This window comes from Halodurantibacterium flavum (genome assembly GCF_042681825.1).
GTDB lineage: Bacteria > Pseudomonadota > Alphaproteobacteria > Rhodobacterales > Rhodobacteraceae > Halodurantibacterium > Halodurantibacterium flavum.
The window spans coordinates 218,584-331,723 of sequence record NZ_JBHUGH010000005.1 but is presented as its reverse complement, the minus strand read 5'-3'; the positions used below and the strand labels follow the sequence as shown (position 1 = coordinate 331,723).

Genomic DNA, 113,140 nt, shown 5'->3' with positions numbered 1-113,140 from the left:
GTCACGATGTCGCCGGCTTCGGCGGCGTCGATGGGCTGCTGGCTGAGCCCGCGAAAAGCGAGGATCTTGGTCACGCGGAACTGCTCGATCCGCTCGCCGTCACGCGACAGCGCCTTGAGCGTTTCGCCGACCTTGAGCGTGCCGCTCTCGACACGGCCGGTCAGGATGCGACCGATGAACGGGTCGGCGGAAAGCGTCGTGGCCAGCATCCGGAAGGGCTCGGACCGGTGCGCGATCTGCTTCGGTTCCGGAACATGGCGCAGCACCAGATCGTATAGCGCCGAGAGATCCTTGCGCGGGCCGTCCAGTTCCTCATCCGCCCAGCCGGACCGGCCCGAGGCGTAAAGCACCGGAAAATCAAGCTGTTCGTCCGTCGCACCAAGGTTCGCGAAAAGGTCAAAGACCTCGTCCAGCGCGCGGTCGGGTTCGGCATCGGGCTTGTCGACCTTGTTCAGCACCACGATCGGGCGCAGCCCCAGCGCGAGCGCCTTGGAGGTCACGAATTTCGTCTGCGGCATCGGGCCTTCGGCAGCGTCGACCAGCAGCACCACGCCATCGACCATGCTCAGGATGCGTTCGACCTCGCCGCCGAAATCCGCGTGGCCGGGTGTATCGACGATATTGATCCGCTTGCCGCCCCATTCGAGCGAAGTGCATTTCGCAAGGATCGTGATGCCGCGCTCGCGTTCGATATCGTTCGAGTCCATCGCCCGCTCGGCCACGGCCTGGTTGTCGCGAAACGCGCCGGATTGTTTCAGAAGCTCGTCCACCAGCGTCGTCTTGCCGTGGTCAACGTGCGCGATGATCGCGATGTTGCGAAGGTCCATGGTCGTCTGCCCTTGAATGCTGCGCCGCCGCAATAGCCGGGAAAGCCCGGTTTGACCAGAGCCAAGCGCCCTCAGGTCGCGATATAACGGTCGCGCCGGTGGTTGACCGCGATCACGAGGTTGAGGATCGCCGCCCCCAGGAGCGACCAGCCCACCGCCACCGGGTCCAGAACAAAGAGCGCCGCACCAAAGACGAAGACGTCAAAGATCAGCTGCGACCAGCCCGCGCGAAAGCCGGTCTTGTCCTGCAGATAAAGCGCGACGATCCCCACGCCCCCCAAGCTCGCCCCATGACGAAAAAGCGCGAGCAACCCCGCCCCCGTCACAAGACCAAAGAGCACCGCCGCTGCCGCCGGATGCAGCCGGTCGAACCCGACATACTGCGGCAGCACCGCGCTGAGCGCCGAGAGCCCCGCGACGGCCGCGAAGGTGCGCAGCGTGAACCGCATCCCCATCCGGCGCAGCGCCAGCGCGTAAAAGGGCAGGTTGATCGCGAAGAACACCCAGCCGAACGAAAGGCCCGTGGCATAGGCGATCAGCACCGCGAGCCCCGCGGTCTGCCCGGTCACGAACCCAGCCGATGTCAGGATCACCAGCCCGAAGGCGCACATGGCCACGCCGAAAAGGATGCCCTGGGCATCGTCCAGAACGGTATGGCGGGCAGGGGGAGCCGGTGACTGCGTCTGTGTCTGGGGTTCGGTCATGGGCGACAGATGCCGCAGCCGCCCGGTTGCGTCCAGCGAAATTTATGTAAGGGAAAGGGCCGGCAGCGCCGGCCCCACCAATCCCGATTGAAAAAGGGCCGGCGCTGCCGGCCCCCTGTGGTCTGTGCCTGTTTCTCAGCCCTTCAGGGCCTTGTTCAGGTATTCGTCCACCTTTTCCAGATAGCCCATGGTGGTGAGCCATTTCTGGTCCGGCCCGACCAGAAGCGCGAGGTCCTTGGTCATGAAGCCGTCCTCCACCGTCTGCACGGTCACACGCTCCAGCGTCTCGGCGAAGTTCAGGAGCGCCGGGTTGTTGTCGAGCTTGGCGCGGTGCTTCAGGCCACCGGTCCAGGCGTAGATCGACGCGATGGAGTTGGTCGAGGTTTCCTTGCCCTGCTGATGCTGGCGGTAGTGGCGGGTGACGGTGCCATGCGCCGCCTCGGCCTCGACCGTCTTGCCATCGGGCGTCATCAGGACCGAGGTCATCAGGCCGAGCGAGCCGAAGCCCTGCGCCACAGTGTCGGACTGCACGTCGCCGTCGTAGTTCTTGCAGGCCCAGACATAGCCGCCCGACCACTTCATCGCGGCCGCCACCATGTCGTCGATCAGGCGGTGCTCATAGGTGATGCCGGCGGCCTTGAACTTCTCTTCGAACTCTTCCTCATAGACCTTCTGGAACAGGTCCTTGAAGCGGCCGTCATAGGCCTTGAGGATGGTGTTCTTGGTCGAGAGATAGACCGGCCAGCCAAGGCTGAGGCCATAGTTCATCGAGGCACGCGCGAAGTCGATGATCGAGTCGTCGAGGTTGTACATCGCCATGGTCACGCCGGCGCCGGGGGCCTGGAAGACCTCGCGCTCGATCGTCTCGCCATCCTCGCCGACGAACTTGATCGTCAGCTTGCCCTTGCCCGGAAAGCGGAAATCGGTTGCGCGATACTGGTCGCCAAAGGCGTGACGGCCGACGACGATCGGCTTGGTCCAGCCGGGAACGAGACGCGGCACGTTCTTGCAGATGATCGGCTGGCGGAAGATCACGCCGCCAAGGATGTTGCGGATCGTCCCGTTGGGCGAACGCCACATCTGCTTGAGCCCGAATTCCTCGACCCGCGCTTCATCGGGGGTGATGGTCGCGCATTTCACGCCGACGCCGTATTGCTTGATGGCATTGGCGGCGTCGATGGTGATCTGGTCGTCGGTGCGGTCGCGTTCCTCGATGCCAAGATCATAGTATTTCAGGTCGACGTCGAGATAGGGCAGGATCAGCTTTTGCTTGATGAAGTCCCAGATGATCCGGGTCATTTCATCGCCGTCAAGCTCGACGACGGGGTTTTCCACCTTGATCTTGGTCATGTGCCTCTCCGTTTGGGGGTGACTCGGGGCTTTCCTAGCGGAATTCCGGCTTTGGGGGAAGGCGTGTATGCCGTTGTATACGAAAAGCTCAGCCGATGCTGCGCCCGATCAGCCCCAGCCAGTTGTCCCAAGCGATGCGGCGGATCAGCGGTTCATCGAAACCCGCCTTGCGCATCGCCTCGAACAGCACGGGAAGCCCCGCCGCCGAGCCGATATCCTGCGGAACCTCTGCCCCGTCGAAATCCGAGCCGAGCGCCACGCCATCCTCGCCCAGCCGATCGACCAGATGGGCCAGGTGGCGCACCATGATGTCGAGCCCGGTCGCGGCATCCTTGCGCCCGTCCTCGCGCAGGAAGCTGACGGCGAAGTTGAGGCCCACGACCCCGCCGCTGTCGCGGATCGCGTCGAGTTGCCGGTCGGTCAGGTTGCGGGTCGTGGGGCAGATCGCATGGACGTTGCTGTGGGTCGCGACCAGCGGGCGCTGGCTGATCCGCGCAACATCCCAGAACCCCGCCTCGTTCAGGTGGCTCAGATCGATCAGAATGCCCAGCCGGTCACATTCCCGCACCAGCCGCTTGCCTGCGTCGGTCAGGCCGGGGCCGGTATCGGGGCTGTGGCCGAAGCGGAAGGGCACGCCATGACCAAAGATCGTGTCGCGCGACCAGACCGGACCCAGCGACCGCAGCCCCGCCGCGTGAAAGAGGTGGAGTTCATCGAGCCCCTCGCCGATGGCCTCGCATCCTTCCAGATGCATGATCGCGGCGATGGCGCCCGCGTTGCGCGCCGTCTCGATCTCGGCTGCCGTCAGGCAGATGCGGATCGCGTCGGGTCGGGCGCGGGCCATGCGGGTCAGGATGCCCATCATCTGGGTGGCGATGCGGCAGGCCCGGTCATGTGCCAGGGGCGGAATGACGGGGACATCCGCTCCCTGCGGGTCGGGCATCGTCTCGGGGTTCGGGACCCAAGTCGCAAAGAACCCGCCGGCGAGCCCGCCCTGCCGGGCGCGGGGCAGGTCGATATGCCCCTCGCGCCCGTTGAAAAAGGCGGTGCCGTCATGGTCGCCACTCCGCCACAGGTGCAGCAGCAGGTCGTTATGGCCATCAAAGACAGGCAGGGGGGTCATCGCGCGATCCTCGGGTCAGGGTCAGGAAAGAGGGGGAGGCAGGAAAAAGGGGCCCCGAAGGGCCCCCGTCGCTCAGATGTCGAACCGGACGCCCTGCGCCAGGGGCAGTTGCGCGGAATAGTTCACCGTGTTCGTCTGCCGGCGCATATAGCCCTTCCACGCGTCCGAGCCGCTCTCGCGCCCGCCCCCGGTTTCCTTCTCGCCGCCAAAGGCCCCGCCGATCTCGGCGCCCGAGGGGCCGATATTGACGTTCGCGATCCCGCAATCGGAGCCGACCGCCGACAGAAAGGTCTCGGCCTCGCGCAGGTTCAGGGTAAAGATGCACGAAGACAGGCCCTGCGGCACGTCGTTCTGCATCGCGATGGCCTCGGTCAGGTCCTCATAGCCCATGACGTAAAGGATGGGGGCAAAGGTCTCCTCGCGCACCGTGTCGGTCTGGCCCGGCATCTCGACGATGGCGGGGGTGACATAGGCGCCGCCCGTGACACCCGGCGCGGTCTCGCCGCCATGGACGGTGCCGCCTTCGGCGCGCGCGCGGTCCAGCATCGCCTGCATCCGGTCGCGCGCGGGCCCGTCAACCAGCGGCCCGATCAGCGTGCCGGGCTGGCGGGGGTCGCCGATGGGCAGGCTGCCATAGGCCTTGACCAGCCGGGCCACCAGATCCTTCCGGATGCTTTCATGCACGATCAGCCGCCGCAGCGAGGTGCAGCGCTGCCCGCAGGTGCCCACCGCCGAAAAGACGATGGCGCGCACCGCCATGTCGAGATCGGCCGAGGGCGCGACGATCATCGCGTTATTGCCGCCCAGTTCGAGGATCGAGCGGCCGAAGCGCTCCGCAACCTTCGGTCCGACGATGCGCCCCATCCGGGTCGAGCCGGTGGCCGAGATGATCGGCACGTCGCGCGACGTCACCAGCGCCTCGCCCAGTGCCGGGCCGCCGATGATCACCTGAACCAGCCCCTTCGGCGCGTCGCCGAACCGGTCCAGCGCGCGCTGCATGATCTTCATCGTGGCAAGCGCGGTCAGGGGCGTCTTTTCCGACGGTTTCCAGATCACCGGATTGCCGCAGACCAGTGCCAGCGCCGCGTTCCAGGACCAGACCGCGACCGGGAAGTTGAAGGCCGAGATCACGCCGCAGGGCCCCATCGGGTGCCAGGTCTCCATCATCCGGTGGCCGGGACGCTCGGAGGCGATGGTCAGCCCGTAAAGCTGCCGCGAAAGGCCCACGGCAAAATCGCAGATGTCGATCATCTCCTGCACCTCGCCCAGCCCTTCCGAGGTGATCTTGCCCGCCTCAAGGGTCACGAGCGCGCCGAGCGCGTCCTTGGCGGCGCGCAGTTCCTCACCGAGCAGGCGCACGAGCTCTCCGCGGCGGGGCGCCGGAACCTCGCGCCACTGGCGAAAGGCCGCCTGCGCATCGGCGATGATGCCCGCCATGTCGCCCGGAGCGGTTTCCGCCAGCCGCGCGACCTCGGCACCGTCGATGGGTGAGGTGACGACAAGCGACCCGCCGGTCAGTTCGGCCTCGGCAAAGCCGCAGGCGGCAAGCGTTTCCTGATGGGACATCCACGTATCTCCTGTCGGTGTTCTATCGTTGCCAAAGGTTTCGCGCGCCCCGCGGCAAGAGTCCAGCACCCCGCTGGGGCTGCGCGATGCAGAAGCTGCTGTCAAACGGCGGAGAATGTCCCTAATTATGCGTCAGTTCATGCAGGATATGCATATGCCCGTCACACCCCGCCGTTTCCTGCCCTCGATCAGCCTGTTGCAGGCCTTCGAGGCCGTTTGCCGCACCGGTTCGACCGCGGCTGCCGCGCGCGAACTGGCGCTGTCGCAGGGCACCGTCAGCCGGCTGGTCCAGAACCTCGAAGGGCAACTGGGCGCGCAGCTTTTCCGGCGCGAAAGGCGGCGCCTGATCCCGACCGAGGCGGCGCAGGTCTATGCGCGCGACGTGCGCAAGGCGCTGGACCTGATCGCGCGGTCGTCGCTGGGGGTGCGGTCCAATCCGGGGGGTGGGGTGCTGTCGCTGGCGATCCTGCCGACCTTCGGGACGCGCTGGCTTGCGCCGCGTCTGCCGGATTTCCTGTCGGCCCATCCGGGGATAACGATCAACCTTGCAACCCGGCTGCGCCCGTTCGATTTCGCGCGCGAGGGGTTCGATGCCGCGATCCATTTCGGCGCTGCCGACTGGCCGGGCGCCGCCATGACGCGGCTCTTTGATGAGCGGCTGATCGCCACCTGTTCGCCGGATTTCCTGCGCCGCAACCCCGTCACCAGCCCCGCCGATCTGGTGCGGCTGCCGCTTTTGCAGCTTGAAACCCGGCCCGATGCCTGGGCGCAGTGGCTGCGCCAGCACGGGGTAGAGGGCGCGGCCCCGGGGCGCGGAATGATGTTCGACCAGTTCGCCACGATGACACAGGCCGCGATTGCCGGGGCGGGGTTGGCGCTGTTGCCGGAATTCCTCGCGGTCGGCGAGATCGGGGAAGGGCGGCTGGTGCGGGCCTGCGGCGGTGCGGCAACGGGGGTGGGCAGCTACTGGCTCGTCTGGCCCGAGGCGGCCGAGGGGAACCCGCCCCTCCGGCCCTTCCGCGACTGGCTGGTGGGCGTCACCGCGCCGCTGCGCGCGGACTGATCGCCGACCGGCGCGATGAAAAAGGCCCGCCGGGGGGCGGGCCTTTGGTCAGCGGGTGCCTTCGGTCAGGCGCCGCTTCACATAGCTGGTGACGCTGCCGATCATCGTGTCCATATGCGGGTCCTGAAAGAAGTGATCCGCGCCCTCGATCTGTTCATGGGTGATCGTGATACCCTTTTGTTCATGCAGCTTGCTGACCAGATTGATCGTGTCGCGCGGCGGGGCGACGCGGTCGGCGGTGCCGTTGATCACAAGCCCCGAAGAGGGGCAGGGGGCAAGGAAGCTGAAGTCATACATGTTCGCGGGCGGCGAGACCGAGACGAAGCCCGTGATCTCTGGCCGGCGCATCAGAAGCTGCATGCCGATCCAGGCGCCAAAGCTGAACCCCGCCACCCAGCAATGCTTGGCGTTCTGGTTCATCGACTGCAGGTAATCGAGCGCCGAGGCGGCATCCGACAATTCGCCGATGCCCTGATCGTATTCGCCCTGGCTGCGCCCCACACCCCGGAAGTTGAACCGCAGGACGGTGAACCCCATGTTGTAGAAGGCATAATGCAGGTTGTAGACGACCTTGTTGTTCATCGTTCCGCCATATTGCGGATGCGGATGCAGGACGATGGCTATCGGGGCGTCACGATCTTTCTGGGGGTGGTAGCGGCCTTCCAGGCGCCCTTCCGGGCCAGGAAAAATCACCTCGGGCATCTTGCCGTCTTTCCTTTCTGCGCCGGGCGTCTGGCGGCCCGGGCCGACCGACCGGGGCCGCCAAAATCCTTGACCTGTGCCGCCGGGCAATCTAGAACAATTCTAAAAAGCCGGACGGGCCGGCCTGACCGGGAAGGACTTAAGCAGCCTGACCCGCAAGGTCAATTGATTTGGTGAGGAGGCCTTATGAAACTGTCGACGAAGGGCCGTTATGCAATGGTCGCGCTCGCGGATCTGGCGAGCGCCAAGGATGAGATCCTGTCGCTTGCCGAAATCTCGCGCCGGCAGGACATCTCTTTGCCCTATCTGGAACAGCTTTTCGTCAAGCTGCGGCGCGCGGGGCTGGTGGAATCGGTGCGGGGACCCGGCGGCGGCTATCGGCTGGCGCGGTCCCCCGACGCGATCCGCGTGAGCGAGATCATGGAGGCCGTGGATGAAACCGTCAGCGCCATGCATACGGGCGCGGGCGCGTCCGGCGGGCTGTCGGGGACGCGCGCCCAGTCGATGACGAATCGCCTGTGGGAAAGCCTCTCGGCCCATGTCTATGTGTTCCTCCACCAGACGCGCCTGTCGGATGTGGTGAAGAACGGGCTGACCCCGTGCCCGGCGGTGCCGAACCTCTTTCAGGTGGTGGATGAGGGATGAGGCCGCGCGCCTATCTTGACTGGAACGCGACGGCGCCGCTTCTGCCCGAGGCGCGGGCGGCGATGATCGCTGCGATGGACGCGGTCGGAAACCCGTCCTCGGTTCATGCCGAGGGGCGGGCGGCCAAGGCCATCGTCGAACGCGCGCGGGCGCAGGTCGCGGCGGCCCTGGGTGCGGACGGCGCGGATATCGTCTTTACCTCCGGCGCGACCGAGGCCGCGGCGTTGGCACTTGCCGGACGGGGCTTTTCGGGCGCGGCGATCGAACATGACGCCGTTGCGGCCTGGATCGACCCGACCCTTGCCACCAGTCGCAGCGGTCGGGTGACGGTGGATGACTCGGCGGCGGCGACGCTTCAGCTTGCGAATTCCGAAACGGGGGTCGTGCAGGACCTGCCCGCGGGGCTTGCCGTGTCGGACCTGACCCAGGCCTTCGGCAAGATCCCCTTTGCCTTCAACTGGCTGGGCTGTGACATGGGCCTTGTGTCCGCGCACAAGCTGGGCGGGCCCAAGGGGATCGGCGCGCTGGTGCTGCGGCGCGGCCTGGACATCGCGGCGCAACTGCGGGGCGGCGGGCAGGAAATGGGCCGCCGCGCCGGAACGGAAAACATCATCGGTATCGCGGGTTTCGGCGCCGCGGCCGAGGCGGCATCCCGCCGTCTGGCCAATGGCGAATGGGATCGGGTTGACGAACTTAGAAATATTCTAGAAAGGGCTCTGGAAGCCGGGGCGACGGGAACTATTTTTGTAGGGAATGACACGCGGCGCCTGCCCAACACATCCTGCATCGTGACGCCCGGCTGGAAGGGCGAAACCCAGGTGATGCAGATGGATCTGGCAGGGTTTGCCATTTCTGCGGGCTCGGCCTGTTCCAGCGGCAAGGTCCGCGCAAGCCGGGTGTTGCAGGCCATGGGGTTCGATGAGGGCGCGGCGGCTTCGGCCATCCGCGTCTCGCTCGGGCCCGGGGTCACGGAAGACGAGGTGTTGCGCTTTGCTGAGGCGTGGCTGGCCCAGTACCGGAAATTCCGGTCGCGGGCCGCATAGGAAGACGCGCGGTGGGGACCGCGCTTAACGGATGGGAACGGATATGGCAGCTTTGGATGCGGAAATCCGCGAGGGCGTGGACCGGGAAACGGTCGAGGCCGTTCAGGCGATGGCCGGCAAATACAAGCACGGCTGGGAAACCGAGATCGAGATGGAGTTCGCGCCCAAGGGCCTGAACGAGGATATCGTCCGGCTCATCTCGCAGAAGAACGACGAACCGGAATGGATGCTGGAATGGCGGCTGGCCGCCTATCGCCGCTGGGTGCAGATGGAAGAGCCGCGGTGGGCGATGCTTAACTATCCCGAGATCGACTATCAGGAACAGTATTACTACGCCAAGCCGAAGAGCATGGCCCAGAAGCCCAAGTCGCTGGACGAGGTCGACCCGAAACTGCTGGCGACCTATGAAAAGCTGGGCATCCCGCTGAAGGAACAGATGATCCTTGCAGGCGTGGAAGGCGCGGAAAACGCTCCCGCCGAAGGCCGCAAGGTCGCGGTGGACGCGGTGTTCGACTCTGTCTCGCTGGGCACGACCTTCAAGGACGAGCTGGCCAAGGCCGGCGTGATCTTCTGCTCGATCTCGGAAGCGATCCGCGAACATCCCGAGCTGGTGAAAAAGTATCTCGGCTCGGTCGTGCCGCAGTCCGACAACTTTTTCGCGACGCTGAACTCGGCGGTCTTTTCGGACGGCTCGTTCGTCTATGTCCCCGAGGGTACACGCTGCCCGATGGAGCTTTCGACCTATTTCCGGATCAACGCGGAAAACACCGGTCAGTTCGAGCGCACGCTGATCGTCGCCGACAAGGGCGCCTATGTCAGCTACCTCGAGGGCTGCACGGCACCCCAGCGCGATACGAACCAGCTTCATGCGGCGGTGGTCGAAATCGTGGTGCTGGACGACGCCGAGGTGAAATATTCCACCGTGCAGAACTGGTATCCCGGCGATGAAGAGGGCAAGGGCGGCATCTACAACTTCGTCACCAAGCGCGCCGATTGTCGCGGCGACCGCTCCAAGGTGATGTGGACGCAGGTGGAAACCGGCAGCGCGATCACCTGGAAATACCCGTCCTGCATCCTGCGCGGCGATGACAGCCAGGGCGAGTTCTATTCCATCGCCATCGCCAACAACATGCAGCAGGCCGATACCGGCACCAAGATGATCCACCTGGGCAAGAACACCCGCAGCCGGATCGTGTCCAAGGGGATCAGTGCTGGCCGCGCGCAGAACACCTATCGCGGGCAGGTGTCGATGCACCCGCGCGCCAAGAACAGCCGCAACTATACCCAATGCGACAGCCTGCTGATCGGCGATCAGTGCGGGGCGCATACCGTTCCCTATATCGAGGTGCGCAACAATTCGAGCCGGGTCGAGCATGAGGCGACCACCTCCAAGGTGGATGACGATCAGCTGTTCTACTGTCGCTCGCGCGGGATGGATGAGGAAGAGGCCGTCGCGCTGGTCGTGAACGGGTTCTGCAAGGAAGTGCTTCAGGCGCTGCCGATGGAATTTGCCATGGAGGCGCAAAGCCTCGTTGCGATCAGCCTTGAAGGCTCGGTCGGCTGACGGATACGCGGAGATTAAAGAATGTTGGAAATCAATAACCTGCACGTGAAACTTGAGGAAGAGGACAAGCAGATCCTCAAGGGCGTCGATCTGACGGTCGAGGCTGGCAAGGTCCACGCGATCATGGGCCCGAACGGGTCCGGGAAATCGACGCTGTCCTATGTCCTGTCGGGTCGCGACGGCTATGAGGTCACCGAAGGCTCGGCCACGCTGGACGGCGAGGAACTGCTGGAGATGGAGCCGGAAGAGCGTGCGGCGGCCGGTCTTTTCCTCGCGTTCCAGTATCCGGTGGAAATTCCCGGCGTCGGTAACATGACCTTCCTGCGCACCGCGGTGAACGCGCAGCGCAAGGCGCGGGGCGAGGCCGAGATGAGCGCGGCAGAGTTCCTCAAGGTCGTGCGCGAAAAGGCGAAGGCGCTGAAGATCGACGCCGACATGCTGAAGCGTCCCGTGAATACCGGCTTTTCGGGCGGCGAGAAAAAGCGCAACGAGATCCTGCAGATGGCGATGCTCGAACCCAAGATGTGCATCCTCGACGAGACGGATTCCGGCCTCGACGTGGACGCGATGAAGCTGGTGTCCGATGGCGTGAACGCGCTGCGCGACGCGGGTCGGGCGTTTCTGGTCATCACCCATTACCAGCGGCTGCTGGACCATATCACGCCCGATGTCGTGCATATCATGGCCGATGGCCGTATCGTGAAGACCGGCGGCCCCGAGCTTGCGCTGGAGGTGGAGCGTAACGGCTATGCCGATCTCCTGTCGGAGGCAGTCTGATGGCGCAGGCGCAGGCGAAAGAGGATGTGCTGGGCGCGCGGATCGCGCCCCTCGCGCTGCCTGACGGGCTGCGGGCCCCGCGCGAAACGGCGCTGGCCTGGCTTGGTGAAATCGGGCTGCCGGGGCGGCGTGACGAATACTGGCGCTACACCGACCCCGCGCGGCTGAACGCGGTTCAACCGGCGGCCAGCATCATGGAACCGGAGGAGCAGCTTTTCGACGGGCTGGACCGGGTGAAGCTCGTCTTCGTGGACGGTGTGTTCGACGCTGCCGCCTCGGATGATCCGGCGCTTGCAGGGGTCGAGATTTCGCGCCTTGCGGAACCGGCCGACATCCACTGGGCGGCCGAGTTCTACGGCACGCTCGAGGCACTGGGTCAGGCGCCCGTGCGCCGGCCCTTCGGGGCGCTGAACACGGCCTTTGCGACGGATGGCGTGCTGATCCGCGTCACGGGCGCTGCCGCAAAGCCGGTCGCGCTGATTTATCGACGTTCGTCAGAGGCTTCGGACGTGATCCTGCATCACTGTGTGAAGGTCGAGGCGGGCGCCGCGCTGACACTGCTGGAATCCGGGGTGGCGGGCGCGCGCTACAACACCGCGCTTGAGGTCGATGTGGCGGATGGCGGCGCCTTTAACCACATCCGCATCCAGGGGCGCGAGGACAGCCGCATCGCGAACACCCATGTCTTTGCCCGCGTCGGCGCGGAAAGCGCGTTCAAGTCCTTCACCCTGACGGCGAACGGCGTCATGACCCGCAACGAGGCGGTGATCGAACTGGCCGGTGAGGGCGGGATCGCCCATATCGCAGGCGCGGCGGTGGGCAACGCGACCTTCCACCATGACGACACGGTCTTCATCACCCATGGCGCCCCCGGCTGCGAAAGCCGGCAGGTGTTCAAGAAGGTGCTGCGCAACGGCGCGGTCGGCGTCTTTCAGGGCAAGATCCTGGTGCGTCAGGTCGCGCAAAAGACCGACGGCTATCAGATCAGCCAGTCGCTCCTGCTGGACGAAGACAGCCAGTTCCTCGCCAAGCCCGAGCTTGAGATCTATGCCGATGACGTGAAATGCAGCCACGGCTCCACCTCGGGCGCGATCGACGAAGAGGGGCTGTTCTACCTCCGCTCGCGCGGGTTGCCGGAATCGGAGGCCCGGGTGCTTCTCGTGCTCGCCTTCCTGGCCGAGGCCCTGCAGGAGATCGAGGACGAGGGCATCGCCGAGATGGTGCGTGCCCGGCTCGAGGACTGGTTGCTCGAACGGAAGGGCTGAGGTGTCGCTGACCGCCGAGATCCTGCGCAGCTATCGCAGCCCCCGACTCGTGCTGCGCAACCAGCTCGTCACCGGCGCGAATGAGGCGCGGGCGCTCGCCTTCCTCATGATCGCCTGCGGGCTCTTCTTCGTGGCGCAATGGCCACCGCTGGCGCGGGCGGCGCATCTCGATCCCGGGGTGCCGCTCGATGCGCGGCTGGGGGGCGCGCTGATGGCGATGCTGTTCATCCTGCCGCTGGTCGCCTATGCGGTCGCCGGGATTGCCCATCTGGTCGCGCGTGTGGCCGGGGGGCGGGGCAGCTTTTTCACGGCGCGGCTGGCGCTCTTCTGGTCGATGCTCGCGATCAGCCCGTTGATGCTGCTGCAGGGCCTTCTGGCGGGGTTCGTCGGCGGGCCGGTCGCCATGATGTCGGGACTTCTGGTTCTGCTGGCCTTTCTCGTGATATGGGCCGCCACGATGGCCGAGGCAGAGTCGCAGGGAGACTGAGATGGAACTGAGCCTTTCCGGGGTGATCGGTCTTTTGCGCGCGACGCTGGCCGATCCGCAGACGACCGCGCGGCAACTGATCGCGATGCCACTGCCGATGGCCGCGCGCTGGCAGGCACTGATCCTCGTCGTGGTGCTGAGTGTTCTGCTCCTGCAACTCGCGCTCTTCATCGCGGGCGGTGTCGCGGCGGCGGGAGAGGGGATGGTCCAGTCCGCGCTGCTGCAGGGCGGTGTTCTGGTGGTCACGGTCTTTGCGATCCACCGGATCGGGCGCGCCTTTGGCGGCACGGGCGACCTGGGCGGCGCGCTGATCCTGATGGCTTGGCTGCAATTCGTGACGCTCTGCTTTCAGGCGGTGCAGATCGTGACGCTTCTTCTGGTGCCGCCCATGGCCTCGATCGTCGCGATCGTCAGCGTGGCGGTCTTTCTGTGGCTTCTCGTGACCTTCGTTCAGGTGCTGCACGGGTTCCGGTCGCGGCTGATGGTGATGTTCGGCCTTGTCGGCAGCTTTTTCGCGCTGGCCTTCGCCCTTTCCTTCATTCTGGTGCTGCTGGGCATCCCCATCCCGGGTGGTTTCGATGACCTATGACATAGAGAAGATCCGCCGCGACTTTCCGATCCTTTCGCGGCAGGTGAACGGGCGTCCGCTCGTCTATCTCGACAACGGCGCCTCGGCGCAGAAGCCGCAGGCGGTGATCGACGCCATGACCCGCGGCTATGCCGATGAATACGCCAATGTCCATCGCGGCCTCCACTATCTTTCGAACCTCTCGACCGAACGGTATGAGGCCGTGCGCCCCAGGCTGCAGCGGTTCCTGAACGCCGCCCATGAGGATGAGATCATCTTCAACACCGGCACGACCATGGGGATCAACATGGTCTCTTACGCCTGGGCAGCGCCGCGTCTGGAACCGGGCGACGAAATCGTCCTGACGGTGATGGAGCATCACGCGAACATCGTCCCCTGGCATTTTCTGCGCGAACGTCAGGGTGTCGTGCTGAAATGGGTCGAGATCGGCGCCGATGGCAGCCTCGATCCGCAGGCGGTGCTGGACGCCATCGGTCCGCGCACGCGGCTGGTCGCGGTCACGCATATGTCGAATGTGCTGGGTACGCTGGTCGATGTGGCGGCGATCTGCGCGGGCGCCCGGGCGCGGGGCGTACCGGTTCTGGTGGACGGCTCGCAGGCCGCCGTGCATATGCCGGTCGATGTGCAGGCGATCGGCTGCGATTTCTACGCGATCACCGGGCACAAGCTCTATGGGCCCTCGGGCTCGGGCGCGATCTATGTCCGGCGCGACCGTCTGGCGGAAATGCGCCCCTTCCTTGGCGGCGGCGACATGATCCGCGAGGTGCATCGCGACCGCGTCATCTATAACGAGGCGCCCCACAAGTTCGAGGCCGGAACCCCCGGCATCGTCGCCCAGATCGGCCTTGGTGCCGCCATCGACTACATGATGGATCTGGGGATGGAGAACATCGCCGCGCATGAGGCCGGACTGCGCGACTATGCGATGGAGCGGTTCGCGGGGCTGAACTGGCTGAACCTTCAGGGCACGGCACCGGGCAAGGGGGCGATCTTTTCCTTCACCCTGCAGGGCGCGGCCCATGCCCATGACATCTCGACCGTGCTCGACAAGAAGGGCGTGGCGGTGCGGGCGGGCCATCACTGCGCCGGCCCGCTGATGGAGCATCTCGGCCTCAGCGCGACCTGCCGCGCCTCCTTCGGGCTCTACAACACCCGGGCCGAGGTCGACGCGCTGGTCGAGGCGCTCGAATTCTGCCACGAGCTTTTCGCCTGACCGACGGGCAGAGGGGGGACGTGAATTGCCGGTTGCAGCCCCCCGCGCCCCCCGCTATAGAAAGCGCATCCGCACCCGTAGCTCAGCTGGATAGAGTGCTGCCCTCCGAAGGCAGAGGTCACAGGTTCGAATCCTGTCGGGTGCGCCATTTCCTGTCAAAGATCAATCGGCCTTCAGGTTTGACAGAACCATTCCACCGGCGATCAGGATGATGGCAAAGCCGGCGATACTCCCTACGTAGCTGCCCGTCGCATCATGTGCATAGCCCGCCAGAATGGGGGCGAGCATCGAGCCGGGCACCTGGATCATCATCAGCTTGCCCTGCACGGCCCCAAAACCGGACTGGCCGAAAAGTTCGGCGCAAAGCACCAGAACCAGCACGATCGGCGCCCCTGCGGCTATGCCCAACGCCGCGGTGACAACCAGCATCGTGGCAAAGCCGGGCGCCACGGCAAAGCTTCCTATGGCCAGACCTTCCAGCACGAGCAGGACCGACAGGACAAGCGGAAGCCTGGCAGCCGGAATGCGGTCTGCCAAAAAGCCTGCCAGCAGGCGCACAGGCACGGTGAGCAGAACCATTCCGCCAAAGATGCCGGCCGCCATTCCGGGGCCAAGCCCATGGTCGGTCATCAGCGCCACAAGATGCACCGACAATCCCGACGTCACGGATGCCTGCGCCGAAAGCGCCGCGGCAATCAGCCAGAAGGCCGGCCGCCGCAGCACGGAACGCGCGTCGGGTTCGTCTTGCGCGGGTTGCACCGGCCCGGGTAAGGCGCGGTCCCGCTGAGGGGACGGAAAGAAGATGAGCGGGACCGGGATCAGCAAAAACATCAGTCCGCCCCAGATCGCGCAGGTCTGACGCCAGCCGAACTGCTCGATCATCGCCGCAACGACCGGAACGATCAGCGTGGCCAGGATTGCCGAAATCGAAAAGCGCACGGCAAGGCCCATGCCGCGTTTTTCCGGCATGCTTGCCACCACAAGCTTGTCCAGCGCGACGGTGAAACCTGCTGCAACCCCAAGCGAGAAAATCAGGGACCAGGCGATATAGAGTTCAAGTTCGTTCCGGACAAACGCCAGACCAATGAGCCCGACAGCCGCCGTTCCCATGCCCGCGACCACGATGCCGCGCGGTCCCTTCCGGTCCGTGATCTGCCCGACCAGCGGCGATACGAGCCCCGAGACGAGGCGCCCCAGTCCGATTGCGACAGATATCGCGCCCCGTCCCGTATCGAGATCGGCGGAGATGGGTTTGAGCAGGGCTGACACCGCAAAGGCGGCAAAGCCATGCCCAAATCCTGTCAGGACGCCAGTCGTGGTTACCAGTCCCCAGCGTGCCCGTCGGGTGCCGCTCACAGGTTCGGCAGCCAGAGAACCAGAACGGGAAAGCTGATCAGCAAGGCGACATGAATCAGATCCGCACTGACAAAGGGCAGGGTGCCCTTGAACATCTTGGTCAGGGGCACGTCCTTGGCCACCCCGGACAAGATGAAGACATTCATCCCGACCGGCGGCGTGATCAGCGCGATCTCGGTCATGCGCACCACCAGGACGCCAAAGAGGATGGCGTCGAACCCGAGCGACGTGATCAGCGGGAAGAACAGCGGCACCGTCAGGGTCATCATCGCAGAGGCGTCAAGCACCATGCCGAGGATGAAATAGACCGCGAGAACCATCAGCAGGACCGCGAGGGGCGGAAACTGCCCTTCGGTGACGAAGCCCACGATATGATGGGGGATCGTGCTGGCGGTGATGAAGCTGTTGAAGACCATGGCCCCGAAAAGGATGCCAAAGATCATGCCCGTGGTCTTGAGCGTGGCATAGATCGCCTGCCGGGCGCTTGCGAGCGTCAACCGGCGGCGCGCGACCGAAATGACGATGGCACCCAGCGCGCCTATGGCTCCGGCCTCCGTCGGTGTGAACCAGCCCAGCACGATGCCGCCCATCACGAGCGTGAAGAGCGCGATGACCTCGCCGGTCTTGGAAAAGCTGCGCATCTTGTCGCGGAACGTATATCTGGGACCGCGCGGGCCGGCATCGGGGTCGATGCGGCACCAGATCGCGATGGCCGCCACATACATGATGGCAAGCGTGATGCCCGGGATGATCCCGGCGGCGAACATCTTGCCGATCGAGGTCTCGGTAAGGATGCCGTAGATGATAAACATGCCGCTGGGCGGAATAAGCGCACCGAACCCGCCGCCGGCGACGATGCTTCCCGAGGCGAGGGACAGGTTGTAATTGTGCTTGCGCATCTCCGGCAGCGCAACGAGGCCCATCGTGGCCGTGGTGGCAAGGCTCGACGCATTGACGGATGCAAATCCGGCCGAGGCCCCGACCGTCGCCATGGCAAGGCCGCCGCGGCGGCGCCCCATCCACTTGGCAAAGAAATCGTACATGTCCTTGCCGATGCCCGCGGCGAAAAGCAGATGCGCCATGAACAGGAAAAGCGGGATCGTACCGATTGCGTGGTTGGTGGCCAGGTTGAAGGTGGTCACCCCGATGCGCACGATCGCCGCGTCAAAGCTGACCAGCATCGTGAAGCCCGCGAACCCGATCAGGCCCATCGCGAACCCGAGCGGCATTCCCATGCCGATGAGCGTGAATACGACAGCAAGACCGGCAAAGCCGATGGCGACGGAACTCATGGTTTCGGATCCTGAAAATGTGCGGCCTCGCCGATCTCCTTGCCCCGCAAGAGCTTGAAGCCCTGCCAGAGCAGGACGACGACAAGCAGCACGATCGCAGCCGCCATCGACCAGCGGAACGGCGCCACCGGCACGTTGATGATCGGCGACAGCTCGTTCTGGGCGCCCCGGCGGATCGCCTCGCGGATGGTGGCCCAGGCCACGGCGACCCAGAACAGGGAGCCGAGGATCAGCATGACGCCGTGAATGGCATTCCGCAGCCGGTCATTACGGATCAGGTCGACGAACAACGTCGCCCTTGTATGTTCGTTCTGCATGGCAGCATAGGCGAGCGACAGGCTGACGGCCGGGATCAGGATCAGCTCCGACAGGGAATAGGTGCCGGGGAACGCGATATGAAGCGCGCGAAACACGACGGTCACAACCGTGAGCGCCATCAGCGCCAGAATTGCCCCGACACCTACAATCCCCACCAATGTCGTTACACGTCGCAAAATCGTGTCGATGGTTTCCATGGCTCTTCCTCGGGCGGATCGACCGCCGGTCCGTCACCGGTGCGGGCGGACGGCCGGACCGCCACCCGTCACGTCGACAAGGGGTATCAGTTGGCGTGTTCCGCCCGGACTTTCTCAAGGATCTCGGTCCCCGGCAGGCCCGCGGCATCGAGCCGCTCGGCGGTCTGGCGCGCCGCGGGTTCGAATGCGCTCGAATATTCGGCGATCACGTCCTCGTCCACGGTGTTGAACTGGACACCCTGCGCCTCGCCATAGGCGCGGCCGGCTTCCTCGGACTCCTGGGACAGCAGGTAGGTCGTCTCGGTCAGCCACTGGACGTTGTCCAGAAACACCTGCTGGATATCCTCCGGCAGACGCGCCCAGGCTTGCGCGTTCATCGCCCGCGAAGGATAGGCCCCGCGGCTGTGAGGCAATTCGGAGTAATAGTTGATCACTTCGGCAAAGCTCAGGGATCGCAGCGCCTCGTAAGGCGCGATCACCCCATCGAGCACACCGCGCTGCAGCGACGGATAGGTGTCGGTCATCGGCATGGTGACGCCTTCCGCGCCCGCGGCGGTCAGGGCGCCGATAAAGTCCACGGCCGACCGGATGCGCAGGCCCTGCAGGTCCGAGATCTGGTTGAACGGCCTGTTGCGCAGCATGAGGTGCATCGGCGTGCCGACATTATACCCGAGCACCTGTGCCCCTTCGAGCTCTTCGGCGAACTGGGGATATTCGTCCCATAGCTGCATGTAGACCTGCAGCACCTCCAGCGCATCTTCGTAGCCATAGAAGAACTGTGGCGTAAGCCGGTTCAGGTCGTAGCCCGAGCTGGCATAGATCGGCGCGATATAGGCGATATCTGCAACCCCGGCATTGAGCTCGTCGATCCCCTCGCGGCTGTTGATGAGCGCACCACCCCAGAAGGGCGTGATGTTCACGCGGCCATCGGTCTGTTCGTGGATGCGCGCGATCCATTGTTCATCTGCCTGACCATAGGGATGGGTGGGCGAATAGGTCGTGGAATAGGTCAGGTTGAATTCGGCGGCCTGTGCTGCAGCGGTTGCAAGGCTCAGGCCGCCTGCCGCCAGAAGCGACAGTGCCAGCGTCTTGATGGTCATTCGTCTTCCTCCCTTTTTTAATTGCCGGATACCGGCTGGATGCGGCGCCCCTTCATTTCGCGCACTCGTTCCCGTGAAAAACCCAGGTCCGCCAATACCTCCGCCAATACCTCCTCCGTATCGGCGCCGGGCAAACGCCCCAGATTGCGGATCTCGGTCGCCCCGGACAGGCGCACCGGCGCTCCCAGATGCCGGACCGTGTCTTCCCCGGTCCCAAGATCCATCACCATCCCCCGGGCCGTGTTATGCGGATCTTCCAGCGCCTCGGCGACGTCGAGCACGGGCGCGAACTGGGTGCCTGCCGCACCGAGCAGGTCAAGCCACTCGGCCTGCGTGCGGCTCGCGAAAATCCTGTCGAGGGTCGCACGGATATCCGCGTGATGCGCCGTGGCGTGCTGCAGGGGGATGAAATCCGGCCGGCCCACCGCTTCGCAGAACGCGCGCCAATAGCGGGGCTCCATATCGGTCGTGCAGACGAACTTGCCGTCCCGCGTTCGCCACAGGCCGATATCGGCCCGTCTGGTGCCGCGCGGGGGTATCCGCGAAACATCCGGATAACGCGACAGGACGTTGACCAGCAGGCTCATGGCGCAATCGCTCATCGCGACATCTATGTGCTGGCCCTTTCCGGTCCGGCTCCGGTCCATCAGCGCGGCCAGCGTGGCAAAGGCCGCATGTGTTCCGGTGATGACATCCGCCGCCGGGACGCCGGCAAAGCCTGGCGCGTCGGGATTCTCGCCGATGCGCGACAGGACCCCGGCGATGGCAAGGGCGATGGGGTCGTGACCCGGTTTGTCCCGATAGGGCCCCGTCTGGCCGCAGAGCGTGAGACTGGTATAGATCAGATCCGGCTTGACCGCTGCCAGCGCCTCATATCCCAGCCCCATCTTGTCCATCACGCCGGGCCGATAATCCTCCACCACCACATCGGCGGTGGCCACAAGCGCCTTGATCGCCTCGATTGCATCGGCATCGCCCAGATCGAGCATGACCGAACGTTTGTTCCGGGCGAGGATGTCATTTTCGCGCAAGCGCCTCCGGTCGTCCTCGGTCAGCTTGTCCCAGCCGAAGACCTGCGCTTGTTTTCTGACTTCCCGCGGGTTTTCGATCCGGATGACATCGGCCCCCATATCGGCCAACAGCCAGGTGCAATAGGGGCCGGGCAGGAACTTGGCAAAGTCGAGCACCCGGATATCGGACAAGGCGCTCATTTCGTCACCGGGCGCACTGCCCGCGAGGCAGGCACGGGCCGCGAGAGCGTGCGCCGCGGCGCGCCGGGCGAAGCGGCCCGGAAGAGCGGCCCGGGCAGGCGCGCAACCCCGCCGGTGATTTCGTCGCGGATATCGACAAAGAGACCGCGCGCCGCCAGATGGCGGCTGTTGCGGACATCCTCCGGCGACATGATGACCGACAGGCCCCAGCCGTGATCCAGCGACCATTGCCCCAGCTGTTCACGGGGATGATCGGCAAAGAACCGGGCGAAAACCGATTGCCACCGGTCGATCGTTTCCTGCGGGGTGTCGGCGACAAGGATATTGTCCCAGTCGATATCGGCAAGCTCACCTGCCGCGCCTTGCCTTGCCATGACGTCAACCACGGCGCGCATCATGGACGGGTTGTCGATCATCGACCAGGTCACATAGCCGTCCTTGCACGGCCAGATCTGCCGGACGCCGGATTTGCCGCGCACCAGCATGTTCCCCTGACGGCGCCCCACGCGGCCGCTCCATTGATACATGACCGCCTCGCGATAATTGGCGAGCGTCACGCTCTGGAAGGCCGAGAGATCGGCGGTCTGGCCCTTGCCGGTCCGCCGCCGTGCATAAAGCGCCATCAGCGCGACGGTCGCGGCCTGAATTCCCGTAAGGGCATAGGCCTGCTGTCCGGGGAACTTGAGCGGCGGACCGTCCGGTTCCCCCGTGACATGCATCAGGCCCGACATCGCAAAAAGGGTAAGATCGGTCGCAGGAAGTCCCGCATAGGGGCCATCAGGGCTGAACGATGCCACTTTGACGTGGATGCAGGTCTCCGGCAGGTCCGCGCCAAGCTGAAAACGGTCCCCGTGGCGCTGCCCGTCAAGGATGATATCGGCCCCGGCGGCAAGGCGGCGCACTGCCTCCGGGTCATCGCCCTCAAGTCGGGTCTTGCCATGGTGCCGGGCGATGTCCCGTGCCGGGGCGGGGGCGGTCTCTGGCCCGACGACGGTGACGTCAGCCCCGAGCTCGCTCAGAATCCGCCCGCCGAAATCGGTGAGGCCGTCGGCGATCTCCAATACCCTGATGCCATCGAGGAAGCTCATGCGAGGCTCCCTTGCTCGATCAGCGCGTCTATTTCCGCGGGTTCCAGCCCCAGCAGATCGACAAAGACCTCCCTGTTATGCTGGCCAAGCAGCGGGGCCGGCGTGATGACACCGGGTGTTCCGTGCAGCCGGTAAGGCGGGGCGGGCATGTCGGAACGCCCCAGAACGGGGTGGTCGAGTTCCACGAAATGCCCGGCCTTCCGAAGCTCGGGGTTTTCGCTGATATCCCGCCCGTCCAGAACCGGACCCGCCGGCACCCCCGCGCGGCCAAGCAGGTCGAAAAGCGCGAATTTGTCGTGGCCTGACGTGGCCGCCGCAATCGTGTCCGTGTCGAGGGAAGGGATGTTCAGCGTGGACATCAGGGCCTCGGCCTGCGCCCCGGTTTCCACCACGATCGCGATCCAGCCATCGTCCTCGCGCGTCGGAAACACGCCGTGAAGCAGGCATGACGCATCCTCGTTCCCGGTCTTCGCCGCCGCGTCGCCGGCATATAGATCGGCGATGACGTGCACCATCGGCTCTATCTGCGAAACGTCGACATGCTGGCCCTCGCCGGTGCGGGCGCGGTGTTCCAGCGCCGCCAGAATGGCCACGGTCAGGAACATCGGCGCGACCACATCCCCATAGGCGAGGGGTGGCATATGCGGCGGGGCATCACTCGTGCCGGTCAGCCAGGCGTGGCCGGAATGTGCGGCAGCCGAATTGCCGTATCCGCGAAAACCGGCCATGGGCCCCGTCTTGCCGGCGACCGAGACGCTGGCCAGGATTATGTCAGGCTTGATCTCCCTGAGCATGTCAAAGCCGAGCCCGATGCGTTCCATGAAGCCCGGACCGAAATTCTCGACCACCACGTCGGCCCAGGCGACAAGCGATCTGGCCACCTCGATCCCGCGCGGGTCGGACAGATTGATGCTGACGCTTTTCTTCGAGGTGTTGGTCTGGGCAAAGAAGGCCGAGCCATCCACGTCGGCGGGATCGCCCGCGAAGGGCGGGGACCTGCGACCGAGATCAAGCCGCCGGCGCGATTCTATCTTGATGACGGTCGCCCCGTTATCGGCGAGATCCTTGGTCGCGCGCGGACCCGCCCCGACCCAGGAAAAATCGGCAACCTTCAAACCGCTCAACGCACTCACGGCTTTCCTCCTCCAGCCCATCGCCGATCTTTTTGTCGACAATATTGGTTCACATGTTGAACTAAGTCAAATCCTTTCGAGCAGGATTTCGTCAAGGACAGGGGTGATCGACCGTATCATGGCGGCGCGGTCCCACTGGCGCGGATCGACCATGTCCGACCAGATCTCGATGACCCTGACGCCGGCCTCTTCCAAGGCCTTCTTGGCGAACAGCGAGCCGTGTCCGGAGAAACGATCATGTTCCGGGATCAGCATGAGTGCCACATCGATGCGGTTCCGCCGCGCCTGTTCCACCATCCAGCTGTTGATCCAGGGTGGCTGGTGCAACTGCTCGTTCATGGCCGAAACCCGGGCCGCCAGGGCGCGAAGGGGATCGCCATGGCTTTGCCTGATATAGCCGTCGGCGGCAAAGGGCAGATACATGGACCATGCAAAGACCGCGCCGTGGCTTTCCTCGAACGCGGAATAGAAACTGGTATCGAACCACAAACCGGCGCCTATCCACATCATCCGGATGCGTTCGTCCCTGATGACACTGCTGCCCGACCGGACCCGGTCTGCGACCTCGTCGCGAAACCGCCGGGCATGTTCCATGGCCCAGTCCGATCCGCGATGCCATTGCGGGATCATGACGTTCGGGATCTGCTCGGAAATGCGGATCGGACATTGCGGCGCGGTGGCGATCAGGGCCGCCACCTCTTCAAAGATGCGCTCCTGCTCGTTGATCCGGTCCATGTAATCCGCAAAATCCTCCGGATCGAAGGATCGCCCGGTCAGCGCTTCAAGCTCCTTTATCAGGCCTTTGAACTCCTCGACCATCAGGTCCAGCCGGTCCGAATGATAGAGCGTTTCCCAGTCAGCCCGCGCCAGACGCCACCAGTCCGGTTGGGCGTCCGGCACGCCGGGCGACGACAGGAGCGTCAGGGGCGCCCCGGTTTTTTCCGACCAGAGCGCGAAAATCTTCTGATGGTCGTCGGCGCTTTGGCGCGCGCACAGGATCGACGGCGCCGGCAGACCGCCCCAGGGCTGGCGTTCGGTATTTCCCTCCAGTTCCGCGATGAGGGGCAGGCTCGAATATCGCGCCAGACGCTCATGGAAACCGGCCTGTTCCATGTGGTCGAAATAGAATTCGGACAGTTGCTTGGCCGCGATGATGGCGGACCACCACTGGTTGGTGACGATGGGCAGGCCCATGTGGTGGAACAACTCATGCGGCGTGTCGGCGTTGACAAAGGCATATCGCGCGCCCGAGGTGATCTCGGCACGCAGCGCCTTGGCCCATTCGCGTTGATAATCCGCCGCAATGCGGGTCGACTGCAGCGGTATGTAGTCTTCGCTCATGGTCTGGCCTCCAGAGCCTGCGCAAGGCGCGCCTGCGCTTCCGCAAGCCAGGCCTCGCCCGGGCGCATGTCGCGGAAGCCGAGATTGACGAAGGTGATGCCCCGCGCCGCAAGGGTTGCCGACAAGGCCGGGATCTCCCATCCGAACGTGTCGTCGGTTTGCGCCAACTGGCAGACAACCAGATCGCAGTCCGCGTCGAGTAGCGCGCGGACGATGTTGTCGCGATAGGCCCGAGCGGGCGTGACCCTCGGACAGGACGGATCGGCGGCAAAGGCGCGCAACATGTCATCCAGCCGGGCATGGGCGTTGCCGGTGCAGGGCCAGACCGCCCCAAATCCTTGCTGGTCGCAGACCACGCTACCGTGCCGCTCCAGCATCGCCAGAACATCGGGGCAGGCGAGGGGCGAGCCGACGAGCCCGATGCGACGCCCCATCTTGCGCGGGGCCCGTTCGCCGCCCAGCGCCTGCCCGAGCAACCGCGCATGCACGGCGGCCGGCATGAAGCGCCCCGCGTTTCGCCAGATCCATGCCTCGGTGCCCGAGATGGTGGAAGGGACTTCGCCCTGCATCTCCCGGAGCATCCCGATGCGTTGAATTTCGTCGCTGGCCGCCGCGGCAATGTCCTCGGGCAAAGGGTGACGCAACCCCTGTCCTGCAAGAAAGGCAAAGAGTTTCCCCGCCTGAATGTCGTTGAAACGCCGCACCGCCGCACTGTCGCTATGGACCAGATTCCACAGGAAAAGCGGCGGCGTAACGCCCTTTGCGGGATGCTGGCGGACCCATTCGCTGGCATATTGATAGGCAATCAGCGCCGGCGCATCGTCACGGGCAAATACGATGCCGCGATAGTCCGCAAAAGCTCCGCTGGCGAGCCTGACAAGAAAGTGGCGCACCTCTTCATCGACGAAAGGTTCGATGACGGAAGATATATCATGCGCCCCGGTCGTCATGCCGAAGGACAGATGAACGGGCAGGGCCCCCGCAGCGGCGATCAGGGTTTCGGGCACGCCATTGCCAAAGATGCCGACACGCGGCAGGTCGGAACCGTCGGACCATGTGTCATGCCGGGCCAAGGCTTGTTCAAGCGTCGCCGCGGCGGTGATTGCGGCATCCTGGCTCGACATGTTCCCGGCCTCCCTCTAATATAGTTCACATTATGAACCATATCTTCGGCGGTCAAGGGCGTTGTTTGACAGATTTTCGGGCAGGGGCTACTGACCCCCAACCAGGTTGGAGGAGCGACAATGGAAGGCGCAGATCATGACTTGGAGCATCAAAGGGTCGTCCTTGGTCCGCTGAGGGAAAACCTGCCGTTCCTCACGCGGGCACTGCGCGCCTATATCCGGGCCGAAAACGCGGATTTCTATCAGGCGCTTGATGCGGAACAGGGCGAAATCGTGGTCCTGAGCGTCATCAAGCTCAATCCGGGCATGTCGCAGAACGAACTTGCGGATGCGCTGGTGTTCAAGAAATCCGCCGTCACGAAACTGGTCAAGGATCTGGAGGCGCGGGGCCTGGTGGAGCGCACCAAATCCGCCACCGACAAGCGCTTCAACGCCCTGCAACTGACCGATCCGGGCGAGCAGCGTTACCAGCGCATCAGCACGCTGATCGCCGCGCAGAATGCCGCACTTCTGGAGCCGTTTTCCGAAACGGAGCGGGAGGCGCTGTTTACCTATCTCAACCGGCTTTATGTCCATCTGGGGCAGCGGCACATGCTCCGGACCGGCAAGTCCCCGGCCATCGCGGAAAGCGGGGACGATTAAGCGGCGCTTGACACATCCCTTCCATATAGTTCTCTTAGTGAACTATATGGAAGGAGTTTCAGCGTGGCAAAACCTCTTGCCGGCGTCCGTGTCGCCGATTTCAGTCATGTCATAGCCGGCCCCCTGGCGACGCATTTCCTCTGCCTGTTGGGCGCCGAGGTCATCAAGATCGAGCCGCCCGAAGGGGACGTTCTGCGCAATTACACGCAGCGCAAGGAACTGCGTGGCATGGCCGAGGCGTTCATCGGGGTCAACGCGGGCAAGAAATCGATCGTGCTCGATCTCAAGACCGATGAAGGGCGCGAGGCGGCGCGGCGCCTGGTCGCCACCTCCGACCTTCTGGTAGAGAATTTCCGCCCCGGCGTGATCGACCGGCTGGGCCTTGGCTACGAGACGCTGCGCCGGGACAATCCGGGCCTGATCTTCTGCTCGATTTCCGGCTACGGCCAGTTCGGACCGATGCGCGACTATCCGGCCATCGACCAGATCATCCAGAGCGTCTCGGGCCTCATGGGCCTGTCCGGAGAAGCGGATAGCGGGCCGATGCGCGTAGGGTTTCCCATCGTCGACACCTACAGCGCCCTGCTGGCGGCATTCGCGATGCAGTCCGCCCTGCTTCAGAAACTGCGCGATCCGCAAGGGAAGGGACAGCATATCGACCTGTCCATGCTCGACGCGTCGCTGGTGATGATGGCCTCTGTGGTCAACCCCCTCATGATTTCCGACACCGAACCAAGGCGGACCGGAAACCGGGGCTTTTCGCTGGCGCCGACGGCGGACACATTCGCGACGGCGGACAATGCGATCACCATCGGCGCCGTGCAGCAGAACCAGTATGAAAGACTTTGCAAGGCGCTGGACCGGCAGGATCTGCTTGCCGATCCGCGCTTTGCCGATCCCGACAGCCGCATGGCCAATGATACGGCCCTGCAGGCCGAATTGAAGGCGACCTTCGCAACGCGACCGGCGGCGGAGTGGGAAGAACGGCTTGCCGCAGCCGGCGTACCGGCCGGCGCCGTTCGCCCGGTGCGCGACGTGCTTGACCTGCCGCAGTTGAACGGGCGCGATCTGACGCAAGAGATCGACGTACCGAACGACGCGGTCGGACGCGCCCGTATCCTCAACGCCGGTTTCCTTTTTGCGCATGACGGGCCGGGCGTATCCCTCCCGCCGCCGCGGCTCGGGGAACATACCCATGAAATTCTGCGGGAGCTCGGGCTGTCGCCCCCCGCCACACCCCCGCGCGTCAGGACCTGACGCAAGCGATCGCCGCCACGGCTTGCCAAAGCATCGAGTCTACGTAATTGTCGACAAAATGATGCACAGACGATCTCCCGGAAGGAAACGACCTTGAGCAACCATGCGCCGCCGCCCCCCAAGACCTTCGTCCCGCCGGTCAATACCCTGCATGAATTCGACGCGGATATCGTCGAGGGGTTCGATGATGCCCATACTATGTTCAAGGACCTGCGCGGGCGCTGCCCGGTCGCGCATAGCGCCGATTTCGAGGGGTTCTGGGTCCTGACCCGGTATGACGACGTGATCCGCGCGCTCGCCGATTACGAAAGCTTTTCGACGGCAAATCAGAACGTGGTTCCGCGCGTGGCCACGTCGGGCCGCCGGCCGCCGCTTCATCTCGATCCGCCCGAACATACGCCCTATCGCAGGGCCATCATGCCGCTCTTTCGCCCCGAGCGCATGACCTTCTGGGAGCCGGTCGTCCGGCGGCTGGTTTCCGGGCTTCTCGCGCCCCTTGTCGAGGCGGGGAAATGCGACATCTGCGTCGACTTTTCCTACCGCCTGCCGATTTTCGTGCTGGCCGAGTTCTTCCACATTCCCGCCGCGCAGGCGGAAAGGATCCGGGACATCGGCGCCGACTTCAACCGCGCGCTTCAGGTCCGTGACACGGCGATGCTGGAAAAGACGAGCCTTTTTCTGTACGACGTCGCCCGCGACATCATCGCCCTGCGCAAGGAGGAACCGCTCGACCCGGGCGTGGACCCGACCAGCGCCATGCTCGCCGCCCGCGACGATGACGGAAACCCGCTGCCCGAGCCGATGATCCTGGGCACGATCCGGCAATTGCTGGTCGTGGGCATCATTGCCCCCACGACATTCACCGGCTCGATGGCGATCCATCTGGCGCGTCATCCTGAACATTTCTCCATGCTCAAGGACAATCCGGCGCTGGTTCCCGACGCGCTGGAAGAGCTGTTGCGCCTTTACACGCCCTATCGCGGCTTTGCGCGCACGGCCCGGCACGACATGGAGATCGGCGGCAGGAAGATCATGAAGGACGAACCGATCGCGCTTGCCTTCACCGCGGCCAACCGCGACCCAGCGGCCTTCGATGACCCCGACGCCTTTCGCCTCGACCGCCGGTCCGACCGCAAGCATGTGGCGTTCGGGCGCGGTCCTCACCAATGCGCGGGGGCGCCGCTCGCCCGGCTCATGCTGCGCGTCACGCTGGAAGAGCTGGTCGCGCGCACCGATGGGTGGGACATCGCGGGCCCGATACCGATGACCACCTGGCCGGAATACGGACCGCTCAGCGTTCCGGTCACGTTCAGGTCGTCCGACCGCGCCGGGGGCTAGCGAAAATGAACCTCGGCCAGCCGGATGACATGTTGATTGCCCGCGCGGACATGCGCGCGCATGGCGGCCTCGGCCGCATCCGGTTTGCCGGCCAGGATGGAACTGGTGATGACCTGATGGTCGCGATTGGAGCTTGCCATCGAGTCGTTGGAAAAGCTGCGGGGCAACTGCAGCCGGTAGAGCGGCAGGCGGACACGCGCCAGCGACTGCTCCACATGGCTGTTGCCGGCGATGGTGCAGATGGTCGCATGATACTGAAAGTTCTCGGTATTGTAGCGGTCGACATCGTTATGCGCCTCGGCTTCGTTCAGCCGGTCCTGATGCGCGACAAGCAGGTCGCGCTCTTCGGGGCTCAACTCCTTTTCGGCCGCCAACCGGGCCGAGAGACCCTCCAGCACTTCGCGCACGCGCCCCATGTCCAGAATTTCCGCCCGGGAAAAGCGGCGCACATAGACGCCGCGGTTCTTGATGAATTCCAGATAGCCCTCGCCGACGAGCGTCTTGAACGCCTCGCGGATGCGCCCGCGCCCCACGGCGAACTGCTCTGCCAGGTCGATCTCGATCAGGCGCTGTCCCGGCGCATATCCCCCGCGCTGGATATGGTCCTTGATGCCGTCGGCGATCGCTTCCGCAGAGGCCGTCGCCGAGGCCGTCGCAAAGGCCGTTTCGGTTATCTTGCTGTCCATGGGCGTCACCGGAGGCTGGGGCGCGCGTCACGCCGCGCTTGGTCCTTCATAGGAAGGCGCAGGGCCTTTAGTCAAATGCGCAATCGAATAGTCGACAATTTAGTTGACTATAATGGTGCTACAGATATCAAAGTTCCATAGGGATCGGGGAGGAGCCTATGACCGACGATATTTCCAATACCGTGCGTTGCGGGGCCGTGCGTCGCGGGGCGCTCGGGCTGCTCTGCGGGGCCGCGTTCGCGCTGCACCCTGTGACGCCGGCCTGGGCGCAAGCCGACGATCTGATCATCGCGCTTTCCACCTTTTCCGAAGAAACCATGACACCATGGAGCGGATCGGGCCAGCGCAAGACATATCTCGACGTCGTCTACGAATACCTGACCTATGCCGAACCGGGCACGCTCGAAACGATCCCGGGGCTCGCCGAGTCATGGGAGATGAGCCCTGACGGCAAGACCTGGACCTTCCGGCTGCGCCAGGGCGTGCAGTTCTCGGGCGGCTACGGCGAGATGACGTCGGCCGACGTCGCCTATTCCATCGAGCGCCTGATCCGCGAGGATTCCCGCGCGGGCCCGGCCTCGCCGATGCGGCGGCTGATCGCATCGGTCGAAACACCCGACGACCATACCGTGGTGGTCAACCTGAACTACCCCGATTTCGAACTGGCCCAGGGCTATTTCGGCGCGGCCCAGCAACTCGGGATCGTCTCCAGGGCGCATTTCGACGCGATGGGCGAGGCCGAGGCCGAGGCGCGGCCCATCGGCACCGGCGCCTATGAGCTTTCCTCCATCACGCGCGGTTCGGAAATCGTCATGTCCCTGCGCGACGATATCGAGACCCATTGGCGCGTGCAGCCGGAATTCCCGAACATCGTCTTCAAGGTCGTGCCCGAGGAATCCACCCGCGTCGCAATGCTCCGGACCGGAGAGGCCGACATCGCGCCGATCGGCTTCGACTCCATCCCCTCGGTCCGAAACGCCGGACTGAGCATCGTATCGGCCGAGGCGACCTGGTCGCCCGTCGTCCGGTTCGGCGGACTTATCGAAGGGTCGGAAAACCGCTACAACCCGGATGCCCCCTGGGCGATCCGCGAGGTGCGTCAGGCCCTGAACTATGCCGTGGACAAGCAGACCATCATCGACGAGCTGTTTCACGGCGAGGCAACGGTCGCCGCAAGCGATACCCCGGTTCCGGCCTGGTCGGATGTGGAGCCCTACCCATACGATCCCGACATGGCGCGGCAGCTCCTCCAGGAGGCCGGGTTCGGCAACGGTTTCGACGTCACCATCCGCACCTTCACCACGTCGCCGGGGGCGGAACTGCCGCTCATGGCCGAGGCGGTCGCACTCTACTGGCAGGATATCGGCGTCAACGCGGTCATCGAACCGGTGGACTGGTCCTCATTGCGGACCGAATGGATCGAGGGCCGGGCGACGAACTATGTCTGGACGCATCGCGGCTTTCCGTTCTCCAGCGCCGCCAACGGGCTTGAGGCCGGCTTCATGTCGGCAAGCGTCTTTGCCTCCTACAGCACGCCGACGCTGGAGGCCATGATCCAGGAGTTCTCGACCGAGGAAGACCGCGCGCTGCGCGAGGCCGCGTTCCTTGAGATCGGTCAGCACCTGCGGGATGAGGCTGTGGGCGTCTTCATCGCCCTTGCGAACGAGCCCTGGGGGATCAGCGACAAGGTCGGAGAGTGGAACATCACGACCGCCTATATGTGGAACTTCGACCAGGTGACGCGCGCCGACTGAGGCGCGACAATCTGCGGGCGCCGGGACATCGGCGCCCGCCACTTCCAGACTTCCATCGTGGGGCGCCATGTTCAACATCGTCGTCATCCGGATCGTCGAGGCGCTTGTCGCGCTGATCATGATGAGCCTTGTGATCTTCCTTCTCAGCCGGCTTACGGGCGATCCGGTTGCGCTTTTGCTCGGCGATGGCGCGACCGAGGCCGACAGGCTGCAACTGACGCGGGATCTGGGCCTCGATCAGTCCATCTTCGTTCAGTACCTCACCTTTCTCGGCAATGCCCTGACGGGCGATTTCGGGCGCTCGGTCACGGCGGGAAACCGCCCTGCGCTCGAACTGATCCTGTCGCGGCTGCCGGCCTCGCTCAGCCTCGCGGGGGTCGCGCTGGCCTTTACCCTGGTGCTCGGAATCCTCTTCGGGGTCATGGCGGCCCTGCGGCACAACAGCGTCATCGACGTCGCGGCGCGGCTCATCGCGCTGGTCGGCCAGTCGGTCCCGAGCTTCTGGCTCGGCATCGTGCTCATGTATGTCTTTGCCGTTCAACTGCGCTGGCTGCCGACTTCGGGTTACGGGCAGTGGCAGCATTATATCCTGCCGGCGGCCACGCTGGGCCTCTTTACGCTTGCCGCCATCACACGGCTGGTGCGCTCCTCGATGCTCGAGGCGTTGGGCAGCGAATATATCAAGCTCGCGCGGATCAAGGGTCTGTCGGAACGGGCCGTGGTCTGGAAACATGCGCTGGCCAACAGCCTGATCCCCGTCGTTACCTTCATGGGGACGTTCTTTGCCGTGATGATCACCGGCGCCGTGATCGTCGAGACGGTGTTTTCCTGGCCCGGCATCGGACGGCTGGCCTACGAATCCATCCTCGCCCGCGATTTTCCGGTGGTGCAGGCCGTGGTGCTGGTGATCACCTCGCTCTTCATCATTGCCAATCTTCTGGTCGACATCCTCTACGTGATCATCGATCCCCGTATGCGGAACCGTGACTGATGGCCCATAGCACTTCTGCCCCGGCGGCCCGTTCCCGGCTGATCGCGCCCCTCGCCGATTTCTGGAACAGCCTGGACTGGCCCTTGCGCATCGCGCTTGCGGTGCTGCTGCTCTTTGTCCTTGTCGCGCTCTTCGGCCCGCTGATCACCCCGCATGATCCGCTGCGCGGCTCGCTGCGCGCGCGTCTCCTGCCGCCGGTCTGGCAAGAGGGCGGAAGCTGGGACCACCTTTTCGGGACCGACAGGCTTGGTCGCGACATCCTTTCCCGGATCATCGCCGGCGCCCGCATTTCCCTGACGGTCTGCGTGCTGGTCATCGCGATCGCCGGCACGATCGGGACGGCCGTGGGAACGATCGCGGGCTATTTCGGCGGGTGGGCGGACCGGGTCCTGATGCGGCTCGTCGATCTTGCGCTTTCCTTGCCGGTCATTTTGCTGGCTCTGCTGCTGGGGGCGATTTCCGGCCCCAGCTTTGCCAACATCATCATCGTCATCTCCCTGACGCTGTGGAGCCAATACGCCCGGATGGCGCGTGGCGAAACGCTCAAGATCCGCAACGAGGATTACGTCGACCTCGCGCGGACCTCGGGCCTTTCGGACCTGCGCATCATCCTGCGGCACATCCTGCCCAACATCGCGCCGGCCCTTATCGTCATCGCGACGCTTCAGGTCGGCATCGTCATCGTGCTCGAGGCATCGCTGAGCTTTCTGGGCGTCGGTGTGCCGCCGCCCGCGCCCTCCTGGGGCTCGATGGTCGCCGAGGGGCGGTCCTACATCGCCTCGGCCTGGTGGCTTTGCATGATCCCGGGAATGGCGATCCTCATCACCGTCATGGCCGTGAACCTTCTTGGCGACGCGCTGACCGACCGTATCAATCCCGCGCTTCGGGGGCGCAACATCTGATGACCGAAAATGCCACCCAAACCCTGAACGCCCAACCCTTGCTCTCCCAACCCTTGCTCTCCATGCGCGACGTCTCGGTGCGCCTGGGCCGTGAACCCGGCAGCCCGGCCCTGATCGAACACATCGACCTGTCGATCTGGCCGGGGGAAACCGTGGGCCTTGTGGGCGAAAGCGGGTCTGGCAAGACCACGCTTGGCATGTCTCTGATGCGCCTTTTGCCGGGACTGCTCGACAAGGGCCTGACGGGCGAGGTGCTCTATGACGGTCGCGATCTGCTGCGGATGAGGAAATCCGAACTGACGCAGGTCCGCGGCGCCGAGATATCGATGATCCTGCAGGACCCGATGGCCTCGCTCAATCCGGTCTTCACCGTGGGCGATCAGCTGCGTGAGGGGCTTCGGCTCAACGCGACCGCCACGGGGTCGTTGCAGGACCGGGCCGTCGCCGCGCTCGAAAGCGTGCGTATCCCGTCGCCCAGGGCACGTCTCGACAACCATCCGCATCAGATGAGCGGGGGCATGCGCCAGCGTGTCGTGGGCGCCATCGCGCTGACCCGCGGCCCGCGCCTCCTTGTCGCGGACGAGCCGACCACCTCGCTCGATGTCACCATCCAGTACCAGTTTCTGGACCTGCTCAAGGAACTCCAGAACCAGACAGGGATGGCGATGCTGTTCATCACCCACGATTTCGGCGTCGTCGCCCGGATGTGCGACCGGGTCGTCGTCATGTATGCCGGCCAGATCGTCGAGCAGGGCCGGGTGCGGGACATCTTCCGGCGGCCCCGACACTGGTATACCAGCGCGCTTCTTGACAGCGTGCCGACCGTGGATCATGCGCCGGACCGGCTGCCGACCATTCCCGGCTCTCCTCCCTCCGTTACCGCCCGCCCGCAGGGCTACCGGTTCCACCCGCGATGCGCCAATGCGCAGGCCCGGTGCCGGGTCGCGATGCCGCCCCTCGACGCAGGGGCCGACCATGCCGTGCGCTGCTGGTTCCCGCTCGACAAAGAGCGGGTCGCGGCATGACCGGCGCCATCCTTTCCGCGCGCAATCTGGGGCGCGTGTTCCGGGTCCGGCACAAGGGGCGCCGGCAGGACCTTCACGCGGTGAGCGATCTGGACATGGACCTCATGCCCGGCAAGACGCTGGGGGTGGTGGGCGAATCCGGCTGCGGCAAGACGACCCTCAACCGGATGCTGCTGCTGCTCGACCGCCCGACGACCGGGCAGGTGATTTTCAACGGCATCGAAAGCAGCGGGATGACGGCGCAGGACCGGCTGGAATTCCGCCGGGCCGTGCAGCCGGTGTTCCAGAACCCGTTCTCCTCGCTCGATCCCCGGATGCGCGTGGGCAAGATCATCGCCGAGCCGCTCTCGGCCACTCCCGGCATGACACGGGACGCCGTCGACCGGCGGGTCGGCGAGGTGCTCGGGGCGGTCGGTCTCAGCCCCGCCGACGCCCGCCGCTTTCCCAACGAATTTTCCGGCGGCCAGCGGCAGCGTATCGCGATTGCGCGCGCCATCGCCCCGAAGCCCCGGGTCCTGATGCTGGACGAACCGGTCTCGTCGCAGGACATTTCGATCCGCGCGCAGATCCTGAACATCCTGAAGGACCTGCAGGACGAATACGGGCTGGGCTGCATCTTCATTTCCCATGATCTCGCGACCGTGCGCTTCATGGCGGATGACGTCATCGTCATGTATCTGGGCCGCGTGATCGAGCGCGGGACAGCGCGCGCGATCTGCACGGCGCCTGAACACCCCTATACCAAGGCCCTTCTGGCAGCGGCCCTGCCGCCAGACCCGGATGCGCCCCCGGCCGAGCTTCCGCCGCAGGGCGAAATTCCCAGCCCGCTCGATCCGCCGCAGGGATGTCCCTATCACACCCGCTGCCCGCTCCGGTTCGGGCGCTGCGACCGGGAACGTCCGGCCATGCACGCCGCACCCCATGGGGGTCTCGCGGCCTGTCACCTGCTCGACCCCGACCCGCGCGAACCTGCGGCCCGCCCATGACGCCGGACCCTGCCGCAACGGGCGGCACTGGCGCGCGCTCCGCCATCCCGTAACCATCCACCACCCGCCACCTTTTTCGGCGCCGCCTTGCCGGGGCCGGGCTGTCATGGGCTTATCGCTTGACCTCGCGGGGCGGGGTTATCATCCTTTGACTGGTTCGGCTGGCCCGGTCCCGGCGTTCCGCGCGCCATCCGCTGCGGGGCCCAAGGGTGTGCTGGACTTTGACGGGCCGGCTTGCTAGGCCTTTGCCGTTAGCGCTAACGTGTTGCAGGAAAGAGGGCATATGGTTTCGCGCGTCATACCGGTCGATCCCTTCGATCTGGTCATCTTTGGCGGCACAGGCGATCTCGCGCGGCGCAAGATCCTGCCGGGGCTCTATCGCCGCTTTGTCGCGGGGCAGATGCCCGCCGACAGCCGGATCATCGGCGCCGCCCGGTCCGAGATGGATCAGGCCGGCTATCGCCAGTTCGTCGCGGAGGCCCTGCGCGAATTCATCCCCGACCTGCGCCGGGCCGAGGGGCTGTCGGATTTCCTTGGCACGATCGACTATGTGGCGATCGACGCGCAGGGCGACGGCGGCTGGGCCGAGCTTGCGGGCCGCACCCGCAAGGACGTGGTGCGGGCCTTTTACTTTTCGGTCGCGCCAGCGCTTTTCGGCGATCTGGCGGAACGGCTGCACCAGCACGGGATCACCGACGCCAGCAGCCGCGTGGTGGTCGAAAAGCCCTTTGGCCGCGACCTTGCGACGGCGCGGGACCTCAACGCGGTGCTCGCCCGCCATTTCGACGAAACGCAGATCTACCGGATCGACCATTATCTGGGCAAGGAAACCGTCCAGAACCTGATGGCCGTCCGCTTTGCCAATATCCTGTTCGAGCCGCTGTGGAACTCGCAGTTCATCGACCATGTGCAGATCACGGTCGCCGAAACCGTGGGCGTGGGCGGGCGCGGCAGCTATTATGACCGCTCGGGCGCGATGCGGGACATGGTGCAGAACCACCTGATGCAGCTTCTGTGCCTCATCGCGATGGAGCCGCCCTATCGCTTTGACCCCGACGCGGTGCGGGACGAAAAGCTCAAGGTGATCCGCGCGCTCGACCCCGTCCGCCCCGAGGATATCGTGCGCGGCCAGTATCTGGCCAACGGCCAGCCCGGCTATCTGGAGGATGTGGAAAACCCCGCCAGCCGCACCGAAAGCTACATCGCGCTCAAGGTCTGCATCTCGAACTGGCGGTGGAAGGGGACGCCCTTTTACCTGCGCACCGGCAAGCGCCTGCGCGCCCGCACCAGCGAGATCGCGATCACCTTCCGCGAACCGCCCCATTCGATTTTCGAGGGCGAGGAGGGCTGGAAGGAAAACGTGCTCGTCATCCGGCTGCAACCGAACGAGGGCATGAACCTGCGCGTGATGATCAAGGAACCGGGGCCGGGCGGGATGCGCCTGACCGAGGTGCCGCTCGACATGTCCTTCGCCGATGCGCTGGGGGAAACGGGGGCCGATATTCCCGATGCCTATGAACGGCTCATCATGGATGTGATCCGCGGGAACCAGACGCTCTTCATGCGCGGGGACGAGGTCGAGGCCGCCTGGGCCTGGGCCGATCCGGTGATCGAGGGGTGGGAGGCGCGCGACGACCGCCCGCGCGGCTATGACCCCGGAACCTCGGGTCCCGAGGATGCGTTGATGCTTCTCCACCGGGACGGACGACGCTGGCGGGAGATCCGGGAATGAATTTCTGCGACTATCCCGACCGGGAACTGATGATGCTGAGCCTTGCCGACAAGATCGCGGGCGAGCTTGCGGATTTCCTGCGCAGGCAGGATCACGCGACGCTTTCGGTTCCGGGCGGCACGACGCCGGGGCCGGTCTTCGATACGCTCTCCGGCACCGATCTCGACTGGTCGCGGGTGGCGGTTGTCCTGAACGATGAACGCTGGGTCCCCGAAAGCTCGTCCCGGTCGAACACGCGGCTGGTGCGGGAACGCCTGCTGCGCGACCGCGCCGCCGACGCCCGCCTGCTGCCGCTCTATCTCAACACCGCGACGCCGGAAGAGGCGCTTGACGATCTGGCCGAGGAGATCCGGCCCTTCCTGCCCATTTCCGTGCTGCTCCTGGGGATGGGGGCCGACATGCACACGGCCTCGCTGTTCCCCGGCGCCGACCGTCTGGCCGAGGCGATGGCCCCCGACGCGCCGATCCTCATGGCGCTCCGGGCCGAGGCCGCCGGCGAGCCGCGCATCACCCTGACCGCCCCCGTCCTGCGCGAGGCGATGCGCATCCACATCCTGATCACCGGCCCGGAAAAGCGCGAGGCGCTGGAACGCGCGCAGGGCCTTGACGAGCTTTCCGCCCCGGTCCGCGCCGTTCTGGCGGATGCGACCGTCCATTGGGCCGAATAACGCGCGAAAACGTCACCCCGCCGTTACGCGCGCGGGATTTCAATCAGGAAACGGCACACCAAACTCGGATGAGGGACAATGACCACCTGGGATGATCTGGCCGCCCGCCATGACGCGGCAAGGGACCGCACGATCCTGTCGCTGTTCGACGACAGCCGCGCCGCAGGCTTTTCGGCCCGCGCGGGCGAGATGCTGTTCGACTATTCCAAGACGAATATCGACGCGGAAACCCGCGACCTGCTGATCCGCCTGGCCGAGGATGCAGGGCTTGCCGCCCGCCGCGACGCGATGTTTTCCGGCGCCCGCATCAACGAGACCGAGGGCCGCGCCGTCCTGCACACCGCCCTGCGCAACCCGGACGCAAGCGTCATGGTGGACGGGCAGGACGTGATGCCCGGCGTCCGCGAAACGCTGTCGCGGATGGAACGTTTTGCCGAGGACGTGCGCGCAGGGCGCTTTCTGGGGCAGGGCGGCGCCATCACCGATGTGGTGAATATCGGCATCGGCGGGTCTGACCTCGGGCCGGCGATGGCGGTGCTGGCGCTCGCGCCTTATCATTCCGGGCCGCGCTGCCATTTCGTCTCGAATGTCGATGGCGCGCATGTGGCGGATACGCTGAAGGACCTGAACCCGGAAACGACGCTGGTGATCGTCGCCTCCAAGACCTTCACCACCATCGAGACGATGACCAATGCCGACACGGCCCGGGGCTGGATGTCGGGCCGCGTCGCCGATCCGGCGGCGCAGTTCGCGGCGCTTTCATCCGCCGGGGACCGCACGGCGGCCTATGGCATCGCGCCGGAACGGGTCTTCGGCTTCGAGGATTGGGTCGGCGGCCGCTATTCCATGTGGGGGCCGATCGGGCTCTCGCTCATGATCGCCATCGGCCCCGAAAAATTCCGCGAGTTTCTCGCCGGCGGCGCCGCCATGGACGCGCATTTCCGCGACGCGCCGCTGGCCGGAAACCTGCCGGTGCTCCTTGCGCTGGTGGGCATCTGGCACAACCAGATCTGCGGCTATGCGACCCGCGCCGTCCTGCCCTATGACCAGCGGCTGTTGCGCCTGCCCGCCTATCTGCAACAGCTGGAGATGGAATCGAACGGCAAGCGGGTCTCGATGGACGGCGCGGACCTGCCCCGCCATTCCGGCCCGGTCGTCTGGGGCGAACCCGGCACCAACGGCCAGCACGCCTTTTACCAGCTGATCCATCAGGGCACCCGCGTCATCCCCTGCGAGTTTCTGCTGGCCGCGCAGGGGCATGAGCGTGAGCTTGCCCATCATCACCGCCTGCTCGCCGCCAACTGCCTTGCCCAGTCCGAGGCGCTTTTGCGTGGCCGCAGCCTGCCGGAGGCGCGCGCCATCATGGAGGCCAAGGGGCTGGCGGGCGAGGAGCTTGACCGTCAGGCCCGCCACCGCGTCTTTCCGGGCAACCGCCCCTCGACCACGCTGATCTATCCGCGCCTGACCCCCTTTGTGCTGGGCCAGATCATCGCGCTTTACGAACACCGGGTCTTCGTCGAGGGCGTCATCCTCGGGATCAACAGCTTTGACCAATGGGGGGTGGAACTTGGCAAGGAACTCGCCAATGCCCTGCAACCGGTGCTCGAAGGCCGCGCAGGGGCCGAGGGCAAGGACGGATCGACCCGCCAGCTGATCGGCTATCTGCTCGAAAACGGCGGCGGGCCCGGCTGAGGCGCCTTTGGGGCAGCCCGGTCGTCGGGCCGCCCCTTGGGGCCGTCACTTCTGCGCGGCGACCACGATGATTTCGACCTTGTAGTCGGGCGTGGCGAGCTTCGATTCCCCCGTCGCGCGTGCCGGCGTGTGGCCCTGCGGCGCCCAGCCATCCCAGACCGCGTTCATCTCGGCGAAATCGGCCATGTCGGCCAGCCAGATCTGCGCCGACAGGATGCGCGTCTTGTCCGACCCCACCTCGGCCAGCAGCCGGTCGATCTGGGCCAGAACCTCGGTCGTCTGGGCGGTCACGCTCTCGCCCGGCTTGCCGACCTGACCGGCAAGATAGACGAGGCCGTTATGGATGACCGCCTGGCTCATGCGCGGGCCGGTTTCAATGCGGGTGATGTCGGACATGGGCAAACTCCTGCTTTTGTTGGTGCCTCCCTGTGCTAGCGGCTTCCGCGGCGTCCCGCCAGACGCAAGTGCCGCCCCCCGGCGGCGCAAATGCCAAAGGCCCCGCGATCACGCGCGGGGCCTGCCGTTTTTCCGTTGAGCACAAGGCCGCTCAGATCTCCTGCTGATGCTCGGGCAGGGCGTCGAAGGCTTCCTGCTCCAGCGTCACATGGACCTCATAGTCATCGTCTTCACCCTCGTGGATGGCAAAGCTCATCGCGTCGAGGCGCACGTCACGCTCGTCCACGGTGACGATCAGGCCGCTGATCGATTCCCCTTCGCCAAAGGTCTCAACCTCGCTGACGGTGCCGATTTCCTCACCGTCATTGCCATAGACGGTCGCGCCCTCCAGGTCGCCCGGCTCCACATCGGTCATGGGGATCGCGTCGCCATCGGCCCCGGCGCCCGTCTCCAGATCGCCGCCCGGCGCGGCCTCAACCCCCGGAGCTACGCCCGGTGCAGGCTCGGTGCCCAGCCCGTCATCCAGGTCCCCGGTGCCCGGCTCGGTGCCCGGTGCCGCCGGATCGCCCAGCTGATCGGTCACGGGGCCGGTGCCCGGCGCGTCGCCGGTGCCCGTGGTGGTGCCCAGCCCATCGGTGCCCAGCCCGTCCGTGCCCGGCGCATCCGTGCCCAGCCCGTCCGTCCCGAGGCCCGGCGCCGGTTCCGTCTGTGCAGGCTCCATCCCCGTTCCGGGGGCCGGTTCGGTGCCCGTCTCCTGCGCGGCGAGGGGTGCGGCCAGAAGGATTGCGGCGGTGGTCGTCATGAAAATACGCTTCATCGTTTTGTATCCTTTCGTCGTCCTGTGATGACCGGGACAACAGGCCCAAGGCCGCCCTGTTCCCAAGAATCGGGCATCACGCCACCAAATGCCTGAAATTTGGTGATAAAAAACACATTGAAAATTAGATGCTTCTGCTGCTGAAGCTGCGCTGTGCCGGTTCCTGTCAACCCCCCTGCGCGAACTTTCCACAGCAGCAGGCGCGCGCGATCCGGCTTCAATATTGTATCCCAAACGTGGAAAAAACGCTTGCCCGACTCAGGACTTCACGCTCAGGTATCCCAAGTTTCCGGAGGGAGGACCGAGATGAAGACCCTGAACGACCGCATCGCCGCCAGTGGCAGCGCCGTGGAGATGCTGCTCCACGCCCAGACCGGGCGCTACCAGTTCCCCGTGCCGCCCGAATTCAGCAACTGGATCGAGGAACAGCGCGCCTGGCGCGAGGGGGCGGCGCTGATGGACCAGTCCTGGCACATGACCGACCTTTACCTGGGCGGGCCCGACGCGCTGCGGCTCTTGTCGGATATCGCGGTGAACAGCTTCAAGGGCTTCGGGCGCAACAAGGCCAAGCAGATCGTCTGCGTCAGCCATGAAGGGTATGTGATCGGCGATGCGATCCTCTTCGGGCTCGAGGATGATCTTTTCAATGTCGTCGGCCGCCCGGTGCTGGCGAACTGGGTGCAGTTCCATGCCGAAACCGGCGGCTATGACGTGACGGTGGAACGGGATGAACGCACGCTCGACAATCCCGACCGCCCGCGCAAGACCTACCGCTATGAGGTGCAGGGCCCCAGGGCGCTCGAAATCCTCAACGCGGTGAACCAGGGTGGGCCGCTTGTCACCAAATTCTTCAACATGGGCGAGATCACCATCGACGGCTGCCATGCGCGCACGCTCTCGCACGGGATGGGCGGGGCCGAGGGGCTGGAGATCTGGGGCCCCGCCGCCGATGGCCCCCGCGTTCATGCGGCGCTGATGCGGGCCGGGGCGGCCCATGGGCTGCGGCAGGTGGGGGCGCGGGCCTATTCCACGGCGGCGGCGGAATCCGGCTGGGTGCCCTCGCCGCTGCCCGCGATCTATGAAGGCGAGGCGATGCGCCCCTATCGCGACTGGCTGGGCGCGAACAGCTTCGAGGCGCGCGGCTCGCTTGGCGGGAGCTGGCGCCCCGACAGGATCGAGGGCTACTACTTCACCCCCTGGGATCTGGATTACGGCCGGCTGGTCCGGTTCGACCATGACTTCATCGGCCGCGCCGCGCTGGAACGCATGGCCGCCGGCCCGCACCGGCAAAAGGTCACGCTGGTCTGGAACCGCGACGATGTGCTGGGCGTCTTTGGCGGCATGATGGACGATGGCGATCTGCCCGCCAAATACATGGAGATGCCGGCCGCCCATTACGCGACCCATCCCTATGACACGGTGCTTTGCGACGACCGCCCGGCGGGCGTCTCGATCAGCCCGGTCTTCTCGGCGAATGAACGGGCGTGGATCTCGCTTGCGATTCTGGACGCGGAGGCCGCGGCGCGGGGCGAGGTAACGGTGATCTGGGGCGAACCGGATGGCGGCACGCGCAAGCCGAATGTGGAACGCCACCGTCAGGTGCGCCTGCGCGCGACCGTCCACCCCTGGCCGATCCACGAAGCGGCGCGCACACATTACCGGCGGCAGGTCTGACGGGCTGCGCCTGCGGTGAAAATCAGCTGCTTCGCCTCTGGCGCAAGTTCAAGTGCTTCGCCTCCGGCGCAAGTCTTGCCAAGTGCCCCTCCGATCTGCTCTCCTGTCGGGATTGAGGGACGGGTATTTTCATGAATGACTTGACGGACGCGCGGGCGATGGGGCGCAGCAGTGGCACGCGGCAGCAGCAGGTGGTGGACCGGCTGCGGGAATGGGCGTTGAACGGCACGCTCAGCCCGGACGAAAAGCTGTCCGAGGCCGGGCTGGCCGAGGCGCTCGGCGTCTCGCGCACGCCCGTGCGCCATGCGCTTGCGGTGCTGGTCGAGGAAGGCGTGCTGCGCCGGGCGGGCGGGCGCGGCTATCTGGTGCGCAGCTATGACCGGGCCGATGTCGTGGCGGCGGTGGAGCTTGGCTCGGTTCTCGAAGGCTATGCCGCGCGCCGTCTGGCCGAGGCGGGCCTGCCCGACGATGTGGCAGCAGAGCTTGACGATTGCCTGCGGCAGGGCGACGCGCTCTTTCGTCCCGGCCAGCCGGTGGAAGAGGCCGCCTATGGCGCGATGAACCGGCGGTTTCACGCGCTCGTCACCGATGCGGCGATCCGGGTGGCGGGCGTCGGGCTGATCGCGCCGCTGCGCGCGACGCTGGCGCGGGTGCCTTTCGGCGGGCCGGACGCGATCCGCTTTGCGCCCTCGGCCCCGCTGGCGCGGGCCGATCACCTGCGCCACGCCCATTGGCAGCACCACTACATCGTCGCGGCCCTGCGTTCGGGCGAGGGCGCGCGGGTGGAATCGCTCTTTCGCGAACACGGAGAGATGGTGAAGGTCAGCCTCGGCCTCGCGCGCGGCGCGCTCGATCTGGGCCAGGGGCCGCCCCTGCCGATCCTGCGCTGAGCATCCTGCGCGGGGGGTCTTGCACCCTGTGCCCTGCACCGGGTGTCTTGCGGCAAGCGTCCTGCGGCGAGGAGGCGCGGCGCGGTCCGGGCCACCTCCGAACGGTCCGGGCCACCCCCGAACGGCAAGGGAGGCAGAAAGCAACGGGGGAAAGGATGCGCCAAGCCAGCAGGGATGGAGCGGGCGATGGGAATCGAACCCACGACATTCAGCTTGGGAAGCTGACGTTCTACCTCTGAACTACGCCCGCGTGGCGCCGTTGGTAGCCGTGGCCGCCCCCGGCGTCAAGAGGCGCCGCACCCCTACCGCCGCCGCCGTCTTGCGCCGTCGCCTCCGCCGCCGGTGTTGAAGCTCACCTCGGGCAGGGTCACGACCTTGCGCAACTCGGGGAAGGGGTCGGTTGCGTGGGGCAGGGCGTTCGCCGCGACGAAATGTTCCTGAAAGCGCGGCTCGATGGCGGTTTCGACCTTGTGGATGTGGTGCACGGTCTCCTCGATCGCCACCCGCGCCTCTTGATCGCAGAGCGCGATGCGCGCCCCGGTGCCTGCGGCGTTTCCGGCCGAACTCACGCGGTCGAGCGTCACATCCGGGATCATCCCCAGCACCATCGCATGTTTCGCCGAGATATGGGCGCCAAAGGCCCCGGCCAGCACCACGCGGTCCACCCGGTCCACGCCCAGTTCGTCCATCAACAGCCGCGCGCCCGCGTAAAGCGCCGATTTCGCAAGCTGGATCGCGCGGATATCGCCCTGGGTCACGGTGATGACCGGGCCGCCGGCCGCGCTTCCGTCATGGATCAGATAGGCATGGGTGCGCCCCTGCGGGATCATCCGCGCGCTGCCCACCTGTTCCGCGCTGCCGATGAGGCCCGAGGCATCCAGAAGCCCCGCCATCCGCATCTCGGCCACCGCCTCAATGATGCCCGAGCCGCAGATGCCGGTGATGCCGGTCGCTGCGACCCCTTCGGCAAAGCCCGGCTCGTCGGACCAGAGATCGCAGCCGATCACGCGGAACCGGGGTTCCCTTGTCACGGGGTCGATCTCCAGCCGTTCGATGGCGCCGGGGGCGGCGCGCTGGCCGGAACTGATCTGCGCTCCCTCGAAGGCGGGCCCGGTGGGCGAGGAACAGGCGAGCACCCGGTCGCGGTTCCCCAGGAGGATCTCGGCATTGGTGCCCACATCGACGATCAGCACCAGATCGTCGGATTTGTCCGGGGCCTCGGACAGGGCGACGGCGGCGGCATCCGCGCCCACATGCCCGGCGATGCAGGGCAGGATATAGACCTGCGCCGCCTCGGCCACGCCCGAAAGCCCGATATCCCGCGCCGTCAGCGCCAGACTGCCCGAGGTCGCAAGCGCGAAGGGTGCCTGCCCAAGCTCGACCGGGTCGATCCCCAGGAGCAGATGGTGCATCACCGGGTTGCAGACGATCACCGCCTCGACGACCTGCGCGGCGTCGATCCCCGCCTCGGCGATGATCGCCGTGGCCAGCCGGGTCAGCGCCTCTTGCACGGCCGTCGTCATCTCGGCCGCGCCGCCGGGGTTCATCATCGCATAGGACACGCGGCTCATCAGATCCTCGCCGAACCGGATCTGCGGGTTCATCACGCCGGATGACCCGATCACCCGCCCGTCGCCCAGATCGCAGAGATGCGCGGCGATGGTGGTCGAGCCGAGGTCGATGGCGAGCCCCTGGATGCCGCCTTCATGCAGGCCCGGCCAGATCGCCGTGATCTGGCCCGCATCGCCCGTGCGGTGCAGCGCCACGGTCACGCGCCAGTTCCCCTTGCGCAGGGCGGGTTGCAGGCGGCGCAGCACGGCGGGCGCGATGGCGGGGCGGGGCAGCGACCACTGATCCGCCAGCGCCTCGCACAGCCGCTCGAAATCGCCCGAGGGGTTTTCCATGTCGGGCTCCGCCACCTCGACATAATAAAGCCGGGTGGCGGGGTTCATGGTGATCGCGCGGGCGGTGGCCGCCTTGCGGATCACCTGCCGGTGCAGCTGGCTTTCGGGCGGCACGTCGATGACCACATCGCCCTCGATCCGGGCCTGACAGCCGAGCCGCCGCCCCTCGATCAGGCCGCGCTTGTCCTTGTAGCGCTGTTCGACCGCGTTCCAGTCGCTCAGCGCGCCGGGTTCGACCGTGACCCCATGTTTCGGAAAGGCGCCATAGCCCGGCGTGACCTGGCATTTGGAACAGATGCCGCGCCCGCCGCAGACAGAATCGAGATCGACGCCCAGCTGCCGCGCCGCCGTCAGCACCGGCGTGCCGCGCGCGAACCGCCCGCGCTTGCCCGAGGGGGTAAAGATCACCAGCGCGTCGTCCATCCTGCTGCCCCTGCCATCCCAGCCGTTGTCCATCTGCCTTCTATCGGGCAGGGGCGGGGGCGTTGCAATGCGGGAAACGGCATCGCCCTGCGCTGGAACGGCGTATCGGACCCGGGACCCCTAGCGGCAGACCAGCACCGAGCATTTGGCGTGGCGCACCACCCGCGCGGCGGTCGAGCCGATGAAGTAGTCCCGCAGGTCGGGCCGGTGCGACGCGATCATGATCAGGTCCGCGCCATGGGCCGCTGCCGCCTCCAATATGGCCGGGGCCGGGGCGCCCTGCCGCACCTCGGGCAGGCAATCCACCCCGGTGGCGGTGGCCATGTCGCGCAGTTCGACCATCGCCTCGGCCCGGCGTGCCTGCAGCGCCTCGGGCGGCAGGGCGGCCACGATATAACTCGGGACCTCTTCCAGCACATGGATCAGGTGAATCCGGCCCGCGGGCTGCACCAGCCGCCCCGCCTGTTCCAGCAATGCGGCGTCCTGGGCGCCCTCGGCCAGCGCCACGGCAACGATGATCCGGTCATACATCTCGCGTCCTCCTTCGCATCATGGGGCAAGGATGGCGCGGGCGGGGCCGGGCGGCCCTGATCCAGATCAATCGCTGTTGAAAAGATCGCGGGTATAGACCTTCCCGGCCACATCGGCCAGATCGGGGGTGTGCCGGTTCGCAAGGATCAGGTCGGCCTCGGCCTTGAAGGCCGCAAGGTCGTTCACCACGCGCGAGCGGTAGAAATGCGGCTCGGTCAGCACGGGTTCGTAGACGATGACCTCGATCCCCTTGGCCTTGATCCGCTTCATGATCCCCTGGATGGAACTGTCGCGGAAATTGTCCGACCCCTGCTTCATGGTCAGCCGGTAGATGCCCACCACCTGCGGGTTCCGTTCGACCACCCTTTCGGCGATGAAATCCTTGCGGGTCGCGTTCGATTCCACGATGGCGCGGATCAGCGTCTGCGGCACGATCTCGTAATTCGCGAGCAGCTGCTTGGTGTCCTTGGGCAGGCAATAGCCGCCATAGCCGAACGAGGGGTTGTTGTAATGCGCGCCGATCCGGGGGTCATGGCCGATCCCCTCGATGATCTGCCGCGTGTCGAGCCCGTGGACCAGCGCGTAGCTGTCCAGCTCGTTGAAATAGGCGACCCGCATCGCAAGGTAGGTATTGGCGAAAAGCTTGATCGCCTCGGCCTCGGTCGGGTCGGTGAACAGGACCGGCGCGTCCTTGCGGATCGCCCCCTCCAGCAGCAGGTCGGCAAAGGCGCGGGCGCGGTCGCTCTGTTCCCCCACCACGATGCGCGAGGGGTAGAGGTTGTCATAAAGCGCGCGCCCCTCGCGCAGGAATTCGGGCGAAAAGATCACGTTGGTGCAGCCCGTCTGTTCCGTCAGGCGGCGGGTAAAGCCGACGGGGATCGTCGATTTGATGACCATCACCGCATCGGGCGCGATGGCGCGCACCTGATCGACCACGCTTTCCACCGAGCTGGTGTCGAACCGGTTGGTGCGGGGGTCATAGTTGGTGGGCGTCGCGATGATGACCCAGTCCGCGCCGGCATAGGCATCGGCGGGGTCGGTCGTCGCGCGCAGCCGCAGCCGACCCGATGCGAGGTATTCCGCGCATTCGCGATCCTCGATCGGGCTCTTGCCCGCATTGACGGTTTCGACCTTGGCCGCGACCGGGTCGCAGGCCACCACCTCATGATGCTGGGCCAGCAGCACCGCGTTCGATATTCCGACATAGCCGAGGCCGGCGACGGCGATCTTCATGGGCATCTCCTTCAGGTCCCCGGCATCTAGTGCTCCGGGCGCATCGCTGACAAGGCCGGGCGGAAGAAGATGTTCCCGGCGGCGGGTGGCGAAGGGCGATAGTCAGGGTGACAAGGCAGGGTGATTCTGCCCGCAGGCCCCCTTCCAGGGCCATGCCGCGCCGCGGAAAGCGCCCGCTGCCGCGCTGTCCGGCAGGGGGCCGCCGGTCCGCCATCCACCGGGGGCCTTGCCCGTGGAACCCGCGCGGCCCAGCGAAAGCAGGCGGTTTTCCACAACTCCATCCCCATTGTGGATAAAATTGCCCCGGATTTCTGCGCCGCCGCAGATGAACAACGTGTTGACTCTGACGCGCCTTGGGTCAATCTTGTGTATCAGAAATCAACCGACACCAGATATAGTGGCCGTATCAATGCCGCGCAGGACAGGGCGCTTCGCCCTGTCGATGTCATCTGGCGTCTTCAAAAAGGGGCACGAGGACATGAGGATCGAGCGCAGGTTCACCCAGGCCGACCGCGACGCCTATGCGGGGCTGGAATTCACGACCACGACGTCGGAAATCCGCAACCCCGACGGCACCATCGTTTTCCGGAACGAGGGCGTAGAGGTCCCGGCAGGCTGGAGCCAGGTGGCCTCGGACGTCCTCGCACAGAAATATTTCCGCAAGGCGGGCGTGCCTGCGCGGCTGAAACGCGTCCGCGAAAAGGGCGTGCCCGAATTCCTGTGGCGCTCGGTCCCCGATGAGGCCGCGCTGGCAGACCTGCCGGAAGCCGAACGCTTCACCGGCGAAACCAGCGCGCGCCAGGTCTTTGACCGGCTGGCCGGCGCCTGGGCCTATTGGGGCTGGAAGGGCGGCTATTTCACCGCCGAATCCGATGCCCGCGCCTATTTCGACGAAATGCGCGTGATGCTGGCGCGCCAGATGGCCGCGCCGAACAGCCCGCAATGGTTCAACACCGGCCTGCACTGGGCCTATGGCATCGACGGGCCGAGCCAGGGCCATTTCTACGTCGATTACAAGACCGGCAAGCTGGTGAAATCCGACAGCGCCTATGAACACCCGCAGCCCCATGCCTGCTTCATCCAGTCGGTCAGCGACGATCTGGTGAATGACGGCGGGATCATGGACCTCTGGGTGCGCGAGGCGCGTCTGTTCAAATACGGCTCGGGGACGGGCACGAACTTTTCCTCGCTTCGCGGCGAGGGCGAGAAACTGTCGGGCGGGGGCAAGTCTTCGGGGCTCATGGGCTTCCTCAAGATCGGCGACCGCGCGGCCGGCGCGATCAAGTCGGGCGGCACGACCCGGCGCGCGGCCAAGATGGTGATCTGCGACATGGATCACCCCGACATCGAGCAGTTCATCAACTGGAAGGTCATCGAGGAACAGAAGGTCGCAAGCCTCGTCGCCGGCTCCAAGGCGCATGAGGCGCAGCTGAACGGCCTCTTCGCCGCCGTGGCGCAATGGGACGGACTGGCCGAGGATGCCGCCGACCCCGCAAAGAACGGCGCGCTGAAATCCGCGATCCGCAGCGCGAAAAAAGCGATGATCCCGGAAACCTATATCAACCGGGTGCTGCAATATGCGCGGCAGGGCTTCACCAGCATCGAGTTTCCCACCTATGACACCGACTGGGATTCCGAGGCCTACAGCACCGTTTCGGGCCAGAACTCCAACAACTCGGTCCGGGTGACGGATGCGTTCCTGCAGGCCGTGCGCGATGATGCCGACTGGGCGCTGATCCGGCGCACCGATGGCCGCGTCTCGAAAACCGTCAAGGCGCGCGAGCTTTGGGATCAGGTCGGCCATGCCGCCTGGGCCTGCGCCGACCCGGGCATCCAGTTCCACGACACGGTCAACGCCTGGCACACCTGCCCGGCGGATGGCGAGATCCGCGGCTCGAACCCCTGTTCGGAATACATGTTCTTGGACGACACGGCCTGCAACCTCGCGTCGATGAACCTGCTGACCTTCTATCGCGACGGGCGCTTCGATGCGGACGGATATGTCCATGCGACGCGGCTCTGGACGCTGACGCTGGAAATCTCGGTGCTGATGGCGCAGTTCCCCAGCCGGGAAATCGCGCAGCGGTCCTATGATTTCCGCACGCTGGGCCTGGGCTATGCCAATATCGGCGGGCTTCTGATGAACATGGGGCTCGGCTACGACTCGGCTGCGGGGCGCGCGCTCTGCGGGGCGCTGACGGCGGTGATGACGGGCGTTTCCTATGCCACCTCGGCGGAAATCGCGGGCGAGGTCGGAACCTTCCCCGGCTATGCGAAGAACCGCGAGCATATGCTGCGGGTGATCCGCAACCACCGCACCGCCGCCTATGGCAGGACCGAGGGCTATGAGGGGCTGGCGGTCAAGCCCGTGCCGCTCGACCACGCGAACTGCCCCGATGCGCGGCTGGTGGCACTTGCGCAATCCGCCTGGGACGACGCGCTGCGTCTGGGCGAGGCGCATGGCTATCGCAACGCGCAGGCCACCGTGATCGCCCCCACCGGCACCATCGGGCTGGTAATGGATTGCGACACGACCGGGATCGAGCCCGACTTCGCGCTGGTCAAGTTCAAGAAGCTGGCGGGCGGCGGCTATTTCAAGATCATCAACCGCTCGGTCCCCGCGGCGCTGGAAACGCTCGGCTATTCGTCGTCGCAGATCGAGGAAATCATCGCCTATGCGGTGGGCCATGGCAGCCTTGGCAACTGCGCCGGGATCAACCATGCCGCGCTGGTCGGCCATGGATTCGGCGAGGCCGAGATCGCCAAGATCGAGGCCGCGCTGCCCTCGGCCTTCGACATCCGCTTTGTCTTCAACCAGTGGACGCTGGGCGCGGATTTCTGCACCGGCACGCTGGGCATCCCCGCGGATCGTCTGGCCGACCCGACCTTCGACCTGCTGCGCCATCTCGGCTTTACCCGCGCGCAGATCGACGCCGCGAATGACCATGTCTGCGGGACGATGACGCTGGAAGGCGCGCCCTTCCTCAAGCCGGAACATTACGCCGTCTTCGACTGCGCCAACCCCTGCGGGAAGAAGGGCAAGCGGTATCTGAGCGTGGACTCGCACATCCACATGATGGCGGCGGCGCAAAGCTTCATCTCGGGCGCGATTTCCAAGACGATCAACATGGCCTCGACCGCCACGATCGAGGATTGCAAGGCCGCCTATGAGCTGTCGCACAGCCTCGGCATCAAGGCGAACGCGCTTTACCGCGACGGGTCCAAGCTCAGCCAGCCGCTCGCATCGGCGCTGGTCGAGGATGACGAAGAGGCCGAGGAAACGCTCGCCACCGGCACGCCGATCGAAAAGGCGCAGGTGATCGCGGAAAAGATCGTCGAAAAGGTCGTGGTCCGCGAAATCATCCGCAGCCACCGCGAAAAGCTGCCCGAACGCCGCAAGGGCTATACGCAAAAGGCCATCGTAGGCGGCCACAAGGTCTATCTGCGCACCGGTGAATACAAGGACGGGACGCTGGGCGAGATCTTCATCGACATGCACAAGGAAGGCGCGGGCTTCCGGGCGATGATGAACAATTTCGCCATCGCCGTGTCCGTGGGCCTGCAATATGGTGTGCCGCTGGAGGAATTCGTCGAGGCCTTCACCTTTACCCGGTTCGAGCCGGCGGGGATGGTGCAGGGGAACGACAGCATCAAGAACGCGACCTCGATCCTCGACTACATCTTCCGGGAACTGGCGGTCAGCTATCTGGACCGCACGGATCTGGCCCATGTGAAGCCCGCCGGTGCCTCCTTCGACGAGCTTGGGCGCGGCGATGCCGAGGGCAAGCCCGCCCCCACGCCCGAGGATGCCGCAAGCCAGGGTGCCACCAGCCGGGGGCTGGAGGTGCTGAAGCAGATCAGTTCCACCGGCTATCTGCGCAAGCGGGTGCCGCAGGAACTGGTGGTGCTGCAGGGTGGCGTGCAGGGCGCGACCGCGCTGGCGCCCCAGACCTTGGCGCCACAGACCTTCGGCACGCAGGCCGTGCTGGCCCAGACCACGAGCCATGTCGCTGTGGCAGGTGCAGTCACGGGGGCAGTTACGGGGGCGGGGAGCGACACCCTGACCGTCGCCTCTGCGCCCGCTGCTGCCGATGCCCGCGCCCGCGCCCGGATGCAGGGCTATGAGGGCGACCCCTGCGGCGATTGCGGCAACTACACGCTGGTCCGGAACGGCACCTGCATGAAGTGCAACACCTGCGGCGGCACCAGCGGCTGCAGCTGAAAGGATCTGACATGGGTATCTTGATCAAGAACAACCTGATTCAAGACTGCGATACCGGGATCTCGGTTCGGGCGATCTCGCCCCCCGAGATGCTGATCGCCGGCAACAGAATGGAGAGAATTCGGGGCACGGCGATTGATCTCGTTTTTCTTACGGACCGCTTTCCGGTTCTGAGGAACGCGGCACCAGACCTGCTGCAAGAGGCATCCCGAAAGGTTGCAGCGGCTCCGCCGGAAATACGTGAAGCGACGCTACGGTCCACCAGGCTCGGCAAGTGGCTGTCCGGGCAGTCGTTCGTGGACTGGGCAGCTTTGGCCGTGGCATTTTCGTCCCTGGTGTCGTAGTCTCATCAAGACCCCTCCGGCGATTACGGAAACGCCAAAGCCCCATCCCTCGGCCCGTCCGCCCATCCTATTGAGTGCTTTGCGATGAGACCGCTTCGCGCTATGGCTGGGACTCTGGGACAGGCCAGGGATGGCGCCTTTGGGGGGCTTGATGGGCGACAGCATGATGCCGGCGACAATCGGAACGATGGGCCTGTTGCAGCGGTTCATCAATCTCAGCCCGAATCCGACCATGGTGACGGACGGGTCGCTGCGCATCCTCTGCATGAATGACGCCGTGGAAACGGTGCTTGGCCTGCCCCGCAGCTTGGCGGGGCGCCATGATCATCCGCAGGGCATCCTTTCGCCCGAGGTGGTCGCGCGTCTTGCCGCGATCGAGGCAGAGGTCCTGGCGACCGGCATCCCCTTTGACGGACATGAATATCTCGGGGCATTCGGGCCGGGCCCCTGGCGGCTCTGCATCCGCAGGCTTGAGCTCACCGCCCAGGAGGCCGCCGAGATCGGCCTGCCCGCGCTGATCGTGGCCGAGATGATCGACATTTCCGAGATCTCTGAAAGCGCGGAACGCGAGCGCCGCGGGCGCGCTCTCATGGCCAGTATCTTCGAAAGCAGCGCCGACGCGATCCGCCTTCTCGATCTCGACGGGAACCTGGTCCTGTCGAACGCGGCGGCGGACCGGATCTTTGACGGCAGGCCGATCCGCAACCTTGACGGTTGGCGCGATGTCGTTCCACCCGAAAAGGTTCAGGAAATCGGCGACGCCTTTGCCCGCGTGGCGCGCGGGGAGACCGCGCGGATCATCATCGGCGACCCGCCGGTGCAGTTCGGCTGGGGGCCGCCGCGCAACATGGACATCGTGATGGCGCCGGTGCGCGGACCCGACGGGAAGCCGGAACGCATCCTCTCGATCTGGCGCGACGTGACCGAGCTGCGGCAGGCGAGGCTCGCCGCCGAAGACGCAGCACTCCGCATGACCGCCGTGCTGGAAAACACGATGGACGGGGTGCTGGTCGTGGATCGCGACTTCAATGTCACCTATCTGAACGGCCCGGCCCAGCGCGCCCTGAGGGATGCGCAGCCGATGCTGGGGCGCAACCTGTGGTCCGTGATCCCCGGCAACGAGGAACGTTTCGCCCACCGCTGCCGCGAGGTGATGGCGACCCGTCGCGCCGTCGCGTTCGAGGATCAGGACGCGGCAAGCAACCGCTGGTTTCAGGTGCAGGTCGCACCGCTGGGCGACGGGCTCTCGGTCTTTTTCCGCGACGTGACCAAGACGCGCCTTCTGGAAGAGAACCGCCGCAATTCGGAAAAGGCGCTCTATCGTCTCGCGCGGCTTGACGGGCTTACGGGATTGCCGAACCGGCGCCAGTTCCATGAGGCCCTGACCGAGGCCCTGGTGCGTGCGCGCCGCGAACCCGACGGCCGGGCCGCCGTGCTGATGGTCGATCTCGACAACTTCAAGCCGGTCAATGACAGCTATGGTCACCCGGTGGGCGACCGGCTGTTGCAGATCCTTTCGGGCCGGCTGCGCGCGGCGGTGCGCGCGGGCGAGACCGTCGCACGGGTGGGCGGCGACGAATTCATGATTGTGCTGCCCCGGCTGGGCTCTGTGACCGAGGCCAGCGATCTGGCCGAACGCATCATCGCGACGCTGAGCGAGCCCTGCATGATAGAGGGGATCGAGCTGGTCGTGGGCGCAAGCATCGGCATCGCGCTGTCGGGAAGTGACGGCGAAACGGCAGACCAGCTCATCAAGGCGGCCGATATCGCGCTTTACGCCGCCAAGGAGGGCGGGCGCGGCATCTGGCGCCGGTTCGAGCAGGGGATGGATGACCGCCTGCGCGAACGGCACGAGATCAAGATGGGCCTGCGGCGCGCCTTTCGGGCCGGTGAGCTGGAGGTGCATTATCAACCCCTGCAGGACATCGGCACGGGCCGCGTCACAAGCTGCGAGGCGCTGGTGCGCTGGCCGCATCCCACGCGCGGCATGATCCCGCCCTCTGACTTCATGCCGGTGGCCGAGGAAAGCGGCCTGATTGCCCGGATCGGCGAATGGGTCCTGCGCACCGCCTGCGCCGAGGCCGCCGGCTGGCCCGACGATATCGCGCTGGCCGTGAACCTGTCGGTGGTGCAGTTCCGGGGCGGGCGGCTGCCGGCCATGGTACGCGCGGCGCTGGCGGATTCGGGGCTCGACCCCGGGCGGCTGCAACTGGAAATCACGGAAAGCGTGCTGCTGGACGCGACGGGCCATAACCTCGAAACGCTCGCGGCGCTGCGGGCGCTGGGCGTCAAGATCGTGATGGACGATTTCGGGACGGGCTATTCCTCGCTCAGCTATCTGCGGTCGTTCCCGTTCGACAAGATCAAGGTGGACCGATCGTTCATCCAGGACCTGCCCCGCGAAGAGGCGCTGGCGATCATCCGCGCGGTGGCCATCATCGGGCGCAGCCTGTCCATCCCCACCACGGTCGAGGGGGTGGAGACCGAGGAGCAGTTGCGCATGGTCGAGCAAGAGGGCTTTACCGAGGCGCAGGGCTTCATCTTTTCCCGGCCCATGACGGCGCAGGCGCTGCGCGACGCGCTGGGCGTCAAGGCGGGCGTCACGGCTGCGGACGGCGGGCTGCCGGGGGTGCGGACGCAGGCCGACGCCATCCGCTGAACACGCGTCTGGCGGTTGTGCATCGGGCCCGCGATGCCGGGTTTCCAACCGCGCGGGGTCATGCTAGCAGGGCGCCGGTTTCACCGCGGGGCAAGCCGCCCCTTTCAGCATGAGGCGACAATGGCCATTGAACGCACCCTTTCCATCATCAAGCCCGACGCGACGCGCCGCAACCTGACCGGCAAGATCAACGCCAAGTTCGAAGAGGCGGGTCTGCGCATCGTCGCGCAAAAGCGCATCCACCTGACCGAGGCGCAGGCCGGCCAGTTCTACGAGGTTCACAAGGAACGCCCCTTCTACGGCGAGCTGTGCCAGTTCATGGCCTCGGCCCCCGTCGTCGTTCAGGTGCTGGAAGGCGAAGGCGCCGTGGCCAAGAACCGCGAAGTGATGGGCGCCACCAACCCGGCCGAGGCCGCGGACGGCACCGTGCGCAAGGAATTCGCGCTTTCGATCGGCGAGAACTCGGTCCACGGTTCGGATTCGGCCGAAAACGCGGCGATCGAGATCGCGTTCTTCTTTTCGGGGCTGGAACTGGTCGGCTGACCCTTTCCGCCGCGCAGGATCGGGCCGTGCCTTCGGGTGCGGCCTTTTTCGTTTGGGGGGCGGTTTCGCGGGCCGGGCGCAGGTTTGCGAGGGGGGGTGGTGAAGGCAGGCTCGTCGCGCGGGCGGCGGGATCAGCGGCTGGCGGGTTTGGCCCGGGGCCTCTTGCTGGCCTTGGCCGGGCGGGCGATCACGCCGATGGCGTCCAGTTCGGCCTCCAGCCGGCGGAGGCCGGTCTGGGCGGGGTCGGGTTTGACCTTGGCGCAAAGCGCGTCGAAGCGTTTGCGCAGCGCCTCTTTCTCGGCCCCGCGGCAATCGTTCCAGGGGCGGCCCTGCAACGCCATTTCGAGCACGTAGAAGCTGATGAAATGCGGCCGCTGCCCCGAGGCCAGAAGCCGCCCATAGGCCGCATCGGTCCCGAGCGCGCGGAGCGTTTCCGCATCATGGATGCCCGCGCGGGCAAAGGCGGATTCGGTCGCGGGACCGAGGTTCTTCAGTGCGGAAATGCGCTGGCCGGTAGTGGCCGTCTCCGTTCCCGCAGTCGTGCCGTCTGGCCTCGCCTGTTCCGCACGGACCTTTTTCGCCACCTGTTTTTCCGCCATGCCGCCCCCGGACCCTTGTCAACCGAACCGGGATCATGTGCCCGGTTTGTTCACGGTCAGGATGCCTCGGCCCGCGCCGCCGCGCAAGGGGGTGCGGGGTGGGGCGGACGCGGATGTCAGATCGCGGCCCAGTCGCGAAAGACAAAGGGGGCAGGGGCCGCCGGTGCGGGGGTCTTGGAAACCGGCCCCGGGGCGGGGGCGGCAGAAACCGGCGGGGGCGCCTGGACGGGGGCGGCGGGGATGCGGGCTTGGTCGGTCATCATTTCATCCGAAGGTTGCGTGCCTTGGCGGCCCGTGCCCATTGCGGCGCGGCGCGCCTTTGGGCAAGGGGCAAAGCGACGGCAGGGTTAACACCTGCGTGATCGGGTGCCGCCACGGCTCCGATCCCCATCGCGCCTGCCAGCCGCCCGTTCCCCTCTGTCAGGTCGGCGAGCGTATAGCTGTCGAGCACGCCCCAGAACGCCTCCAGCGCCTCGGACAGCACGGGGCGCAGCCGGCAGTCCGCGATCAGCGGGCAGGGCCGGTTGCAGTCGCCAAAGCAATCGTCCGGCCCTCGCGCCTCGAACAGGCGGACGACCGCGCCGATCGCCTGCCGCGCGGGCGGCCGCGCCAGAACGATGCCGCCGCCCCGACCGCGCGCGGTGCGGATGAATCCGGCCTGCCCCAGCGCATGGATCACCTGCCCCAGATGATTGACGGAGGCGCCGCAGGCCGCCGCGATGTCATGCTTGCGCGCCAGCCCGTCGTTCAGCGCGCAATACATCAGGACCCGCAGGGCGAGATCGGTGCGCAAGGTCAGTTTCATCGGCTTTTCCGTCTGTTGCCACAGGCGCAAACTGCCCGGCCGCAGGGGATCACGCCTTGATCGAGATCAGCTTTTGGTGCCTTTTGGGCGCAAGTTTGAAAACGGGGACGGAAGATGGCGGATCTGGGAACGATGTTCGGGGCGGGGGCGGCAGAGACCTTCATGGGGCTGCCACGCTGCGACGATCTGGCGGGGCTGACGGCGCGGGTCGCGCTGATGGGGGCGGGGGCGATCACATCCTATCCGTCCGTCGGGGCCTATTGCGCGGGCGCGCCTGCGGCGATCCGGGCGGCGGCGGCGACCTATGCGGCGAACCTGACGCATATGAATTTCGATCTGGGCACGCCGACGCTGCCGGATCCGGGTGCTGCGGTCGATTGCGGCGACCTGCCCACGGTCGATGGCGACGGCGCGGGGAACCGCGCGCTGGTGCGCGATGCGGTGGCCATGATGCTGGACCGGGGCGCCGTGCCGGTGCTGCTGGGCGGCGATGACAGCCTGCCCATCCCGATGCTGGAGGCCTTTGCCGGGCGTGGAAAATTCACCATCCTGCAGATCGACGCCCATATCGACTGGCGCCAGGAGGTCGAGGACGAGCCTTTGGGGCTTTCCTCGACCATGCGCCGGGCAAGCGAGATGGACCATATCGAGCGGATCGTGCAGGTGGGGCAGCGCGGCATCGGATCAGCCCGGCCCGGCGATTATCAGGATGCGCTGGACTGGGGGGTAGCCTTTGTTCCGGCGTCCGAGGTGGCGCGGCGCGGGGTTCAGGCGGCGCTGGACCTGATCCCGGAAGGCTCTGACATCATTGTCTGTTTCGATTGCGACGCGCTCGACCCCGCGATCATGCCGGCGGTGATCGGACGCACGGCGGGGGGGCTTGGCTATTGGCAGGCGGTCGAGCTGATCGCGGGCGCGGCGGCGCGGGGCCGGATCGCGGCCTTCGACCTGGTGGAGTTCATGCCCGACCGCGACATCGACGGGCAGGCTGCGCTGCTTGCCGCGCAACTGGTCGCCGCAACCCTGGGGATCATTGCGCGGCAGGGGTAGGGCGTGTATCTAACGCGCGGAAAAACATGAGGCAGGAGAATGGCGATGCGTCGGGTGGTTATCACGGGCATGGGTATGGTCACGCCGCTGGCCTGCGGGGTCGAGGAGACCTGGCGGCGCCTGTTGGCCGGACAAAGCGGCGCGCGCACGATCAGCCGCTTTGACGCGAGCCATCTTGCCACGACCTATGCCTGCGAGATCCCCTTTGGCGACGGGTCGGACGGCACCTTCAACCCCGACGACTGGATGGAGCCGAAGGAACGCCGCAAGGTCGATGACTTCATCCTTTACGGGATGGCCGCCGCGCAGCAGGCGGTCGAGGATGCGGGCTGGGCCCCCGAGGACGAAGAGGCGCGGATGCGCACCGGCGTGATGATCGGGTCGGGGATCGGCGGGCTCTCGACCATCGCGGAAACGGCGATCCTGCTCAAGGAAAAGGGGCCGCGGCGGGTGTCGCCGTTCTTTATTCCCGGGGCGCTCATCAACCTGATCTCGGGTCAGGTGAGCATCCGCTACGGCTTCAAGGGGCCGAACCATGCGGTGGTGACGGCCTGTTCCACCGGCGCCCATGCCATCGGCGATGCGGCGCGGCTGATCGGCTATGGCGATGCGGATGTGATGGTGGCGGGCGGCGCCGAAAGCCCGATCAGCGAGATCGGGATCGCCGGGTTCAACGCCTGCAAGGCGCTCTCGACCAAGCGCGCCGACGATCCGGCCAAGGCGAGCCGCCCCTATGACGCCGACCGCGACGGCTTCGTGATGGGCGAGGGCGCGGGCATCGTCGTGCTGGAGGAATACGAACACGCGAAGGCGCGCGGCGCGAAGATCTATGCCGAGGTGCTGGGCTATGGCCTGTCGGGCGACGCCTATCACATCACTGCCCCGTCCGAGGACGGGGACGGGGGCTACCGGTCGATGCAGGCGGCGCTGAAACGGGCGGGCGTGACGCCGGACCAGGTGGATTACATCAACGCCCACGGCACCTCGACCATGGCCGACACGATCGAGCTGGGCGCGGTCGAACGGCTGATGGGCGACGCGGCGGACAAGGCCACGATGTCGTCCACCAAATCGTCGATCGGGCATCTTTTGGGGGCCGCCGGTGCGGTCGAGGCGATTTTCTGCGCGCTGGCGATCCGCGACCAGATCGCGCCGCCGACCATCAATCTTGACAACCCGGCGGTGCAGCCCCGGCTGGATCTTGCGCCGAACGCGGCGCGGAAACGCAGGATCGACGTGGCGCTGTCCAACTCCTTCGGCTTTGGCGGCACGAATGCGAGCCTTGTGCTGGGCCGGGTGGACCGCTGATGTGGCGTCATGTTGCATCGAACGCGCTGACGCTTTTCGTCGTCGTTCTGGCCTTTCTGGGCGGGCTGATCGCCTGGGGCCAGCGGCAATATGTGGCCGAGGGGCCGGCGCAGACCTCGGTCTGCGTGCGGGTCGAGCGGGGCGCGAACATGGCGCAGGTCTCGCGCCAGCTTGAGGAACAGGGCGCGATCAGCAACGCGACGATTTTCCGGATCGGCGCGCGCTATCAGGAACAGTCGGGCGGGCTGCGCTTTGGCAGCTATCTGGTGCCGGCGGGCGCGTCGATGCCGCAGGTGCTCGATATCCTGACGCGGGGCGGGGCATCCACCTGCGGGACCGAGATCAACTATCGCATCGGGGTGGTGCTGGCCGAGATGGTCGTGCGCGAGCTTGACCCCGAGACCGCGCGCTATGTGGAGACGATCCGGTTCAATCCCGCGACCGACGCGGTACCCGACGGCTATCTGGAGGTCGCGCAGGCCGAGGACACCCGGTTCCGCGTGACGCTGGCCGAGGGCGCGACAAGCTGGCAGGCGGTCGATGCGCTGCGCCGGGCGGAGTTCCTGTCGGGGCAGATCGATTCGGTGCCGGCCGAAGGGACGCTCGCCCCCGATTCCTATGAGGTGACGCGCGGGGCCGACCGCGCCGCGCTGGTGGATGAGATGGAGGCGCGGCAGAGCAGGATCCTGGCCGATCTGTGGGAGAACCGCAGCGACGGCCTGCCGATCGACACGCCCGAAGAGGCGCTGATCCTTGCCTCGATCGTGGAAAAGGAAACCGGTGTCGCCGAGGAGCGCCGGCAGGTGGCGAGCGTATTCGTGAACCGGCTGAACCAGGGGATGCGGCTGCAGACCGACCCGACGGTGATCTATGGCATCACGCTGGGCGAGGGCACGCTGGGCCGGGGCCTGCGGCGCAGCGAACTGGACGCGCGAACCCCTTATAATACCTACCAAATTGACGGGTTGCCGCCGACGCCCATCGCCAATCCGGGCCGCGCCAGCATCGAGGCCGCGCTGAACCCCGACGATACGCCCTATATCTATTTCGTCGCGGACGGGACGGGGGGCCATGCCTTTGGCGTGACGCTGGAAGAGCATAACCGCAACGTCGCCCGCTGGCGCGAGATCGAGCGGGAGCGCGCCGCGCGAGGCATCGAGACCGATCCGGAGACCGGCGCCGCGGTGGGTGAGGAAGACGCTGAGGCGGAGCCTGAAGCGGCCGAGTGATGCAACCTGAAAGATAGTGCTTGACTTTGCGAACGCCCTAAGGTAGAGATAAGGCAAGCTAGGAGAAGTGGGCAGGCGGCGCGGGGGAACCCGGCGCCGCCTTTCCGTTTCCGCTCGTGCGGGGCAGCATGAGAGGCGGACAGAACAATGACAATGATGGGCCCCATCGGGGACGAAGGGTCTTCGGAAGCGCTGCTTTCGGAGGCCCTTTTGCTTTACCGGACTGCGGCAGAGGTCTTTGCCACGGTCATCGAGGATGCGCGCAGCGGCGACGAAAAGGCCGCCCGCGAGGCACAGGGCTATGCCCGCGAGTTCCACAAGGCGCTGCAAACCGCCATGCAGGAAAGGCAGAAAGTTGAACAACTTTGCAAACAGGACGCCGGCATCGCCTATCACTATGCGCTCGATTTCGACCGCGCCCGCGATGAGGTCGGGCGCCGCATGGCTCGCCTCCGCGCCGCCGGAGGTGGTGGATGAATTCATCGCGGGGCTGTCGGACGAGGCGCTGATGGCCCTGCCATGGCTGTGGGAGTTCTGGGCGCAGCCGCATCAGCTGCCGCCCGAGGGGGCGTGGAAGACCTGGGTCATCCTGGGCGGCCGGGGCGCGGGCAAGACGCGCGCCGGGGCAGAATGGGTCCGCGCCGAGGTCGAAGGGGCGCGCCCGCTCGACCCCGGGCGGTCGCGTCGGGTGGCGCTGATCGGCGAAACCTTTGACCAGGTGCGGGACGTGATGGTGTTCGGCGACAGCGGGTTGCTGGCCTCGTCCCCGCCCGACCGCAAGCCGGTGTGGGAGGCGACGCGGCGCAGGCTCGTCTGGCCGAACGGGGCGGTGGCGCAGGCCTTTTCGGCGCACGAGCCGGAACATCTGCGGGGGCCGCAATTCGACGCGGCCTGGGTCGATGAACTGGCCAAGTGGAAGCGCGGCGAAGAGGTCTGGGACATGCTGCAATTCGCGCTGCGGCTGGGCGAGAACCCCCGGCAGGTGGTGACGACGACGCCGCGCAACGTGGCGGTGCTGAAGCAGGTGCTGATGAACCCCTCGACCGTGACGACCCATGCGGCGACCGAGGCGAACCGCGCCTGGCTGGCCGAGAGTTTCCTTGACGAGGTGCGGACGCGCTATGCCGGCACCCGGATGGGGCGTCAGGAACTGGACGGAGAGCTGCTGGAGGATGCAGAAGGCGCGCTCTGGACCCTTGGCGGGCTGGAGGAGGCGCGGATCGGAAAGGCCCCGGTGCTGGACCGGGTGGTCGTTGCGGTCGATCCGCCGGTGACGGGCCATAACGGTTCGGATGCCTGCGGGATCGTGGTGGCGGGGGTGGTGACGAAGGGGCCGCCCGCGGACTGGAAGGCTTATGTGCTGGAGGACGCGAGCGTGAGCGGCAAGAGCCCGGCCGAATGGGCGCGGGCCGCCGTCGCGGCGATGGAACGGCACGGGGCCGAGCGGCTGGTGGCCGAGGTCAACCAGGGCGGCGATCTGGTGGAAAGCGTCGTGCGGCAGGTGGCGCCCCTGGTGCCCTATCGCGCGGTGCGGGCGTCGCGCGGCAAGGCGGCGCGGGCGGAACCCGTCGCGGCGCTTTACGAACAGGGGCGGGTGCATCACCTGCGGGGGCTGGCCGCGCTGGAGGACCAGATGTGCCAGATGACCGCGCGCGGCTATGAGGGGCGCGGCAGCCCCGACCGTGTGGACGCGCTGGTCTGGGCGCTGCACGAGCTGATGATCGGCCCGGCGCGAGACTGGCGGCGGCCGCAGATGCGGAGCCTGTAGGGCCGCGCCGCATGACCGTTCCGTGAACCCGCCTTTCGGCGGGTTTTCTTTTGGGTCCGCAGGCTTGGCGGGCGTTCTTCAGACGGTGCAGGAGACAGGAATGTTCGATTTTCTCAAACGCGGCGCCGCGCCGCCCGAGCGCAAGGCAAGCGCGACGGGTCCGGCCGTGGGGGCCGCGGCGCGATGGGGCGGCGCGGGGGGCCGCGTGGCCTGGACGCCGCGCGATACGGTTTCGCTGACACGGACGGGGTTTCAGGGCAATCCGGTCGGCTTTCGCGCGGTGCGGGTCATCGCCGAGGCGGCGGCGGCGCTGCCCCTGGTGCTGCAGGATTGCGAGCGGCGCTATGAGGCGCATCCGGTGCTGGACCTGATCCGCCGCCCGAACCCGGCGCAGGGCAAGGCAGAACTGTTCGAGGCGCTTTACGGCCAGTTGCTGCTTTCGGGGAACGGCTATCTGGAGGCGGTGGGCGAAGGTTTTCCGGCGGAACTGCATGTGCTGCGGTCGGACCGGATGGCGGTGGTGCCCGGCCCGGATGGCTGGCCCGTGGGCTATGACTATACCGTCGGCAGCCGCAAGCACCGGTTCGACATGACCACCGGCGCGCCGGTCTGCCATATCCGCAGTTTCCACCCGCAGGACGACCATTACGGGTTTTCGCCGATGCAGGCGGCGGCGACCGCGGTCGATGTGCATAACAGCGCCTCGCGCTGGTCGAAGGCGCTGCTGGACAATGCGGCCCGGCCCTCGGGCGCGATCGTCTACAAGGGGCCCGATGGCGGCACGCTGGCGCAGGATCAGTATGACAGGCTGGTGAGCGAGATGGAGATGCACCATCAGGGCGCGCGCAATGCCGGGCGGCCGATGCTGCTGGAGGGTGGCCTTGACTGGAAGCCGATGGGGTTCAGCCCCTCGGACATGGAGTTCCAGAAGACCAAGGAGGCCGCCGCGCGCGAGATCGCCATCGCCTTTGGCGTGCCGCCGATGCTGCTGGGCATCCCCGGAGACGCCACCTACGCGAATTACCAGGAGGCCAACCGCGCCTTTTACCGGCTGACGGTGGTGCCGCTGGTCACGCGGGTCGCGGCGGCGGTGTCGCATTGGCTTTCGGGCTTCGAGGGCGGTGCGGTCGAGCTGCGGCCCGATCTGGATCAGGTGCCCGCGCTGGCGGCCGAGCGCGACCAGCAATGGCGCCGGGTCGGCGAGGCGGCGTTCCTGACGCAGGCGGAAAAGCGGGCGATCCTGGGTCTGCCCCGGCTGGCGGAGGAGGAATGACCGCGCGGCGGCCCCAGGGCGGGTCGCGTTACCTTTACGACAGTTTCGACGCCGCCTCGGCCCGGATCGAGGCGAACGAGCGGGTGGCCGAGGAACGCTGGGCCGGGCTCGAATACCGGCTTCAGCAGATGGAGGCGACGCTGGAACGGCTGGAAAAGCGTTTGTGGCTGGCCGTTTACGGGGTGGTGGCGGTGATACTGGCGCAGGGCGTGCAGTCGCTGATCGTGCAATAGGAGAGAGCGATGGAGCTGGAACACAAGTTCCACCGGCCCGAGGCAGGGCTGGTGGTGGGCGATGGCGCGGTGATCGAGGGCTATGCGAGCCTGTTCGGCCAGCGCGATCAGGGCGGCGACGTGGTCGAACGCGGCGCCTATGCCGGGTCGCTTGCGGAGCTCGCGGCGGGGCGGCGGCGGGTCAAGATGCTGTGGCAGCACGACCCCGCGCAACCCATCGGCATCTGGGACGAGGTGCGCGAGGACGACCGGGGCCTTTTCGTCCGAGGCCGCCTGCTGCCCGAGGTCGCCAAGGGCCGCGAGGCGGCGGCGCTGGTCGCGGCCGGGGCGCTTGACGGGCTCTCGATCGGCTATCGCGTCGCGCGGGCCGAGAAGACGGCGGGCGGGCGGCGGCTTTTGACGCTCGACCTGTGGGAGGTGTCGCTGGTGACATTCCCGATGCTGGCCACCGCGCGGGTGGGGGCCAAGGCCGCCGTTCCCGCCGAGAGCGAGGCCGTGACCGCCGCCTTCCGCGCCGCGGCCCAGATGCTGGCCAGCCTGCGCGCAACAATCTGAATTTCAACCCCAACGGAGATGACATGACACCCGAGACGAAGTCGCGGGGCGATGCCCCCATGCCCGCAGGTCCGAGCGAGGTCAAGACCGCGCTGGATGGATTTCTGAACGAAGTCAAAGCCTTTCAATCCGACGTTCAATCGAAGCTCAAACAACAGGAAGAGCGAGTGACCATGCTGGACCGCAAGACCATCGCCTATGCCCGCCCCGCGCTTTCGGGCGCCGCTGACGCCGCAGCGCCGCATCAGAAGGCGTTCGACACCTATCTGCGCAACGGCTGCGACGACGGTCTGCGCGCGCTGGTGCTGGAGGGCAAGGGCCTCAACACCTCGGTCGCGGCCGAGGGGGGATACCTGGTCGATCCGCAGACCGCTGACACGATCCGTTCGGTGCTGAAGACCACCGCGTCGATCCGCGCCATCGCCAATGTGGTGACGGTGGAGGCCACGAGCTTTGACGTGCTGGTCGATCATTCGGACATGGGGTCCGGCTGGGCGACCGAGACCGGCCCCGTGGGCGAAAGCGACACGCCGGTGATCGAGCGCATCACCATCCCGCTGCACGAGCTTTCGGCCATGCCCAAGGCGAGCCAGCGGCTGCTGGATGACAGCGCCTTTGACATCGAGGGCTGGCTGGCTGGCCGGATCGCCGACAAGTTCGCCCGGGCCGAGGCCGCGGCCTTTGTCAACGGCGACGGCGTGGACAAGCCCAGGGGCTTTCTTACCCATCCCAAGGTCGCCGAGACGCAGTGGAGCTGGGGGAGCCTCGGCTATATCGCGACGGGCAATCTGGGCGAGTTCGCGACCGTGAGCGCGAGCGATGCCATCGTCGATCTGGTCTATGCGCTGAACGCGGCCTACCGGGCCAATGCGAGCTTTGTGATGAACTCCAAGACCGCGGGCGCGGTGCGCAAGATGAAGGATGCGGACGGGCGGTTCCTGTGGTCGGACGGGTTGGCGGCGGAGCAGCCCTCGCGCCTGATGGGCTATCCGGTCCTGATCGCCGAGGACATGCCGGACATCGCCGAGAACGCCTTTGCCATCGCATTCGGCGATTTCACCGCCGGCTACACGGTTGCCGACCGCCCGGACCTGCGGGTGCTGCGCGATCCGTTCTCGGCCAAGCCGCATGTGCTGTTCTATGCGTCCAAGCGCGTCGGCGGCGATGTGAGCGATTTCGCCGCGATCAAGCTGCTGAAATTCGCGGTCAGCTGACCCGCTGACGGAACGCCTCCTGCGGGAACGCGGGGGGCCGCGCGCGCCGGTCCCGGCCGAACCGCCCCGCGAAGCGGCCGGCGCGCGCCCCACATCCAATCGAGCGAGGCAGGCATGATGTTGAAGGAACTGAGCGCGGTGCCCGATGCGGCGCTGCCGGTCGAGGCGTTCCGCGCGCATCTGCGGCTGGGCAGCGGCTTTGCCGCGCCGGCGGCGGGCACGGGCGAGGATGCGCTGCTGCGGGCGCATCTGCGGGCCGCCATCGCGGCGGTCGAGGCGCGGACGGGCAAGGTGCTGCTGTCGCGCACCTTTGAATGGAAGATCGCCGAATGGCGCGAGGTGGACGAGCAGGCCTTGCCGCTGGCGCCCGTGGCCGAGGTGGCGGTGATCGAGACGGTGGACCGCCATGGCGAGGCGCGGATGGCGCTGCCGCATCGCTGGCGGCTGATCGAGGACATGCACCGCCCCCGGATCGTCGCGGTGGGCTACATGCTGCCGGGGATTCCCACGCGCGGCCATGCGAGGGTCGAGTTCCTGGCGGGCTTTGGCGGGTGGGAGGACGTGCCGGCGGACCTGCGGCAGGCGGTCCTGATGCTGGGTGCGCAATATCACGACGACCGCGCGGGCGAGGGCGCGATGCCCGCCGCCGTGGGCGCGCTGGTCGAACGCTGGCGCACGGTGCGGACATTCGGCGGGGCGATTGGCGGGGCTATCCGGGGGGTAGGGCGATGACGCGGCGGGGGATTGCCCCGGTGCTGCGGCAGGCGCTGGTGCTGGAAGAGGTCTCGGCCAGCCCCGACGGGGCGGGCGGATACCGGGAGGAGTGGGTGACGCTCGGGACGCTTTACGCCGAGGTGATCGCCGGCACGGGGCGGGAACGCACCGCCGATCTGGTGACGCTGTCGATGGTGCCCTGGCGGATCACCGTGCGCGGGGCGCCGGTGGGCGCGTCCGAGCGCCCCAGGCCGGGCCAGCGGTTCCGGCAGGGGCCACGGCGGTTCCGCATCCTGTCGGTCGCAGAGCGCGACGCGGCGGGGCGGTATCTGCTGTGCCTTGCGCATGAGGAGGTCGCGCTGTGAGCGCGCGGAAAAGGTGTGCTGTGAGCGCGCGAAAGTCGTGCGCCATGAGCGCGCGGAAAGGGGGTTGGCGATGAGCTATGGCAGCGGGGCGGCGCTTCAGGCGGCGGTGTTTCAGCGGCTGCGGGCCGATGCGGCGCTGGCGGCGCTGGTGGGCGAGGCGGTGCATGACGCGATGCCGCCCCGAGAGGCCGCCGGCACCTATGTGGCGCTGGGGCCGGAAGAGGTGCGCGATGCATCCGACGCGACGGGCGGCGGGGCCGAGCACCGCTTTGTCATCTCGGTGGTCAGCGACGGCGCCGGGTTTCTGGTGGCGAAGGAGGTCGCGGCGGCGGTGACAGACGCGCTGACCGGCGCGGATCTGACCCTGGATCGGGGGCGGCTGGTGGGCCTCTGGTTCCAGCGGGCGGTGGCGCGGCGGGTGGCGGACGGGCGGCGGGTGGACCTGACCTTTCGCGCCCGGACGGAAGACCCTGAGAACTGATTTCAAACGCAGGAGGTGGCCATGGGGGCCCAGAACGGCAAGGATCTGTTGATCAAGATCGACCTGACCGGCGACGGCCAGTTCGAGACCATCGCGGGGCTGCGCGCCACGCGCGTAAGCTTCAACGCCGAAACGGTGGACGTCACGAGCCTTGAAAGCCAGGGCGGCTGGCGCGAGCTGCTGGCCGGGGCCGGGGTGAAATCGGCGGCGATTTCCGGCTCGGGCGTGTTTCGCGACGCGAATACGGATGAACGGGCGCGGCAGATCTTTTTCGACGGCGAGACGCCCGGATTTCAGGTGATCATCCCGCATTTCGGCATCGTCGAGGGGCGGTTCCAGATCACCGGCATCGAGTATTCCGGCAGCCATAACGGCGAGGCGAGCTATGAGATGAGCCTCGCTTCGGCCGGGGCCCTGAGCTTTGTGGCGCTCTGATGGCGAACCCGTTGGCAGGAGAGGTGGCGATCTGGCTGGACGGCCGGCGCCATGTGTGCCGCCTGACGCTGGGGGCGCTGGCCGAGCTGGAGGCGGCGCTTGAGACGGGCGGGCTGATCGACCTGGTGGAGCGGTTCGAAACGGGCCGCTTTGCCACCCGTGACGTGCTGGCGCTGGTGGTCGCGGGGCTGCGGGGCGGCGGCTGGCAGGGCGATGCGTCCGAGCTTGCCACCGCCGAGATCAGGGGCGGGCCGATGCAGGCGGCGCGGATCGCGGCGGAACTGCTGGCGCGGGCGTTCTCGGTGCCCGGATGAGGGCCTTTGACTGGCGCGGGCTGATGCGGGCGGGGCTGCGGGACCTGGGGCTGACACCGGCCGAGTTCTGGCAGCTTACGCCCGCCGAATTGCTGATCATGCTGGGGCTCGACGGGGGGCCCGCGGCGCTGAGCCGGGCGCGGCTGGAAGAACTGGCCGCGGCCTTTCCCGACCTGAAGGCACCCCCGAAGGAGGATGGCGATGAGTGAGATCGACGCGCTGAGCGACCAGATCGCGGCGCTGGAAGAACAGATGCGGGGCGCCCGCAGTGTCACCGGCGCCTTCGAGGGGGAGCTTGCCCGGATGCGGGAGGGCATGGTCTTTACCGACCGGGAGGTGACGCGGTTGACGACGAGTTTCGGGGGCGGGCTGCGGCGCGCCTTTGACGGGCTCGTTTTCGACGGGCTGCGGCTGTCGGATGCGCTGCGGCAGGTCGCGAAGTCCATGGTGGGCCAGGTCTATGCGACGGCGATGCGGCCGGTGCAGAACGCGGTGGGCGGCGCGCTGGCAAGCGGGATCAACGCGGCGGTCTCGGGGGCGCTGCCCTTTGCCGACGGGGGGGCCTTTACCCAGGGGCGGGTGATGCCCTTTGCCAAAGGCGGCATCGTCAGCGGGCCGGTCATGTTCCCGATGCGGGGCGGGCGCGGGCTGATGGGCGAGGCCGGCCCCGAGGCGATCATGCCCCTGACGCGCGGCGCCGACGGCAAGCTGGGCGTGCAGGCGCAGGGGGGCGGGCGCCCCGTGAACGTGGTCATGAACATCCAGACGCCCGATGTGCAGGGCTTTCACCGCAGTCAGAGCCAGATCGCCGCGCAGATGACGCGCGCGCTGGGCCGGGGCCAGAGGAACCGATGATGGCATTCCACGAGATCAGATTTCCCGCCGACCTGTCCTTTGGCTCTGTCGGCGGGCCGGAGCGCCGGACCGAGATCGTGACGCTCTCGAACGGGCATGAGGAGCGCAACACCCCCTGGGCCCATTCGCGTCGCCGCTATGATGCGGGGCTGGGGCTGCGGGGGCTGGAGGATCTGGCCGAGCTGATCGCCTTTTTCGAGGCACGGGCGGGGCAGATGCACGGCTTTCGCTGGAAGGACTGGGCCGATTACCGGTCGGCGCCGTTCGGCCGTCCGATCTCGGCCGAGGATCAGGTGCTGGGCACGGGCGACGGTGCGCGCACGGAGTTCGGCCTGGTGAAGGCCTATGTCTCGGGCCCCGCGACCTATCTGCGGCCCATCGCCAAGGCGGTCGCGGGCACGGTGCAGGTGGCTGTCGCGGGACTGCCGCTGACCGAGGGGCTGCATTACGAGCTGGAGGCCGATCAGGGCCTGATCCGGCTGGCCGATGCGCCGGCGCCGGGCGCGGTCGTCACGGCGGGGTTCGAGTTCGACGTGCCGGTCAGGTTCGACACGGACCGCATCCATGTCTCGGTCGCAAATTTCCAGGCTGGCGAGGTTCCGGCCGTTCCGGTGGTGGAGGTGCGGCTATGACGCTGCGGGCGCATCTGGAAACCGGCGCGACCACGGTTTGCCGCGCCTGGGCGGTGACGCGGGCGGATGGGGTGACGCTGGGCTTTACCGATCACGACCGGGACCTGCGCTTTGAGGGCATCCTGTTCCGCGCGGGCACGGGCATGACCGCCAGGGCCTTGCAGCAGGGCACGGGGCTGTCGGTGGACAATGCCGAGGGTCATGGCGCCCTGAGCGAGGCGGGGCTGACGGAACGCGACATTCTGGCCGGGCGCTATGACGATGCGGGCGTGCGGATCTGGCAGGTGAACTGGGCCGATCCGGACCAGCGCGGCCTGATCTTTCGCGGGAGCCTGGGCGAGATCACGCGGGCCGGCGGTGCGTTCCGGGCCGAGTTGCGCGGGCTGACCGAGCGGTTGAACCAGCCGCAGGGCCGCATCTTTCACCGCGGCTGCAGCGCGGTTCTGGGCGACCGGCAGTGCCGGGTCGATCTGGGCCAGCCCGGCTATTCCGCCGAGATCGAGCTGCCCCATGATGGCGACACGCTGTTCCGGCTGCCGCAGATGGCGGGGTTCGATGACCGCTGGTTCGAGGGCGGGCGGTTGGTCGTGCTGACCGGCGCGGCTGCGGGTTTGTCGGCGGTCATCAAGAACGACCGGCTGGGCGCAGCCGCGCGCGAGGTGGAGTTGTGGCAGGCGCTGGGCCTCGGCGCCAGCGCGGGCGACCGGGTGCGGCTGGAGGCGGGCTGTGACAGGCGGGCCGAGACCTGCCGGTTGAAGTTCAGCAATTTCATGAACTTCCGCGGCTTTCCGCATATGCCGGGCGAAGACTGGCTGCTGAGCTGGCCGAACGGATCGGGCGTGCATGACGGCGGGAGCCTGTTCCGATGAGCCTGCGGGCGCTGGCCGAGGCGCGGGTCTGGATCGGCACGCCCTATCGGCATCAGGCCTCGCTGCGCGGCGCTGGGGCGGATTGCCTCGGCCTCTTTCGCGGGGTCTGGCGGGCGCTTTACGGGCCCGAGCCGGAGCCCGTGCCGCCCTATGCCGCGGATTGGGCGGAGCCGGGGCGGACCGAGATGCTGATCGCTGCGCTGGACCGGCACATGATGCGGCGCGCGGGTCCGGGGGGGGCGGGCGATCTTCTGGTCTTCCGGATGCGGGAGGGCGGGATCGCCAAGCATCTGGGGATCGCCGGCGAAATCGGGGCGGGGGCGAGTTTCGTCCACGCCTATAGCGGGCACGGGGTGGTCGAAAGCCCCCTGTCGGCCCCCTGGGCGCGCCGGATCGTGGCGCGATACGTCTTTCCCTGAAGGAGAAGCCAGATGGCGACGATTGTGCTGGGCGCGGTGGGCGCCGCAGTGGGCGGAAGCATGGGCGGCACGGCGCTGGGGCTTTCGGGCGCGGTGATCGGGCGGGCCGTCGGCGCGACGCTGGGTCAGGTGATCGACCAGCGGCTGCTGGGTGCGGGATCGCAGACGGTCGAGACCGGCAAGCTGGACCGGCTGCGCCTGACGGGCGCGTCCGAGGGCGCGCCGGTGCCGCTGGTCTATGGCCGGATGCGGGTGCCCGGGCAGGTGATCTGGGCCACGCGCTTTCTGGAAACGGTGGATCGCAGCAGCCAGGGCGGGGGCAAGGGCCAGCCGCGCGTGACGACGGTGCATCACCGCTATTCCGTCAGCCTTGCCGTGGCGCTGTGCGAGGGCGTCATTACGCGGGTGGGCCGGATCTGGGCCGACGGCGAGGAGATCCCGAAATCCGATCTGGCGATCCGGGTCTATACCGGCAGCGAGGATCAGTTGCCGGACCCGCGCATCGCGGCGGTCGAGGGGGCGGACCTTGCGCCCGCCTATCGCGGCATCGCCTATGTGGTGCTGGAGGATCTGGCGCTGGAGCGGTTCGGCAACCGGGTGCCGCAATTCACCTTCGAGGTGTTTCGCCCCGCCATTGCGCCCGATGTGCCCGATCTGGTGCGCGGGATCGAGGCGGTCGCGCTGATGCCCGGAACGGGGGAATATGCGCTGGCCACCACGCCTGTGCATTTCGACAAGGGGCTGGGCGAGGTGACGCCGGTCAACGTGAACTCGCCCGAGGGGCGGGCGGACCTTGCCGTCTCGCTTGACCAACTGACCGAGGAACTGCCGCGGGCGGGTTCGGCGCTGCTGGTGGTGTCGTGGTTCGGCGATGATCTGCGCTGCGGGTCCTGCCGCGTCCGTCCCAAGGTGGAGCAGAAGGAGATCGACGGGCAGGGGATGCCCTGGGTCGTGGCGGGCCTGACCCGCGCCACCGCCGACCGGATCGCGCGGCTGGACGACCGTCCGGTCTATGGCGGCACGCCGGCGGATGCCTCGGTCATCGAGGCGATCCGCGCGCTGGCCGGGCGCGGGCAGAAGGCGGTATTCTATCCGTTCCTGCTGATGGAGCAGATGGCGGGCAACACGCTGCCCGATCCCTGGAGCGACGGCGAAGGGCAGGCGCCGTTGCCGTGGCGCGGCCGGATCACCACCTCGCTTGCCCCCGGGCAGCCGGACACGCCCGACCGCACAGCGGCCGCGGCGGCCGAGGTGGCGGCGTTCTTTGGCAATTGCGTCGCGGGTGATTTCCGTCTGGAGGGCACGCGGGTTGTCTATTCCGGGCCGCAGGAATGGAGCTATCGTCGCTTCATCCTGCATTACGCGTTTCTGTGCAAGGCGGCGGGTGGGGTCGATGCGTTCTGCGTCGGGTCCGAGATGCGCAGCCTGACTCAGGTGCGGGGGGCGGGTGACAGCTTTCCCGCGGTGGCGGAGTTCCGCAGGCTGGCCGCCGAGGTGCGCGCAATCCTGGGGCCGGAGGTCAAGATCAGCTATGCCGCCGACTGGTCGGAGTATTTCGGCTATAGCGCGGACGGAAACCGCTATTTCCACCTCGACCCGCTATGGGCGGACGAGAATGTCGATTTCATCGGGATCGACAATTACATGCCGCTGTCGGACTGGCGCGATGGCGAGGATCACGCCGATGCAGCATGGGGCGCGATCCATGACCTCGATTACCTGAAGGCCAATATCGAGGGCGGCGAAGGCTATGACTGGTATTACGCCGGGCGCGAGGCGATGGAGGCGCAGGTCCGCTCGCCCATCGAGGACGGCGCCCATGGCGAGGCCTGGATCTGGCGCGTGAAGGATCTGCGCAACTGGTGGGCCAATGCGCATCACGAACGGATCGACGGGGCGCGGTTGCCCGCCCCTACCGTCTGGGAGCCGGGGTCCAAGCCGATCTGGTTCACCGAGATGGGCTGTGCCGCCGTGGACAAGGGAACGAACGAACCGAACAAGTTCCTCGACCCGAAATCCTCGGAATCGAGCCTGCCGCGCCATTCCAGCGGCGCGCGGGACGATCTGATCCAGATGCAGTACCTGCGCGCGATGGTCGATTACTGGGCCGATCCGGCGCGCAATCCGGTGTCGGAGATCTATGGCGGGCGGATGATCGACATGTCCCGCGCCCATGTCTGGGCCTGGGACGCGCGGCCATGGCCGCATTTCCCGATGAACCGCGACCTGTGGTCGGATGGGGCGAACCATGCGCGCGGGCATTGGTTGACGGGGCGCACGGCGGCGCAACCGCTCGCGAATGTGGTCGCCGAGATCTGCGAGCGGGCGGGCGTGACCGGCTATGACGTGCGGGGGCTTTACGGTCTGGTGCGGGGCTATGCCCTGCCATCGACCGATACGGGGCGCGCGGCCTTGCAGCCCCTGATGCTCGCCCATGGCTTTGACGCGATCGAGCGCGAAGGAGTGCTGCGGTTCCGGATGCGGAGCGGCCGCGTGACCGGCAACCTGACGCCCGGGATGCTGGCCCTTGGGGACGATCTGGACGGAAGCGAAGAGGGACAGCGCGCCCCCGAGGCAGAGGTCGCGGGGCGTGTGCGGCTGAACTATGTCGAGGCCGAAGGCGATTATGAGGCGCGGTCGGCCGAGGCGGCGCTGCCCGATGAGACGGTCCATTCCATCGCCCATTCCGAGCTTGCCATGGCACTGACCACGCCCGAGGCGCGTGCGATCAGCGACCGGTGGCTGGCGGAATCGCGGGTGGCGCGGGACGGGTTGCGGTTTGCGCTGCCGCCATCGTCGGGGCTTGGGGCGGGGGATGTCGTGGCGCTGAACGGGCGACGCTGGCGCATCGACCGGGTGGAACAGGCGGGTGTGCTGAACGTCGACGCGGTTCGGGTCGAACCGGGGATCTATCGCCCGGCCGATGCCGCCGAGGACGCCCCCCGCGCCCGCGCCTTTGTCCCGCCCGTGCCGGTGCTGCCGGTGTTCCTGGACCTGCCGCTGCTGCACGGGGACGAGGTGCCGCACGCGCCGCATCTGGCGGTGACGGCGACGCCCTGGCCCGGCTCGGTCGCCGTCTGGTCCTCGGACGCGGATCACGGCTATGCGCTTGCCAGGACCATTGGTGCGCGCGCGGTGATCGGCGAGACGCTGACCCCGCTGGAGGCCGCGCGGCCCGGCGCCTGGGACCGGGGGCCGGCGCTGCGGGTGCGGGTGTCCGGGGCGCTCGCATCCGCAAGCATGGCTGAGGTGCTCAACGGCGCCAATGCGATGGCCATCGGGTCGGGCGCCTCCGATGGCTGGGAGGTGCTGCAATTTGCAACCGCCGAACTGGTCGGGCCGGGCATCTATGACATCACGCTGCGGTTGCGGGGGCAGGCGGGAACCGAAGCGGCGATGCCCGAGGTCTGGCCCGCCGGCAGCCGCGTCGTCCTGCTGGATGCGGCGGTGACGCAGATCGACCTGCCGCAGGCGGCGCGGGACCTCGCGCGGCATTACCGCATCGGGCCCGCGCAACGCGGCTATGACGATCCGAGCTATCGCCATCTGGTCGAGGCCTTTCGCGGCGTCGGCCTGCGGCCCTACGCGCCCTGCCACCTGCGGCTGACGCGGCAGGGCGGCGATCTGCAACTGCGCTGGGTGCGGCGGACACGGATCGACGGGGATAGCTGGACGGGCGTGGACGTGCCGCTGGGCGAAGAGGCCGAGCAGTATCTGGTTCGCGTGACGCAGGGGCAGGCGATCCGCCGCGAGGCGATGACGACCGCGCCCGCCTGGATCTATGGCGCGGCGGAACGGGCGGCGGACGGGCTTCAGGGGCCGTTCCGCATCGAGGTGGCGCAACTTTCGGCGCGGTTTGGCGCCGGACCATTTACGGGGATGGATGTCGATGTCTGAGACGGTTCAACTGGGGCTGCCGCTGGTGCAGGCGGCGCAGGCGCAAAAGCATGTCACGGTGAATGAGGCGCTGTTGCGGCTCGACGCGCTGGCGCAGGTGACGATCCTGTCGCGGACGGTGACGCTGCCGCCGCTCACGGCGACCGACGGTCAGGTCTGGTCGGTACCGCAGGGCGCGGTGAACGCGTGGGAGGGGCGTGCAGGCCAGCTTGCCATCGCGACGGGCGGCGGCTGGGTCTTTGCAACGCCCCGGCGCGGCTGGCAGGGCTTTATCCTCGACGAACATCAATCGGCGCTGTTCGACGGGCAAAGCTGGCGCACCGGGGTCGTCGCGATGTCGGAAAACCGTGCGGGGTCGTTCTTTCGCATCACCGAGTTCGACCATGAGATCGCGGCGGGGCAGAGTTCAACTCCCGCCGTGACGATCCCCGCGGCCTCGATGGTCTTTGCCGTCACCGCCCGGGTGGTCGAGCCGATCACCGGCAGCCTGACCACATGGCAACTCGGCAATCCCGGCGCGCCCGACCGGTTCGGCGCGGGGCTGGGGACGGCGGCAGGGTCCTGGGCGCGGGGGCTTTTGTCCGCACCCATGAGCTTTTACGAGCCGACGCCGCTTTTGCTCAGCGCCAGCGGTGGGTCGTTCGCGGGCGGGCGGGTGCGCTTCGCGTTGCATCTGCACGAAGTCGGCATCCCGGCCGCCTGATGCGGACGGTCCTGATCGGGGATGCGGTGGCGGCAGCACGGGCGTTGCTGCCGCTGCCCCGGGCGTCCCGTCCGGCGATGATGGCGCGCCTGATCGACGAGGCGCATCAGGCAGATTGCTGCCGCAAGCGGCTGGGGCGATGGCATCCGCGCTTTGGCAACGGCACGCTGATGGATGCGGCAAGCCGCTATCCGCAACCGCGCGAGCCTTTTCTGGATGACCCGGATTACCTCGACTGCCTGCTTGTGGTGCTGGCGGCGCTGCTCGCCCGACGCGTCCCCGCATCCGGGCGGGGAGAACTTTTTTCCGACTTGCGCCTTTCCTGCGAAACGCGCAGAGCATAGATTAAGCGATAAACGCTGGGAAGGAGACTTGCCATGGCCGATCCGCGTGCAAAACTTGCTCAGGTCGATCCAGTCTGGGACCGGATCTGTTCAGAGGCTCGTGAGGCCGTGGCGCAGGAGCCGCTTCTGGGCGGCCTGATCCATTCGGGCCTGCTGCATCACCCGACCATGGAACGGGCGCTGGCCTACCGGCTCGCGCTCAAGCTCGCCTCGGGCGAGATGCCGGAACAGCTGTTGCGCGAAATCGCCGATGAGGCCTATGCGACCGCGCCCGAAATCGGTCAGGCGGCGCGGGCCGATCTGGTGGCGGTCTATGACCGCGACCCGGCCTGCCACCGGTTCATCCAGCCGATCCTCTTCTTCAAGGGCTATCAGGCCGTGCAGGCCTACCGGATCGGCCACTGGCTTTTCGCGGCCGGGCGCAAGGATCTGGCCTATTTCATCCAGATGCGCGTGTCGGAGGTCTTTGGCGTCGATATCCATCCGGGGGCGCGGGTCGGTCGCGGCATCATGATCGACCATGCCCATTCCATCGTGATTGGCGAAACCGCGGTGGTGGGCGACAACGTCTCCATGCTCCACTCGGTCACGCTGGGCGGCACGGGCAAGGAAGATGGTGACCGCCATCCCAAGATCGGCAACGGTGTGCTGATCGGGGCGGGGGCCAAGGTGCTCGGCAATATCCATGTGGGCCATTGCAGCCGCATCGCCGCGGGCTCGGTCGTTCTTCAGGACGTGCCGGAATGCACCACGGTCGCCGGCGTTCCCGCCCGCGTGGTGGGCGAGGCCGGATGCGCCCAGCCCTCGATCAGCATGGACCATCTGCTCAAGGCCTGATCCCGCGATCCCGCCCCCCTTTTAAAACGGGCGTTAGCAAGTAGTTAAGAAATCCCTGCTATCTGTCAGGGGCGGTACAGGCGGGGACGCCGATGACCGCCCAAGGAGAAAGCGCCCCGCCCGGAAATCCCGGACGGGGCGCCGATTTCTGTTGCAACAGGTCCGCTTTCGCCGCGCCGTTTCTTCTTCTTGGTAGAAATATCCCGGGGTCCGGGGCAGAGCCCCGCCCTTGACCCGACACGCAGACCCGGCGGGTCCGCGCATATATATCAGGCGAGCATCGCCATCGGGTTCTCCAGGTTCTCGACGATCACCTGCAGGAACTGCGCCCCAAGGGCCCCGTCGATGACCCTGTGATCTACCGAAAGTGTCACGGACATTATGGTAGCCACTTTCAACTCCCCGTCCGCGCCGACGATCGGTTTCTTGATCCCTGCGCCAACCGCAAGGATGGACCCGTGGGGCGGGTTGATGACGGCGTCGAAATTCTCGATCCCGAACATGCCGAGGTTCGAGATCGCCATCGACCCACCGACATATTCGTGCGGCGCGAGCTTCTTGTTCCGTGCCCGACCGGCCAGATCCTTCATCTCGGCCGACAGCGCCGAGAGCGATTTCTGATGGGCATCCTTCAGCACCGGCGTGAACAGGCCGCCCTCGACGGCGACGGCGACGGCGACATCCGAAGGCTTCAGCCGCAGGATACGATCCCCGGCCCAGACCGCATTGGCATCGGGCACGGATTGAAGCGCCATGGCGCAGGCCTTGATGATGAAGTCGTTGACCGACAGCTTGACGTTGCGCCCTTCAAGCTGGGCGTTGAGCGTCGCGCGGAACTTCATCAGCGCATCGAGTTGCACCTCGCGCCGGAGGTAGAAATGCGGGATCGTCTGCTTGGCCTCGGTCAGGCGGGCTGCGATTGTACGGCGCATCCCGTCGAGCGTGACTTCCTCAAAGGCGCGGCCATCGAACATCTTCATGACCGTCTCGGCAGAGGCGCCGGCCGGTTTCGCCGCCTGCGGTGCAGGAGCAGCGGCAGGGGTCGGGGCGGCCGGCGCAGGGGCTGCCGGTTTGGGCGCGGCCGTCGCGCCTTCCACATCCGCCTTCACGATCCGCCCGCGCGGCCCGGACCCCTGGATCGACGCAAGATCGAGCCCCTTGTCCGCGGCGATACGCCGGGCGAGGGGCGAGGCAAAGATACGCTCGCCCTCGGGCCGAGCTTCGGATCGGGGCGCGGCAGATTTCTGTGGCGCCGGGCCGGCATCGGTGCGGCCTGCCTCGCGCAGGGGTTCTGCCTCCTGGGCGGCCTTTGCGTCCTCTTTCGGAGCCGGGGCTGCCGATTTGGGCGCGTCGGAAACCTCTTCGCCCTCTTCGACCAGAATGGCGATGGGCTGGTTGACCTTCACACCCGCCGTGCCTTCGGCCACGAGGATCTTGCCGACCACACCTTCATCGACGGCCTCGAACTCCATCGTCGCCTTGTCGGTCTCGATCTCGGCGAGAATGTCGCCCGAGGAAACGGTGTCGCCCTCTTTCACCAGCCATTTGGCCAGCGTCCCTTCCTCCATGGTCGGGGACAATGCCGGCATGAGGATTTCGGTTGCCATATCCCTGTCTCCTTACCGGTAGGTGACTTGCTTGACCGCCTCGATCACCTCGGCGGTGGTGACGAGCGCCAGCTTTTCCAGGTTTGCCGCATAGGGCATGGGCACGTCCTTGCCCGTCAGGTTGATGACCGGGGCGTCGAGATAGTCGAAGGCCTGCTGCATCAGCACCGCGCTGATGTAATTGCCCACCGAACCCTGCGGCCAGCCTTCCTCGACCGTGACGCAGCGGTTGGTTTTCTTCACCGACTGGATGATCGCGTCGGTGTCCATCGGGCGAATGGTGCGCAGGTCGATCACCTCGGCGCTGATGCCTTCCCCGGCGAGTTTCTCGGCGGCCTCAAGCGCGTAGGTCATGCCGATCCCGAACGAGACGATGGTCACGTCGGACCCTTCGCGCCAGATCTTGGCCTTGCCGAACGGGACGGTGAAATCGTCCATGACCGGCACCTCGAAGCTGCGGCCATAGAGGATCTCGTTCTCCAGGAAGATCACCGGGTTCGGATCGCGGATCGCGGTCTTGAGAAGCCCCTTCGCGTCAGCAGCCGAATAGGGCATCACGACCTTCAAGCCCGGGATCTGGGCATACCAAGCGGCGTAGTCCTGGCTGTGCTGGGCACCCACCCGGGCGGCCGCGCCGTTCGGACCCCGGAACACGATGGGGCTGCCCATCTGCCCGCCGGACATATAGAGCGTCTTGGCGGCCGAGTTGATGATCTGGTCGATGGCCTGCATCGCGAAGTTGAAGGTCATGAATTCGACGATCGGGCGCAGTCCACCAAACGAGGCGCCGACCGCGATACCGGCAAAACCGTGCTCGGTGATCGGCGTGTCGACCACGCGCTTGGGGCCGAATTCATCCAGCAGGCCCTGGCTGATCTTGTAGGCACCCTGGTATTCGCCGACCTCCTCGCCCATCAGAAAGACGGTCTCGTCGCCGCGCATTTCCTCGGCCATCGCGTCGCGCAGCGCCTCGCGCACGGTCTGGGTCTTCATCTCGGTGCCCTCGGGCCAGTCGGGTTCACGGGCCATCGTCGGCGCCGCGGGCGGGGCGGCCTGCGGCGAGGCTGCGGCCGGCAGGTCCTTGGGCAACGCCTTGTCGGCCTCTGCCACGCCCGGCTTTTCGCCCCCCACATCCTCGGATTTCTCGGTGCGGTTCTGGCCCTCGCCTTCGGGGACGGTTTCACCTTCTTCCACGAGAACGGCGATGGGCGTGTTGACCTTCACGCCGGCAGTGCCCTCGGCGATCAGAAGCTTGCCGACCGTGCCTTCATCGACCGCCTCGAATTCCATCGTGGCCTTGTCGGTCTCGATCTCGGCGATGATCTGGCCCGAGGTGACGTTGTCACCCTCTTTCACCAGCCATTTCGCAAGGGTGCCTTCCTCCATCGTGGGCGAAAGCGCGGGCATCAGGATTTCGGTTGCCATGTCTTTCATCCCCCTCAGGCGTAGATATCGGTCCAGAGCTCCGACAGATCGGGCTCGGGGCTTTCCTTGGCGAACTCGGTAGCGTCGTTCACGACCGCCTTGATCTCCTTGTCAATGGACTTGAGATCGTCATCGGTCGCGTGATTGCCGGTCAGCAGCAGTTCACGGACCCGTTCGATCGGGTCCTTTTCTTCGCGCATCTTCTGCACCTCTTCGCGGGTGCGGTACTTTGCGGGATCCGACATCGAGTGGCCGCGATAGCGGTAGGTGTTCATTTCCAGGATATAGGGGCCTTCGCCCGCGCGGCAGGCGGCAACGGCCTTTTCTCCGGCGGCCTTGACGGCAAGCACGTCCATCCCGTCAACAGCCTCGCCCCTGATGCCGTAGGCGGCGCCCCGTTCCCAGAGGCTGGGCGATTTGGTGGAACGCGCCACGCTGGTGCCCATCGCATACTGGTTGTTCTCGATCACGAAGACGACCGGCAGGTTCCAGAGCTGGGCCATGTTGTAGGTCTCATAGACCTGGCCCTGGTTCGCCGCGCCATCCCCGAAATAGGTGAAGGTCACGCGGTCATTGCCCATGTATTTGTCGGCGAGGGCGAGGCCGGCACCCAACGGCACCTGCGCGCCCACGATCCCATGGCCGCCGTAGAAATGCTTTTCGCGGCTGAACATGTGCATCGAGCCGCCCTTGCCCTTGGAATAGCCGCCCTCGCGCCCGGTCAGTTCGGCCATCACGCCCTTCGCGTCCATGCCGCAGGCCAGCATGTGGCCGTGGTCGCGATAGCTCGTGATGCGCTTGTCGCCTTCCTCGGCCGCGGCCTCAAGACCGACGACGACGGCCTCTTGCCCGATATAGAGATGGCAGAAACCGCCGATCAGGCCCATGCCGTAAAGCTGGCCCGCCTTTTCCTCGAATCGCCGGATCAGCAGCATGTCGCGGTAATATTTGAGCAGATCGTCCTTGGACACATTCGGTGTCGCATTGGACGCAGTGCCGGGGGTCTTTCTCGCGGCCATGCCGAGCCTCTCCCTTAGCCAGAACAGATAGTTTAACGCTAAACGATCTATATCGCATCACCCGCGCAGGGCAAAGGGGCAATTTAGGGCACTGTCAGCGGACGACCAGTTCGTCCATCCGGATCAGGCCCAGCACGTCGCGCGCCTGTTCGTCGAGAAGGTCGAGATCGAGGAAATCATCCGAAAGGCGGCGCGTCTTGTTCTCCATCTCGGCCAGTTCGGCGGCCAGCGCATCGCGCTCGGCCTGAAGCGCCCGCGTCTCGGCGTCGATCTGAACGCGGCGGAACACGCCGTAATCCCCCTGCACGGCGGCAAAGGTGAAATAGCTCGCAAGGCTGAAGGCAAGGCCGTAATACATCACCGGGCCAAAGCCGGGGCCACCGCCGCGTTGTCTGCCCATGCGCTGCTCCATCCGCTATCCGGGCATCCTCTGACGGGGCCCTTGCGTTCAAACTCTCACATTCGTGAGGACTTGTGAATCCCCGAAACGCAAAACGCCCCCCGTCCGCGGGACGGGAGGCGCTTTGTCGCCGTTCTGACGTCAACGCTGTTGCTGAAATCAGGCGCGGCCCTTGTAGATATCCACCAGCTTGCCGAGCATTTCGAGCGCCTCCTCGCGGGGCCGCTGAAAGCTGTTGCGCCCGATGATCGACCCGTTGCCACCGCCGTCGCGGATCGCCCGGGCATCGTCATAGACGCTGTCGGCACCCTTTTTCGCGCCGCCCGAGAAGACCACGATGCGGCGCCCGTTAAAGCTCGCCTCCATGCAGTGCTTCACGCGGGCGGCCTGGGTCGCGATGTCGATTTTGGTATCCTCATAGACCTTCTTGGCCTCGGGCAGCATCAGATGGTCGGTCGAGAGCTTGATCTTGATGATATGCGCGCCGAGCAGGGCCGCGATCTGCGCCGCATAGGCCGCCACGTCGATCGCCGTTTCACCGTCCTTCGTCACGGCCTCACCACGCGGATAGGACCAGATCACGGTCGCCACGCCTTTGCGCGCGGCCTCTTCCCGCATCGCGCTGATTTCCTCGTACATGTCGAGCGCCATGTCCGAGCCGGGATAGATGGTGAAGCCGATGGCCGAACAGCCCAGCCGCAGGGCATCGTCGACGCAGGCGGTGATGGCCTGGTTCTTGCCCGCGGTGTCGGACATGAGCGAGTTCGCGCTGTTCACCTTGAGGATCGTCGGGATCTGCCCGGCATAGGTGTCGGCGCCCGCCTCGATCATGCCGAGCGGCGCGGCATAGGCGCTGAGACCCGCGTCGATCGCAAGCTGATAGTGATAATGCGGGTCATAGGCAGCGGGGTTTGCCGCGAAGGTCCGCGCGGGTCCATGTTCAAAGCCCTGATCCACGGGCAGGATGATCATCTTGCCGGTGCCGCCCAGCTTGCCCTGCATCAGCATCCGGCACAGGTTCGCCTTCACACCGGGGGTTTCGCCTTCGTAATTGCTCAGAATCTTCTGGACCGTCCGTGATGCACGCATGTCCCGCTCCTCGTTCTGGGGGTGTCTGGTATGGGATAGATTTGCCCGCGGACGGGCGCAACCGTTGGTGGCGCTAACAGATGTGCGCAACGTCGCTCAGCGCATCAAAGCGGCAACACCCGGCAATTCCTTGCCTTCCATCCACTCAAGAAAGGCACCGCCGGCGGTCGAGATATAGCTGAACCCCTCGGCCGCACCCGCCTTGTTGAGCGCGGCAACCGTATCGCCCCCGCCTGCCACGCTGACAAGCTGCCCGGCCCTGGTGAGGCGTGCGGCCTCTTGCGCGGCGGCGTTGGTCGCGGCGTCGAAGGGCGGGATCTCGAAGGCGCCGAGGGGACCGTTCCAGATCAGCGTCCGGCATTCCGCAAAGACACGCGCCAGATGCGCGGTGGTCGCGGGCCCGGCATCGAGGATCATCGCATCCTCGGGGCAGGCATCGGCGGGCAGCGTCTCGTTCGCGGCATCGGCCTTGAACTCCCGCGCGACGACGATGTCCTGCGGCAGGTGGATGTTGCAGGCCGCCGCCCGCGCCTTGTCGAGGATCGAGAGCGCGGTCTCCGTCATCTCACGCTCGGCCAGCGATTTTCCGATCGGGATGCCGCGCGCGGCCAGAAACGTGTTCGCCATCCCGCCGCCGATCACGAGATGATCGACGCGCCCGACCAGATTGCCCAGGAGGTCGAGCTTGGTGGAGACCTTGGCGCCCCCCACCACGGCGACGACGGGGCGTTCGGGATCACCCAGCGCGGCGTTCAGCGCCTTCAGCTCCGCCTCCATCAGCCGGCCGGCACAGGCGGGCAACAGATGGGCCAGCGCCTCGGTCGAGGCATGGGCACGGTGCGCGGCCGAAAACGCGTCGTTCACATAGATGTCGCCAAGCGAGGCGAGCTCCTGCGCAAGGCCCGCATCGTTCGTTTCCTCACCAGCATGGAAGCGCGTGTTCTCCAGCAGAACCACATCGCCTGTGGCAACCGCCGTCCGCGCCGGTTCCCCCACGCAATCCTCGCCAAAGGTGACGCTGCGGCCAAGGGCGGATTCGAGCGCGGGCAGGGTGATGCGCAGGCTCATATCCTCGACCCGCTTGCCCTTGGGGCGGCCGAAATGCGCAAGCAGCACGACGCGGCCCCCCTTTGACAGGATGTCGCTGACGGTGGGGACGATCTTGTCGATCCGGGTCGTGTCGGTCACGCGGCCCTCGGCCACCGGCACGTTGATATCCACCCGCACGAGCGCGGTCTTGCCCGCAAAATCCATGTCGTCCAGTGTCTTCCAGCGCATCATGTCTCTCCTTCGGCGGGTGCGCGCGTATCACGCCGCAATCCCGCGGGATCGTCAAGCCTCGACCCTTTTCCTCGCCGCATCCTGTGTCTAGGTTATGACAAACGCAAAGGAAGGACAGGCCATGGCCGAAATCAACGATCCGGAAAACACGATCATCATCGAACTCAAGGACGGCCCGGTCGTCATCGAGCTTCTGACCGATGTCGCCCCGAAACATGCCGAGCGGATGAAGGAGCTTGCGCGCGCGGGCGCCTATGACAACGTGGTCTTTCACCGGGTGATCGACGGTTTCATGGCGCAGACCGGCGATGTGGAAAACGGCAACGCGGAAAAGGATTTCAATCTGCGCCGCGCGGGCACCGGCGGGTCCGACCTGCCTGACCTTCCGGCCGAATTCTCGCGCCTGCCGCATGACCGGGGCACGCTGGGCGCGGCGCGCTCGTCGAACCCGAACTCGGCCAACAGCCAGTTCTTCATCAACTTCAAGGACAACCATTTCCTGAACGGGCAATACACCGTCTATGGCCGCGTGATTTCGGGGATGGAACATGTGGACAAGATCACCCGGGGCGAGCCGCCGGCGAACCCCGACCGGATGATCAGCGTCAAGGTGGCCGCCGATGCGTGACCGGATGATCGCAGGCGGGCTGTTCGGGCTCGGCCTTGCCGTGCTCGGTGGCTTTGCGCTTTTGCAGACGGGCGGACCGGCCGATGCACAGGCTCAGGACGGGCCGGGCCCGAACCTCGTGATCGAGGTGGCGGGCGAGGCATCGGGCCGGATCGTCATCGATCTGCGCGACGATCTGGCCCCGGCCCATGTGGAGCGGATCACCACGCTTGCCGAACAGGGCGCCTATGACGATGTGGTGTTTCACCGGGTGATCGAGGGTTTCATGGCCCAGACCGGCGATGTGGCCTTTGGCCGTCAGGGCGGCGATCTGTCCCGGGCGGGCATGGGCGGGTCCGACCTGCCTGACCTTCAGGCCGAATTTTCCCGTGTGCCGTTCGAGCGCGGGACCGTCGGCATGGCCCGGTCCATGAGCCCGAACAGCGCCAACAGCCAGTTCTTCATCATGTTCGCCCCCGCGCCGCATCTGAACGGCGAATACACGGTGGTCGGGCAGGTGATCGAGGGGATGGAGGTCGTGGACGCAATCCGGCGCGGCAACGCGCGGGCCGGCGGCTCGGTCGAAAACCCCGACCGGATGGTCAGCGTGACCGTAGAGCGGTAAGACCTTTGATCGAGACGACAGGGGCCGGCGCTTGCGCCGGCCTTTTCCTATGGGGGAGGCCCCTTCAAGGCCAAAGATATACCGTCAAAGATACCGGCCGAAGACCTGATAATCCTGCGCGTAGAATTCCCGCACGCGCTCGGCTACCTCATCGCTCACCTGATCGGGGGTGATGTTCGGCCCGCCGGTCTGCTCGCGCCCCAGCACCATCGTGCGTTTGGTGATCTGGGCGACGCGCTCGGCGAATTTGTCGATATCGCGCATCGCGTAGATCGTGTCGAAATAGGCCGGGTCCGTCCCGAGAAAGAACGTGAGCGGGTCAGTGTGATGCCGGATCGAGACCGACGCCTCGCGGTAAAGCTGAAGACGGCGAAGGAAATAATCGAGGCTCGGGTCCGGCACGGCGCCCTTTTCGACGAATTCATCGCTGATCCGGCCCGGGCCGAGTTCGCGGTAATGCACCACGCGGTTGCGATAGCAGGACACGGCGCGCGCCAGCGGGTCGCGCACCACGGCAAAGCGCGCGTGGTCGGCGATGCGGTCGTGCGGGGCCGCCTTGAAGCCGGAGGACGGGTAGAAATTATGGATGTAGTACCATTTGCCGCTGCACCGGAAATCCGCAAAGGGACGCCCGTTTTCCAGCGCGAAAAAGGCGGTCTTGAGCGTTGTGCAGGCAGTTTTCGGGACCGAGAAATAACTGAGCTTGAAGGCGTCTATGAAGGCACTCATGAAAACCTGAAAAGGGTTAGGGCAGGGCGGATGGTGGTGCGACCACGCCCCGGTGTCAACCACGCCCCGTCCGTTCCCTCGCCGCGATCACGCCTTCGGCATCAATCCGGCATCAATCCGCCAAGACCATCAGGTCGCGCGGGTTCAGCCAGACCGTCGCCGGGTCGCCCACCTGCGGCGGCGGATGATCGGCCGAGTTGAACGTGTCGAGCGAGATCCGCGCGTCGCCCACCCGGACGCGGATGCGGATGACTGAGCCGAGGAAGTGCACCTCGGCGATGCGACCCTCGACGCCCAGCGTCCGGCCGTCGCTCGGGGCAAGGCCCACCGCCTCGGGGCGCAGGGCCAGCGTCACCTTGTCGCCGCGCAGCTGCCGGCCCAGCGGCACCGTCGTCCCGCCCAGCGAGACGGTCCCCGCGCCCGCATCCACCACCCGCACGTCGAGAAGGTTCAGCGTGCCGACAAAGCTTGCGACAAAGCGGGTCGCGGGGCGGTTATAGATGTCGAAGGGGGCGCCGACCTGATCGGCCACGCCGTTGTTCATGACCACGATGCGGTCGGACATCGACAGCGCCTCTTCCTGGTCATGGGTCACATAGATCGTGGTGATCCCCAGCTTGCGCTGGATGGCGCGGATTTCCTCGCGCAGCGACACGCGGATCTTGGCATCCAGCGCCGAAAGCGGCTCATCCAGCAACAGGACCTGCGGACGCACCGCCAGCGCGCGGGCCAGTGCCACCCGCTGCTGCTGCCCGCCCGAAAGCTGGAACGGATAGCGCGCGCCGAAGTCGGCAAGACCCACGATCGCCAGCATCTCGGCCACACGCTCGGCCCGGTCGGTCCGGGGAACGCCCGCGACACGCAGGCCAAAGCCCACATTGTCGGCCACCGTCAGGTTGGGAAACAGCGCGTAGCTTTGAAACACCATGCCGATATTGCGCTGGTTCGGCCGCAGGCGCACCACGTCGCGCCCGTCGATGCGGATCGTGCCGGCGCTTGGCACCTCAAAGCCCGCGACCATCCGCAGCGTCGTCGTCTTGCCGCAGCCCGAGGGGCCGAGGAACGAGATGAACTCTCCCTTCTCGACGCTGAGGTTGAAGTCCTTCACGACCTGGGTGGCGCCGAAGCTCTTTTGCAGGTTGGAGATATCGAGAAAACCCATGGATCAGCGCCTGACCTGTGTGTGTTTCGTAAAGCGTGTGACAAGCTGGATCAGCCCCATGCAGATCCAGGTGATCGAAAAGGCGATCACGGCCAGCGCCGCGGGCTCATAGGCGCGGTTCGCGCCGATCAGTTGCAGATAGGGGCCGAAGGCCGGACGGTTCAGCAGCGCCGCCAGCACGAATTCCCCGATCACGATGGCAAAGGTCAGGAAAGCGCCCGACAGCACCGCGACCAGCACATTCGGCAGGATCACCCGCGCCATGATCGTGACCCAACCCGCGCCCAGGCTCTGCGCCGCCTCGGTCAGAGTGCGGATGTCGATGGCGCGCAGCCCGGTATCGACCGCGCGGTACATGTAGGGCAGCGCCAGCGTCGCGTAGCCCATCATCAGCAGGAAATTCGTCCCCGTGGCCGACCCGGTCAGCGGCAGCAGGGACGAGGTGTTGTACATCCGGATATAGCCAAAGACGATGACGATGGGCGGAATGACCAGCGGCAACAGCGTGATGAATTCCACGACCGGGCGCAGGCGCGGCAGTTTCAGGCGCACCCAATACGCGGTGGGCACCACCAAGAGGACGCCCACGACGATGGTGCAAAGCGCCATGACGACGGAATAGGTAAAGGTCTGCTGGAACCGCGGATCGCCCAGCACCACGCGATAGGCGTCAAGGCTGTATTCCCCCCGGCGCATCCGGAGGGAAAATTCGATGGTGCCGATCAGCGGCAGGAAGAAATAGATCAGCCCGAACGCGAGCGCGATCCAGGCGGCAATCCGTTGCGCGTTCATCGCATCCACCTTTCGCTGCGGGCGCGCAGCACGACATAGACAAGGTTGGCGATGCCCGTGACGACGATCATGCCGAAGGCCAGCGCATAGCCCAGGTGCGGGTCCTGCAACACATCGCCCCTGATCTGCGCAAAGAGAAGGATCGGCACGATCGAGAGCGACGAGCCCGTCAGCGCGAAGGCCGTGGCGACCGCCCCGAACGCATTGGCAAAGAGCAGCGCAAACGTGCCCAGCAACGTGGGCCACAGGATCGGGAAGGCGACGATCCGCCAGTACTGCGCGCCGCTGGCCCCAAGGATCGACGCGGCCTCGCGCCATTCGCGTTTCAGCCCGTCAAGCGCCGGGGTCACGATCAGGATCATCAGCGGGATCTGAAAGAACAGGTAGGTGAGCGTCAGCCCGAAGAACGAGAGCAGGTTGAAGCCCATCGCGTAGATGTTGATCCCGAACCAGTCGCGCAGCAGGATCGTGACAAGGCCCAGTCGCCCCAGCGTCGCCAGAAACGCAAAGGCGAGCGGCACCCCGGCAAAGTTCGAGGCGACTCCGGAAAAGGTCAGGAGCGGCCCCCTGATCCAGCGCGGCAGCCCGCCCAGCGTCACCGCCGCCGCGATGGCAAAGCCGATCACGCAACCCAGGAAGGCCGAGGCAAAGCTGATCCGGATCGAGATCCAGTAAGAGGCGATGATCGAGGGTGTCCAGAGGTTCGCGATATTGCGCAGGGTGAAATCGCCCTGCGGCGTGCGAAAGGCCCCCGCGACGATGTGGACTGTCGGCCAGAGCAGAAAGAGGATCGCGAAGGCGGCAAAGGGCAGGATGCCCAGCCAGTGCAGCGGCAACTGCCGTCGCGGTCTTGCGGCGGGAACGTCCATCGGGCCTCCGGTTGTTGTCTGGCTGAACGCAAAACCCGCCCCGCAGGCGCGCGGGGCGGGCAATCGTCAGATCAGGTTACTGGACGTTCGCGCCCACGACCTGATCCCAGCCGCCGGTGATGACCTCTTTCGCGGCTTCCTGCTCTTCCAGCGTCGGGAAGACGGCGGCCTCATAGGCCTCGGCCGGGGGCAGGGCTTCCAGCAGGTCGTTCGGCACGACGCCGTTCTGCACCATGTCGTTGAAGCGGATCGGATGGCAGTAGCCGGCCAGCCAGCCCAGCTGACCTTCGTCGGAATAGAGGTATTCCATCCAGAGCTTGGCCGCGTTCGGATGCGGTGCATAGGCGCTGATCGCCTGCACATAGACGCCCGCCACGACGCCCGATGCGGGCACGACGACCTCGACCGGCGGGTTGCCGGCCAGCGTATCACGGCTCGCAAGCGCGTTATAATCCCACTGGATCACGATCGGCGTCGCACCCTGGGCCAGCGTGCCCGCCTTGCCGATCACCGGAACGAAATTCCCTGCGGCGTTGAGTTCGGCAAAGAATTCGAGACCAGCTTGACCGGCTGCGGCGCCAGGCTCGGCGCCGCGCGCGATGCCTGCGGCCTGAACCGCAAGGATCGCCTGGTTCGAGGCGCGCGGATCGCCGGCCAGCGCGACCGAGTTCGCGTATTCGGGCTTCAGCAGGTCTTCCCAGTCCTGCGGGATCTCGTCCACCAGGTCGGTGTTCACGGCAAAGGAAAGCACGCCGTAATAGTCGCCATACCAGTAGCCTTCGGCATCCTTGGCGGCATCCGGGATCGTGTCCCAGGTCGCGACCTGATAGGGCTGGATCAGGCCCTCTTCCTGCGCGGCGGGACCAAAGGCAAAGCCCACATCAATCACGTCGGGCGCCTGCGGGCCGGTGTTGTTGCGGTTGGCGCGGATCGCCTCGAGCTCATCTGCCGAACCGGCATCGGGGTTCAGCTCGTTGATGGTGAGGAAGGGGTATTTTTCCTTGAACCCCTGGATGACAGCGCCGTAGCCGCACCAGTCATGGGGCAGGGCGATGGTGGTCAGCATCCCCTCGGCGCGCGCGCCTTCGATCAGCTCTTCCATCGACTGGGCCGAAACGATGGAGGTTGTCGCCATGAGCGCGGCCGCCGTAGCGCCGACAAGGCGGTGGAAGGTGGTGGTCATTCGTCTCTCCCTCTGGGGTTGGCAGGTCGCTGCTTCGCGAGTGCTCACGCCGCTGTTATTCTCGTTTTGTAACGGTGATGTGACAGCACTTTATTCCTTAAATCAAGGTTCTTCATCGGCTCGGGACGATTTCGAAAAAGGACGAAACCGGGGATTGCAGCACGTGCCTCGCATACTGGTCCCGTCTGCGATGCATCGGCGCGGAACCGCTTTCGACGGGTGTGTCATACCGGCCCCCCGGGCAGACGGGCGGGGTTGTTTTTCGCGAGGGAAGGGGCCGGACGGGATGGACATGACGGCTTAAGGCGCGATGGGTGAAGGGCGCCGCCGGACCGCGCAATTCGATCGGACCTCGGCCCGGCTCACCTGCCAACTGTGCCTCCGGAAGGCGCCAGGCCGCTATCCTTCGGGCCGGTCGGCCCATGAAAAACCGCCGCACCCGTGGGCGCGGCGGTTCAACCTGTCTGACGGATGCGTCAGCTTTTGGCGAGGTTGCGCAGCACGTAATGCAGCACGCCGCCGTTCTGGACGTATTCGATCTCGACCTCGGTATCGATCCGGCACTTGAGCTGGATCTCCTTCACCGTGCCATCCGCATAGGTGATCGTGCAGGGGACCATGGAGAGCGGCTTCAGATCACCGGCAAGCCCGGTGATCGAGACGACCTCGTCGCCGGTGAGGCCAAGGCTCTTGCGGGTGTCGCCGTTGGTGAACTCGAACGGGATGACGCCCATGCCGACCAGGTTGGAGCGGTGGATGCGCTCGAAGCTTTCGGCCACCACCGCCTTGACGCCCAGCAGCGCCGTGCCCTTTGCCGCCCAGTCGCGGCTGGAGCCTGCACCGTATTCGATCCCGCCGAAGATCACGAGCGGCGTGCCCTGATCCTGATAGGCCATGGCCGCGTCGAAGATCGAGGTCTGCTGCCCGTCGGGGCCTTTGGAATAGCCGCCCTCGACACCCGGAAGCATCTCGTTCTTGATCCGGATGTTCGCGAAGGTGCCGCGCATCATGATCTCGTGGTTGCCGCGGCGCGACCCGTAAGAGTTGAACTCGCGTACCGGGACCTGACGTTCCACGAGATAGCGGCCGGCGGGGGTCGTTTCCTTGAACGAACCGGCGGGGCTGATGTGGTCGGTCGTGATCATGTCGCCCAACAGCGCCAGAACACGCGCGCCCGAGATGTCCGAGATCACGCCCGGCTCCTGGCTCATGCCGCGGAAATAGGGCGGGTTCTGGACATAGGTCGACGATGGCGGCCAGTCATAGGTCTCGCTGTCCGTGACCTCGACGCTTTGCCATTTGGCGTCGCCGGTAAAGACCTCGGCGTATTTCTTCTGGAACGCTTCGCGCGTCACGGTCTTTTCGACCAGATCGGCGACCTCCTGCGTCGTCGGCCAGATGTCCTTCAGGTAGACATCGTTTCCGTTCCGGTCCTTGCCCAGCGGCTCGGTCGTCAGGTCGATGTTCATGTCGCCCGCGATGGCATAGGCCACGACCAGCGGCGGAGAGGCGAGGTAGTTCGCGCGCACATCGGGGCTGATCCGGCCCTCGAAGTTGCGGTTACCCGAAAGGACCGCGGTCGCGATCAGGTCGTTTTCATTGATCGCCTTGGAAATCTCGGGCTGCAGCGGGCCCGAGTTGCCGATGCAGGTGGTGCAGCCGTAGCCGACAAGGTTGAAGCCGACTGCGTCGAGATCTTCCTGCAGGCCCGCGGCCTCCAGGTATTCCGACACGACCTGCGAACCGGGTGCAAGCGAGGTCTTAACCCAGGGCTTGCGCGTCAGGCCGAGCGCCCGTGCCTTGCGGGCGACGAGGCCGGCGCCGATCATCACATAGGGGTTCGAGGTGTTGGTGCAGGAGGTGATGGCCGCGATCACGACCGACCCGTCGCGGATCGTGTAATCCTCGCCCTCGACCTTGACGGTCTTGCGCACATCAACCAGCGTGTCGCCATCCTCGGCGCCGCCGCGATACTCGCTGACGACGTTGAGGAAGGATTTCGCGGATTCGGTGAGCGGCGTGTGATCCTGCGGACGCTTGGGGCCGGACACGGCAGGCACGACTTCCGACATGTCGAGATGCAGCGTATCGGTGTAGACGGGCTCATAATCCGGGCCACGCCACATGCCGTTCGCCTTGGCATAGGCTTCGACCAGCGCGATGCGCGCCTCGTCGCGGCCGGTCTGGCGCAGGTAGCGCAGCGCCTCGTCGTCGATCGGGAAGAAGCCGCAGGTCGCGCCGTATTCGGGTGCCATGTTCCCGATCGTCGCGCGATCGGCCAGCGGCAGGTGGTCAAGACCCTCGCCGTAGAACTCGACGAATTTGCCGACCACGCCCTTCTTGCGCAGCATCTGCACGACCTTGAGAACGAGGTCGGTTGCCGTCGTGCCCTCGACCATGCGGCCCGTCAGCTTGAAGCCGATGACCTCGGGGATGAGCATCGAGATCGGCTGGCCCAGCATAGCGGCCTCGGCCTCGATCCCGCCGACACCCCAGCCGAGAATGGCAAGGCCGTTCACCATGGTGGTGTGGCTGTCGGTGCCGACCAGCGTATCCGGGTAGGCGACTTCCTGGCCGTTCTGGTCCTGGTCGGTCCAGACGGTCTGCGACAGGTATTCGAGGTTCACCTGATGGCAGATGCCGGTTCCGGGCGGCACGACGCGGAAGTTGTTGAACGCCTTCTGACCCCATTTCAGGAAGGTATAGCGTTCGAGGTTCCGCTCATACTCGCGGTCCACGTTCATCTGGAAGGCGCGCGGGTTGCCGAATTCGTCGATCATGACCGAGTGGTCGATGACCAGGTCGACCGGGTTCAGCGGGTTGATCTTTTGCGGGTCGCCGCCAAGCGCCTTGATCCCGTCGCGCATCGCCGCAAGGTCCACGACCGCGGGAACGCCGGTGAAGTCCTGCATCAGCACGCGGGCCGGGCGATAGGCGATCTCGCGCGGGTTCTTGCCGCCCTTTTCCGCCCATTCGGCGAAGGCCTTGATGTCATCGACGCTGACCGTCTTGCCATCCTCGAACCGCAGCATGTTTTCCAGCACGACCTTGAGCGATGCCGGCAGGCGGGTGAAATTGCCGAGGCCGGCCTCTTCGGCAGCGGGGATCGAGTAATAGGCGACGGTTTGGCCGCCGGCCGTCAATGTGCGGCGGGTCTTGGCGGTATCTTGTCCGACGATGATGGTCATGGTTGGCTCCCTTGGCATGGACCGGGGTCTTGCTGCACTGCATTTGCCCCATCGCGGCGTTCGGATCAAGGGGTTCACGCCCGATTTGTATACCATTGTGCACAGAAATTCGCGCTTGCCCCTGTGGCCCAAGGGAAACACTAACAAAACCTTGATTGGCAAAGCCCCCGGTGCAGGATTACCAACATCCTACAACAACAAAGGGAGCGCCGTTCATGCGCCGGATCATCAGCACCGCGGCGGGTTTTCTGCTGGCGGCAGCGGCCCACGCGCCCCTTGCATCGGCGCAGGAGTCCGGCGCAGCCCCCAACCCGGTGGTGGTGGAGCTTTATACCTCTCAGGGATGTTCGTCCTGCCCGCCGGCGGATGAGCTGATGGAGCGTCTGGCGGCGCGGCCCGATATCATTCCGCTCGCGCTGCATGTGGATTACTGGGACTATATCGGCTGGGCGGATGAATTCGCCGATCCCGCCTTTACCGACCGGCAAAAGGGCTATGCCCGCGCGGCGGGCGAACGTGCGATCTATACGCCGCAGATGATCGTGGGCGGGATCGACAGGGTCGAGGGCGTGCGCCCGATGATGGTCGCCGATCTCATCACCAGCCACCGCGCGCGGGTCAATCCGGTTCAGGTGCGGCTCGCGCCCGAAGGCGATCGCGTCCGCATCCATCTCAGCGCCGAACCGGCCCTGCCGAGCGCGGCGCAGGTCCATCTGGTGCGCTATCGCCCGCAAGAAACGGTCAAGATCGAGCGGGGCGAGAATGCAGGCCGCACCGTCACCTACCACAACATCGTCACCTATTGGGAGACCATCGCGCGTTGGGACGGGCAGGAACCGTTCGAGATGATCGCCGACGCGCAGGGCGCGGAACCCGTCGTGGTGATCGTGCAGGCGCCGGGCTTTGGCCCCGTTCTGGGCGCGGCGCGCGCGGACTGAGCGTATGGGGCTTGGCGCGGCCTCCTGCGACCGTCACTTCCAGCGGCGGTGAATCCAGAACCACTGGTCGGGCATCGCGCGCACCCGCGCGGCAAGGCTGTCGTTGAGCGCCTGCGTCATCGTCACCGGGTCGCTGTGGGGGATCGGCGGTTCCATATCGACGGCAAATCCCAGACCGTCAGGCTGCCGCGTCGCATAAAACGGGATCAGCAGCGCGTCGTATTTCAGCGCAAGCTCTGCCGCGGACAGGGCGGTCCGCGCCGGCTGCCCCATGAAATCGAGCCAGGGCGCCCCCGCGATATGCTGATCGACCAGCAGCACCGCCTGACCGCCATCGCGCAGATGCCGGGCAAAGCCCGCCGTGCCCTTGCGCCCCTGCGGGAATGACTGCCCGCCCACGGCCTCCATCATCGCGACGTAGTGTTCGTTGAAAAAGACGTTGCGCATGGGCCGGTAAAGGCCCGCGATCTCGAACCCTTGCGCCGTGAGGGCCGCGCGCGCAAAGCCGAAATTCCCGAAATGCCCGGTGACGAGGATTGCCGCGCGCCCCGCCTCCCGCGCCTTGCAGAGCGCCTCATAGCCCGGGCCGGTCGGCACATGGCCGCGGGCGGCGGCGACCAGATCGGCCGCGGCATAGTTCTCGATCAGCATCCGGCCCGTGTTGTTCGCCACGCGGCGCGCGATCCGGTCGCGTTCCGCCTCGGGCATGTCGGGAAAGATCAGGGCGAGGTTTTCCCGCGCGCGCCGCAGATAGCCCGAGACCGGCGCCACGATCCGCTCGGCCGCCCAGCCCATGGCGCGCACCCGTGGCCCCGGAGGCAGGCGGAGCGCCAGCCAGATGAGGCCGCGAAACAGCCGGTCGGTCAGCCAGTCGCCAAAGCCGCGCCCGTCGTCCTTATCCCTTGCCATCGGCCCCCATACGATCCGCCACGGGTTCCGCGCCGCCCTGGCGGGTGCCGCGCGTTTCCCGGTGCCAGACATAAAGCCCGGCCGCGACGATCACAAGCGCGCCGACCCCGGTCCAGAAATCGGGATATTCGTCGAAGAGAAGCACCCCCCAGAGCGTCGCAAACAAGAGCCCCACATAAGCGAACGGCGCAACCACCCCCGCCTCGGCACTGGAAAACGCGCGGATCAGGCAAAGCTGCCCGGCGGCGCCGATCCCGCCGATGGCCAGCAGGCCGGGCAGGTCGGCCAGCGCGGGTGTCGTCCAGCCCAGCGGCAGGGCGGCGGTCGTCAGGACCGTTCCGATCAGCGCGGTGTAGAGAAGGGCGGTCCAGATGCTCTCGCCCGTGCCCAGCATCCGGGTGGTGATCGCGTGGCCGGTATAGCAGATCGCCCCCGCCAGCGGCAAAAGGGCCGCAGGCGAAAAGACACCGCTGCCGGGCTGGATGATGATCAGCGCGCCCACCATCGCCGCCAGCACCCCGAAAAGCCGCCGCGGCCCGATCCGCTCGCCCAGAAACAGCGCGGCGGCGAGCGTGATGAGAACGGGGTTGATGTCCATGATCGCCGTCGCCTCGGCCAGCCCGATATGCGGCAGCGACGCAAAGAAGAGCGCCGTCGCCCCCACCTGAAAGACCGAGCGCATCCCGTGCAGACCCAGATGGTTGGTCTGCAGAAGGCGCGGCAGGCGTGGGGCCAGCAGCACAAGGATGATCGCCGCCTGCCCGGCATAGCGCGCCCAGACGACCTGCACCGGCCCGTAGGTCACGATGAGCGACTTTGCGAGCGCATCCATCACCGTGAAGATGAAGATCGCGCAAAGCATGAGAAGGATGCCCCGCGCATTGGGGCCAAGCGACGAATACCACGACATGGCGCGGACCCTACGCGGCAGCCGTGGCAGGCGCAATCGGGGATGGAGCGTCGGCAGAAATGCCCCGTGGCACCCCGTGGCGCGGGCGTCGGGCCGGAAGCCGCCCCGCGCGGCGCAAAGCAGCCCGGCGCTCGATCAGCTGTAAAGGTCGTGCAAAAGCCCCCACACGGGGTCGCAGGGGGTGCGGCGGCTTGGGTCATCGACCTTCACCGCCAAAACCCCGCAAGCGGGGGCACAGGAGCACCCATGGGGCGCCAGCGCAGCCAACTTCAACAAGGACCCCTGCGCGAGGGGCGCGAGGTTTTCCAGGCGCTACGACGACTGCCGGACGGTCCGGCGCGGAGCGCATAGGTGCAAGATCGGACACCATCGCGCAGGTTCTGATCTGCCGGGCGCGTACGAGACGCAAGCGCGATGCGGTCGCCCGGACAATCGCCCCCGGGTGAGGCAACGGGACGCGATCTGGACCTTGATGGGCGGAAAGCATCGATGGGATTCAGGCACCTCCTGCGCGCGGGGCGTAAACGCGCGGGGCCGGGCGGGCGCTTGACCCGAACGCCGCATCCCGCCGCGCGCCGTGTGCAAAAGGTCAGGATCGCGTTTGACTGGATCGCGCGCAAGCATCCCCAAGCCTCCCCCCCGCGCGCGGGGCGCAAAAACCGTCGGCAAGGTGGCGCATATTTGCCGGTTGTTCAGCTTTGGACATCAAAGTTCGTTCAGCGCCGCCCGGGCCTCTTCTTTCTTGTGGAACATGGACTTATAGTCGGGACATGGACATCATCCTGATCGTTTCCCTTGTCGCCGCACTGTTTCTGGTGATCGGCTTGGCCGAACCGGCTGCGGGGCGGCTCCGGCTGCCCTATACGGTGGTGCTGGCGGGCGTGGGGATCGTGATCGGGATCGGGGCCGCGTTCTTCCTCAATACCGATTTCACCGATGCGCTGAACCCGCTGGCGGCGGTGATCGTGAACCTGCCGCTGACGTCGCAGGTTTTTCTCTATATCTTCCTGCCGACGTTGCTTTTTCAGGTCTCGCTGGGCCTGAACCTGCGGCGGATGATGGATGACTGGGTGCCGATCCTTACCATGGCGGTCGTGGCGGTGGTGGTGGCGACCCTTGCGGTGGGCTATGCGCTTGCGCCCATCGCCGGGGTCTCGCTGGCCGCCTGCCTTCTGATCGGGGCAATCGTCTCGACCACCGATCCTTCGGCCGTCGTCAGCATCTTCCGTTCGATCGCGGCGCCGCAACGCCTGACCCGCATCGTCGAGGGCGAAAGCCTCCTGAACGACGCGGCGGCCATCGCGCTCTTTGGCCTGTTCATATCCTTCGTGATGCGGGGGATGCCGGACCCGGACATCTGGGACGCGCTGTTGCAGTTTCCCTGGCTGATCGCGGGCGGCCTGGGGGCGGGCTATCTGGCGGGGCGCGTCGCGGTGACGGTGATGTCGGTCGTGGGCGGCTATCACCTTGCGCAGGTCTCGGTCAGCGTGGCGCTGCCCTATATCACCTATGTGCTGGCCGAACGCGTGCTGGGCGTGTCGGGCGTGGTGGCGGTGGTTGCGGCGGGGATGACGCTGAACCTCGTGGGGCCGGCGCGGCTGTCGCCCGCCTCGTGGAACTACCTGCGCGAGGTGTGGAACCTGCTGGCGCATTGGGCGGGGGCGCTGATCTTCGTGCTGGCCGCGCTGCTGATCCCGCGGCTGATGGGCGATATCCGGCTTTCCGACCTGGGCCTCCTGGTGGTGGTGATCGCGGCGGCGGCGGCGGCGCGGATCTTCATGCTCTTTGTCGTGCTCCCGCTCCTGAGCCTTGTGCGGTTGTCACCGCAGGTGCAGCGGCCTTACCGTCAGGCGATCCTCTGGGGCGGGCTGCGCGGGGCCGTGACCCTTGCGCTGGCGCTGGCGGTGACGGAAAACGCGCGCGTGCCCGCCGAGGTGCAGCGCCTTGTCGGTATCCTTGCCACGGGCTTCACGCTTTTCACGCTCATCGCGCAGGGGACGACGCTGCGCTGGATGATCGGGCGACTGGGGCTGGACCGGCTTTCGCCGCTCGATACCGCGCTGTCGCATCAGGTGATTGCCGTCGCGCTTCAGAACGTGCGCGAGGATGTCGCCGAAACCGCCCGCAGCCACGCCCTGTCGCGCGAGACCGTGCGCGCCGAGGCCAAGCGCTTTGGTGAGCGCCTGGATGAGGCGATGCGCCGGGCCGAGACGGGGACCGAGATTCTGGACCGCGACCGCATCACGCTGGGGCTGATCGCGCTGGCGGGGCGGGAACGTGACCTCGTGCTCGAACATTTCCTGCAACAGCTGATATCGCAGCGGCTGGTGGAACGGATGCTGTCGGATGTCGACCGGCTGATCGAGGCGACGCGGACCGAGGGGCGGAACGGCTACCGGATCGCCGGGCGAAAGGCGCTTGGCTATGGGCCCGGCTACCGCACGGCGGTGGCGCTGAACAACCGCCTGCGCATATCCGGCCCCCTGTCGCGGCTGACGGCGGAACGGTTCGAGATCCTCTTGAACCAGCGCATGATCCTTGAGGATCTGCACGGGTATATCGACGGCAAGATCCGCCGGATTCACGGAAGGCGGGTGGCTGACCTGCTGCACGAACTTCTCAATCGCCGCGAGGAAGGCACCGAAAGCGCGCTGGAGGGGCTGCGGCTGCAATATCCCGGCTATGCCGAGGAGGTGGAGCGTCGTTACATCCGCCGGATCGCCCTGCGGCTGGAAGAACGTGAATATGACGTGCTGCGCGATGACGGGCTGATTGGCCCGGAACTGCACACGACCCTGCGCCAGCAGCTTGCCCGCGCCCGGACCGAGGTCGAGCCGCGCCCGCGCCTCGACCTTGCCGTCCGCAAGACCGAGCTTGTGGGCCAGTTCCCGCTTTTCGCCGAGATGGACGAAAAGGCGCGCCGGCGGCTCGCCCGGGTATTGCGCACGATCTACGCCGAACCCGGCGAGATCATCCTGCGCAAGGGCGAAACCCCGCGCTCGGTCTATTTCATCGCCACCGGCGCGGTCGAGGTCGAAACCGCCGGGATCAAGATCCGCCTCGGGCGGGGTGAGATGTTCGGGCAGCTTGCCATCCTCAAGCGGCAACGCAGGCGCGGGCAGGTCACGGTAATCAGCCATTCGACGCTGCTCGCGCTCGATGAAACCCGGTTCCGCCGCCTGCTGGAAAAACAGCCGGGGCTGCGGCAGGCGGTGATCCACAGCGCCGAAAAGCGCGGGCTGCGCCTTCAGGCGGAAGGACTGTCGCCCGAGGCCGCCGGCCCCGAGGGTGCCGGCGCGGCCGACGGCGACAAGCGCGCCAAACTGCAAAAGGCTGGCAAAGGCGCCGCGGTGGCGGGTGCTGCGCCTGCCGAAATTGCGCCCGACGGCAAGGCCGGAACCGGGGCTGCGGTGCCCGATCAGGGTACCGGCCATCCGTCTCCTCCCGATCTCATCAGCTCCCGGCGACCTGCATCGGAGGCGGGTGGGCCGAACGCGGCTGCGACCGGCGCGGACGAGACTGCCAGACCCCAGCGCGACGCCGCCGGGGTGACCACCCCGGAAGCGGCGAAGTCAGAGGCCGCCGTGGCCGTCGCGGGCGCGACGCCAGATCCCACGCCGGAGCAGACAACCCCGGAACCTGCGCCGCCACCCGCAGAGGCCGGGGCGCCTCTGCCGGCCCCCCCTGCAGGCATCCCGCCCGATACCGTGCCCGACCCCACAAAAGCGCCGGCGACCGGAGCCGGGGATGAAGCCGGGGCGCCCGTACAGGCGGAGCCCGCGCCCGATGCCGAACTCCTTGCGGAGGAGCCGCCGCCGCGCGCGGAAAGGACGGCCTCGGATCGCTGAACCTCTTCACACTCCCGCCAGCCGGTCTTTCAGACCGTATTCGATGCGCACAGGTCGGAAGAAAGGATCTTCCTGTCGCGATGGCGGGAACCTACGGTGGCCGGCGGGGCCGGAACATTATGGCGTATCAAAGGCGCCGCAGATCGCCCCTCCACTGAATTCCCCGGGGCAATACAGAAACGGGAGATGCGGGCCCGACGCATTTCCCCAAAGCGATGAAGGAGCGAAACGCCATGAACAGCATGACCCAGACCTCCGTCACGGGAACCCGGGCGCAACGGGAATGGTGGCGCGGCGCGGTGATCTACCAGATCTATCCGCGCAGCTATCAGGACAGCAACGGCGACGGGGTGGGCGACCTGCTCGGAATTGTCGAACGGCTCCCGTATATCGCGAGCCTTGGGGTCGATGCGGTCTGGATCTCGCCCTTCTTTACCTCGCCGATGAAGGATTTCGGCTATGACGTCGCCGACTACTGCGATGTCGATCCGATGTTCGGCAGTCTCGCCGATTTCGACGCGGTGATCTCGACCGCCCGCGCCCTCGGCCTCAAGGTGATGATCGACCTCGTGCTGTCGCATACCTCGGATCAGCATCCCTGGTTCGTCGAAAGTCGGCGCGACCGGACGAACCCCAAGGCGAACTGGTATGTCTGGGCCGACCCCGCGCCGGACGGCACGCCGCCGAACAACTGGCTCTCGATGTTCGGGGGGTCGGCCTGGCACTGGGACAGCCGGCGCTGCCAGTATTACATGCACAACTTCCTGACCTCGCAGCCCGACCTGAACTTTCACGAACCCGAGGTGCAGGAGGCGCTGCTCAACGTGGCCCGGTTCTGGCTGGAGCGGGGGGTGAACGGCTTCCGGCTGGATACGATCAACTTCTATGTCCATGACAAGCAGCTGCGCAGCAACCCGCCGCTTGCGCCTGAACGGCGCAATGACAAGATCGCGCCGATGGTGAATCCCTATAACCATCAGGAACATCTTTACGACAAGAACCAGCCGGAGAACCTCGATTTCCTGCGCCGCCTGCGGGCGGTGATGGCCCCCTATGACGCCGCCGCCGTGGGCGAGGTGGGCGATGCCCAGCGGGGGCTGGAAATCATGGGGCAGTACACAGCAGGCAACGACCTGATGCACATGTGCTACGCCTTCGAGCTTTTGTCCAATGATCATCCCAGCGCCTCCAGCATCGCCTGTCTGATGGCCGAGGTCGCGCGCGTCGCCGGTGAGGGCTGGGCGTGCTGGGCGATGTCGAACCACGACGTGGTGCGCCACATCAGCCGCTGGGACCTGTCGCCCGCCGCGGCCCGCGCCTTTGCGACGCTGCTCATGTGCCTGCGCGGGTCCGCCTGCCTTTACCAGGGTGAGGAACTGGGCCTGCCCGAGGTCGAGGTCCCGTATGAGGATCTGCAGGACCCCTACGGGATCGAGTTCTGGCCGGAATTCAAGGGCCGCGACGGCTGCCGCACGCCCATGGTATGGGAGGCTGATGCGCTCAATGCCGGGTTTTCGACCGGCCGGCCCTGGTTGCCGATCACTCTGGAACATCACCGGCTGGCCGTTTCGGCGCAGGAAAGCGACCCGGCGGCGCCGCTGCATCACTATCGCCGCGCGATCGCCTTTCGCCATGTTCATGACGCGCTGATGCAGGGCGATATTCGCGATGTGACGGCGGATGGCGATGTACTGACCTTCCGCCGCGTTTCGGGGCAGGAAGAGGTGCTCTGCGCCTTCAACCTGGGTGAGGCGACGGCCCATGTCACCATCCCCGAGGGGCGGTGGGAGGTGATCGGTGCCGAGTTGAACAGCGCCGCGCCGCGTGACGGCGTGGCCTTGCTGGGTCGCTGGCAACCCTGCCTTTTGGTGCGGGCGGGCTGACCGCCGGGCGTGGAACATGTTTGCGGGCGGGAAGAGCCTGGGCGCGGAGGTCCGGTTTTCTCGCCCCGGCCTGATCGGGCGAGGTGCAGACGGTGAAGGGCGGCGCTTCGTCCGGCAGCCTCAGACGCCGCGCTGACCCCGCGCGTGAAAGACAAAGCCCAAGAGGTTCAGCAACACCTGCGCCGCTAGGATCGCCGTGCCGCCGGTATGGTCGTAATCCGGCGCAACCTCGACCAGATCGATGCCCACGATTTCATGCCGGTTGGCGACCTCCTGCAAAAGCTCCAGCACCTCGTAATAGAGAAACCCGCCATGGCTGGGCGTCCCCGTTCCCGGCGCGATAGAGGGGCAGAACCCGTCGATATCGAGGGTGACATAGACCCTCGCGCCCTCCGGCAGGCGGGCGGCCGCCTCTCGTACGCCCATCGCGCGGATCTGGCGGACCGAGAGGATATCGCCGCCCATCGCGCGGGCGGCCTCATATCCCTCGCGCGCGGTGGAGCTTACGTTGCGGATGCCGTAATGGGAAATGCCGGTGACCCAGGGCTTTTCGGCGGCGCGGCGCATCGGGTTGCCATGGCCATAGCGGACGCCGTGGCGTTCATCGACGAAATCCAGATGCGCGTCGATCTGAAGGATATGGATCTCGCCCTGATCCTCATAGGCGTTGATGCAGGGGATGTTGACGGAATGGTCGCCCCCGATCACCACCGGCAGGGCCCCCGCCCGCAGGATCGCCCGGACGCCCGCCTCGATATTCGCGTGGCTTTTCATCGTGTCGGTGTGAACGATATCGGCATCCCCGATATCGACGATCCGGACGTCGCTGCCCAGATAGGTGCAGTCGTCCTCGTGGTCGTATGCGCCCGCATGGCCAAAGCTGAAGAGCGTCGAGGCTTCGCGCACCGCGCGGGGACCGAACCGCGCCCCGGCCCGGAACTGCGTTCCGAAATCGAAGGGCGCGCCCAGCACCGCCACATCGGCCTCCAGCCGGTCCCAGTCGGGCTGGTAGGGGCGCTTTCCGAAGGTCGAGATGCCGACGAACGGCAGGTTCAGCCGCCCGCTTTCATATCCATGGCTCATTGCCGTCTCCCTGCTTTTTGGCGCCACGCTACAGGGCCGCGGCGCGGGCGCAAGGGTGCAATGCGCTCAAAGGGGCTTTGCATTTCCCCGGACCCGTGAAATAGGGAAGCGCCAAACGAAAACTCCCAAGGAGACCCCCATGGAGATTCGCGAGGCGCTTACCTTCGATGACGTTCTGCTGGTTCCCGCGGCAAGCTCTGTCCTGCCGTCCGAGGCGGATACGACCACCTTCGTCACCCGCTCGATCCGGCTGAACATCCCGCTTCTGTCCTCGGCGATGGACACGGTGACCGAGGGGCGGATGGCGATCGCGATGGCGCAGGCGGGCGGCATGGGGGTGATCCACCGCAACCTCGATATCGAGGCGCAGGCGCGCGAGGTGCGCCGGGTCAAGCGGTTCGAAAGCGGCATCGTCTATTCCCCCATTACGCTGCGGCCCGACCAGACGCTTGCCGATGCCAAGGCCCTGCAGGATCGCTACAACGTCACGGGCTTTCCGGTGGTGGATGAGGCCGGTCGCGTCGTCGGTATCGTCACCAACCGCGACATGCGCTTTGCAAGCGATGACCGGACGCCGGTGCGGGTGATGATGACTTCGGAAAACCTCGCCATTCTGCATGAACCCGCGGATCTCGACGAGGCGAAAAGCCTGATGAAGGCGCGGCGCATCGAAAAGCTCTTGGTGACGGACGGGCAGGGCAAGCTGACGGGCCTTCTGACGCTGAAGGACACGGAAAAGGCGGTGCTGAACCCCAATGCCTGCAAGGACGACCTGGGCCGCCTGCGGGTGGCGGCGGCGACGACGGTGGGTGATGCCGGGTTCGATCGCAGCCAGGCGCTGATCGAGGCGGGGTGCGACCTGATCGTGATCGACACCGCCCACGGCCATTCCGAAGGCGTCGCGCGCGCGGTGGAACGGGTCAAGTCGCTCTCGAACTCGGTGCAGGTGGTGGCGGGCAACGTCGCGACGGCGGATGCGACGCGCGCGCTGATCGCGGCGGGTGCGGATGCGGTCAAGGTGGGCATCGGGCCCGGCTCGATCTGCACCACGCGGATCGTCGCGGGTGTCGGCGTGCCTCAGCTGACGGCGATCATGGATGCGGCCGGTGCCGCCGGGGATACGCCGGTCATCGCGGATGGCGGCATCAAGTATTCGGGCGATTTCGCCAAGGCAATTGCCGCCGGGGCCTCTTGCGCGATGGTTGGCAGCATGATCGCGGGCACGGATGAAAGCCCCGGCGAGGTGATCCTCTATCAGGGCCGCAGCTTCAAATCCTATCGTGGCATGGGCAGCCTTGGCGCGATGGCGCGGGGGTCCGCCGACCGCTATTTCCAGAAGGACGCGGCAAGCGACAAGCTGGTGCCCGAAGGGATCGAGGGGCAGGTGCCCTATAAAGGATCTGCCGGCGCTGTGCTGCATCAGCTGGTGGGGGGGCTGCGCGCGGCGATGGGCTATACCGGCTGCGCCACCGTGGCCGAGATGCGGAAGAACTGCAACTTCGTGCGGATCACCGGTGCGGGCCTCAAGGAAAGCCATGTGCACGACGTGCAGATCACCCGCGAAAGCCCGAACTACCGGCTGGGTTAGGGGAACTCGATTTTCGTCCCGGGGGGCCTAGCTTTGCCCGGGACGTCAAGAAGAGGAGAAGAGGCATGGCACTGACCGTGACACATCAGATCGGCTCGACCGAGGTCACGATCCTGACCGATGGCGCGATTGCCTTTCCGGCACAGGTTTTTCCCGAAGCAGGGCTCGGCACCGGCGAGGCGCCGCCCGAAAGCGGCGTGACCCGCACGAATTTCAACGCGGTCCTGATCCGCGAAGGCGGCCGGACCGTTCTGGTAGATGCGGGGCCACGCGATCTCTTTGGCCCCGATTGCGGCAACCTGCCCAAGGCACTGGCCGAGGCGGGCGCCGCGCCGGCCGATATCGACCGCATCTTTGCGACCCATCTTCACCCCGACCACATCGCCGGGATGATCGACGCGGAGGGGCGCGCGGCCTTCCCCAACGCCGAACTTGCGGTTCTGTCGGCCGAGCGGGATTTCTGGTTGCAGAACAGCTATTTTGCCGCCGCCGACCAGCAGTTGCGAGACTGGCAGAACCTCGCTCAGGCGGTGCTTGACGCCTATGCCGACCGTCTGGTGGTGCTGGCGCCCGAGGCCGAGATCGCGCCGGGGCTCACCGGCCTGCCTCTGCCCGGGCACACGCCGGGCCATTCCGGCTGGCGGCTCGACTCGGACGGTCAGACGCTGATCCATGCGGGTGACATCGTTCATGCGCAGGCGCTTCAGCTTCCTGACCCCGAGATCGGCGTCGTCTTTGACCTTGATGCCGAGGCCGCGCGGGCGGCACGTCGCAGGATGCTCGACATGCTGGCGGCGGATGATCTGCTTTTTACCGGCGGGCATTTCCTGCACCCGGCCTTCAACCGCGTCTCGCGCGAAGGGTCCGGATTCCGCCTGCAACCCGCCGGGGCCGCGTGACGCCTGCGGCCCGCATTGCCGCCGCCATCGGCCTGCTCGACCGTTGGCTTGGCGGCGAGCCGCTGGAAAAGGCGCTGACGACCTGGGGGCGGGAAAACCGCTATGCCGGGTCGGGTGACCGTGCCGCGATCCGTGACCATGTGTTCGATGCGGTGCGGCGGCGGCGGTCCTATGCCGCGCTTGGCGGCGCGATCTCGGGGCGCGGCCTGATGCTCGGTTCGCTCCGGGCGTCGGGGCAGGATGCGGCGGCGGTCTTTACCGGGGCGGGCCACGCGCCAGAGCCCCTGACGGCTGAGGAGGCCGCTCATCCAATCCCCGGGATGTCCGAGGCCGAGGCGCTCGACTGTCCCGACTGGCTGTTGCCGCGGTTTCAGGACAGCCTCGGCGCGGACACAGCGCCGGTTCTGCAGGCCCTGCGCGACCGGGCGCCGGTCTTTCTGCGCGCGAACCTGCTGCGCGCCACGCGCGACGACGTGATCGCGGCGCTTGCGCCCGAGGGCATTGCGGCCCGGCCCCATCCGCTCGCCCGAACGGCGATCGAGGTGACCGAAGGCGCGCGCCGCATCCAGTCGTCTGTCACTTTTACGAGCGGACTGGCCGAGCTTCAGGACGCCGCGTCCCAGGCAGTGGTTGAAATGCTGCCGCTTGGCGACGGGCAGCGCGTGCTCGATTATTGCGCCGGGGGCGGGGGGAAATCGCTGGCGATGGCCGCGCGTGCCGCGATTTCGGTCGACGCCCATGACGCCGATCCGGCGCGGATGCGCGACCTGCCCGCCCGCGCGGCCCGTGCGGGTGCGAATATCCGGCCCATGACGACCGCGGCGGTGCGCCGTGCGGCGCCCTATGATCTGGTGCTGCTCGACGTGCCCTGCAGCGGCTCCGGAAGCTGGCGGCGCAGCCCCGAGGCCAAGTGGAACCTCACCTCCGAGAGGTTGACGGAGCTTCTGAAGATACAGGCGCAGATCCTTGATACGGCGTCGGAAATGGTGGCGCCTGCCGGCTGGCTCGCCTATGCGACCTGCTCGCTCTTGCAAGAGGAGAATGCGGCGCAGATCGCGGCATTTCGGGACCGCCATGAGGGGTGGGAGGTTCTGGCAGAGCGTCGCTTTACCCCGCTTGACGGCGGCGACGGGTTCTATTGCGCAGTCCTGCGGAGGACGGGGATACAATCTTAGGTTGCATTTTGGGGTGAAACTGCGTTTTCTTGCCGGGCCCTTCGTGCTTAGCAAGTGATTAACCCTTTTCTGGCGCTATGGGCCTGCGATTCCCGGTCGGAGGTAATCTTGCCCGAAGCTGCCCTTGAACCCCGTGCGCTGACTTTTCCCCGGCTGATGCGGCTCGGAAGGTCGGCGCTGCATCCGCTCTGGCTGCTGCCGCTCGTGGCGTTTCTGGTTGCGGTCGCAGTCCTGACGCTCGATCCGCGCCTGTCGATCGCCTGTCTGCTGCTCGCGGCCGGGCTGTTGCTGGCAATGGGGGGGGTGCATCTCGCGGCGCTGGCCCGGCGGATGCGGGAACGGCGGTTGCGACGCCAGGTGGCGGCGGTGGTGGCCTGCGACGCGATTCCCGCCTTCACCACCGATGCCATGGGGCGCCTGCACTACCAGAACGCCGCGGCCGTGGCCCGGTTTGGCGGCGGCGAGGGTGGCCCGGGCCGGGAAACGACGCTGCTCCAACGGCTGGAGGGGCATTTTGCAAGCCCGTCCTCGACGATCTACCGACTGCAGCGTCAGGCGGCCGCCGAAGGCGCCGCGCGTGAGGAACTGAGCACCCGCGCAGGAACCGCGCGCCTCTCGGTCCACCGGATCACGGGGGGCTTTCTGTGGCGCTTCGACGAAACGGCGGGGGATCTTGCGGCCCGGACCGCCGAACCGGTCAGCCTTCCCCGGCTCATCGTCAATGCGCGGGGCAAGGTGCTCAGCATGAACCGGGCGATGCGCAATCTTCTGGGGCGCGAGGCGACGCAGCTTGACGAACTCCTGCCACCCGGGGTCGTCGCGGGTGACGTCGCGATGATCGAAACCGCCCGTGGCCAGGTGCCGCATGTCTTCGCCGCTTGTGAGATCGCCGCGGGCCGGCAAGAGGTGTTCTTTCTTCCGGCACCCGAACCCATTGCCGAGCGGGCAACCAGGAATGGCACAACCTGCCTTCCTGCGCCGCTCAGCTTTGAGGAGTTTCCGGTCGGGCTCTTGCGACTGACGGATCACGGGATCGTTCTCGGCGCGAACCGCCTCGCACGGGAACTGCTGCATCACACACCTTCCCAGGGGGCGCGGCTGGGCGATCTGGTGGATGGGCTGGGGCGTTCGGTCTCGGACTGGATCGGCGATTGCGCGGCCGGTCGCACAGTGGCCCGTCCCGAAGTCGTGCGCGCCGTCCATGCAACGCCGGTGAGCTATCTTCAGGTCACGCTGCGTCTTATGCCGTGCCCTTCCGGAAACGAGTTGTTCGCCCTTCTCCACGATGCAACCGAACTCAAGACGCTGGAGGCGCAGTTCGTCCAGAGCCAGAAGATGCACGCGATCGGCCAGCTTGCCGGGGGCGTCGCGCATGATTTCAACAACCTCCTGACCGCGATCAGCGGTCATTGCGACCTCCTGCTCCTGCGGCATGACAAGGGCGACCCGGATTACCCCGATCTGGTGCAGATCCACCAGAACGCGAACCGCGCGGCGAGCCTTGTAGGACAGCTTCTGGCGTTTTCCCGCAAGCAGACGCTTCAGTTGCAACTTATCGACCTGCGCGACTCGCTGACCGACCTGGGGCATCTGCTGAACCGGCTGGTCGGGGAACGGGTGCGTCTTGTCGTTGCCCAGCCGGCGGAACTGGACCTGATCCGGGCCGATCCGCGCCAGTTGGAGCAGGTCCTGATGAATCTTGTCGTCAATGCCCGTGATGCCATGCCTGCGGGCGGCGAGATCCGGATCGAGGCCAGGAATGAGGACCTCTTGGCCCCGATCTCACGGGATCGGACGATGGTGCCGGCGGGGCGCTATGTGGTGATCCGTATCAAGGATGAGGGTCAGGGCATCCCGCCCGAGGTCATCGGCAAGATATTCGAGCCGTTCTTTACGACGAAACGGGCGGGCGAGGGGACGGGGCTGGGTCTGTCCACCGCCTACGGGATCGTCAAGCAGACCGGAGGCTTCATCTTTGCCGACAGCACGCCCGGGGTGGGCACGACCTTTTCGCTTTACCTGCCTGCGCATGAGGGCACGTTGCCCCAACGTGCGCCCGAGCCCTCACCCCCCGCCCTTGGGCCCGGAACAGGTATCGTCCTTCTGGTTGAAGATGAGGCCCCCGTCCGAGCATTTGCCGCCCGGGCGCTCCGGTTGCGCGGCTATACCACTCTTGAGGCAGAAAGCGGTGAAGAGGCGCTGGCCTTGCTTGACAATCCTGACCTGTCGGTCGACCTGATTCTCAGCGACGTCATCATGCCCGGGCTCGACGGACCAGGCTGGGTGCGGCAGGCGCGCGAGGTGCGCCCTGACGTCAAGGTGATCTTCATGTCAGGCTATGCCGAGGACGGTTTCAGCGAGGCCCAGGCCCGCATCCCGAACTCCGTATTCCTGCAAAAGCCTTTCTCGCTCAACAAGCTGACCGAGACGGTGCAGTCCCTCCTCAGCTGACGGGCGAGGGATCGGTCTGCGGGATCGCATCATAGAGCGCGTAATCCGCGCTTAGCGCCTCCTGCAGCCGCGCCCGCAGTTCCGTGTCCAGCGTAAGATCGCCTTTCGGCGAGACATTGAGCCGGGGCAGGATGACCTCGCAATTCAGCCGCTCTTCGAGGAAGTTCACGAAACTGTCGATATCTTCGTAGCGGAACAGACGATCAACACCCAGAACGCCGTCCCTGCACAGAAAGGTCGATTGCGCACCCACATTCGCGAAGGGTGGACGTTCGGGCCGCAAATAGGCTTCCACGAAGTCCGAAAAGCTGAGATCGCGCGTGCTGTTGGGCTGGTTTGCCACGGCGTCCCGCCGCCGGAAGCGATACCAGCTGCCCAGCCAGTCGACCGGTTCGCGCATCAACGCGACGGCCTCGAACTGCGCCGAAGAGGCCCTGTTCAGATAGGGGCGCAGAAACCGCTGATAGGGCGTGGCCGGGGAATGCTTGAGTTCGGGCGGGCGCTGGATTGACACGGTGGCGAGGGATTCGAGCGCCACCTCAATGGCTGTGGACCCCGTCTTGGGCGTGGCGAGGAAAACCAGCCTCTCATTCCAAAAAACAAGCATTCCAACCTCTTGCAAATCGTCGGGCGCAGAATGCTGCGAAGCGGCGTCGACGTAAACCACTTCTTAACCATCAGCGCGTCTGATCGGCAGAGGACGACGCTTGCAATGTTCCCGTTTTGGGCGCATAACGTGAACAAGGCAGGAACAAAAGCTGGATTGCGCCTGTGCGCGGGCTATGAAACAAGGGGTGAACCTGTGGCAACCTTGAGCTTACTCGACATGACGGACAAACGGACCTCCGACCGGCAAAAGGCGCTCGACAGCGCTTTGGCGCAGATCGAACGGCAGTTCGGGAAAGGGTCGATCATGCGGCTCGGCGCCGACAACCCGGTCGCCGAGATCGAGGCGACCTCGACGGGTTCCCTCGGCCTCGACATCGCGCTCGGCATCGGCGGGTTGCCCAAGGGCCGGATCATCGAGATCTTCGGCCCCGAAAGCTCGGGCAAGACGACGCTGACCCTGCATGTCGTTGCGGAAGAACAGAAAAAAGGCGGGGTCTGCGCCTTTGTCGATGCCGAACACGCGCTTGATCCGCAATATGCGAAAAAGCTTGGCGTGAACCTCGATGAGCTGCTGATCAGCCAGCCGGATACCGGCGAACAGGCGCTCGAGATCGTCGATACGCTCGTCCGCTCGGGCGCGGTCAGCCTTGTCGTCGTCGACTCGGTCGCGGCGCTGACGCCGAAGTCCGAGATCGAGGGCGACATGGGCGACATGCAGATGGGCAGCCAGGCCCGTCTGATGAGCCAGGCGATGCGCAAGCTCACCGCTTCGATCAGCCGGTCGAACTGCATGGTCATCTTCATCAACCAGATCCGCATGAAGATCGGCGTCATGTTCGGCAGCCCCGAGACGACGACCGGCGGCAACGCGCTCAAGTTCTACGCCTCCGTGCGGCTCGACATCCGCCGCATCGGTTCCGTCAAGGACCGGGATGAGGTGGTTGGAAACGCCACGCGGGTGAAGGTGGTCAAGAACAAGGTTGCGCCGCCCTTCAAGCAGGTCGAATTCGACATCATGTATGGCGAAGGGATTTCGAAGACCGGCGAGATGATCGACCTCGGCGTGAAGGCCGGCGTGGTCGAGAAATCCGGGTCCTGGTATTCCTATGGCGATGAGCGGATCGGCCAGGGCCGGGAAAACGCCAAGAACTTCCTAAAGGCCAACCCGGCCGTCGCGATGTCGATCGAGGACAAGATCCGCAGCTCGCATGGGCTCGATTTCCACGTGAGCGAAGGCGAGGACGTGGTGGACGACTGATCGGGTCTGCGCGCGGTGCGGGGATGCTGGTGCCGATCCTGACGACGGACCGGCCTGACTAACCGGGTCTGCGCAGGGTCGGGCGGCGACGCTCCGCGGTCCGGAGCGGGTGCAGTGCGCTGTCGCCCGTCCGGAACGGTATCTGGTGCCTCGTGCGGGTCGATGCGTCGCCCTCGAAAACGCATGGCGATGCCGCTAGGGCGGGCTGAGTCAACAGTCGCAACGCGAGGTGATGACAGACTGTGTGATGAACGAACTGTGGGCGGACCTGTCCGGCCCGCCCCGGCACTGACCCTCCGCTGTTGCCGCGCCTTCCGGGCGGAACCCGCTCAAGCGGCGCTTATACGGCTATACGGGGCCTCGCTGCCACTTCCCCGAATGACGCGCTCGAATCCTGCGGCGGTCGGACTTTTCCGCGGTCCAACAGCGGCAGTGGACAGTGCAACCCGCTGCCGCTAAACGAGGGGACCGAACGCACCTGCCGGAGGCCTTTCATGCCCACGCTCAACGATATCCGCTCTACCTTCCTCGATTATTTCGCCCGGCAGGGGCACGCGGTGGTGGACAGCTCGCCCCTGGTGCCGCGCAACGACCCGACGCTCATGTTCACCAATTCGGGCATGGTGCAGTTCAAGAACGTCTTCACGGGCGTCGAACAGCGCGACTATTCCCGCGCCACCACGGCCCAGAAATGCGTTCGCGCCGGCGGCAAGCATAACGACCTTGATAATGTCGGATACACCGCGCGCCACCATACCTTCTTTGAAATGCTGGGGAATTTCAGCTTCGGCGACTACTTCAAGTCCGACGCGATCCCCTTTGCCTGGGAACTGATCACCAAGGAATTCGGCATCCCCAAGGACCGCCTGCTGGTCACCGTCTATCATACGGACGACGAGGCCGCGGATATCTGGAAAAAGGCCGCGGGCCTGCCGGATGAACGGATCATCCGCATCCCCACCAACGACAACTTCTGGATGATGGGCCCGACCGGCCCCTGCGGCCCCTGCACCGAAATTTTCTTCGATCACGGCGATCATATCTGGGGCGGCCCGCCCGGCAGCCCGGAGGAGGATGGCGACCGGTTCATCGAGATCTGGAACCTCGTCTTCATGCAGTTCGAACAGTATGAGGACGGCAGCCGGACCGAATTGCCGCGCCCCTCGATCGACACAGGCATGGGGCTGGAGCGGATCGGCGCCCTGCTGCAGGGCAAGCACGACAATTACGACACCGACCTCATGCGCAGCCTCATCGAGGCCTCCGCGCACGCGACCAGCGCAGATCCCGACGGGCCGGGCCGCATCCATCACCGGGTGATCGCCGATCACCTGCGCTCGACCTCGTTCCTGATCGCGGACGGGGTGATGCCCTCGAACGAAGGGCGCGGTTATGTGCTGCGGCGGATCATGCGGCGCGCGATGCGTCATGCCCATCAGCTCGGCGCGCAGGATCCGGTGATGCACCGTCTGGTGCCGGCGCTGGTGCGGCAGATGGGCGCTGCCTATCCTGAACTGTCGCGCGCGCAGGCGCTGATCGAGGAAACCCTGCGGCTGGAGGAGACGCGCTTTCGCCAGACGCTCGACCGGGGGCTGCGGCTTCTGGATGACGAGCTTTCGCAACTGCCCGAAGGCGCGGCCCTTCCGGGCGAGACCGCCTTCCGGCTCTATGACACTTATGGCTTCCCGCTCGACCTGACGCAGGATGCCCTGCGTGAAAAGGGCCGCACGGTCGATGCCGAAGGGTTCGACACCGCGATGGCCGAGCAGAAGGCCAAGGCGCGCGCCGCCTGGGCCGGGTCCGGTGAGACGAAAGAGGCCGCGATCTGGTTCGATCTGGCCGAAGAGCATGGCGCGACGGAATTTCTCGGCTATGACACGGAGCGCGCCGAGGGACAGGTGCTGGCACTGGTGCGCGACGGGGCGGCGGTCGATGCGGCCGCGGCAGGCGATACGGTGCAGATCGTGCTGAACCAGACGCCGTTCTATGCGGAATCCGGCGGGCAGGTCGGAGATACGGGGCTCTTGCGCTCGGAAACCGGCGTGGCGCGCATCACCGATACCAAAAAGGCGCAAGGTGTGTTTGTCCATATCGCCGAGGTGACGGAGGGCCGTATCACCCCCGGGCAGGGCGCCGAGCTGGAGGTCGATCACAGCCGCCGCAGCGCGATCCGCGCCAACCACTCGGCCACGCATCTTCTGCATGAGGCGCTGCGCCGGGCGCTTGGCGATCACGTGGCGCAGCGCGGCTCGCTCAACGCGCCGGACCGGCTGCGCTTTGATTTCAGCCATTCCAAGGCGATGACCCCTGATGAACTGCGCCGGGTGGAGGATGAGGTGAACGCCTTCATCCGCCAGAACAGCCCCGTCGTCACCCGCATCATGACCCCGGATGAGGCGCGCGGCATCGGCGCGCAGGCGCTCTTTGGCGAGAAATACGGCGATGAGGTGCGGGTCGTCTCGATGGGCCAGGATGCCTCGGGCAAGGGCGTCGATGGCCGCACCTATTCGATCGAGCTTTGCGGCGGCACCCATGTGGCGCGGACGGGTGATATCGGCCTCTGCATCCTCCTCGGCGACAGTGCGTCCTCCTCGGGGGTGCGGCGGATCGAGGCGCTGACGGGCGAGGGGGCGCTTGCCCATCTCGCCGAACAGGCGCGGCAATTGTCCGAGGTCGCGGGCGTTCTCAAGGCGCAGCCCGCCGAGCTTGCCGACCGGGTCCGTTCTCTGATGGAGGAGCGGCGCGCGCTGCAGAATGAACTGGCGCAGCTGCGGCGCGAGCTTGCAGTGGGCGGCGGCGGTGGGCGCGGGCCTGAACCGGTCGAGATCAACGGCGTGCGGTTCCTGGCGCAGGCGATTGCGGGCGTGTCGGGCAAGGACCTGCCCGCCCTGATCGATGAGATGAAGGCGCGGCTCGGTTCGGGCGCCGTGCTGCTTGTGGCCGATACCGGCGGCAAAGCCGCGGTTGCGGCGGGTGTGACGGCCGATCTGACGGGGCGGCTGTCGGCGGTCGATCTGGTCAAGGCGGCGGCCGCAGAACTTGGCGGCAAGGGTGGTGGCGGGCGGCCCGACATGGCGCAGGCGGGCGGCGCCGATCCGGCCCGTGCGGATGAGGCGATCAAGGCGGCAAGCGCCGTGATCGGGGCGCTGGCATGACCGCGCTCTGGATCGCCCATGTGCATGTGTCCGATGCCGAAGCCTATGGCAAATATGCCGCCATCGCGACCGAGGCGATTGCGGCCCATGGCGGCGTCTTTCTGGCGCGCGGCGGGCGCTATCAGCAGCTCGAGGGCAATGACCGCCCCCGCAACGTCGTGGCGCGTTTCCCGAGCATGGAGGCGGCGCTCGAATGCTACAACTCGCCGCGCTATCAGGAGGCGCTGGGGTTTGCGCGCGGCGCGTCCGAACGCGATCTGGTGATCGTCGAGGAGATCTGAGCGGCGCCTGACGCGGCCCAATCGCGGGGGCCGGGCCGGAATTCCCGCCCCGGATGGCCAGTTCTGGAAGGTCTCGGACGGGAAGGGCAGATCAGAAACGCGCATTCTGAAGCGGGCATTCGAAAAGTCATCTGACCGGAAGGGGACGGCGCATGATCGGGCGGCGGGCAGTTCTGGCGGGCGGCATCGCGGCTCTGGCGGCACCGCCGGTTGTCGGGCAGGCGCCGCTGCGCGTTCTGGTGATCGGTGGCGGCGCGGGCGGGGCAGCCTTTGCGCGGACCCTTGCCCTGAACGCGACGGGCGGCGCCGAGATCGTGCTGCTTGAGCCCGGGCGGCTCTATCAGCCGGCTTTCCTTTCGAACCTCGCCCTGACGGGGATAGACGACCGGGCGCTGCGCGGCGCCGGTTATGGCCCGCTGTCGGCGCTCGGCATCACGGTGATCCATGACTGGGCGCTGCCGGTCGACCTCGCCACGACGGAGGTGCGGCTGGCGGCCGGTGGCGCGCTTGGCTGGGACCGTCTGGTGCTGGCGGCGGGGGTCGAGTTCGACGCGGCCTCGGTTCCGGGGTGGGAGCCGAGCTATCAGGGCGTGATGCCCCATGCCTGGCGCGGGGGCGCGCAGGTGCGGCTTTTGGCCGATCAGATCGCGGCAATGCGCCAAGGGGGCACGTTCTGCATGATCGCGCCGCCCATGGGCAGCCGGGGCGATCTCGCGGTGCTCGAACGGGTGACGCTGGTGGCGCAGGGGCTGGCGCAGACCAACCCGGGCGCGAAGGTGCTGCTGATCGACCCGGTGGCGGAGCGTCCGCTTGCCGATGGCTATGCCGAACGGTGGCAGGCGCTGCCCGAGGGGATGCTGGAACGCGTCCACACGACCGATTTCGCCGTGC

General features: G+C 66.4%; 102 protein-coding genes, 2 tRNA genes and 1 pseudogene (2 of these 105 running past the window's edge). 63 read left to right on the top strand and 42 right to left on the bottom strand.

Going from position 1 to position 113,140, the window contains the following annotated elements; genetic code table 11:
- The 5 genes from typA to amaB all read right to left on the bottom strand — a co-directional run.
- On the bottom strand, positions 1 to 827 hold the 5' portion of the coding sequence (gene typA / locus ACFSGJ_RS08220; protein ID WP_390260627.1) for a translational GTPase TypA. Its footprint begins 994 nt before the window's first position; only the first 827 of its 1,821 coding nucleotides appear in the window; the start codon lies at positions 825 to 827; its stop codon lies beyond the left edge, outside the window.
- Positions 828 to 898: 71 nt separating this feature from the next.
- Positions 899 to 1,531 carry a YitT family protein gene (locus ACFSGJ_RS08215; protein ID WP_390260625.1) on the bottom strand — a complete coding sequence of 211 codons (633 nt, stop codon included), beginning with the start codon at positions 1,529 to 1,531 and terminating at the stop codon, positions 899 to 901.
- Positions 1,532 to 1,666: 135 nt separating this feature from the next.
- On the bottom strand, positions 1,667 to 2,881 hold the full coding sequence (locus ACFSGJ_RS08210; RefSeq protein WP_390260623.1) for an NADP-dependent isocitrate dehydrogenase: 1,215 nt from the start codon (positions 2,879 to 2,881) through the stop codon (positions 1,667 to 1,669).
- 88 nt (positions 2,882 to 2,969) lie between these two features.
- Entirely contained in the window at positions 2,970 to 4,004 is a 1,035-nt protein-coding gene (locus ACFSGJ_RS08205) for a dipeptidase (RefSeq protein WP_390260621.1), read from the bottom strand.
- Positions 4,005 to 4,076: 72 nt separating this feature from the next.
- A complete protein-coding gene (gene amaB, locus ACFSGJ_RS08200; protein WP_390260619.1) occupies positions 4,077 to 5,570 on the bottom strand; it encodes an L-piperidine-6-carboxylate dehydrogenase in 1,494 nt (497 codons plus the stop codon).
- 139 nt (positions 5,571 to 5,709) lie between these two features.
- On the opposite strand from amaB, the gene ACFSGJ_RS08195 reads away from it, so the two are divergent.
- Positions 5,710 to 6,633, top strand: a complete 924-nt coding sequence (locus ACFSGJ_RS08195; protein ID WP_390260759.1) for a LysR family transcriptional regulator — start codon at positions 5,710 to 5,712, stop codon at positions 6,631 to 6,633.
- 48 nt (positions 6,634 to 6,681) lie between these two features.
- On the opposite strand, the gene ACFSGJ_RS08190 is transcribed toward ACFSGJ_RS08195, so the two are convergent.
- Positions 6,682 to 7,335 (bottom strand): alpha/beta hydrolase, encoded by a 654-nt coding sequence (locus ACFSGJ_RS08190; RefSeq protein ID WP_390260618.1) that lies wholly within the window; start codon positions 7,333 to 7,335, stop codon positions 6,682 to 6,684.
- Between the two features lie 186 nt (positions 7,336 to 7,521).
- On the opposite strand from ACFSGJ_RS08190, the gene iscR reads away from it, so the two are divergent.
- The 9 genes from iscR to ACFSGJ_RS08145 all read left to right on the top strand — a co-directional run bounded on the left by iscR (position 7,522) and on the right by ACFSGJ_RS08145 (position 15,066).
- A complete protein-coding gene (gene iscR, locus ACFSGJ_RS08185; protein ID WP_390260616.1) occupies positions 7,522 to 7,980 on the top strand; it encodes a Fe-S cluster assembly transcriptional regulator IscR in 459 nt (152 codons plus the stop codon).
- Positions 7,977 to 9,023, top strand: coding sequence for a cysteine desulfurase family protein (locus ACFSGJ_RS08180; protein WP_390260614.1), 1,047 nt, complete (start codon positions 7,977 to 7,979; stop codon positions 9,021 to 9,023). The genes iscR and ACFSGJ_RS08180 overlap by 4 nt, the downstream gene beginning before the upstream one ends.
- Before the next feature lie 43 nt (positions 9,024 to 9,066).
- Positions 9,067 to 10,587, top strand: a complete 1,521-nt coding sequence (sufB, locus tag ACFSGJ_RS08175) for a Fe-S cluster assembly protein SufB (protein ID WP_390260612.1) — start codon at positions 9,067 to 9,069, stop codon at positions 10,585 to 10,587.
- Positions 10,588 to 10,608: 21 nt separating this feature from the next.
- Entirely contained in the window at positions 10,609 to 11,364 is a 756-nt protein-coding gene (sufC, locus tag ACFSGJ_RS08170) for a Fe-S cluster assembly ATPase SufC (protein ID WP_390260611.1), read from the top strand.
- Positions 11,364 to 12,629: a SufB/SufD family protein gene (locus ACFSGJ_RS08165; protein ID WP_390260610.1), complete on the top strand. Its 1,266-nt coding sequence runs from the start codon at positions 11,364 to 11,366 to the stop codon at positions 12,627 to 12,629. Before sufC ends, ACFSGJ_RS08165 begins: the two co-directional genes overlap by 1 nt.
- A gap of 1 nt (position 12,630) precedes the next feature.
- Positions 12,631 to 13,116 (top strand): YIP1 family protein, encoded by a 486-nt coding sequence (locus tag ACFSGJ_RS08160; RefSeq protein ID WP_390260608.1) that lies wholly within the window; start codon positions 12,631 to 12,633, stop codon positions 13,114 to 13,116.
- Between the two features lies 1 nt (position 13,117).
- Positions 13,118 to 13,705, top strand: coding sequence for a YIP1 family protein (locus tag ACFSGJ_RS08155; protein ID WP_390260607.1), 588 nt, complete (start codon positions 13,118 to 13,120; stop codon positions 13,703 to 13,705).
- Positions 13,695 to 14,918 carry a cysteine desulfurase gene (locus ACFSGJ_RS08150; protein WP_390260606.1) on the top strand — a complete coding sequence of 408 codons (1,224 nt, stop codon included), beginning with the start codon at positions 13,695 to 13,697 and terminating at the stop codon, positions 14,916 to 14,918. Before ACFSGJ_RS08155 ends, ACFSGJ_RS08150 begins: the two co-directional genes overlap by 11 nt.
- 71 nt (positions 14,919 to 14,989) lie before the next feature.
- Positions 14,990 to 15,066 (top strand) — tRNA-Arg (locus tag ACFSGJ_RS08145).
- Positions 15,067 to 15,080: 14 nt separating this feature from the next.
- Here the strand turns inward: ACFSGJ_RS08145 and ACFSGJ_RS08140 are convergent.
- From ACFSGJ_RS08140 to ACFSGJ_RS08100, 9 genes are all read right to left on the bottom strand, one after another.
- Entirely contained in the window at positions 15,081 to 16,274 is a 1,194-nt protein-coding gene (locus ACFSGJ_RS08140; RefSeq protein WP_390260604.1) for an MFS transporter, read from the bottom strand.
- Entirely contained in the window at positions 16,271 to 17,566 is a 1,296-nt protein-coding gene (locus tag ACFSGJ_RS08135; protein ID WP_390260603.1) for a TRAP transporter large permease, read from the bottom strand. The genes ACFSGJ_RS08140 and ACFSGJ_RS08135 overlap by 4 nt, the downstream gene beginning before the upstream one ends.
- Entirely contained in the window at positions 17,563 to 18,081 is a 519-nt protein-coding gene (locus ACFSGJ_RS08130; RefSeq protein ID WP_390260601.1) for a TRAP transporter small permease, read from the bottom strand. Before ACFSGJ_RS08130 ends, ACFSGJ_RS08135 begins: the two co-directional genes overlap by 4 nt.
- A gap of 86 nt (positions 18,082 to 18,167) precedes the next feature.
- Complete coding sequence (locus tag ACFSGJ_RS08125; protein WP_390260599.1) at positions 18,168 to 19,181, bottom strand: TRAP transporter substrate-binding protein; 1,014 nt, start codon at positions 19,179 to 19,181, stop codon at positions 18,168 to 18,170.
- A gap of 17 nt (positions 19,182 to 19,198) precedes the next feature.
- On the bottom strand, positions 19,199 to 20,392 hold the full coding sequence (locus ACFSGJ_RS08120) for a CaiB/BaiF CoA transferase family protein (protein WP_390260597.1): 1,194 nt from the start codon (positions 20,390 to 20,392) through the stop codon (positions 19,199 to 19,201).
- On the bottom strand, positions 20,389 to 21,480 hold the full coding sequence (locus ACFSGJ_RS08115; RefSeq protein ID WP_390260595.1) for a CoA transferase: 1,092 nt from the start codon (positions 21,478 to 21,480) through the stop codon (positions 20,389 to 20,391). Before ACFSGJ_RS08115 ends, ACFSGJ_RS08120 begins: the two co-directional genes overlap by 4 nt.
- Entirely contained in the window at positions 21,477 to 22,613 is a 1,137-nt protein-coding gene (locus ACFSGJ_RS08110; RefSeq protein ID WP_390260593.1) for a CaiB/BaiF CoA transferase family protein, read from the bottom strand. The genes ACFSGJ_RS08115 and ACFSGJ_RS08110 overlap by 4 nt, the downstream gene beginning before the upstream one ends.
- Positions 22,614 to 22,679: 66 nt before the next feature.
- Positions 22,680 to 23,954 (bottom strand): 2-hydroxyacyl-CoA dehydratase, encoded by a 1,275-nt coding sequence (locus ACFSGJ_RS08105; RefSeq protein WP_390260591.1) that lies wholly within the window; start codon positions 23,952 to 23,954, stop codon positions 22,680 to 22,682.
- Positions 23,951 to 25,078 (bottom strand): 2-hydroxyacyl-CoA dehydratase family protein, encoded by a 1,128-nt coding sequence (locus ACFSGJ_RS08100; protein ID WP_390260590.1) that lies wholly within the window; start codon positions 25,076 to 25,078, stop codon positions 23,951 to 23,953. The genes ACFSGJ_RS08105 and ACFSGJ_RS08100 overlap by 4 nt, the downstream gene beginning before the upstream one ends.
- Positions 25,079 to 25,198: 120 nt before the next feature.
- Between ACFSGJ_RS08100 and ACFSGJ_RS08095 the strand changes: the two genes are divergently transcribed.
- From ACFSGJ_RS08095 to ACFSGJ_RS08085, 3 genes are all read left to right on the top strand, one after another.
- Positions 25,199 to 25,720, top strand: a complete 522-nt coding sequence (locus tag ACFSGJ_RS08095) for a MarR family winged helix-turn-helix transcriptional regulator (RefSeq protein WP_390260588.1) — start codon at positions 25,199 to 25,201, stop codon at positions 25,718 to 25,720.
- 63 nt (positions 25,721 to 25,783) lie between these two features.
- The gene (locus ACFSGJ_RS08090; protein WP_390260586.1) at positions 25,784 to 26,977 is read left to right on the top strand and encodes a CaiB/BaiF CoA transferase family protein; all 1,194 of its coding nucleotides are present in this window, start codon (positions 25,784 to 25,786) and stop codon (positions 26,975 to 26,977) included.
- Positions 26,978 to 27,070: 93 nt separating this feature from the next.
- Positions 27,071 to 28,315, top strand: a complete 1,245-nt coding sequence (locus tag ACFSGJ_RS08085) for a cytochrome P450 (protein WP_390260584.1) — start codon at positions 27,071 to 27,073, stop codon at positions 28,313 to 28,315.
- Here ACFSGJ_RS08085 and ACFSGJ_RS08080 read toward each other — a convergent pair.
- Positions 28,312 to 29,001 (bottom strand): GntR family transcriptional regulator, encoded by a 690-nt coding sequence (locus ACFSGJ_RS08080; RefSeq protein ID WP_390260582.1) that lies wholly within the window; start codon positions 28,999 to 29,001, stop codon positions 28,312 to 28,314. The genes ACFSGJ_RS08085 and ACFSGJ_RS08080 overlap by 4 nt on opposite strands.
- Before the next feature lie 158 nt (positions 29,002 to 29,159).
- On the opposite strand from ACFSGJ_RS08080, the gene ACFSGJ_RS08075 reads away from it, so the two are divergent.
- From ACFSGJ_RS08075 to pgi, 8 genes are all read left to right on the top strand, one after another.
- On the top strand, positions 29,160 to 30,755 hold the full coding sequence (locus ACFSGJ_RS08075; protein WP_390260580.1) for an ABC transporter substrate-binding protein: 1,596 nt from the start codon (positions 29,160 to 29,162) through the stop codon (positions 30,753 to 30,755).
- A 67-nt stretch (positions 30,756 to 30,822) separates the two neighbouring features.
- Complete coding sequence (locus tag ACFSGJ_RS08070) at positions 30,823 to 31,746, top strand: ABC transporter permease (RefSeq protein WP_390260578.1); 924 nt, start codon at positions 30,823 to 30,825, stop codon at positions 31,744 to 31,746.
- Entirely contained in the window at positions 31,746 to 32,648 is a 903-nt protein-coding gene (locus tag ACFSGJ_RS08065; RefSeq protein ID WP_390260576.1) for an ABC transporter permease, read from the top strand. Before ACFSGJ_RS08070 ends, ACFSGJ_RS08065 begins: the two co-directional genes overlap by 1 nt.
- Complete coding sequence (locus ACFSGJ_RS08060; protein WP_390260574.1) at positions 32,648 to 33,673, top strand: ABC transporter ATP-binding protein; 1,026 nt, start codon at positions 32,648 to 32,650, stop codon at positions 33,671 to 33,673. Before ACFSGJ_RS08065 ends, ACFSGJ_RS08060 begins: the two co-directional genes overlap by 1 nt.
- Positions 33,670 to 34,659: an oligopeptide/dipeptide ABC transporter ATP-binding protein gene (locus ACFSGJ_RS08055; RefSeq protein ID WP_390260572.1), complete on the top strand. Its 990-nt coding sequence runs from the start codon at positions 33,670 to 33,672 to the stop codon at positions 34,657 to 34,659. The genes ACFSGJ_RS08060 and ACFSGJ_RS08055 overlap by 4 nt, the downstream gene beginning before the upstream one ends.
- Before the next feature lie 283 nt (positions 34,660 to 34,942).
- Positions 34,943 to 36,391 carry a glucose-6-phosphate dehydrogenase gene (gene zwf / locus ACFSGJ_RS08050; RefSeq protein ID WP_390260570.1) on the top strand — a complete coding sequence of 483 codons (1,449 nt, stop codon included), beginning with the start codon at positions 34,943 to 34,945 and terminating at the stop codon, positions 36,389 to 36,391.
- Positions 36,388 to 37,059: a 6-phosphogluconolactonase gene (gene pgl, locus ACFSGJ_RS08045; protein WP_390260568.1), complete on the top strand. Its 672-nt coding sequence runs from the start codon at positions 36,388 to 36,390 to the stop codon at positions 37,057 to 37,059. Before zwf ends, pgl begins: the two co-directional genes overlap by 4 nt.
- Positions 37,060 to 37,137: 78 nt before the next feature.
- Positions 37,138 to 38,751, top strand: coding sequence for a glucose-6-phosphate isomerase (gene pgi, locus ACFSGJ_RS08040; protein WP_390260566.1), 1,614 nt, complete (start codon positions 37,138 to 37,140; stop codon positions 38,749 to 38,751).
- A gap of 45 nt (positions 38,752 to 38,796) precedes the next feature.
- Here the strand turns inward: pgi and ACFSGJ_RS08035 are convergent, their stop codons facing one another.
- From ACFSGJ_RS08035 to ACFSGJ_RS08025, 3 genes are all read right to left on the bottom strand, one after another.
- Positions 38,797 to 39,147 (bottom strand): RidA family protein, encoded by a 351-nt coding sequence (locus ACFSGJ_RS08035; RefSeq protein WP_390260564.1) that lies wholly within the window; start codon positions 39,145 to 39,147, stop codon positions 38,797 to 38,799.
- A gap of 151 nt (positions 39,148 to 39,298) precedes the next feature.
- Complete coding sequence (locus ACFSGJ_RS08030) at positions 39,299 to 39,964, bottom strand: PRC-barrel domain-containing protein (protein ID WP_390260562.1); 666 nt, start codon at positions 39,962 to 39,964, stop codon at positions 39,299 to 39,301.
- The gene (locus tag ACFSGJ_RS08025) at positions 39,961 to 40,185 is read right to left on the bottom strand and encodes a hypothetical protein (protein ID WP_390260560.1); all 225 of its coding nucleotides are present in this window, start codon (positions 40,183 to 40,185) and stop codon (positions 39,961 to 39,963) included. Before ACFSGJ_RS08025 ends, ACFSGJ_RS08030 begins: the two co-directional genes overlap by 4 nt.
- 85 nt (positions 40,186 to 40,270) lie before the next feature.
- Here ACFSGJ_RS08025 and ACFSGJ_RS08020 point away from each other — a divergent pair, with 85 nt between their 5' ends.
- On the top strand, positions 40,271 to 41,638 hold the full coding sequence (locus ACFSGJ_RS08020) for an aminomethyl transferase family protein (protein WP_390260558.1): 1,368 nt from the start codon (positions 40,271 to 40,273) through the stop codon (positions 41,636 to 41,638).
- A gap of 131 nt (positions 41,639 to 41,769) precedes the next feature.
- Positions 41,770 to 42,528, top strand: a complete 759-nt coding sequence (locus ACFSGJ_RS08015) for a GntR family transcriptional regulator (RefSeq protein ID WP_390260556.1) — start codon at positions 41,770 to 41,772, stop codon at positions 42,526 to 42,528.
- A 175-nt stretch (positions 42,529 to 42,703) separates the two neighbouring features.
- Here ACFSGJ_RS08015 and ACFSGJ_RS08010 read toward each other — a convergent pair.
- The 4 genes from ACFSGJ_RS08010 to ACFSGJ_RS07995 all read right to left on the bottom strand — a co-directional run bounded on the left by ACFSGJ_RS08010 (position 42,704) and on the right by ACFSGJ_RS07995 (position 46,619).
- Positions 42,704 to 42,778 (bottom strand) — tRNA-Gly (locus ACFSGJ_RS08010).
- A gap of 52 nt (positions 42,779 to 42,830) precedes the next feature.
- Entirely contained in the window at positions 42,831 to 44,855 is a 2,025-nt protein-coding gene (locus ACFSGJ_RS08005) for an ASKHA domain-containing protein (protein ID WP_390260554.1), read from the bottom strand.
- Between the two features lie 120 nt (positions 44,856 to 44,975).
- Positions 44,976 to 45,386: a universal stress protein gene (locus tag ACFSGJ_RS08000; protein WP_390260552.1), complete on the bottom strand. Its 411-nt coding sequence runs from the start codon at positions 45,384 to 45,386 to the stop codon at positions 44,976 to 44,978.
- A gap of 66 nt (positions 45,387 to 45,452) precedes the next feature.
- A complete protein-coding gene (locus ACFSGJ_RS07995; RefSeq protein ID WP_390260550.1) occupies positions 45,453 to 46,619 on the bottom strand; it encodes a nucleotide sugar dehydrogenase in 1,167 nt (388 codons plus the stop codon).
- A gap of 478 nt (positions 46,620 to 47,097) precedes the next feature.
- Here ACFSGJ_RS07995 and ACFSGJ_RS07990 point away from each other — a divergent pair, with 478 nt between their 5' ends.
- From ACFSGJ_RS07990 to ndk, 4 genes are all read left to right on the top strand, one after another.
- On the top strand, positions 47,098 to 50,841 hold the full coding sequence (locus tag ACFSGJ_RS07990) for a vitamin B12-dependent ribonucleotide reductase (protein ID WP_390260548.1): 3,744 nt from the start codon (positions 47,098 to 47,100) through the stop codon (positions 50,839 to 50,841).
- 11 nt (positions 50,842 to 50,852) lie between these two features.
- Entirely contained in the window at positions 50,853 to 51,185 is a 333-nt protein-coding gene (locus ACFSGJ_RS07985) for a hypothetical protein (protein WP_390260546.1), read from the top strand.
- A gap of 163 nt (positions 51,186 to 51,348) precedes the next feature.
- Positions 51,349 to 53,844 carry a sensor domain-containing protein gene (locus tag ACFSGJ_RS07980; RefSeq protein ID WP_390260544.1) on the top strand — a complete coding sequence of 832 codons (2,496 nt, stop codon included), beginning with the start codon at positions 51,349 to 51,351 and terminating at the stop codon, positions 53,842 to 53,844.
- 120 nt (positions 53,845 to 53,964) lie between these two features.
- Positions 53,965 to 54,387 carry a nucleoside-diphosphate kinase gene (gene ndk / locus ACFSGJ_RS07975; protein ID WP_390260542.1) on the top strand — a complete coding sequence of 141 codons (423 nt, stop codon included), beginning with the start codon at positions 53,965 to 53,967 and terminating at the stop codon, positions 54,385 to 54,387.
- Between the two features lie 131 nt (positions 54,388 to 54,518).
- On the opposite strand, the gene ACFSGJ_RS07970 is transcribed toward ndk, so the two are convergent.
- The 3 genes from ACFSGJ_RS07970 to ACFSGJ_RS07960 form a co-directional block, all read right to left on the bottom strand.
- Positions 54,519 to 54,986, bottom strand: a complete 468-nt coding sequence (locus ACFSGJ_RS07970; RefSeq protein ID WP_390260540.1) for a TfoX/Sxy family protein — start codon at positions 54,984 to 54,986, stop codon at positions 54,519 to 54,521.
- 116 nt (positions 54,987 to 55,102) lie between these two features.
- Positions 55,103 to 55,246 (bottom strand): hypothetical protein, encoded by a 144-nt coding sequence (locus tag ACFSGJ_RS07965; protein ID WP_390260538.1) that lies wholly within the window; start codon positions 55,244 to 55,246, stop codon positions 55,103 to 55,105.
- Positions 55,246 to 55,791, bottom strand: a complete 546-nt coding sequence (locus tag ACFSGJ_RS07960; RefSeq protein ID WP_390260536.1) for an RrF2 family transcriptional regulator — start codon at positions 55,789 to 55,791, stop codon at positions 55,246 to 55,248. Before ACFSGJ_RS07960 ends, ACFSGJ_RS07965 begins: the two co-directional genes overlap by 1 nt.
- Before the next feature lie 114 nt (positions 55,792 to 55,905).
- Here ACFSGJ_RS07960 and ACFSGJ_RS07955 point away from each other — a divergent pair, with 114 nt between their 5' ends.
- From ACFSGJ_RS07955 to cysE, 23 genes are all read left to right on the top strand, one after another.
- Complete coding sequence (locus ACFSGJ_RS07955) at positions 55,906 to 56,841, top strand: arginase family protein (RefSeq protein WP_390260534.1); 936 nt, start codon at positions 55,906 to 55,908, stop codon at positions 56,839 to 56,841.
- A gap of 45 nt (positions 56,842 to 56,886) precedes the next feature.
- Positions 56,887 to 58,149, top strand: coding sequence for a beta-ketoacyl-ACP synthase II (gene fabF, locus ACFSGJ_RS07950; RefSeq protein ID WP_390260533.1), 1,263 nt, complete (start codon positions 56,887 to 56,889; stop codon positions 58,147 to 58,149).
- Positions 58,149 to 59,378, top strand: a complete 1,230-nt coding sequence (gene mltG, locus ACFSGJ_RS07945) for an endolytic transglycosylase MltG (RefSeq protein WP_390260531.1) — start codon at positions 58,149 to 58,151, stop codon at positions 59,376 to 59,378. Before fabF ends, mltG begins: the two co-directional genes overlap by 1 nt.
- Before the next feature lie 153 nt (positions 59,379 to 59,531).
- Positions 59,532 to 59,855: a hypothetical protein gene (locus tag ACFSGJ_RS07940; protein WP_390260529.1), complete on the top strand. Its 324-nt coding sequence runs from the start codon at positions 59,532 to 59,534 to the stop codon at positions 59,853 to 59,855.
- Positions 59,803 to 61,146 carry a DNA-packaging protein gene (locus ACFSGJ_RS07935; protein ID WP_390260527.1) on the top strand — a complete coding sequence of 448 codons (1,344 nt, stop codon included), beginning with the start codon at positions 59,803 to 59,805 and terminating at the stop codon, positions 61,144 to 61,146. Before ACFSGJ_RS07940 ends, ACFSGJ_RS07935 begins: the two co-directional genes overlap by 53 nt.
- A 100-nt stretch (positions 61,147 to 61,246) precedes the next feature.
- On the top strand, positions 61,247 to 62,419 hold the full coding sequence (locus ACFSGJ_RS07930; RefSeq protein WP_390260525.1) for a phage portal protein: 1,173 nt from the start codon (positions 61,247 to 61,249) through the stop codon (positions 62,417 to 62,419).
- Positions 62,416 to 62,652 (top strand): GTA head formation protein, RCAP_rcc01685 family, encoded by a 237-nt coding sequence (locus ACFSGJ_RS07925; RefSeq protein ID WP_390260523.1) that lies wholly within the window; start codon positions 62,416 to 62,418, stop codon positions 62,650 to 62,652. Before ACFSGJ_RS07930 ends, ACFSGJ_RS07925 begins: the two co-directional genes overlap by 4 nt.
- Before the next feature lie 9 nt (positions 62,653 to 62,661).
- A complete protein-coding gene (locus ACFSGJ_RS07920) occupies positions 62,662 to 63,207 on the top strand; it encodes an HK97 family phage prohead protease (protein ID WP_390260521.1) in 546 nt (181 codons plus the stop codon).
- Positions 63,208 to 63,230: 23 nt separating this feature from the next.
- Entirely contained in the window at positions 63,231 to 64,421 is a 1,191-nt protein-coding gene (locus tag ACFSGJ_RS07915; RefSeq protein ID WP_390260519.1) for a phage major capsid protein, read from the top strand.
- Between the two features lie 114 nt (positions 64,422 to 64,535).
- Entirely contained in the window at positions 64,536 to 65,153 is a 618-nt protein-coding gene (locus ACFSGJ_RS07910) for a head-tail connector protein (protein WP_390260517.1), read from the top strand.
- Positions 65,150 to 65,500: a head-tail adaptor protein gene (locus tag ACFSGJ_RS07905; RefSeq protein ID WP_390260515.1), complete on the top strand. Its 351-nt coding sequence runs from the start codon at positions 65,150 to 65,152 to the stop codon at positions 65,498 to 65,500. Before ACFSGJ_RS07910 ends, ACFSGJ_RS07905 begins: the two co-directional genes overlap by 4 nt.
- Before the next feature lie 70 nt (positions 65,501 to 65,570).
- Positions 65,571 to 65,981: a DUF3168 domain-containing protein gene (locus ACFSGJ_RS07900; RefSeq protein ID WP_390260513.1), complete on the top strand. Its 411-nt coding sequence runs from the start codon at positions 65,571 to 65,573 to the stop codon at positions 65,979 to 65,981.
- 21 nt (positions 65,982 to 66,002) lie between these two features.
- Positions 66,003 to 66,416 (top strand): phage major tail protein, TP901-1 family, encoded by a 414-nt coding sequence (locus ACFSGJ_RS07895; RefSeq protein WP_390260511.1) that lies wholly within the window; start codon positions 66,003 to 66,005, stop codon positions 66,414 to 66,416.
- Positions 66,416 to 66,730 carry a gene transfer agent family protein gene (locus tag ACFSGJ_RS07890; protein ID WP_390260509.1) on the top strand — a complete coding sequence of 105 codons (315 nt, stop codon included), beginning with the start codon at positions 66,416 to 66,418 and terminating at the stop codon, positions 66,728 to 66,730. Before ACFSGJ_RS07895 ends, ACFSGJ_RS07890 begins: the two co-directional genes overlap by 1 nt.
- The gene (locus ACFSGJ_RS07885; RefSeq protein WP_390260507.1) at positions 66,727 to 66,939 is read left to right on the top strand and encodes a rcc01693 family protein; all 213 of its coding nucleotides are present in this window, start codon (positions 66,727 to 66,729) and stop codon (positions 66,937 to 66,939) included. The genes ACFSGJ_RS07890 and ACFSGJ_RS07885 overlap by 4 nt, the downstream gene beginning before the upstream one ends.
- Positions 66,932 to 67,585: a phage tail tape measure protein gene (locus tag ACFSGJ_RS07880; RefSeq protein WP_390260505.1), complete on the top strand. Its 654-nt coding sequence runs from the start codon at positions 66,932 to 66,934 to the stop codon at positions 67,583 to 67,585. Before ACFSGJ_RS07885 ends, ACFSGJ_RS07880 begins: the two co-directional genes overlap by 8 nt.
- Positions 67,585 to 68,217: a phage distal tail protein, Rcc01695 family gene (locus ACFSGJ_RS07875; protein ID WP_390260503.1), complete on the top strand. Its 633-nt coding sequence runs from the start codon at positions 67,585 to 67,587 to the stop codon at positions 68,215 to 68,217. Before ACFSGJ_RS07880 ends, ACFSGJ_RS07875 begins: the two co-directional genes overlap by 1 nt.
- Positions 68,214 to 69,086 carry a DUF2163 domain-containing protein gene (locus tag ACFSGJ_RS07870; protein ID WP_390260501.1) on the top strand — a complete coding sequence of 291 codons (873 nt, stop codon included), beginning with the start codon at positions 68,214 to 68,216 and terminating at the stop codon, positions 69,084 to 69,086. Before ACFSGJ_RS07875 ends, ACFSGJ_RS07870 begins: the two co-directional genes overlap by 4 nt.
- On the top strand, positions 69,083 to 69,505 hold the full coding sequence (locus tag ACFSGJ_RS07865; protein WP_390260500.1) for a C40 family peptidase: 423 nt from the start codon (positions 69,083 to 69,085) through the stop codon (positions 69,503 to 69,505). The genes ACFSGJ_RS07870 and ACFSGJ_RS07865 overlap by 4 nt, the downstream gene beginning before the upstream one ends.
- A 12-nt stretch (positions 69,506 to 69,517) precedes the next feature.
- Positions 69,518 to 73,402 carry a baseplate multidomain protein megatron gene (locus ACFSGJ_RS07860; protein ID WP_390260498.1) on the top strand — a complete coding sequence of 1,295 codons (3,885 nt, stop codon included), beginning with the start codon at positions 69,518 to 69,520 and terminating at the stop codon, positions 73,400 to 73,402.
- Positions 73,395 to 74,105 (top strand): DUF2793 domain-containing protein, encoded by a 711-nt coding sequence (locus ACFSGJ_RS07855; protein WP_390260495.1) that lies wholly within the window; start codon positions 73,395 to 73,397, stop codon positions 74,103 to 74,105. The genes ACFSGJ_RS07860 and ACFSGJ_RS07855 overlap by 8 nt, the downstream gene beginning before the upstream one ends.
- Positions 74,105 to 74,449: a DUF7742 family protein gene (locus ACFSGJ_RS07850; protein WP_390260492.1), complete on the top strand. Its 345-nt coding sequence runs from the start codon at positions 74,105 to 74,107 to the stop codon at positions 74,447 to 74,449. The genes ACFSGJ_RS07855 and ACFSGJ_RS07850 overlap by 1 nt, the downstream gene beginning before the upstream one ends.
- Positions 74,450 to 74,482: 33 nt before the next feature.
- The gene (gene cysE / locus ACFSGJ_RS07845) at positions 74,483 to 75,286 is read left to right on the top strand and encodes a serine O-acetyltransferase (protein ID WP_390260489.1); all 804 of its coding nucleotides are present in this window, start codon (positions 74,483 to 74,485) and stop codon (positions 75,284 to 75,286) included.
- A 269-nt stretch (positions 75,287 to 75,555) separates the two neighbouring features.
- Here the strand turns inward: cysE and ACFSGJ_RS07840 are convergent, their stop codons facing one another.
- The 6 genes from ACFSGJ_RS07840 to ACFSGJ_RS07815 all read right to left on the bottom strand — a co-directional run bounded on the left by ACFSGJ_RS07840 (position 75,556) and on the right by ACFSGJ_RS07815 (position 82,104).
- Entirely contained in the window at positions 75,556 to 76,893 is a 1,338-nt protein-coding gene (locus ACFSGJ_RS07840) for a pyruvate dehydrogenase complex dihydrolipoamide acetyltransferase (RefSeq protein ID WP_390260488.1), read from the bottom strand.
- A gap of 12 nt (positions 76,894 to 76,905) precedes the next feature.
- Entirely contained in the window at positions 76,906 to 78,318 is a 1,413-nt protein-coding gene (locus ACFSGJ_RS07835; RefSeq protein WP_390260485.1) for a pyruvate dehydrogenase complex E1 component subunit beta, read from the bottom strand.
- A 14-nt stretch (positions 78,319 to 78,332) separates the two neighbouring features.
- The gene (gene pdhA / locus ACFSGJ_RS07830; protein WP_390260483.1) at positions 78,333 to 79,337 is read right to left on the bottom strand and encodes a pyruvate dehydrogenase (acetyl-transferring) E1 component subunit alpha; all 1,005 of its coding nucleotides are present in this window, start codon (positions 79,335 to 79,337) and stop codon (positions 78,333 to 78,335) included.
- A gap of 94 nt (positions 79,338 to 79,431) precedes the next feature.
- Complete coding sequence (locus ACFSGJ_RS07825; protein WP_390260480.1) at positions 79,432 to 79,737, bottom strand: FtsB family cell division protein; 306 nt, start codon at positions 79,735 to 79,737, stop codon at positions 79,432 to 79,434.
- A 159-nt stretch (positions 79,738 to 79,896) separates the two neighbouring features.
- Complete coding sequence (locus ACFSGJ_RS07820) at positions 79,897 to 80,826, bottom strand: class I fructose-bisphosphate aldolase (protein WP_390260477.1); 930 nt, start codon at positions 80,824 to 80,826, stop codon at positions 79,897 to 79,899.
- A 96-nt stretch (positions 80,827 to 80,922) separates the two neighbouring features.
- Complete coding sequence (locus tag ACFSGJ_RS07815; RefSeq protein ID WP_390260475.1) at positions 80,923 to 82,104, bottom strand: phosphoglycerate kinase; 1,182 nt, start codon at positions 82,102 to 82,104, stop codon at positions 80,923 to 80,925.
- 124 nt (positions 82,105 to 82,228) lie between these two features.
- On the opposite strand from ACFSGJ_RS07815, the gene ACFSGJ_RS07810 reads away from it, so the two are divergent.
- Positions 82,229 to 82,735: a peptidylprolyl isomerase gene (locus tag ACFSGJ_RS07810; RefSeq protein ID WP_390260472.1), complete on the top strand. Its 507-nt coding sequence runs from the start codon at positions 82,229 to 82,231 to the stop codon at positions 82,733 to 82,735.
- Entirely contained in the window at positions 82,728 to 83,339 is a 612-nt protein-coding gene (locus tag ACFSGJ_RS07805; RefSeq protein ID WP_390260470.1) for a peptidylprolyl isomerase, read from the top strand. The genes ACFSGJ_RS07810 and ACFSGJ_RS07805 overlap by 8 nt, the downstream gene beginning before the upstream one ends.
- An 84-nt stretch (positions 83,340 to 83,423) precedes the next feature.
- Here ACFSGJ_RS07805 and ACFSGJ_RS07800 read toward each other — a convergent pair whose 3' ends face one another.
- From ACFSGJ_RS07800 to acnA, 6 genes are all read right to left on the bottom strand, one after another.
- The gene (locus ACFSGJ_RS07800; RefSeq protein WP_390260469.1) at positions 83,424 to 84,068 is read right to left on the bottom strand and encodes a sulfotransferase family 2 domain-containing protein; all 645 of its coding nucleotides are present in this window, start codon (positions 84,066 to 84,068) and stop codon (positions 83,424 to 83,426) included.
- Positions 84,069 to 84,180: 112 nt separating this feature from the next.
- Positions 84,181 to 85,230, bottom strand: coding sequence for an ABC transporter ATP-binding protein (locus tag ACFSGJ_RS07795; RefSeq protein ID WP_390260466.1), 1,050 nt, complete (start codon positions 85,228 to 85,230; stop codon positions 84,181 to 84,183).
- A gap of 3 nt (positions 85,231 to 85,233) precedes the next feature.
- The gene (locus ACFSGJ_RS07790) at positions 85,234 to 86,022 is read right to left on the bottom strand and encodes an ABC transporter permease (protein WP_390260464.1); all 789 of its coding nucleotides are present in this window, start codon (positions 86,020 to 86,022) and stop codon (positions 85,234 to 85,236) included.
- Positions 86,019 to 86,891: an ABC transporter permease gene (locus tag ACFSGJ_RS07785; protein ID WP_390260463.1), complete on the bottom strand. Its 873-nt coding sequence runs from the start codon at positions 86,889 to 86,891 to the stop codon at positions 86,019 to 86,021. Before ACFSGJ_RS07785 ends, ACFSGJ_RS07790 begins: the two co-directional genes overlap by 4 nt.
- Before the next feature lie 76 nt (positions 86,892 to 86,967).
- A complete protein-coding gene (locus tag ACFSGJ_RS07780) occupies positions 86,968 to 88,026 on the bottom strand; it encodes an ABC transporter substrate-binding protein (protein WP_390260757.1) in 1,059 nt (352 codons plus the stop codon).
- Between the two features lie 524 nt (positions 88,027 to 88,550).
- Entirely contained in the window at positions 88,551 to 91,262 is a 2,712-nt protein-coding gene (gene acnA, locus ACFSGJ_RS07775) for an aconitate hydratase AcnA (protein ID WP_390260462.1), read from the bottom strand.
- Positions 91,263 to 91,477: 215 nt separating this feature from the next.
- Here acnA and ACFSGJ_RS07770 point away from each other — a divergent pair, with 215 nt between their 5' ends.
- Entirely contained in the window at positions 91,478 to 92,200 is a 723-nt protein-coding gene (locus ACFSGJ_RS07770) for a DUF1223 domain-containing protein (protein WP_390260460.1), read from the top strand.
- A gap of 33 nt (positions 92,201 to 92,233) precedes the next feature.
- Here the strand turns inward: ACFSGJ_RS07770 and ACFSGJ_RS07765 are convergent, their stop codons facing one another.
- Both ACFSGJ_RS07765 and ACFSGJ_RS07760 read right to left on the bottom strand, forming a co-directional pair.
- Positions 92,234 to 93,109, bottom strand: a complete 876-nt coding sequence (locus tag ACFSGJ_RS07765; RefSeq protein ID WP_390260457.1) for a lysophospholipid acyltransferase family protein — start codon at positions 93,107 to 93,109, stop codon at positions 92,234 to 92,236.
- Positions 93,096 to 94,019, bottom strand: coding sequence for a DMT family transporter (locus ACFSGJ_RS07760; protein WP_390260455.1), 924 nt, complete (start codon positions 94,017 to 94,019; stop codon positions 93,096 to 93,098). The genes ACFSGJ_RS07765 and ACFSGJ_RS07760 overlap by 14 nt, the downstream gene beginning before the upstream one ends.
- A gap of 770 nt (positions 94,020 to 94,789) precedes the next feature.
- Between ACFSGJ_RS07760 and ACFSGJ_RS07755 the strand changes: the two are divergent.
- Positions 94,790 to 97,270, top strand: a pseudogene (locus ACFSGJ_RS07755) (cation:proton antiporter); the annotation flags it as partial.
- Between the two features lie 830 nt (positions 97,271 to 98,100).
- Positions 98,101 to 99,750: an alpha-amylase family glycosyl hydrolase gene (locus tag ACFSGJ_RS07750; protein ID WP_390260453.1), complete on the top strand. Its 1,650-nt coding sequence runs from the start codon at positions 98,101 to 98,103 to the stop codon at positions 99,748 to 99,750.
- Positions 99,751 to 99,870: 120 nt separating this feature from the next.
- Here the strand turns inward: ACFSGJ_RS07750 and speB are convergent, their stop codons facing one another.
- On the bottom strand, positions 99,871 to 100,833 hold the full coding sequence (gene speB / locus ACFSGJ_RS07745; RefSeq protein ID WP_390260452.1) for an agmatinase: 963 nt from the start codon (positions 100,831 to 100,833) through the stop codon (positions 99,871 to 99,873).
- A 139-nt stretch (positions 100,834 to 100,972) separates the two neighbouring features.
- On the opposite strand from speB, the gene guaB reads away from it, so the two are divergent.
- From guaB to ACFSGJ_RS07725, 4 genes are all read left to right on the top strand, one after another.
- Entirely contained in the window at positions 100,973 to 102,421 is a 1,449-nt protein-coding gene (gene guaB / locus ACFSGJ_RS07740) for an IMP dehydrogenase (RefSeq protein WP_390260449.1), read from the top strand.
- 65 nt (positions 102,422 to 102,486) lie between these two features.
- On the top strand, positions 102,487 to 103,320 hold the full coding sequence (locus ACFSGJ_RS07735; protein ID WP_390260446.1) for an MBL fold metallo-hydrolase: 834 nt from the start codon (positions 102,487 to 102,489) through the stop codon (positions 103,318 to 103,320).
- A complete protein-coding gene (locus ACFSGJ_RS07730) occupies positions 103,317 to 104,495 on the top strand; it encodes an RsmB/NOP family class I SAM-dependent RNA methyltransferase (protein ID WP_390260443.1) in 1,179 nt (392 codons plus the stop codon). The genes ACFSGJ_RS07735 and ACFSGJ_RS07730 overlap by 4 nt, the downstream gene beginning before the upstream one ends.
- 156 nt (positions 104,496 to 104,651) lie before the next feature.
- On the top strand, positions 104,652 to 106,946 hold the full coding sequence (locus tag ACFSGJ_RS07725; RefSeq protein WP_417398443.1) for a hybrid sensor histidine kinase/response regulator: 2,295 nt from the start codon (positions 104,652 to 104,654) through the stop codon (positions 106,944 to 106,946).
- Here the strand turns inward: ACFSGJ_RS07725 and ACFSGJ_RS07720 are convergent.
- Positions 106,939 to 107,553 (bottom strand): sulfotransferase family 2 domain-containing protein, encoded by a 615-nt coding sequence (locus tag ACFSGJ_RS07720; RefSeq protein WP_390260440.1) that lies wholly within the window; start codon positions 107,551 to 107,553, stop codon positions 106,939 to 106,941. The genes ACFSGJ_RS07725 and ACFSGJ_RS07720 overlap by 8 nt on opposite strands.
- Positions 107,554 to 107,748: 195 nt before the next feature.
- On the opposite strand from ACFSGJ_RS07720, the gene recA reads away from it, so the two are divergent.
- From recA to ACFSGJ_RS07700, 4 genes are all read left to right on the top strand, one after another.
- On the top strand, positions 107,749 to 108,813 hold the full coding sequence (recA, locus tag ACFSGJ_RS07715) for a recombinase RecA (RefSeq protein WP_390260439.1): 1,065 nt from the start codon (positions 107,749 to 107,751) through the stop codon (positions 108,811 to 108,813).
- 494 nt (positions 108,814 to 109,307) lie between these two features.
- Positions 109,308 to 111,968 (top strand): alanine--tRNA ligase, encoded by a 2,661-nt coding sequence (gene alaS / locus ACFSGJ_RS07710; RefSeq protein WP_390260437.1) that lies wholly within the window; start codon positions 109,308 to 109,310, stop codon positions 111,966 to 111,968.
- On the top strand, positions 111,965 to 112,249 hold the full coding sequence (locus tag ACFSGJ_RS07705) for a DUF1330 domain-containing protein (protein WP_390260435.1): 285 nt from the start codon (positions 111,965 to 111,967) through the stop codon (positions 112,247 to 112,249). Before alaS ends, ACFSGJ_RS07705 begins: the two co-directional genes overlap by 4 nt.
- Before the next feature lie 152 nt (positions 112,250 to 112,401).
- On the top strand, positions 112,402 to 113,140 hold the 5' portion of the coding sequence (locus tag ACFSGJ_RS07700; protein ID WP_390260432.1) for an FAD-dependent oxidoreductase. Its footprint extends 482 nt past the window's final position; 739 of the gene's 1,221 nt are visible here — the first part of the coding sequence; the start codon lies at positions 112,402 to 112,404; its stop codon lies beyond the right edge, outside the window.

Bases quoted from the DNA above. Each gene is read 5' to 3' on its own strand.
- ACFSGJ_RS08215 (WP_390260625.1), bottom strand. From the start codon at position 1,531: ATGACCGAACCCCAGACACAGACGCAGTCACCGGCTCCCCCTGCCCGC.
- ACFSGJ_RS08210 (WP_390260623.1), bottom strand. From the start codon at position 2,881: ATGACCAAGATCAAGGTGGAAAACCCCGTCGTCGAGCTTGACGGCGAT.
- ACFSGJ_RS08205 (WP_390260621.1), bottom strand. From the start codon at position 4,004: ATGACCCCCCTGCCTGTCTTTGATGGCCATAACGACCTGCTGCTGCAC.
- amaB (WP_390260619.1), bottom strand. From the start codon at position 5,570: ATGTCCCATCAGGAAACGCTTGCCGCCTGCGGCTTTGCCGAGGCCGAA.
- ACFSGJ_RS08195 (WP_390260759.1), top strand. From the start codon at position 5,710: ATGCAGGATATGCATATGCCCGTCACACCCCGCCGTTTCCTGCCCTCG.
- ACFSGJ_RS08190 (WP_390260618.1), bottom strand. From the start codon at position 7,335: ATGCCCGAGGTGATTTTTCCTGGCCCGGAAGGGCGCCTGGAAGGCCGC.
- iscR (WP_390260616.1), top strand. From the start codon at position 7,522: ATGAAACTGTCGACGAAGGGCCGTTATGCAATGGTCGCGCTCGCGGAT.
- ACFSGJ_RS08180 (WP_390260614.1), top strand. From the start codon at position 7,977: ATGAGGCCGCGCGCCTATCTTGACTGGAACGCGACGGCGCCGCTTCTG.
- sufB (WP_390260612.1), top strand. From the start codon at position 9,067: ATGGCAGCTTTGGATGCGGAAATCCGCGAGGGCGTGGACCGGGAAACG.
- sufC (WP_390260611.1), top strand. From the start codon at position 10,609: ATGTTGGAAATCAATAACCTGCACGTGAAACTTGAGGAAGAGGACAAG.
- ACFSGJ_RS08165 (WP_390260610.1), top strand. From the start codon at position 11,364: ATGGCGCAGGCGCAGGCGAAAGAGGATGTGCTGGGCGCGCGGATCGCG.
- ACFSGJ_RS08155 (WP_390260607.1), top strand. From the start codon at position 13,118: ATGGAACTGAGCCTTTCCGGGGTGATCGGTCTTTTGCGCGCGACGCTG.
- ACFSGJ_RS08150 (WP_390260606.1), top strand. From the start codon at position 13,695: ATGACCTATGACATAGAGAAGATCCGCCGCGACTTTCCGATCCTTTCG.
- ACFSGJ_RS08135 (WP_390260603.1), bottom strand. From the start codon at position 17,566: ATGAGTTCCGTCGCCATCGGCTTTGCCGGTCTTGCTGTCGTATTCACG.
- ACFSGJ_RS08130 (WP_390260601.1), bottom strand. From the start codon at position 18,081: ATGGAAACCATCGACACGATTTTGCGACGTGTAACGACATTGGTGGGG.
- ACFSGJ_RS08125 (WP_390260599.1), bottom strand. From the start codon at position 19,181: ATGACCATCAAGACGCTGGCACTGTCGCTTCTGGCGGCAGGCGGCCTG.
- ACFSGJ_RS08120 (WP_390260597.1), bottom strand. From the start codon at position 20,392: ATGAGCGCCTTGTCCGATATCCGGGTGCTCGACTTTGCCAAGTTCCTG.
- ACFSGJ_RS08115 (WP_390260595.1), bottom strand. From the start codon at position 21,480: ATGAGCTTCCTCGATGGCATCAGGGTATTGGAGATCGCCGACGGCCTC.
- ACFSGJ_RS08105 (WP_390260591.1), bottom strand. From the start codon at position 23,954: ATGAGCGAAGACTACATACCGCTGCAGTCGACCCGCATTGCGGCGGAT.
- ACFSGJ_RS08100 (WP_390260590.1), bottom strand. From the start codon at position 25,078: ATGTCGAGCCAGGATGCCGCAATCACCGCCGCGGCGACGCTTGAACAA.
- ACFSGJ_RS08095 (WP_390260588.1), top strand. From the start codon at position 25,199: ATGGAAGGCGCAGATCATGACTTGGAGCATCAAAGGGTCGTCCTTGGT.
- ACFSGJ_RS08080 (WP_390260582.1), bottom strand. From the start codon at position 29,001: ATGGACAGCAAGATAACCGAAACGGCCTTTGCGACGGCCTCGGCGACG.
- ACFSGJ_RS08075 (WP_390260580.1), top strand. From the start codon at position 29,160: ATGACCGACGATATTTCCAATACCGTGCGTTGCGGGGCCGTGCGTCGC.
- ACFSGJ_RS08070 (WP_390260578.1), top strand. From the start codon at position 30,823: ATGTTCAACATCGTCGTCATCCGGATCGTCGAGGCGCTTGTCGCGCTG.
- ACFSGJ_RS08065 (WP_390260576.1), top strand. From the start codon at position 31,746: ATGGCCCATAGCACTTCTGCCCCGGCGGCCCGTTCCCGGCTGATCGCG.
- ACFSGJ_RS08060 (WP_390260574.1), top strand. From the start codon at position 32,648: ATGACCGAAAATGCCACCCAAACCCTGAACGCCCAACCCTTGCTCTCC.
- ACFSGJ_RS08055 (WP_390260572.1), top strand. From the start codon at position 33,670: ATGACCGGCGCCATCCTTTCCGCGCGCAATCTGGGGCGCGTGTTCCGG.
- zwf (WP_390260570.1), top strand. From the start codon at position 34,943: ATGGTTTCGCGCGTCATACCGGTCGATCCCTTCGATCTGGTCATCTTT.
- pgl (WP_390260568.1), top strand. From the start codon at position 36,388: ATGAATTTCTGCGACTATCCCGACCGGGAACTGATGATGCTGAGCCTT.
- pgi (WP_390260566.1), top strand. From the start codon at position 37,138: ATGACCACCTGGGATGATCTGGCCGCCCGCCATGACGCGGCAAGGGAC.
- ACFSGJ_RS08035 (WP_390260564.1), bottom strand. From the start codon at position 39,147: ATGTCCGACATCACCCGCATTGAAACCGGCCCGCGCATGAGCCAGGCG.
- ACFSGJ_RS08030 (WP_390260562.1), bottom strand. From the start codon at position 39,964: ATGAAGCGTATTTTCATGACGACCACCGCCGCAATCCTTCTGGCCGCA.
- ACFSGJ_RS08020 (WP_390260558.1), top strand. From the start codon at position 40,271: ATGAAGACCCTGAACGACCGCATCGCCGCCAGTGGCAGCGCCGTGGAG.
- ACFSGJ_RS08015 (WP_390260556.1), top strand. From the start codon at position 41,770: ATGAATGACTTGACGGACGCGCGGGCGATGGGGCGCAGCAGTGGCACG.
- ACFSGJ_RS08005 (WP_390260554.1), bottom strand. From the start codon at position 44,855: ATGGACGACGCGCTGGTGATCTTTACCCCCTCGGGCAAGCGCGGGCGG.
- ACFSGJ_RS08000 (WP_390260552.1), bottom strand. From the start codon at position 45,386: ATGTATGACCGGATCATCGTTGCCGTGGCGCTGGCCGAGGGCGCCCAG.
- ACFSGJ_RS07995 (WP_390260550.1), bottom strand. From the start codon at position 46,619: ATGAAGATCGCCGTCGCCGGCCTCGGCTATGTCGGAATATCGAACGCG.
- ACFSGJ_RS07990 (WP_390260548.1), top strand. From the start codon at position 47,098: ATGAGGATCGAGCGCAGGTTCACCCAGGCCGACCGCGACGCCTATGCG.
- ACFSGJ_RS07985 (WP_390260546.1), top strand. From the start codon at position 50,853: ATGGGTATCTTGATCAAGAACAACCTGATTCAAGACTGCGATACCGGG.
- ACFSGJ_RS07980 (WP_390260544.1), top strand. From the start codon at position 51,349: ATGATGCCGGCGACAATCGGAACGATGGGCCTGTTGCAGCGGTTCATC.
- ndk (WP_390260542.1), top strand. From the start codon at position 53,965: ATGGCCATTGAACGCACCCTTTCCATCATCAAGCCCGACGCGACGCGC.
- ACFSGJ_RS07970 (WP_390260540.1), bottom strand. From the start codon at position 54,986: ATGGCGGAAAAACAGGTGGCGAAAAAGGTCCGTGCGGAACAGGCGAGG.
- ACFSGJ_RS07965 (WP_390260538.1), bottom strand. From the start codon at position 55,246: ATGACCGACCAAGCCCGCATCCCCGCCGCCCCCGTCCAGGCGCCCCCG.
- ACFSGJ_RS07960 (WP_390260536.1), bottom strand. From the start codon at position 55,791: ATGAAACTGACCTTGCGCACCGATCTCGCCCTGCGGGTCCTGATGTAT.
- ACFSGJ_RS07955 (WP_390260534.1), top strand. From the start codon at position 55,906: ATGGCGGATCTGGGAACGATGTTCGGGGCGGGGGCGGCAGAGACCTTC.
- fabF (WP_390260533.1), top strand. From the start codon at position 56,887: ATGCGTCGGGTGGTTATCACGGGCATGGGTATGGTCACGCCGCTGGCC.
- mltG (WP_390260531.1), top strand. From the start codon at position 58,149: ATGTGGCGTCATGTTGCATCGAACGCGCTGACGCTTTTCGTCGTCGTT.
- ACFSGJ_RS07940 (WP_390260529.1), top strand. From the start codon at position 59,532: ATGATGGGCCCCATCGGGGACGAAGGGTCTTCGGAAGCGCTGCTTTCG.
- ACFSGJ_RS07935 (WP_390260527.1), top strand. From the start codon at position 59,803: ATGAGGTCGGGCGCCGCATGGCTCGCCTCCGCGCCGCCGGAGGTGGTG.
- ACFSGJ_RS07930 (WP_390260525.1), top strand. From the start codon at position 61,247: ATGTTCGATTTTCTCAAACGCGGCGCCGCGCCGCCCGAGCGCAAGGCA.
- ACFSGJ_RS07925 (WP_390260523.1), top strand. From the start codon at position 62,416: ATGACCGCGCGGCGGCCCCAGGGCGGGTCGCGTTACCTTTACGACAGT.
- ACFSGJ_RS07920 (WP_390260521.1), top strand. From the start codon at position 62,662: ATGGAGCTGGAACACAAGTTCCACCGGCCCGAGGCAGGGCTGGTGGTG.
- ACFSGJ_RS07915 (WP_390260519.1), top strand. From the start codon at position 63,231: ATGACACCCGAGACGAAGTCGCGGGGCGATGCCCCCATGCCCGCAGGT.
- ACFSGJ_RS07910 (WP_390260517.1), top strand. From the start codon at position 64,536: ATGATGTTGAAGGAACTGAGCGCGGTGCCCGATGCGGCGCTGCCGGTC.
- ACFSGJ_RS07905 (WP_390260515.1), top strand. From the start codon at position 65,150: ATGACGCGGCGGGGGATTGCCCCGGTGCTGCGGCAGGCGCTGGTGCTG.
- ACFSGJ_RS07900 (WP_390260513.1), top strand. From the start codon at position 65,571: ATGAGCTATGGCAGCGGGGCGGCGCTTCAGGCGGCGGTGTTTCAGCGG.
- ACFSGJ_RS07895 (WP_390260511.1), top strand. From the start codon at position 66,003: ATGGGGGCCCAGAACGGCAAGGATCTGTTGATCAAGATCGACCTGACC.
- ACFSGJ_RS07890 (WP_390260509.1), top strand. From the start codon at position 66,416: ATGGCGAACCCGTTGGCAGGAGAGGTGGCGATCTGGCTGGACGGCCGG.
- ACFSGJ_RS07885 (WP_390260507.1), top strand. From the start codon at position 66,727: ATGAGGGCCTTTGACTGGCGCGGGCTGATGCGGGCGGGGCTGCGGGAC.
- ACFSGJ_RS07880 (WP_390260505.1), top strand. From the start codon at position 66,932: ATGAGTGAGATCGACGCGCTGAGCGACCAGATCGCGGCGCTGGAAGAA.
- ACFSGJ_RS07875 (WP_390260503.1), top strand. From the start codon at position 67,585: ATGGCATTCCACGAGATCAGATTTCCCGCCGACCTGTCCTTTGGCTCT.
- ACFSGJ_RS07870 (WP_390260501.1), top strand. From the start codon at position 68,214: ATGACGCTGCGGGCGCATCTGGAAACCGGCGCGACCACGGTTTGCCGC.
- ACFSGJ_RS07865 (WP_390260500.1), top strand. From the start codon at position 69,083: ATGAGCCTGCGGGCGCTGGCCGAGGCGCGGGTCTGGATCGGCACGCCC.
- ACFSGJ_RS07860 (WP_390260498.1), top strand. From the start codon at position 69,518: ATGGCGACGATTGTGCTGGGCGCGGTGGGCGCCGCAGTGGGCGGAAGC.
- ACFSGJ_RS07855 (WP_390260495.1), top strand. From the start codon at position 73,395: ATGTCTGAGACGGTTCAACTGGGGCTGCCGCTGGTGCAGGCGGCGCAG.
- ACFSGJ_RS07850 (WP_390260492.1), top strand. From the start codon at position 74,105: ATGCGGACGGTCCTGATCGGGGATGCGGTGGCGGCAGCACGGGCGTTG.
- cysE (WP_390260489.1), top strand. From the start codon at position 74,483: ATGGCCGATCCGCGTGCAAAACTTGCTCAGGTCGATCCAGTCTGGGAC.
- ACFSGJ_RS07840 (WP_390260488.1), bottom strand. From the start codon at position 76,893: ATGGCAACCGAAATCCTCATGCCGGCATTGTCCCCGACCATGGAGGAA.
- ACFSGJ_RS07835 (WP_390260485.1), bottom strand. From the start codon at position 78,318: ATGGCAACCGAAATCCTGATGCCCGCGCTTTCGCCCACGATGGAGGAA.
- pdhA (WP_390260483.1), bottom strand. From the start codon at position 79,337: ATGGCCGCGAGAAAGACCCCCGGCACTGCGTCCAATGCGACACCGAAT.
- ACFSGJ_RS07825 (WP_390260480.1), bottom strand. From the start codon at position 79,737: ATGGGCAGACAACGCGGCGGTGGCCCCGGCTTTGGCCCGGTGATGTAT.
- ACFSGJ_RS07820 (WP_390260477.1), bottom strand. From the start codon at position 80,826: ATGCGTGCATCACGGACGGTCCAGAAGATTCTGAGCAATTACGAAGGC.
- ACFSGJ_RS07815 (WP_390260475.1), bottom strand. From the start codon at position 82,104: ATGCGCTGGAAGACACTGGACGACATGGATTTTGCGGGCAAGACCGCG.
- ACFSGJ_RS07810 (WP_390260472.1), top strand. From the start codon at position 82,229: ATGGCCGAAATCAACGATCCGGAAAACACGATCATCATCGAACTCAAG.
- ACFSGJ_RS07805 (WP_390260470.1), top strand. From the start codon at position 82,728: ATGCGTGACCGGATGATCGCAGGCGGGCTGTTCGGGCTCGGCCTTGCC.
- ACFSGJ_RS07800 (WP_390260469.1), bottom strand. From the start codon at position 84,068: ATGAGTGCCTTCATAGACGCCTTCAAGCTCAGTTATTTCTCGGTCCCG.
- ACFSGJ_RS07795 (WP_390260466.1), bottom strand. From the start codon at position 85,230: ATGGGTTTTCTCGATATCTCCAACCTGCAAAAGAGCTTCGGCGCCACC.
- ACFSGJ_RS07790 (WP_390260464.1), bottom strand. From the start codon at position 86,022: ATGAACGCGCAACGGATTGCCGCCTGGATCGCGCTCGCGTTCGGGCTG.
- ACFSGJ_RS07785 (WP_390260463.1), bottom strand. From the start codon at position 86,891: ATGGACGTTCCCGCCGCAAGACCGCGACGGCAGTTGCCGCTGCACTGG.
- ACFSGJ_RS07780 (WP_390260757.1), bottom strand. From the start codon at position 88,026: ATGGCGACAACCTCCATCGTTTCGGCCCAGTCGATGGAAGAGCTGATC.
- acnA (WP_390260462.1), bottom strand. From the start codon at position 91,262: ATGACCATCATCGTCGGACAAGATACCGCCAAGACCCGCCGCACATTG.
- ACFSGJ_RS07770 (WP_390260460.1), top strand. From the start codon at position 91,478: ATGCGCCGGATCATCAGCACCGCGGCGGGTTTTCTGCTGGCGGCAGCG.
- ACFSGJ_RS07765 (WP_390260457.1), bottom strand. From the start codon at position 93,109: ATGGCAAGGGATAAGGACGACGGGCGCGGCTTTGGCGACTGGCTGACC.
- ACFSGJ_RS07760 (WP_390260455.1), bottom strand. From the start codon at position 94,019: ATGTCGTGGTATTCGTCGCTTGGCCCCAATGCGCGGGGCATCCTTCTC.
- ACFSGJ_RS07750 (WP_390260453.1), top strand. From the start codon at position 98,101: ATGAACAGCATGACCCAGACCTCCGTCACGGGAACCCGGGCGCAACGG.
- speB (WP_390260452.1), bottom strand. From the start codon at position 100,833: ATGAGCCATGGATATGAAAGCGGGCGGCTGAACCTGCCGTTCGTCGGC.
- guaB (WP_390260449.1), top strand. From the start codon at position 100,973: ATGGAGATTCGCGAGGCGCTTACCTTCGATGACGTTCTGCTGGTTCCC.
- ACFSGJ_RS07735 (WP_390260446.1), top strand. From the start codon at position 102,487: ATGGCACTGACCGTGACACATCAGATCGGCTCGACCGAGGTCACGATC.
- ACFSGJ_RS07725 (WP_417398443.1), top strand. From the start codon at position 104,652: ATGCGGCTCGGAAGGTCGGCGCTGCATCCGCTCTGGCTGCTGCCGCTC.
- ACFSGJ_RS07720 (WP_390260440.1), bottom strand. From the start codon at position 107,553: ATGCTTGTTTTTTGGAATGAGAGGCTGGTTTTCCTCGCCACGCCCAAG.
- alaS (WP_390260437.1), top strand. From the start codon at position 109,308: ATGCCCACGCTCAACGATATCCGCTCTACCTTCCTCGATTATTTCGCC.
- ACFSGJ_RS07705 (WP_390260435.1), top strand. From the start codon at position 111,965: ATGACCGCGCTCTGGATCGCCCATGTGCATGTGTCCGATGCCGAAGCC.